The organism is Streptomyces sp. AK08-02, from assembly GCF_033795085.1.
GTDB classification, from domain to species: Bacteria; Actinomycetota; Actinomycetes; order Streptomycetales; family Streptomycetaceae; genus Streptomyces; species Streptomyces echiniscabiei.
This window is the reverse complement of record NZ_JARAZV010000003.1, coordinates 457553-552510: the sequence shown is the minus strand read 5'-3', so window position 1 is coordinate 552510 and position 94958 is coordinate 457553. Positions and strand designations below refer to the sequence as shown.

Annotated in this window: 73 protein-coding genes and 2 pseudogenes (1 of these 75 cut by a window edge); 32 read left to right on the top strand and 43 right to left on the bottom strand. The window is 70.8% G+C overall.

Annotated features, from left to right (window positions below):
* Positions 1 to 111: 111 nt before the first annotated feature.
* The gene (gene mmuM, locus PV734_RS08825) at positions 112 to 1050 is read right to left on the bottom strand and encodes a homocysteine S-methyltransferase (RefSeq protein ID WP_319289167.1); all 939 of its coding nucleotides are present in this window, start codon (positions 1048 to 1050) and stop codon (positions 112 to 114) included.
* A gap of 139 nt (positions 1051 to 1189) precedes the next feature.
* Here mmuM and PV734_RS08820 point away from each other — a divergent pair, with 139 nt between their 5' ends.
* Positions 1190 to 2602 carry an amino acid permease gene (locus PV734_RS08820; protein ID WP_319095763.1) on the top strand — a complete coding sequence of 471 codons (1413 nt, stop codon included), beginning with the start codon at positions 1190 to 1192 and terminating at the stop codon, positions 2600 to 2602.
* Between the two features lie 126 nt (positions 2603 to 2728).
* Complete coding sequence (locus PV734_RS08815) at positions 2729 to 4144, top strand: amidase (RefSeq protein ID WP_319289166.1); 1416 nt, start codon at positions 2729 to 2731, stop codon at positions 4142 to 4144.
* 18 nt (positions 4145 to 4162) lie between these two features.
* Here the strand turns inward: PV734_RS08815 and PV734_RS08810 are convergent, their stop codons facing one another.
* From PV734_RS08810 to PV734_RS08795, 4 genes are all read right to left on the bottom strand, one after another.
* Positions 4163 to 5284: a hypothetical protein gene (locus PV734_RS08810; protein WP_319289164.1), complete on the bottom strand. Its 1122-nt coding sequence runs from the start codon at positions 5282 to 5284 to the stop codon at positions 4163 to 4165.
* A 412-nt stretch (positions 5285 to 5696) separates the two neighbouring features.
* The gene (locus tag PV734_RS08805; RefSeq protein ID WP_319289163.1) at positions 5697 to 6971 is read right to left on the bottom strand and encodes a LacI family DNA-binding transcriptional regulator; all 1275 of its coding nucleotides are present in this window, start codon (positions 6969 to 6971) and stop codon (positions 5697 to 5699) included.
* Positions 6972 to 7179: 208 nt separating this feature from the next.
* Positions 7180 to 7494, bottom strand: coding sequence for a DUF6191 domain-containing protein (locus tag PV734_RS08800; protein WP_319095758.1), 315 nt, complete (start codon positions 7492 to 7494; stop codon positions 7180 to 7182).
* A 62-nt stretch (positions 7495 to 7556) separates the two neighbouring features.
* Positions 7557 to 9716, bottom strand: a complete 2160-nt coding sequence (locus tag PV734_RS08795) for an autotransporter (protein WP_319095757.1) — start codon at positions 9714 to 9716, stop codon at positions 7557 to 7559.
* Between the two features lie 214 nt (positions 9717 to 9930).
* Here PV734_RS08795 and PV734_RS08790 point away from each other — a divergent pair, with 214 nt between their 5' ends.
* Both PV734_RS08790 and PV734_RS08785 read left to right on the top strand, forming a co-directional pair.
* A complete protein-coding gene (locus tag PV734_RS08790) occupies positions 9931 to 11094 on the top strand; it encodes a glycoside hydrolase family 43 protein (RefSeq protein WP_319289162.1) in 1164 nt (387 codons plus the stop codon).
* Positions 11091 to 12503 carry an RICIN domain-containing protein gene (locus PV734_RS08785; RefSeq protein WP_319289160.1) on the top strand — a complete coding sequence of 471 codons (1413 nt, stop codon included), beginning with the start codon at positions 11091 to 11093 and terminating at the stop codon, positions 12501 to 12503. The genes PV734_RS08790 and PV734_RS08785 overlap by 4 nt, the downstream gene beginning before the upstream one ends.
* Before the next feature lie 15 nt (positions 12504 to 12518).
* Here PV734_RS08785 and PV734_RS08780 read toward each other — a convergent pair whose 3' ends face one another.
* On the bottom strand, positions 12519 to 14216 hold the full coding sequence (locus PV734_RS08780; protein ID WP_319095754.1) for a rhamnogalacturonan lyase B N-terminal domain-containing protein: 1698 nt from the start codon (positions 14214 to 14216) through the stop codon (positions 12519 to 12521).
* Positions 14217 to 14433: 217 nt separating this feature from the next.
* On the opposite strand from PV734_RS08780, the gene PV734_RS08775 reads away from it, so the two are divergent.
* Positions 14434 to 15492: a rhamnogalacturonan acetylesterase gene (locus tag PV734_RS08775; RefSeq protein WP_319289159.1), complete on the top strand. Its 1059-nt coding sequence runs from the start codon at positions 14434 to 14436 to the stop codon at positions 15490 to 15492.
* 83 nt (positions 15493 to 15575) lie between these two features.
* Here the strand turns inward: PV734_RS08775 and PV734_RS08770 are convergent, their stop codons facing one another.
* The 3 genes from PV734_RS08770 to PV734_RS08760 all read right to left on the bottom strand — a co-directional run bounded on the left by PV734_RS08770 (position 15576) and on the right by PV734_RS08760 (position 18104).
* On the bottom strand, positions 15576 to 16238 hold the full coding sequence (locus PV734_RS08770) for a LysE family translocator (protein ID WP_319289157.1): 663 nt from the start codon (positions 16236 to 16238) through the stop codon (positions 15576 to 15578).
* Positions 16239 to 16328: 90 nt separating this feature from the next.
* Positions 16329 to 17726 carry a hypothetical protein gene (locus PV734_RS08765; protein WP_319095751.1) on the bottom strand — a complete coding sequence of 466 codons (1398 nt, stop codon included), beginning with the start codon at positions 17724 to 17726 and terminating at the stop codon, positions 16329 to 16331.
* 186 nt (positions 17727 to 17912) lie between these two features.
* A complete protein-coding gene (locus tag PV734_RS08760) occupies positions 17913 to 18104 on the bottom strand; it encodes a hypothetical protein (protein ID WP_319095750.1) in 192 nt (63 codons plus the stop codon).
* A 547-nt stretch (positions 18105 to 18651) separates the two neighbouring features.
* On the opposite strand from PV734_RS08760, the gene PV734_RS08755 reads away from it, so the two are divergent.
* From PV734_RS08755 to PV734_RS08745, 3 genes are all read left to right on the top strand, one after another.
* The gene (locus tag PV734_RS08755; RefSeq protein ID WP_319289156.1) at positions 18652 to 19641 is read left to right on the top strand and encodes a hypothetical protein; all 990 of its coding nucleotides are present in this window, start codon (positions 18652 to 18654) and stop codon (positions 19639 to 19641) included.
* Positions 19626 to 20165, top strand: coding sequence for a GNAT family N-acetyltransferase (locus PV734_RS08750; RefSeq protein ID WP_319289155.1), 540 nt, complete (start codon positions 19626 to 19628; stop codon positions 20163 to 20165). The genes PV734_RS08755 and PV734_RS08750 overlap by 16 nt, the downstream gene beginning before the upstream one ends.
* Before the next feature lie 80 nt (positions 20166 to 20245).
* Entirely contained in the window at positions 20246 to 21106 is an 861-nt protein-coding gene (locus PV734_RS08745; protein WP_319289153.1) for an isocitrate lyase/phosphoenolpyruvate mutase family protein, read from the top strand.
* On the opposite strand, the gene PV734_RS08740 is transcribed toward PV734_RS08745, so the two are convergent.
* Together PV734_RS08740 and PV734_RS08735 are read right to left on the bottom strand one after the other, a co-directional pair.
* Positions 21048 to 21857 carry an alpha/beta fold hydrolase gene (locus tag PV734_RS08740; RefSeq protein ID WP_319095744.1) on the bottom strand — a complete coding sequence of 270 codons (810 nt, stop codon included), beginning with the start codon at positions 21855 to 21857 and terminating at the stop codon, positions 21048 to 21050. The two genes, PV734_RS08745 and PV734_RS08740, sit on opposite strands and share 59 nt — an antisense overlap.
* Positions 21858 to 21990: 133 nt before the next feature.
* A complete protein-coding gene (locus PV734_RS08735) occupies positions 21991 to 23316 on the bottom strand; it encodes a jacalin-like lectin (protein ID WP_319095743.1) in 1326 nt (441 codons plus the stop codon).
* Between the two features lie 217 nt (positions 23317 to 23533).
* Between PV734_RS08735 and PV734_RS08730 the strand changes: the two genes are divergently transcribed.
* The 3 genes from PV734_RS08730 to PV734_RS08720 all read left to right on the top strand — a co-directional run bounded on the left by PV734_RS08730 (position 23534) and on the right by PV734_RS08720 (position 26755).
* Positions 23534 to 25243, top strand: a complete 1710-nt coding sequence (locus PV734_RS08730) for a PHP domain-containing protein (RefSeq protein ID WP_319289152.1) — start codon at positions 23534 to 23536, stop codon at positions 25241 to 25243.
* Entirely contained in the window at positions 25240 to 25755 is a 516-nt protein-coding gene (locus tag PV734_RS08725) for a hypothetical protein (RefSeq protein WP_319289151.1), read from the top strand. Before PV734_RS08730 ends, PV734_RS08725 begins: the two co-directional genes overlap by 4 nt.
* Before the next feature lie 229 nt (positions 25756 to 25984).
* On the top strand, positions 25985 to 26755 hold the full coding sequence (locus tag PV734_RS08720) for a hypothetical protein (RefSeq protein WP_319289149.1): 771 nt from the start codon (positions 25985 to 25987) through the stop codon (positions 26753 to 26755).
* Between the two features lie 263 nt (positions 26756 to 27018).
* On the opposite strand, the gene PV734_RS08715 is transcribed toward PV734_RS08720, so the two are convergent.
* The 9 genes from PV734_RS08715 to PV734_RS08675 all read right to left on the bottom strand — a co-directional run bounded on the left by PV734_RS08715 (position 27019) and on the right by PV734_RS08675 (position 38649).
* A complete protein-coding gene (locus tag PV734_RS08715) occupies positions 27019 to 27819 on the bottom strand; it encodes an ABC transporter permease (protein ID WP_319097407.1) in 801 nt (266 codons plus the stop codon).
* Between the two features lie 3 nt (positions 27820 to 27822).
* Positions 27823 to 28626, bottom strand: a complete 804-nt coding sequence (locus PV734_RS08710) for an ABC transporter permease (RefSeq protein WP_319097405.1) — start codon at positions 28624 to 28626, stop codon at positions 27823 to 27825.
* A gap of 1 nt (position 28627) precedes the next feature.
* Entirely contained in the window at positions 28628 to 29641 is a 1014-nt protein-coding gene (locus PV734_RS08705) for an ATP-binding cassette domain-containing protein (RefSeq protein ID WP_319289147.1), read from the bottom strand.
* Between the two features lie 85 nt (positions 29642 to 29726).
* Positions 29727 to 32627: a glycoside hydrolase family 2 TIM barrel-domain containing protein gene (locus PV734_RS08700; RefSeq protein ID WP_319289146.1), complete on the bottom strand. Its 2901-nt coding sequence runs from the start codon at positions 32625 to 32627 to the stop codon at positions 29727 to 29729.
* A gap of 39 nt (positions 32628 to 32666) precedes the next feature.
* Positions 32667 to 33533, bottom strand: coding sequence for a carbohydrate ABC transporter permease (locus PV734_RS08695; RefSeq protein WP_319097402.1), 867 nt, complete (start codon positions 33531 to 33533; stop codon positions 32667 to 32669).
* Positions 33530 to 34498, bottom strand: a complete 969-nt coding sequence (locus tag PV734_RS08690; protein WP_319097401.1) for a sugar ABC transporter permease — start codon at positions 34496 to 34498, stop codon at positions 33530 to 33532. Before PV734_RS08690 ends, PV734_RS08695 begins: the two co-directional genes overlap by 4 nt.
* Before the next feature lie 20 nt (positions 34499 to 34518).
* Positions 34519 to 35784, bottom strand: a complete 1266-nt coding sequence (locus PV734_RS08685; protein WP_319097399.1) for a sugar ABC transporter substrate-binding protein — start codon at positions 35782 to 35784, stop codon at positions 34519 to 34521.
* A gap of 221 nt (positions 35785 to 36005) precedes the next feature.
* Positions 36006 to 37241, bottom strand: coding sequence for an ROK family transcriptional regulator (locus PV734_RS08680; protein ID WP_319097422.1), 1236 nt, complete (start codon positions 37239 to 37241; stop codon positions 36006 to 36008).
* Positions 37242 to 37404: 163 nt separating this feature from the next.
* The gene (locus tag PV734_RS08675) at positions 37405 to 38649 is read right to left on the bottom strand and encodes an FAD-binding protein (protein WP_319289144.1); all 1245 of its coding nucleotides are present in this window, start codon (positions 38647 to 38649) and stop codon (positions 37405 to 37407) included.
* Positions 38650 to 38798: 149 nt separating this feature from the next.
* On the opposite strand from PV734_RS08675, the gene PV734_RS08670 reads away from it, so the two are divergent.
* Both PV734_RS08670 and PV734_RS08665 read left to right on the top strand, forming a co-directional pair.
* On the top strand, positions 38799 to 40121 hold the full coding sequence (locus tag PV734_RS08670) for a radical SAM protein (protein WP_319097395.1): 1323 nt from the start codon (positions 38799 to 38801) through the stop codon (positions 40119 to 40121).
* Positions 40122 to 40443: 322 nt separating this feature from the next.
* Positions 40444 to 41940 (top strand): cellulose-binding domain-containing protein, encoded by a 1497-nt coding sequence (locus PV734_RS08665; protein ID WP_319097394.1) that lies wholly within the window; start codon positions 40444 to 40446, stop codon positions 41938 to 41940.
* 87 nt (positions 41941 to 42027) lie between these two features.
* Here the strand turns inward: PV734_RS08665 and gndA are convergent, their stop codons facing one another.
* Positions 42028 to 43470, bottom strand: a complete 1443-nt coding sequence (gndA, locus tag PV734_RS08660; RefSeq protein ID WP_319097393.1) for an NADP-dependent phosphogluconate dehydrogenase — start codon at positions 43468 to 43470, stop codon at positions 42028 to 42030.
* Between the two features lie 329 nt (positions 43471 to 43799).
* On the opposite strand from gndA, the gene rsgA reads away from it, so the two are divergent.
* Both rsgA and PV734_RS08650 read left to right on the top strand, forming a co-directional pair.
* A complete protein-coding gene (gene rsgA / locus PV734_RS08655) occupies positions 43800 to 44957 on the top strand; it encodes a ribosome small subunit-dependent GTPase A (RefSeq protein ID WP_319097391.1) in 1158 nt (385 codons plus the stop codon).
* Between the two features lie 209 nt (positions 44958 to 45166).
* On the top strand, positions 45167 to 45697 hold the full coding sequence (locus PV734_RS08650; protein ID WP_319097390.1) for a methylated-DNA--[protein]-cysteine S-methyltransferase: 531 nt from the start codon (positions 45167 to 45169) through the stop codon (positions 45695 to 45697).
* A gap of 17 nt (positions 45698 to 45714) precedes the next feature.
* Here the strand turns inward: PV734_RS08650 and PV734_RS08645 are convergent, their stop codons facing one another.
* Positions 45715 to 46086 carry a PPOX class F420-dependent oxidoreductase gene (locus tag PV734_RS08645; protein ID WP_319097387.1) on the bottom strand — a complete coding sequence of 124 codons (372 nt, stop codon included), beginning with the start codon at positions 46084 to 46086 and terminating at the stop codon, positions 45715 to 45717.
* Positions 46087 to 46215: 129 nt separating this feature from the next.
* Here PV734_RS08645 and PV734_RS08640 point away from each other — a divergent pair, with 129 nt between their 5' ends.
* Positions 46216 to 47499, top strand: coding sequence for an SGNH/GDSL hydrolase family protein (locus tag PV734_RS08640; RefSeq protein ID WP_319097386.1), 1284 nt, complete (start codon positions 46216 to 46218; stop codon positions 47497 to 47499).
* Positions 47500 to 47588: 89 nt separating this feature from the next.
* Here the strand turns inward: PV734_RS08640 and PV734_RS08635 are convergent, their stop codons facing one another.
* Positions 47589 to 48071: a DUF456 domain-containing protein gene (locus tag PV734_RS08635; protein WP_319097384.1), complete on the bottom strand. Its 483-nt coding sequence runs from the start codon at positions 48069 to 48071 to the stop codon at positions 47589 to 47591.
* 331 nt (positions 48072 to 48402) lie between these two features.
* On the opposite strand from PV734_RS08635, the gene PV734_RS08630 reads away from it, so the two are divergent.
* Positions 48403 to 50094 carry a protein phosphatase 2C domain-containing protein gene (locus PV734_RS08630; protein ID WP_319289143.1) on the top strand — a complete coding sequence of 564 codons (1692 nt, stop codon included), beginning with the start codon at positions 48403 to 48405 and terminating at the stop codon, positions 50092 to 50094.
* Positions 50095 to 50127: 33 nt separating this feature from the next.
* On the opposite strand, the gene PV734_RS08625 is transcribed toward PV734_RS08630, so the two are convergent.
* Complete coding sequence (locus PV734_RS08625) at positions 50128 to 51381, bottom strand: helix-turn-helix domain-containing protein (RefSeq protein WP_319289141.1); 1254 nt, start codon at positions 51379 to 51381, stop codon at positions 50128 to 50130.
* Positions 51382 to 51734: 353 nt separating this feature from the next.
* Here PV734_RS08625 and PV734_RS08620 point away from each other — a divergent pair, with 353 nt between their 5' ends.
* From PV734_RS08620 to PV734_RS08610, 3 genes are all read left to right on the top strand, one after another.
* The gene (locus PV734_RS08620; RefSeq protein WP_319289186.1) at positions 51735 to 52331 is read left to right on the top strand and encodes a hypothetical protein; all 597 of its coding nucleotides are present in this window, start codon (positions 51735 to 51737) and stop codon (positions 52329 to 52331) included.
* 109 nt (positions 52332 to 52440) lie between these two features.
* A complete protein-coding gene (locus tag PV734_RS08615; protein ID WP_319289140.1) occupies positions 52441 to 52956 on the top strand; it encodes a hypothetical protein in 516 nt (171 codons plus the stop codon).
* Positions 52957 to 53397: 441 nt separating this feature from the next.
* On the top strand, positions 53398 to 53772 hold the full coding sequence (locus tag PV734_RS08610) for an ATP-binding protein (protein ID WP_415924176.1): 375 nt from the start codon (positions 53398 to 53400) through the stop codon (positions 53770 to 53772).
* 64 nt (positions 53773 to 53836) lie between these two features.
* On the opposite strand, the gene PV734_RS08605 is transcribed toward PV734_RS08610, so the two are convergent.
* Entirely contained in the window at positions 53837 to 54883 is a 1047-nt protein-coding gene (locus PV734_RS08605) for a DUF2637 domain-containing protein (RefSeq protein ID WP_319097377.1), read from the bottom strand.
* 330 nt (positions 54884 to 55213) lie between these two features.
* The gene (locus tag PV734_RS08600; protein ID WP_319289138.1) at positions 55214 to 56056 is read right to left on the bottom strand and encodes a (2Fe-2S)-binding protein; all 843 of its coding nucleotides are present in this window, start codon (positions 56054 to 56056) and stop codon (positions 55214 to 55216) included.
* Between the two features lie 248 nt (positions 56057 to 56304).
* Here PV734_RS08600 and PV734_RS08595 point away from each other — a divergent pair, with 248 nt between their 5' ends.
* Positions 56305 to 57222: a GntR family transcriptional regulator gene (locus PV734_RS08595; protein WP_319097375.1), complete on the top strand. Its 918-nt coding sequence runs from the start codon at positions 56305 to 56307 to the stop codon at positions 57220 to 57222.
* A 158-nt stretch (positions 57223 to 57380) separates the two neighbouring features.
* Here the strand turns inward: PV734_RS08595 and PV734_RS08590 are convergent, their stop codons facing one another.
* The gene (locus PV734_RS08590; RefSeq protein ID WP_319097373.1) at positions 57381 to 58154 is read right to left on the bottom strand and encodes a hypothetical protein; all 774 of its coding nucleotides are present in this window, start codon (positions 58152 to 58154) and stop codon (positions 57381 to 57383) included.
* A 202-nt stretch (positions 58155 to 58356) separates the two neighbouring features.
* Positions 58357 to 60039 (bottom strand): PucR family transcriptional regulator, encoded by a 1683-nt coding sequence (locus PV734_RS08585; protein ID WP_319097372.1) that lies wholly within the window; start codon positions 60037 to 60039, stop codon positions 58357 to 58359.
* Positions 60040 to 60301: 262 nt separating this feature from the next.
* On the opposite strand from PV734_RS08585, the gene PV734_RS08580 reads away from it, so the two are divergent.
* The 5 genes from PV734_RS08580 to PV734_RS08560 all read left to right on the top strand — a co-directional run bounded on the left by PV734_RS08580 (position 60302) and on the right by PV734_RS08560 (position 67090).
* Positions 60302 to 61192: a xanthine dehydrogenase family protein subunit M gene (locus tag PV734_RS08580; RefSeq protein ID WP_319097371.1), complete on the top strand. Its 891-nt coding sequence runs from the start codon at positions 60302 to 60304 to the stop codon at positions 61190 to 61192.
* Positions 61192 to 61794: a (2Fe-2S)-binding protein gene (locus PV734_RS08575; protein ID WP_319097370.1), complete on the top strand. Its 603-nt coding sequence runs from the start codon at positions 61192 to 61194 to the stop codon at positions 61792 to 61794. Before PV734_RS08580 ends, PV734_RS08575 begins: the two co-directional genes overlap by 1 nt.
* A gap of 1 nt (position 61795) precedes the next feature.
* A complete protein-coding gene (locus PV734_RS08570; protein ID WP_319289136.1) occupies positions 61796 to 64195 on the top strand; it encodes a xanthine dehydrogenase family protein molybdopterin-binding subunit in 2400 nt (799 codons plus the stop codon).
* 245 nt (positions 64196 to 64440) lie between these two features.
* The gene (locus PV734_RS08565; protein WP_319097368.1) at positions 64441 to 65880 is read left to right on the top strand and encodes an NCS2 family permease; all 1440 of its coding nucleotides are present in this window, start codon (positions 64441 to 64443) and stop codon (positions 65878 to 65880) included.
* A 52-nt stretch (positions 65881 to 65932) separates the two neighbouring features.
* Complete coding sequence (locus PV734_RS08560) at positions 65933 to 67090, top strand: XdhC/CoxI family protein (RefSeq protein ID WP_319289135.1); 1158 nt, start codon at positions 65933 to 65935, stop codon at positions 67088 to 67090.
* Positions 67091 to 67092: 2 nt separating this feature from the next.
* Here the strand turns inward: PV734_RS08560 and eccCb are convergent, their stop codons facing one another.
* From eccCb to PV734_RS08545, 3 genes are read right to left on the bottom strand one after another with little or no spacing between them, the layout of a single operon-like run.
* Positions 67093 to 71412 carry a type VII secretion protein EccCb gene (gene eccCb / locus PV734_RS08555; RefSeq protein ID WP_319289134.1) on the bottom strand — a complete coding sequence of 1440 codons (4320 nt, stop codon included), beginning with the start codon at positions 71410 to 71412 and terminating at the stop codon, positions 67093 to 67095.
* Positions 71375 to 71878, bottom strand: a complete 504-nt coding sequence (locus PV734_RS08550; RefSeq protein ID WP_319289132.1) for an effector-associated constant component EACC1 — start codon at positions 71876 to 71878, stop codon at positions 71375 to 71377. The genes eccCb and PV734_RS08550 overlap by 38 nt, the downstream gene beginning before the upstream one ends.
* Positions 71879 to 71937: 59 nt before the next feature.
* Positions 71938 to 72378, bottom strand: coding sequence for an SRPBCC family protein (locus tag PV734_RS08545; protein ID WP_319097361.1), 441 nt, complete (start codon positions 72376 to 72378; stop codon positions 71938 to 71940).
* A gap of 225 nt (positions 72379 to 72603) precedes the next feature.
* On the opposite strand from PV734_RS08545, the gene PV734_RS08540 reads away from it, so the two are divergent.
* Together PV734_RS08540 and PV734_RS08535 are read left to right on the top strand one after the other, a co-directional pair.
* A complete protein-coding gene (locus tag PV734_RS08540) occupies positions 72604 to 73875 on the top strand; it encodes a cytochrome P450 (protein ID WP_319289185.1) in 1272 nt (423 codons plus the stop codon).
* Between the two features lie 347 nt (positions 73876 to 74222).
* Positions 74223 to 74942 (top strand): annotated as a pseudogene (locus PV734_RS08535) (L,D-transpeptidase family protein); the annotation flags it as partial.
* A gap of 67 nt (positions 74943 to 75009) precedes the next feature.
* Here PV734_RS08535 and PV734_RS08530 read toward each other — a convergent pair.
* The gene (locus PV734_RS08530) at positions 75010 to 76221 is read right to left on the bottom strand and encodes a Dyp-type peroxidase (RefSeq protein WP_319097360.1); all 1212 of its coding nucleotides are present in this window, start codon (positions 76219 to 76221) and stop codon (positions 75010 to 75012) included.
* A 66-nt stretch (positions 76222 to 76287) separates the two neighbouring features.
* Between PV734_RS08530 and PV734_RS08525 the strand changes: the two genes are divergently transcribed.
* The gene (locus PV734_RS08525) at positions 76288 to 77616 is read left to right on the top strand and encodes a nitrous oxide reductase family maturation protein NosD (RefSeq protein ID WP_319097359.1); all 1329 of its coding nucleotides are present in this window, start codon (positions 76288 to 76290) and stop codon (positions 77614 to 77616) included.
* Between the two features lie 56 nt (positions 77617 to 77672).
* On the opposite strand, the gene PV734_RS08520 is transcribed toward PV734_RS08525, so the two are convergent.
* The 10 genes from PV734_RS08520 to PV734_RS08475 all read right to left on the bottom strand — a co-directional run bounded on the left by PV734_RS08520 (position 77673) and on the right by PV734_RS08475 (position 90718).
* Complete coding sequence (locus tag PV734_RS08520; protein ID WP_319097358.1) at positions 77673 to 78464, bottom strand: hypothetical protein; 792 nt, start codon at positions 78462 to 78464, stop codon at positions 77673 to 77675.
* A 106-nt stretch (positions 78465 to 78570) separates the two neighbouring features.
* Positions 78571 to 81654 carry an SdrD B-like domain-containing protein gene (locus PV734_RS08515; RefSeq protein WP_319289131.1) on the bottom strand — a complete coding sequence of 1028 codons (3084 nt, stop codon included), beginning with the start codon at positions 81652 to 81654 and terminating at the stop codon, positions 78571 to 78573.
* A 149-nt stretch (positions 81655 to 81803) separates the two neighbouring features.
* On the bottom strand, positions 81804 to 82748 hold the full coding sequence (locus PV734_RS08510) for a sugar phosphate isomerase/epimerase (protein WP_319289130.1): 945 nt from the start codon (positions 82746 to 82748) through the stop codon (positions 81804 to 81806).
* Entirely contained in the window at positions 82745 to 83353 is a 609-nt protein-coding gene (locus PV734_RS08505; protein ID WP_319289129.1) for a nucleoside deaminase, read from the bottom strand. Before PV734_RS08505 ends, PV734_RS08510 begins: the two co-directional genes overlap by 4 nt.
* A 46-nt stretch (positions 83354 to 83399) precedes the next feature.
* The gene (locus tag PV734_RS08500) at positions 83400 to 84905 is read right to left on the bottom strand and encodes a GMC oxidoreductase (protein ID WP_319289128.1); all 1506 of its coding nucleotides are present in this window, start codon (positions 84903 to 84905) and stop codon (positions 83400 to 83402) included.
* A 79-nt stretch (positions 84906 to 84984) separates the two neighbouring features.
* On the bottom strand, positions 84985 to 86115 hold the full coding sequence (locus PV734_RS08495; protein ID WP_319097351.1) for an ROK family transcriptional regulator: 1131 nt from the start codon (positions 86113 to 86115) through the stop codon (positions 84985 to 84987).
* Positions 86116 to 86132: 17 nt separating this feature from the next.
* Positions 86133 to 87542, bottom strand: coding sequence for a carboxylesterase family protein (locus PV734_RS08490; protein WP_319097350.1), 1410 nt, complete (start codon positions 87540 to 87542; stop codon positions 86133 to 86135).
* Between the two features lie 5 nt (positions 87543 to 87547).
* The gene (locus tag PV734_RS08485) at positions 87548 to 88429 is read right to left on the bottom strand and encodes a carbohydrate ABC transporter permease (RefSeq protein ID WP_319097348.1); all 882 of its coding nucleotides are present in this window, start codon (positions 88427 to 88429) and stop codon (positions 87548 to 87550) included.
* Positions 88426 to 89409, bottom strand: a complete 984-nt coding sequence (locus PV734_RS08480; protein ID WP_319289127.1) for a sugar ABC transporter permease — start codon at positions 89407 to 89409, stop codon at positions 88426 to 88428. The genes PV734_RS08485 and PV734_RS08480 overlap by 4 nt, the downstream gene beginning before the upstream one ends.
* A gap of 7 nt (positions 89410 to 89416) precedes the next feature.
* Entirely contained in the window at positions 89417 to 90718 is a 1302-nt protein-coding gene (locus tag PV734_RS08475; protein WP_319097346.1) for an extracellular solute-binding protein, read from the bottom strand.
* Positions 90719 to 90996: 278 nt separating this feature from the next.
* On the opposite strand from PV734_RS08475, the pseudogene PV734_RS45790 reads away from it, so the two are divergent.
* Positions 90997 to 91588, top strand: a pseudogene (locus tag PV734_RS45790) (hypothetical protein); the annotation flags it as partial.
* A 40-nt stretch (positions 91589 to 91628) separates the two neighbouring features.
* Positions 91629 to 92948, top strand: a complete 1320-nt coding sequence (locus PV734_RS08465; protein ID WP_319097345.1) for a cytochrome P450 — start codon at positions 91629 to 91631, stop codon at positions 92946 to 92948.
* A gap of 221 nt (positions 92949 to 93169) precedes the next feature.
* On the opposite strand, the gene PV734_RS08460 is transcribed toward PV734_RS08465, so the two are convergent.
* The gene (locus tag PV734_RS08460; RefSeq protein WP_415924175.1) at positions 93170 to 93832 is read right to left on the bottom strand and encodes a GAF and ANTAR domain-containing protein; all 663 of its coding nucleotides are present in this window, start codon (positions 93830 to 93832) and stop codon (positions 93170 to 93172) included.
* Between the two features lie 418 nt (positions 93833 to 94250).
* Between PV734_RS08460 and PV734_RS08455 the strand changes: the two genes are divergently transcribed.
* Positions 94251 to 94958, top strand: the 5' portion of a protein-coding gene (locus PV734_RS08455) for a glycosyltransferase (RefSeq protein WP_319289126.1). 603 nt of this gene lie beyond the right edge of the window; 708 of the gene's 1311 nt are visible here — the first part of the coding sequence; it begins with the start codon at positions 94251 to 94253; its stop codon lies off the right edge, out of view.

Below are 94958 nucleotides of genomic sequence, written 5' to 3'. Positions count from 1 at the left end.
CCGACAACGCGTCAACGTGCTGTTCGCGATGCTCCGCGACGGCACGTTCTACGAACCCAGAACCCCACGCCTCGCTTGACCAAAGACATAGAGGCACCCCCCCGTACCTCGTCACCGCAATGTGTCGGCGATCGACGTGATCGCCTGCGGCCCCACCCGGCAGCACCCGCCGATCAGCCGCGCCCCCGCGTCGCGCCAGCCCGTCACCTGACCGGCCGCGAAGGTCGAACTGCCGGTCCAGGCGCGGGCGTCGGCGTCCCAGACCTCGCCGCTGTTCGGATAGACCACGACCGGCTTGCCCGTCACCCGGGCCGCCAGTTCCACGGCGCCCTCCACGTCCTCGGGCACACAGCAGTTCACGCCGACGGCGACGACCTCGTCCGCCGCACCGGCCAAGGCGAACGCCTCCGCCAACGGCTGCCCGGCCCGTGTCCGCTCCCCGGCCACGCTGTACGACAGCCAGACCGGCACCCCGAGCCCACGCACCGCGCGCAGCAGGGCCTCGGCCTCGTCGGCGTCCGGAACCGTCTCCAGGGCCAGCACATCGGGCCCTGCGGCGGCCAGCACCTCCACCCGCGGCCGGTGGAAACGCTCCAGCTCCGCCACGCTCAGCCCGTACCGCCCCCAGTACTCGGAGCCGTCCGCGAGCATCGCCCCGTACGGTCCCACGGACGCCGCCACCCACAAGGGCCGATCCGTCTTCGCGCGGCGCGCCGCCTCGCGGGCCAGCTCCACGCTCAGCCCGAGCAGCTCGGCGGCCCGCTCGCGGCCGATGCCGCGCTTGGTGAAGCCCTCGAAGGTGGCCTGGTAGCTGGAGGTGATCGCGACGTCCGCGCCCGCCTCGTAGTAGGCGAGGTGCGCGTCGACGATCGCCTCGGGCTGCTCGACGAGCAACCGCGCCGACCACAGCTCGTCGCTCAGATCGTGCCCGGCGGACCCCAACTGGTTGGACATGCCACCGTCGAGGACGAGGGGCGCGCCCGAGGACAGGGCGGCGGAGAAGGAGGCGTCGGCGGAGGAGCGGGCGGCTTCACTGGTCTCGCTGGTCATGCCCCGACGCTAGTCGACGGCTGCCACCGACGGCCGCATGTGTCCAGTACATGAACAGATGGACCACAATGTGGGATGGCGCGTTACGATCACGCCCTCCCCACACCCTCCCCGTCCCTCCCCGCCCACCGGAAGTGTCATGACTGCTCCAAGCACCACCGAGGCCGGCGAGCCGGAGCTGACTCCGACCGCGCCCACCGAGGCCACGCCCCGCCGGACCTTCGGCCTGGCCGCCGCCACCGCGCTCGTGATGGGCAACATCATCGGCGGCGGCATCTTCGTCCTGCCCGCCACGGTCGCCCCGTACGGCTCGATCAGCCTGCTCGCCTTCCTGGTCCTGTCGATCGGCGCGGTACTGCTCGCCCTGCTCTTCGGCAAGCTGGCCCGCCGCAGCCCGGTCACCGGCGGCCTGTACGTGTACCCGCGCGACGCCTTCGGCCCCTTCGCGGGCTTCCTGTCGGCGTGGTCGTACTGGACGATGACCTGGGTCAGCATCGCCGCCCTGGCGGTGGCGGTGGTGGGCTACGTCGACGTACTGATCCCTCTGAACGACAGTCACGCCCTGGGGGCGCTGGTCGCGATCCTGGCCCTCTGGCTGCCGGCCGCCGCGAACTTCGCGGGCACCCGGTGGGTCGGCGGCGTCCAGATCGTCTCGACGATCCTCAAGTTCGTGCCCCTGTTGGTGGTCGCCACGGTCGGCCTGTTCTTCATCGACACGGACAACTTCGGCGCGTTCAACGCGTCGGGCGACAGCGTGCCCGGCGCCCTGGCCGCCTCGGCCGCGCTGCTCCTGTACAGCTTCCTGGGCGTCGAGTCGGCGGCGGTCAGCGCGGGCGAGGTGAAGGATCCCGAGCGCAACGTCGGCCGCGCGAGCGTCCTGGGCACACTCGGCTCGGCCCTCGTCTACATCCTCGGTACGGTCGCCGTCTTCGGCCTGGTCCCGCACGACAAGCTGGTCGACTCCGGTGCTCCCTTCGCCGACGCGGTGAACGCGATCACCGGCGGCAGCTGGGGCGGCACGGCCATCGCGCTGGTGGCCGTCGCGTCGATCGTCGGCTGCCTCAACGGCTGGATCCTGCTCGCCGCGCAGATGCCGTACGCGGCGGCCCGCGACGGTCTCTTCCCGGCACCGTTCGCGAAGGTCGGCAAGGGTGGGGTGCCCGGCTTCGGCGTCTGGGCCTGCGCGATCCTCGGCACCGTCCTCATCGCCTTCAACTACACGGCGGGCCCGGACACCACGTTCCGTGTCCTGGTCCTGATCACGACGTTCACGGGCTGTGTCCCGTACCTTCTCTCGGCGGCGGCCCAGCTGTACTGGCTGGCCAGGGGCTCACGCGACCGCGTCCGCCCGGCGGGCCTGGTCCGCGACCTGATCGTCGCCGCTCTGTCGTTCGCGTTCTCGTTCTGGCTGATCGCGGGGGCGGGGTATGCGGCGGTGTACCAGGGGGTGCTGTTCCTGTTCGCGGGGATCCCGGTGTACGTGTGGATGCGGGGGCGCCGGTCGGCGGAGGAGAGCGACGTGACGGAGAACGCGGCGGAGGCTGTGGCCTAGCCGGGGCCGGAGGATGTCGTCCCGCACCCTCCGCGGAATCGAATAGGTTGACGAAACGCTCGCATGTTACTTGCCGGTAGGAGATGATGGCGGCCGACCATCCACACGGCAGATGCTGAGGCACCGGTGACGACTTTCGATGAACGGACCATCGTGCACGCTTTCCGGGACGACTCCCTGGGAGAGCACGACGCCGTCGGTCTCGCCGAGGCGATCCGGCGGGGTGAGGTGTCCCCCGCCGAGGCCGCCCGGGACGCCGTGGAGCGGGTGCGGGCTGTCGACGTGCGGCTGGGCGCGGTCCAGACGCACGTCGACAGCCCGGCGTACGCCGCCGGAACGGGAGGTGCCTTCGCCGGGGTGCCGACCTTCGTCAAGGACAACACCGACTACCAGGGGCTGCCCACGGGGCACGGAAGCACCGCCTTCCGGCCCAGGCCGGCGCGGCGCCACGCACCGTTCGCCCAGCAGCTCCTGAGCAGCGGTGTCACGGTGCTGGGCAAGACCCGGCTGCCCGAGTTCGGGTTCAACGCGACCACCGAGTACGACGGTGCGGAGCCGGTGCGCAACCCATGGAACACGGGCTACTCGGCGGGCGGTTCGTCGGGCGGCAGCGCGGCGCTGGTCGCCGCCGGAGCCGTGCCGATCGCACACGCCAACGACGGCGGTGGCTCGATCCGTATCCCGGCGGCCTGCTGCGGACTCGTCGGCCTCAAGCCGACCCGTGGCCGCGTCGTGGGCAGTGACCTGGGCCGCCGGCTGCCGATCGACATCGTCTCCGACGGAATCGTGAGCCGTTCCGTGCGGGACACCGCCGCGTTCCTCGCCGCCGCGGAGACGTACCGGGGGAGTTCCGCGCTGCCGCCCCTCGGTCTGGTCGAAGGACCCTCGGAGCGACGGTTGCGCATCGGGTTCCTGCTGGACTCACCGAACGGAGCCCACACCGACGCGGCGACCCGGACGGCGGTCACGGACACGGTGGCCACACTCGAACGGCTCGGACACACCGTGGAACCGGTGGAGTTCGACATGGACCCGAACTTCACCGGCGACTTCCTCACGTACTGGGGACTGCTGGCCTTCCTCCTCGGTGCCACGGGCCGGACCCTCGGCGCGGACTTCGACCGGCGCCGCATGGACGGCCTCAGCCGGGGGCTGCGCGAGGACTATCTGCGGAGCTGGCGGCGGACTCCCGGCGTGCTGCGACGGCTGAAGCGCACCAAGGAGGCGCACGCGGCGTCCTTCCGGCAACTCGATCTCGTGCTGTCGCCGGTACTGGCCCACACCACGCCACCGATCGGCCATCTCAGTCCGAACGTTCCCTACGCGAAGCTGATCGAACGGCTCCTCGCATACGTGGCGTTCACCCCGCTCGACAACATCGTCGGCACTCCGTCGATCTCCCTGCCCGCCGCGAGCGCGACGACGGACGGGCTGCCCATCGGCGTCATGTTCTCCGCGCGTCCCGGAGGCGAACGGAAACTGCTGGAGCTCGCCTTCGAACTGGAGGCGGACCGCCCCTTCCGGCGCATCCAGGACCGGTGATACCCGGTCCGGGGCCGGTCAGCGAGATCCGTCGACAGATCCCAGGGCCCAGACGTGGAGAGCGTTTTCGGTGGCGGAGTGGGTGCACCAAGTGCCGTCGCCGAGACCCGCAGGGGGGCCGGACACCGGTCGGGGGTAGACCAGCTCATCGACGATTCGCACAAGAGCGGTGTCGACGAGCCAGTGCCGTCCCGGGCCGAATTGCTCGTCACTCTCGACCGTGGCCACGACGACGCCGGTCTCGTCGATGAAACCGCCCTCATAGTCGAAGAAGACCCCGGCCTCGTCGTCCTCGGAGTCCGCTTCGGGATGCCGGGGAACCGTGTCGGCATCGAACTCGGCTTCCACGCGGCCATCGTCGACCCGATGGACGGCAAGGTGGTCCGGGTCGTGGGTCACGGTGAGCAGCCGGTCGCCGGACGGGCTCACCGACATCAGGACGCGGTCATCGTCGCCGAAGCGGTCGACGACCAGGCTCGCTCCGTCCCGGCGGCCCCACCTGAGCGGGCTTCCGTCCTGGCCCTCGCCGATGCTCAGGCCCATCCGGCCCGGGTCCGGTGACGCGACGTGAACTGATCCCGCAGCCGCGGTGTCCGTCCGGGTCCGTGCCCGCACCGACCCGTCCGTAGTGTCGATCACCAGCCATTCCTCGGCCGTCTCGTCGCCGCCGGGGCGGTCCTGTTCCAGCGGGCCGCAGATGTGCGCCCACACGAGTTTCCCGTCCGCGGAGAAACCGGCCGAGCCGCTGCTCGCATACCGGTGATCACCGTCGTCCGCGTACTCCTCGAACGCCGAGTGTCCCGCGCAGCCCGCCCAGCACCGGTGCCTCAGCTCCCAGCGCACACTCCCCGACCGGTCCACGGCCCGCAGCGCGTGCATCCCCGCGAAGACGGCCAGGTCCCCGGCGGGGGACACCGCGGCCCTGCCGAACCTGCGGGGCCAGGGGGCCGGGAAGGACACCTCCGGAGCCGTCGACCAGGTTCCGGGCGACTGCTCGATCTCCTGAACGACCAGTTCCGTGTCGCCCTGCTGGACCAACAGCCGTGCCGTGGCCGAGTACGCCAGGTAGGGGGCGTCGTCGACTCGGGAGAAGGCACGAGGGGCGGCGAGCGTGGCCACGAGGCGAACGGGCTGAGGCACAGGGTCTCCCGGAGGGCAGGAACTGAGCCTTTTCCATCATCGGTCGAATTCGATGTGCGGATCTCCTCGACTCGCTCGCTTTCGGCGGTGCTGGCCGTGTTGCCGGATGCCGAGTGGTGGGCGGAAGGGAGGAGAAGCGGCTCGTCGGAGCGTGGGGATGATCCATCCGCCTTCTTGCCTATCCGGCTGCGAGGCTGGGCTGAGGCACCGGAGACGGTGAAGCCATTCCTCCAGGCGGTTGGCGACAGCCCAGCGACGGTGCGATGGGACTTCAACGCCTGGCCCGAGGCTCCCGAGGTAGGTCTGGGAGTGGGCGGTACCCGCGGAGCATTCGTCACGCTGTGTGTCCATGCCCGAGACCTCGACCTCTACCTCGAGGAGCCTGCGGCCGACTGCACCGTTTTCGTCCACGTCAAGCAGGTCGAGGCCGAACGTGCACCGTGGCTAGCAGCCCAAGTCGGGTTGCGGGTGATCGGCGACTTGGTGATGGCGCCGTACTGAGAAGGCTGTGGCACCGGTGCGTCGCTGCCGGGATCGTCCCAGTGGGGGATGCACGGCGGTCGTCAGAAATGCTCAGGCTCTCCTGATGACAGATCGCCGGTCTCGGATGCAGGAGAGGCGCTGAGCAGCCGAAACGACAAGTTGGAAAAGGCTCATTGACGCGGCGGCGAACGGACGTCGAGGTCCGCAGAACGAGCTCCGTGGCGAGCTCGATGCGCCCGGACGCGGGCGGCCGGCCCTCGGCGAGGTCCATGAGCACCCGGGTCGCCTCGCGCCCCAGTTCCTCGAACGGCTGCCGCACCGCGCTCAGCGGCGGGCAGGCCATGGCCGCCACCAGGGTGTCGTCGAAGGACATGACCGACAGATCCCCGGGTACGGCCAGTCCCCGCTGCCGGGCGGCCTCCAGCACGCCGAGCGCCTGGGCGTCACTGGCCGCGAAGACCGCCGTGGGCGGATCGTCCGCCCGCAGGATCTGGAGGCTCGCGGTGAGCGCCTCGGTGTAGTCGAAGTCGGTGGAACGCACGATCGCCGGGTCGTAGTCGATACCGGCCTCGTCCAGCGCGGCCCGATAGCCGTGCAGGCGTGCCGCCCCGGCCAGGGAGTGCGAGCGGCCCGCGACCATGCCGATCCGGCTGTGCCCCAGCCCCAGCAGGTGCTGAACCGCCTCCCGGGCCCCGCTCCAGTTCGTCACCCCGATGCTGGGAATGTCCTGAGAGGGTGCGCTGAGCGGGTCGATCAGCACCACCGGCAGCCGTTGCTCGACGATCCGCCGCTGGTCCTCCTCGGCGAGCATCGAGATCACGATCACGATTCCCGCCGCGCCGAGCGCCACGCACTCCTCCAGCCACGCGGAGATCGACCGCCGGCTCGTCGTCCCCGTGACCACGTCGATGCCGAGCTCACCCGCGGCGTCCACGATGCCCCGGACGACCTCCAGCGTGTACGGGCCGGACAGGTCACGGAAGACGACGATGATCTGCCGGGGCGTCGCCGGATCCCGCTCCCACAGGCGGACGTACCCGTACCGGTCCAGCAGCTCCTCGACCCGGACCCGGGTCGCCGCGCCCACGTCCCGCCGCCGGTGCACCACCTTGGACACGGTGCTCAGCGAGACCCCCGCCTCGGCGGCGACGCTCGTGAGCAGACCGTGCCGCGCTTCCTGGCGGTCCTTGCCTCGCTCTGTCACCCGATGTCCGTTCCGTGCGCCGAACACCGATGCGTCGGACCGCACCGTGCAACCGGCCAGAAATCTCGCCGCAAGGTAACGGGGCCTCGTACACCTGGGCAAGAGCGAAGCGCGCGGCCGTGACCTGCAGGGCGCCCGTTTCCGGACCACCGCGACCGTGAGGGGACGGTCTGGACGGCGGTCCGGAGCGAACGACAGACGACCGCGATCAGGATCGCGGCATCCGGACGACCGCGACCCCGCCCTCCAGATCCACCGTCGTCCGGTTCGGCGGCGCCCCGTCCTCCTCGTCGTCCCGCATGAGCAGCGACGACTGGCGCTCCTTGAGTTCGTTCTGCTTCCCGGGGGAGAAGGTCGCGTGGAGTTGTTCGAACCCGGTTGCCGAAATCTGGCCTTGGCGGGCGCTGTTGCGCCAGGGGAGCCATCCGGCCCGCCCGACCCGCATCAGCAACTGGTCCGCGAAGGCGGTGGCGGTCAGCAGGATGACCAGCCCCGGCAAGGTCATGAAGACGGCGAATCCCATGTCTCCAGTATCCGGAGCGGGGGCCGGCGCCGACAGGCTTCGGCCGCCCCGAATGAGCCAGCTCAGCCCCGCGCCGAGTGCCGTCCACCCCGCCGTCGTCCGTTCCCGGGTCCCCGGACCTTCCGGGCGGCCGGAATCATCAGCCCCGCCAACAACCCGACCGCCATCGCGTACGGCCAGAAGCCGAGCCCCGTACCGGCCGCCGTGGAAACGGAGTCGGTGCTCGCGCCGGCCGCTGCCACCGAGCCCGAACCAGCCCCCGCCCCCGGGCGTGCCCCCGAACCCGCGGTCGGCGACGCACTCTTCGCGACCGCCGTCAGGGCCACGTCGTTGCCGTCGCCGCCCCGATAGGTGATCCGGTAGGCCGTACTGCCGAGCTTCAGCGTGGTGCCCTCCTTCAACCCGCTGAACGCACCGGCCGTCTTCGCACGCCCCGTGTGGTTCAGCAGCGTGATCGTACGGGCGGAGCCGGAGGCCGCACCCAGCGACGACAGGTCCAGCGCCCCGGCCAGCCGCACCGCGCCGCCGACCTTCAACGGCCGCCCCCGAAGGACCAGTTCGCCCTTCGCGGCCTGCGTATAGCTGCCCGAGATCGTCAGCCCGCCGGCTACCACGCCCTCGTTCGTCACCGAGCCCTTCACCGTCCCCGACCCGGTGAGCGTGGTCCCCACGCGCAGCCCCGCCGAGCCCACGTCCAGCCGCGCGCCCGCCGCTGTCAGCCGAACCGCCTTGCTGTGAGCGAGAGTTGCCCCGCCCCTGAGCGCCAGTGTGCCCTTCGTGACCGTCGTGCTGCCGCCGTACGTCACTCCGCTGCCCGTCAGCGTCGTCGTCGCCGCGCCCGACTGGGTGAACGAGCCACCGCCGCTGATCCGCGACAGCACCAGCGCCCTGCTCGTGTTCCGCACCACCAACGAGCCGTCGTTCACGACCCTGTAGAGGGAACCCTTCGTGTACAGGCCGCCGTCGCCGCCCGCCTTTCCGCTGCCCAGGCGCAGTACCGCACCCTTCTCGACCGTTGTCGACCCGTCGTAGTACTGGACCGCGGCGAACGTGACATCGTTGCCGCGCGTCCCCTTGATGACGATGTCCCCGGCACCGGGCGCGGACAGGGTGTCGTGGAACCGGCCGCCGCCGATGGGGGCACCCAGCGTCACCGGGCCGTTGTAGTCGAACGTCAGAAGTGAACGGGATCTCGCGGCAAGCAAGTTGATGTACACCGTCTCGGCCGTACCCGGCATGAAGATCTTGTTCGTCGTGCCGTCGCCCCACTGGACGTTCGCGCCCTTGATGTTGGTGCCGCGCTTGTTGACGTTCTTGCGGGCGGGCGTCCAGTTGAGGGCGGGGTCGCTGAGCGACGGGTCGGTGTCGCCGCCACGGTCCGACCAGCTGTACTGACCGGTCAGCACCACCTTCGAGCCCGGGCGGGACTGGACGTTGATGTCGCTGCCGTACTCGTGCTGGTAGAAGTCCATGCCCATGGTGACCGTCTGGCCGAGCGGCGTGTCGACCGTCCAGGTGCCCTGGTTGAGGACCTTGCGCACGCGGGGGAGCGACGTCGCGAACTCCGGTCGTCCCGCGTTGACCTGGGTGCCGTTGTCGATCACCCCGGAGAAGGCGTGGATGCCCGAGAGATCCCAGGTGCCCCAGAGGAAGCGGGGCTGCGTCACCAGTCCGGCGCCGCTGATCGTGCCCAGGTTGTACGCGCTCTTCAGGGACAGGCGCAGGGTGCCGTCCACCCGGATGTTGTCCTGGTTCAGCCGGAACGCCGGGGTGTTGTACGGGAAGTGGCCGATCAGGCCCGTCGTACCGCCGTTGCCGTACTGGAGGGTGGCTCCCCGCTCGACGGTCACCGCCGGTGGGTCGGGGTTCGTCACGGTGACGTACGGGTGGTTGCCGCCCGGGATGCGCACCTGCTGCCCCTGCCGGGACCTGGGCAGTGTGAAGTCGCTGTCCCTCGTCAGGATCAGGGTGCCCGTGCCGCGCACGGTGAGGGTGCCCTCGCCGCGGAAGACGCCGTTGTACGTCGTCCTCCCGGCGGGCACCCTCACCACCGTGTCGCCGGTGAGCGTGACGTCCCGGCCTGCGAGTACGTCGGCGGTGGCGTCCCGTGGGCCGGCCGCCGACGCGGGCGGCGCGCCGAGCAGAAGGGCGGCCGTCGCGAGGGCCGCGGCGGCCGTCACTGTCCGGTGGGCGGGGCTGGTGGTGGGGGAGTCGCTGTGCACGTCACGGGAGACGGAACGGACCTGCCGGTAATAACAGAAAGTCGCTCACCGGTTTTTGGTCCCCTCCGACCCGTTGACCTTCCCGTAACACACGCTTACCTTTTCGGCGTTCGGAATGACTGATCTTGTTCGTAATTACGAACGTTTCTCGTGTCACCCCCCACATCCGCACACACGCCAACATCTCGTGCCCCACCCCCGAGAGGCAGTCCGCATGAGCCGCGCAGATGACCTGTCCGAAGACTCCGCGCCTTCCGCCCGGAGAACGCTCCTGAAGGGCGCCCTGGCCGCAGGTGCCCTGGTGACGGTTCCCGGTGTCGCCCACGCCGCCACCGCCCCGGCCGGCGCCCACGCCGCCACCGCCCCGGCCGGCGCCCCCTGCGCCACCGCCGCGTACGTCAACCCTCTCGTGCGCAATCGGGCCGACCCCCACATCCACCGCCACACCGACGGCCGTTACTACTTCACGGCCACCGCCCCCGAGTACGACCGCATCATCCTGCGCCGCTCCCGCACCATCCGCGGGATCGCCACCGCCGACGAGTCCGTCATCTGGCGCAAGCACGAGACCGGGCCCATGGGCGCGCACATCTGGGCGCCGGAGATCCACCACATCGACGGCAAGTGGTACGTCTACTTCGCCTCCGCACCCGCCGAGGCGATCTGGGACATCCGTATCTGGGTCCTGGAGAACGCCCACCGCGATCCCTTCAAGGGCACCTGGGTCGAGCGGGGGCAGCTGAAGACCGCCTGGGAGACCTTCTCCCTCGACGCCACCACCTTCACCCACCGCGGTTCCCGCTATCTCGCCTGGGCGCAGCACGAACCCGGCATGGACAACAACACGGCTGTCTGGCTCTCGAAGATGGCCGACCCTGTCACTCTGACGGGACCTCAGATCCGGCTCACCACACCGGAGTTCGACTGGGAGCGCATCGGCTACCGGGTCAACGAGGGGCCGTCGTTCATCAAGCGCAACGGCCGGATCTTCATGTCGTACTCGGCGAGCGCCACCGACTACCACTACTGCATGGGCCTGTTGACCATCGACGCCCGCGCCGACCTCATGGACCCGGCCAACTGGACCAAGTCCCCGACGCCCGTCTTCACCAGCAACGACACGACCAGGCAGTACGGCCCCGGCCACAACTGCTTCACCGTCGCCGAGGACGGCCGTACCGACGTCCTCGTCTACCACGCACGGCAGTACAAGGAGATCGTCGGCGATCCGCTGAACGACCCCAACCGGCATACCCGGGTGCAGAAGCTCGGCTGGAACACCGACGGCACCCCGGACTTCGGCGTCCCCGTCGCCGACACAGAGACAGTCACACAGGCAGGCACGCAGGTCGGCTCACTTTTGGAGAGTGGCTCATGAGACGTGTGTACGCGGTTCTCCTCGCCCTTTGTCTGGCGCTGGCCGGCGCCCTCGCCACCGCCGGGCCCGCCCAGGCCGCGGCCGTGACGATCACCAACGGCACCCAGTTCACCGCCACCAACGGTGACCCCGTGCACGCGCACGGCGGCGGGGTCATCAAGGTCGGGTCCTACTACTACTGGTTCGGCGAGCACCGCAACGCCGACAACACCTTCCAGTACGTGGACGCCTACCGCTCCACCGACCTGAAGAACTGGGAGTTCCGCAACCACGTCCTGACCCAGTCCAGCGCCTCCGAACTCGCCACCGCCAACATCGAGCGGCCGAAGGTCATCTACAACGCTGCCACCGGCAAGTACGTGATGTGGATGCACAAGGAGAACGGCGCCGACTACAGCGAGGCCCGCGCCGCCGTCGCCGTCTCCGACACCGTCGACGGCAACTACACCTGGCAGGGCAGCTTCCGCCCGCTGGACACCCACATGTCCCGTGACATCACGGTGTTCGTGGACACCGACGGCACCGGCTACATGATCTCGGCGGCCCGCGAGAACTACGACCTCCAGATCTACCGCCTCACCGCCGACTACACCGGCATCGCCGCCCTGGTCGCCGACCCCTGGCACGGCGGCCACCGCGAGGCGCCGGCCCTGTTCAAGCGCAACGGGGTCTACTTCATGCTGACTTCGGGCGCCACCGGCTGGAACCCCAACCAGCAGCAGTACGCCACCGCGACCAGCATCACCGGCCCGTGGACCGCCATGGCGAACGTCGGCGACTCGACGACGTACGGCTCGCAGACCGCGTACGTCCTTCCCGTGCAGGGGAGTTCGGGCACCTCCTACCTCTACATGGGCGACCGCTGGGGCAACGCCTTCGGCGGGACCGTCAACGACTCCCGTTACGTCTGGCTGCCGTTGAGCTTCCCCTCCTCGACCACGATGTCCATGTCCTGGTCGCCGGAGGTGACCCTCGACACCGCCACCGGGACGGTCACGGGCAACAGCGCCACGTACAACACGCTGATCGCCCGGCACTCGTCCAAGTGCGCCGATGTCACCAGCCAGTCGCTGTGGGCGGGTGCCCAGATCAAGCAGTACACCTGCAACAGCGGCAACAACCAGAAGTACTGGTTCAAGTCCGTCGCGAGCGGTTACTACCAACTGATGGTCCGCAACAGTTCGTTGTGCGTCCAGGAGAACGCCAGCACGGTCACGCAGGAGAACTGCAGCTCCTCGGCCACCAACCAGCAGTGGTCGCTCACCACCACCGGCTCCTACGTCAAGGTCGTCTCCCGCGCGAGCGGCGAGTGCCTCGACGTGAACGGCGCGTCCACCGCCGACTCGGCCGCCATCATCACGTACACGTGCGGCAGCGGCACGAACCAGCAGTGGACGCGCGGGACATGACGAACAGTCAGGCCGCTAGGCCAGCAGGTCGAGCGCGTCGATCGCCGTCCCGGCGCTGAGGTAGGAGGTCGTCCCCGACCCGCTCACCACGTTGATCTTCAGCACGTTGTACTGACTGGTGTCCGTGAGCCAGGCGCTCGCCGGCACGCTGTAGGTGAACGTGTTGTTGTTCCCCCGGTAGGACCCGTTGGTCAGCGACCGGCTGGTCGGCTGGGTGGGCGGGGAGGGGATGGCCGACGTCCAGGTGTCGTTGACGACGACCTGCGGCCGGCCGTTGGCGAAGGCCGTCGTCACGCCGATGCGCAGGGTGTGCGCGGCGGCGGCCTGCGCCGCGGTCAGCTTGAAGTACACCAGCAGACCGCTGTTGACGTCCTTCCAGATGTAGCAGGGGAACCCCGACGTCTCGGTGCCGCTGCCGACCACCACGTTGCCGGTCCAGGCGGCGGCCCGGACGTCCGACGGATGCGCGTACGTCATCAGGTCGGCGTTCTTGAAGCCGCTCGGCGTGCCGTTCCAGTCGTTGATCCGCCAGATCGCGCTCGCGTTGCTCGGGTCGTTCGTGGACGGGATCGCGATCGAGTTGAGCGTGGTCGTGCCACCGGCGGTGACCGACACCGAGGTGGTGTAGACGGCGAGTTCGCCCTTGAACACTGTGAGCGTGTACGTCCCCGGAAGGGCGCCCGCGATGGAGAAGTAGCCGTCGGACGCGCGGGCCGAACCCCAGTACTGCGCGGCCGAGTTGGCGATCCCGACCGTGTACGCGTACGCCGTGTTGCGCCCGGTGATCCCGACGCCGGCGACCCGGCCCCGGCCGCTCGCGGCGACGTAGCCGGAGATGCCGAGCGAGTCCGCCCAGGGGGTGGTGAGCGTTCCCGCGTACAGCGACGAGGAGGGCGCGCCGCCGTCCGTGAGGGCGATGACGTACGGGCCCTGGAGGCCGAAGCGCTGGTCCTCGGTCTGGTTCTGGCCGTAGTACAGGATCTCGTACAGGCCGCCGCCGTCCGCGCTCTGGTGGCGCAGGAGGGAGCGGTAGAAGGGGCCGCCGGAGGCCTTCTCGTGGTTGCTGCGCACCACGTACAGGCCGACGCTGCCGGTGGTCCAGCCGACGTAGTTGTAGTCGATGACCCGCAGCTTCGAGTAGTGCTTCGAGCGGGTCTGGCCGTCGGACTTCGCGAAGACGTCCGAGGCCTCGATCGTGCTGTTGGTGTACGTGTACGAGTCGGGCTCGTCGTTGAGGAACAGGCCCGCCTTGACCCGCAGGATGAAGCGGGTCGCCGAGACCGACGTGTCGGCCTTGTTGGTCCACAAGTAGACGTTGTTCTCGCCGCTGCGAGCCGCGTAGTAGTGCTTCAGCGTGCCGTAGGTGACGCTGACCAGGATCGTCGAACCGGACTGCTGGATCGTCACGGTGGAGGCACCGAGGCCGGACTCGATGTGCGAGTTGTTGCCGCCGTAGCCCTGGTACTCGGTGCCGCGGTAGACCAGCGAGGACAGGTCGCCGTTGGACTTGCGGACCTTGAAGACGAGGTTGGCGCCGGTGTCGATGACGTAGTTCGTGCCGTCGTCGGTGTAGCCGAAGGTCGCCGCCTGCGCGGTGCCGGGAAGGGCGAGTCCGGCCGCGGTGGCCGTGGCGCCGAGGACGAGTGCACGGCGGCCGAGGTGGAGCCCGGAGCGCCCGGGTATACCGGGTGTTCTGTCGTTGGCTGCGGACATGTGGGGGTGCCTCCTTCGGAGGTGGGGTGCGGGGGGTGTGGGGGGTGTGCGGTGTTCGGAAGACTGACAGTTGAATCGATTTCGCGAAAGGGCTTTCGTTGTAAGGAAGTTGGCAGTTGTGTGAAATCGTGCAGCACTCTAGAAAGCGCTTGCCAGACGATGTACGGTCCTGCCGCTGGGCCTTGTCGAGCGTCGGAGGACTGCTGTGGGAACCGCGATGAGACGTTTCAACCGAGCCGTGCTGGCAGCCGTGACGCTGAGCACCGCAACCACCCTGGCCGCCGTACCCGCGGCGGCTCACGAACGGCCCTCGCACGCCCCGCGAGCCCTGGGCATCGACAACTGCACCGCCACCGCCTGCCACTTCGACGTCGCGCCGGGCACGTACGACGTACGGGTGCTGCTGGGCGGTGAGGCAGCCGCCAGTACGGCCGTCACCGGCGAGACCCGGCGCGCGCTCCTCCCGGAGACCGCCACGGCGGCCGGCGAGCACGTGGCCCGCAGCTTCACCGTCAACGTCCGTACGCCCGAGGGCGAACCGACCGGCGCCGAGGGCACCCCGGGCCTCGACCTGGTGCTCGGCGGCTTGGCGCCGGCCCTGGCGGACATCAGGGTGACCCCCGCCGCCCGCCACACCCGGCAGATCTTCCTGATCGGCGACTCGACCGTCTGCGACCAGCCGGGCGACCCGTACACCGGCTGGGGCCAGGAGCTCCCGCAGTATCTGCGCAAGGGCCTGTCCGTCGCGAACTACGCGGATTCCGGCGAGAGTACGGTCACCTACCTCGCCAACTCCGCGCTCTTCCCGACCGTCCAGCCGCTGATCCGCCCCGGCGACCTGGTCCTCGTCCAGCTGGCGCACAACGACAAGCAGACGGACGAGCCGACGTACCGCGCGAACCTGGAGACACTCGTCGCGGGTATTCGCGAGCGAGGTGGGAAACCGGTATTGGTGACCCCGATCGTGCGCCGCTGGTTCAACTCCGACGGCACCCTGAACAACGGCACCGCCCTGCTGGTCAACGGCCTCGGCGTCGACCACCCGGCGGTGATCCGCGCGGTCGCGGCCGCGCAGAACGTGCCGCTGATCGACCTGACGGCGAAGACCAAGGCGCTGGTCGAGTCCCTCGGCGTCGAAGGGTCCAAGGCGCTGTACCTCTACAACGAGAAGCGCGACAACACACACACGTCCGTCCGCGGGGCCACGGCTTACGCCGAGTTGGTGCGCGACGAGCTGGTGGCGCAGCGGCTGGTTCCGCGCCACGGGGTCCGATAGGGCCACGACAAGAACCCCTGGAGCGTCCCGACCGGAACCGGGGCGCTCCAGGTTCGACAGCGGCCCGCCCCGGCCGGGCCCGACTACTTCGGCGCCGCGACCAGCCGTACGGCGAGGCCCGTGAAGACCGTGCCGCTGAAGATGTCGAGGCCGCGGGCGACGCGGCGGCTGCCGCGCAGCGCCGACGAGAGGCGGCCGGAGAGCAGGCCGATGGTGGTGTCGACGGTAAGGCCCATCAGGACCAGCGTCAGCCCCAGCAGCAGTAGCTGCCAACTCACGTGCCCCAGCGCCGGGTTCACGAACTGCGGCAGGAACGCCACGTTGAACAGGATCATCTTGGGGTTGAGCAGATTGGTGACGGCGCCCTGCCAGAACGCCCGCCGCCGACCCGGACCGGACGGGCCCGATGCCGAGGCCGAGGCCGATGCCGCTGTCACGTCCTCCTCGGTCGCCAGGGGCGAACGGTCGCGGAACGCCTTGACCGCGAGGTACAGGAGATAGGCCGCGCCCAGCCAGCGCAGTACGTGGTACAGCACCGGCAGGGTAGTGAAGAGCGCCGACAGGCCGAGCGCCGCCGACACCGCGTGCACCAGGGCTCCGGCCGCCACCCCCAGCGCGGCCAGCACACCGGTGACCGGGCCGCCGCGTCCGCCCATGGCCACGATGAACATCATGTCGGGCCCGGGAGCGACGCACAGGGCGAAGGCGGCAGCCAGGAAGGCCGCGTACAGAGAGGGATCCACCATGGTGGTCATGCTCTGCGGTACGCGGCGAACCGTCGATCGAGTTTCGCGGGCCGAGACGCACGCGGTCCTGCCGGTGCGGCCGGTGCCGGTTCAGAGCGCCAGGCGGGCGATCCGCAGCGTCGACGCGGTCGGGGACGCGCCCGTCAGCGGGGTCGCGTACGACGGGGTCACCGGTGCGTACGCCCAGGTCAGGGAGCCGTCCTTCAGGGCCGCTATGTCGCCCGTGATGCGTGCCTGTACGACCTTGTCCGGTGTCTTGAAGGCACCGTTCCAGTCGATCAGCCGCAGGTGCGTGCCCGTGAACGTGCCGGTGCAAGTGCCGCTCGCGCACTTGGCGTTCTTCAGGGACTCCCAGGACACCAGCAGCCGGTCCTTGCCGTACGGGGCGACGCGGACGTTGACGTGCTCGGTGCCCGGCGCGTTCGTCAGGTAGATCGCCTTGCCCGCGGGCGAGTTGCGGTTCTTGAGGAACGACACCGCCACCTGGTGCGTGCTCCACCTCGGCTTCACCGTCCAGCCCCGGCCGCTGGAGTCGTCCGGGTTCTTCGCGGCGGAGGCCGAACCGCGCGAACCGTAGGCGGTCGCGTAGCGGCCCGTGGACGACTTCACCAGGTCGCCGGTGCGGCCCGGGTACGTGCCGCCGCAGTAGCCCGCCCAGCACTGTTCACGCTGCACGGCCGGCGCGTTGTCGGGGGCGCCGATGCCCGTCGACACGAACAGGCCCGAACGCCAGTCGTCGAAGCAGAGGGAGGTGAAGGCACCGGTGGCCTCGGCGTGCAGGGCGATGCCCTCGTTGTGGGAGCAGCCCCAGCCCCAACCGCCGCTCAGCTTGGCGCCCTTGGCGCTGAGGTACGACAGCTTGTCGCCGAAGTGACCGTCGGCGAAGCCGCCCGCGCCGTGCACCACGAAGTAGGCGCCGTACTTGGTGCCGTTCCAGGTGAGTTGACCATCGAGGGTCGGGGACGTGTCGTTGGACGCGGTGCCGGTGAGCTTGGTGCGCCAGGCCTCCTTGCCCTGCGAGAAGCGGACGAGGGCCGCAGCCGTCTCCTTCCACTTGTTGGTGTCGGCGACCCGGGTGAGCAGCGCGAAGCCGTCGTTGTGCGCGACCAGCCCACCGACCTCCTTGGCGCCCTTGACGATCGCGTCACCGCCCGCGCGCTTGCCGGCCGAGGTCAGTGGTGTCACATGCACTCCGTCCGACGCCGGCCAGGCGACCCGCAGTGTGCCGTTGGGCGCGACCGCTGTCGCCGTGCGCGTCCACTCCCGCGTGTTGTTGTAACCGGCGGACAGATAGGGGAACTTGGCCGGCAGCGTCACCGAGGTGTTCGTGACGGCGAGGGTGGGCGTGGCGGGCGTCGTCGCCGCTCCGGCCGTCGCGTACCAGGCACCGGCGAGCAGACCGGCCGCCGCGAGGCCACCGATCAGCGGCTTGCGTGCCGCGTGGGTGCGACGGTGGACGGGGGTGCGGGGGAGTGGTGCTGAAGTCATGCCCGTCTGTTGCCGTGGGGCCGGGAAAGGTTGCCGCGGGGGCTTCACCCTCGGCGCTTGTGATCTCGCAGAAACGGGTCACCTGGACCCGGCGACGAGAGAAGCGGAAGCAGGTGCCCATCTCGTACTAGTACGCCGCTACGAGGACGCCGAAGCGGTCGCTCGGAACGTACTCGGGCAACTCGGTCACTTGGACCGGCCGGTGTCCAAGGGCACGGTGACCGTCAGCCGCTCGGGGTCGTTCTGGGTCCACCCGGTGCCCCCGCCGGTGAGGGGACGCAGGAAGTACGTACCGCCGGAGACGTCCGTGACCATCCCGGTCCGGCCCGCATCCTCGTCGTGGACCTCGTCGCCCACCCACGCCTTGCCGCCTTTCACTTCTCGACCTCACAGTGCAACTCGCCCCAGACCCGCTTTCCCCACCGATGGAGGTCCGTTCCCCACCGGTCTGAGAGGGAGTCGATCAGGACGGGGCATGGCTGCGTTGAAACGGTCATCTGAACCTCAGGGGTGTCGGCGTACGACGGCCTCGCTTCAGTCAACGGCTGTGCACTGCTGCCGAGGAGGAAAAGTCAGCCCCGCGTGCATCCCGGCCAACCGGAAATTTCCTGCCACTCAGGTCTACTGACGAGGTCAAGTGGCTACCGTGGGTGTGTGGAGGGGAACACGAGAGCCTCATCAGCGCCATGGCTGAGCTGGGCCTCAAGCAGGGCGAGTCAGCCGAGGCCGTTAACGACTTCCTGCGTGCTCGCGGGTACGACGGAACAGTGAGCGACTGTACGGTCCGGAACTGGCTGACCGGAAAAACCGCTGGCCCCACCCCCGCCAGAGGGAAGCCTTGAGAGCAGTATTCGGATGTACGGCCGAAGGGCTGGGCTTCGGTCCGCCCGAGGCAAGATGCCCCACCACCGAACCGGAGTCATCTGTGAGGCGCAGGAACTTCCTCACCGCCACGACCGGCACGGCCGCCGCCGTGATCGTTCCCGACTCCCGCCCGGCCTCCGTCGGCAGCTCCGACGTGATCCGCCTCCGTTCCGGCCTGGACGCCCTGATGGAGCTGGATGACAGCAGAGGGGGCCACGAGGGGCTTGAGCAGGCTGCCCTCGCAGCAGCGGACGAAGCCCTCGACAGGCTGTCCAAGGCAGCCTCACAACGGATGAGGCTCCGCCTGTTCTCCATCGCCGCCGACTACACAGCCACCGCCGCTTGGTCCGCCCTCGACGCCCGCAAGTTTGTCAGGACGAACGAGCACCTGAACCGGGCCCTGTACCTCGCCGGCATGGCCAAGGACCCCGTCGTGCAACTGAGGGTCTGGAACTCCTACGCGATGCTCGCCCACCAGCGGGGGTCGCACACCCAAGCCGTGGACGCCGGGTACGCGGCACAGTCCACCACGATCACCCGCAGGGACCCGTTCTTCTCGTCCCTCGCTCATGCAAGGACCGCCATCGGGCACTCGAACCTCGGCGACCGACAGGCCGCCATCCGCTCCCTCGGCCATGCCCAGGAAGCCCTGGGCAAGGCGCCTCCGGAAGAGCCTCGCCCTTCCTGGATCGCCTTCTACGGGCCGGCCGAACTCACCGCGATGACCGCGATCGTCCGCGACCGGATCGGCGACTCCGCACAAGCCGAAGCGGCCTCCCACAAGGCGCTGAGCGGCATCCCCAGGCAGTTCCGCCGGAACCGGGCCCTTGCCACGACACGGCTTGCCCTCGCGCAACTGCACCAGCGGGACATTGACCAGGCGTGCGCTACCGCTTCCAAGGCGTTCGATCTGATGGCGGGCGACCCGCTCCCCGGACGGATGCGGTCTCTCCTCGGTGACTACTACCGCGACTTGATCACTCTTGCGCCGGATGCGGATGTCGCACGAGAGTGGGGAGACCGCTACCGAGCCGAATGGAGTCGATCTTGAGTTCCGCAGATCTGGTCGTCCGCCGCTTCACGCACGCTGACCTCCCGAAGATCCGCCAGACGCTGATCGACGTGCACGCCGACGCCTACGCGGACGCCACGGACGACGAGTTCAACCAACGCTTCCCCTGGTTCGTCGATCACTGGGGGAACAACTCCGCCTTCGACTGCGTGATCGCGTACGACGGCGACGAAGGGGTGGCCTTCGGGTACGGGGCTCCGGCGAACCCGTACCGCGAGTGGTGGCGCGAGCATCTGAAGCCCGCCCCGAAGGAAGACCGGACGTTCTCCTTCTCGGAACTGGCCGTCCGTACGAACTACCGGAAGACGGGCGTGTCCGAGCTGGTCACAGGTGCCCTTCTGGAGGAGCGGGACGAGGACCTCGTGGTCCTGCTTGTCGACACCGAACACCCCCGAGTTCAGGCGATGTACGAGTCCTGGGGCTTGCGGAAGGTGGGCGAGCGGCAACCCTTCCCGGACTCCCCGGTGTATGCCGTGATGCTCGCTGAACTGCCGCTACCGTAGGTCCTGAAACGACAAGAAATCCCCCCTCTCGGCCGGAGCCTTCGGCGGGCGCCGAACCGTCGCGCCCCTACCGTGGCTGGATGACCGCTTCCGTGTCCCCCTTCGCCGCCCTCCACCACCGCGACCAGCCCCTCCTCCTCCCCAACGCCTGGGACCACGCCTCGGCCGTGCTCCTCGCCGCGCAGGGGTTTGCGGCGATCGGCACCACGAGTCTCGGTGTCGCCGCCGCAGTCGGACTGCCCGACGGTACGGCGGCGACCCGCGACCACACCCTCCAACTCGCCCTGAACCTCGGCACGGAGGACTTCCTGCTGTCCGTCGACGCCGAGGGCGGATTCAGCGAAGACCCGGCCGAGGTGGGGGAGTTCGCACGGGAGCTGTCCGTGGTCGGCGCCGTCGGCATCAACCTGGAGGACGGTCTCGGGCCGGCCGGCCCGCACGCCGAGAAGATCGCCGCCGTCAAGGCCGCGGCCCCGGGCCTCTTCGTGAACGCCCGCACGGACACGTACTGGCTCGGTGACCCCGGGTCCCCCACCCTGGCCCGGGACACGATGGCTCGCCTCGACGCCTACCGACAGGCGGGCGCCGACGGGCTGTTCGTACCCGGCCTGACCGACCCGCGCCGGATCGCCGCGCTGGTGAGGAGCCTCGACGTCCCGCTCAACATCCTCTACTCGCCCACAGGCCTCACGGTCGCCCAACTCGGCGACCTCGGCGTACGCCGCGTCAGTCTCGGCTCGCTCCTCTACCGGCGGGCACTGGGCGCGGCCGTGGAGGCGCTCGGAGACATCCGGGCGGGGCGGGTGCCCCCGGGCGCGGCACCCACGTACGACGAGGTGGTGGGGCTCGGCCACCAGCGCCACGGTTCCCCGGTGAAGGGGATCAGCCGACCGGAGCCAGCGTCTCCCGGAGCCTCGCCGCGAACTCCGCCGGGTGTGTGAGCAGCCCGAGATGCCCTCCCGGGAACTGGCGGGCGGCGCTTCCCGTGCGGCGGGCGAGGAACGTGGCGGTGCGGTGCAGGAGTTGGCCGGCCGAGTCGATGCCCATGGCGACGGTGAGCCGGGGAGACGGGGCGGAAAGGGCGGCGAGGTCGGGGGTGTAGGAGGTGAACGGGACCAGGACGCGGGTGAGGGAGATGGCCATGGGGGTCGCGGACTCGTCGGTGGGGGAGGGAGGTTGGCCTTCCGGATCCGGCTCCTTGGCCAGTTCCTGCTGGGTGGGAGCCCGTTCCTCCAGGCCCGCCGTCATGCGGGCCGAGGCGGCCTCGACGCCGCGGGCGCGGTAGGTCTCGCGTACCTCGGTGAACATGGCCTGCTGCCGCTCGGCGTCCGGCAGGACCGCGACGACCGGCGGCTCGTGCGCGACCACGTGACGCAGTCGGGCAGGGTACCGGGAGGCCAGGTCGAGGGCGGCGATCGCGCCCGCGCTGGTGCCGAACACGTACGCGGACTCCCCCTCGGGAAGCACCGCGTCGAGCACCCGGGCCGCGCCCTCGCTCCACCACTCGACGCGCTGTTCCTCGACGGGCTTGCCGAGTTGACCGTGGGCGAGGCCGAGGGGGTCGTAGGTCACGACGGTGAAGCGTTCGGAGAGAAGGGCGACGGGGTTTTCCAGGCCCATGGGGTGTCCGGCACCGCCGGGGATGATGAGGAGGACGGGGCCGGAGCCGCGCACGTCGTAGTGATCACTCATTTTCCCGAAGCTACCGGTTGGGAGGTCCCGGAACGGAATGATTTTCCGGACGTGTTGGGGGATGCGCGTGCGGGCGGACCCGGAAACGGTGTCCGCCCACACAACAGCAAGGCCCGTCAGGGGAGTTGGCCGATCAGCCGATCGGCGCGTACACCACGCCCAGCTGGTCGATCTCGTCGGCCGAGCGGCCCGTGAAGCCCACGATCTGCCAGCCCGACGGTGCGGTGAACGTCGCCGCGTTCGACGTGGCCGTGCCGGCGGTCAGGGTGCGGGCCTTGTCCGTCGTGAACGCGGCCGAGAAGATCCTTGTCCGGCCGTCTTTCTGACCCTGCGTCAGCTTCACCGAGGTGAGGTGTTCGCCGGACGCCAGGGTGAGGGAGGAGGCGGTGCCGCCCGTGCCTCCGTGGGTCAGGGTCGTGCCGCCGTCCAGCGTCAGGGACACCGCGTCCAGGCGGGAGCTGCCGCGCAGGGTGAGTGTGCGGGGCGAGGGCGTCGTCGGCAGGTCGTCGGCATCGGAGAACGCCGTGCCGTGCGGGCCGCCGACGAGGTCGCTGGCGCGCAGCTTCGAGGGCAGCGTCCAGGAGAAGTCGACCGTGTGCGGGAAGTGGTCGGAGAGGTTGCCGCCCGCGGAGTCGAGGAAGTTCGCCCACTCGTTGCTGTAGCGGGTCGCGGAGAGGTTCACGAGCTTGCTGCCGCGGTAGAGGACCTTGTCGACGACCTCGCAGCCGTTCGTCGGGGCGGTCTTCGGGCACATCAGCGGCTCGCTGCCCTGGACCGGCGGCGTACCGCCCTTGACCAGCTGGACCCAGGCGTCCGTCAGACCGTTGTCCGACACGAGCGTGCGGATGTTGTCGGGCGTGCGCGTGTACCGGGTGTTCGTGTCACCGGCGACGATCACCGCGTTGCCCGCGGAGTTGGCCTGGATGAAGGCCGACAACTGCGAGATGTTGGCCCGGCGCGCGGCGTACGCCTCCTCGGAGTCGTCCGCGTTGGGGTGGGCGTTGTAGACGTCCACGTAGACGCCCTCGGCGAGTCGCACTCGGGCCAGCGTGAAGCCCTTGGGGGTCAGACAGTTGGTGCCGGTGCACTTGGCCCACTTGACCCGCTCGAAGTCCTGGAAGGCGTAGTCCGAGAGGGTGTTGAGACCGTCGCCGAAGGGCACTCCGCCACTCGTCGCCGTGCGGTTCGCGTGGTTGTCGTTCGCGTACAGCGCCGCGTGGTAGTTGAAGTCCTCCTGCACGTTGACGATGTCGTACGTGCCCAGACGCGGCGATATCAGCGGGGTGTTCACCTCGGGATTGCCCGAGCTCACGAGGCCCGGGAGGCCCGCGACGTTGTACGTGAGGATGTTGAAGGTGCCCGAGGCCGGAGCCGCGGCCTGCGCGGCGGGCGCGGTCGTCGCGGCGAGACCGGCGACGGCCAGCGCTCCGGCGACCAGGGGGCCGATGAGTCTTCTCATGGGGGGTGTCTCCAGGGGGAGTAGGTGAACACTGCTCAGGTTCACGAGCAACAGTGTGACGGGCAAGGGCAGTTGGGGGAACAGTGAGTGGAGTGATGACCTGCCGTGTCCGAGTCGCCCGGCGATCACTCCCCGGTTGAACAAGGTTCATGTTTGACACCGAGTCTCCTCAGGCGACGCACTGTCACGGGCGCCGCGCGACGGAGGGGACGCAGCCATGGGCCACGGGCACTCGCACGGACACGGGGATCACCACCACCATCACCACGCAGACGCTGATGAGGGCGGTACGGGAACGGAGTTGCCCGCGGCCTTCGACGCCTCGGCGCCCGACGAGGCCCTGAGCCCCGAACAGAGATCGCGCCGCTCGCTCCTGCGCAGAGCGGGTCTGCTCGGCGCCGGCCTCGCCGCCACGAGCGTCGTCGCCCCGGTCGCCGCCCCCGCGTACGCCGCCACCAGCAACCGCCGCACCAAGGGCTTCCTGTGGCTGGCGGGGGACCACCACATCCACACGCAGTACAGCAACGACGGCAAGTACCGTGTCGTCGACCAGGTCCGCCAGGGCGCCCGGCACGGCATGGACTGGCTGGTCATCACCGACCACGGCAATGTGACCCACTCGAAGATCGGTGTCGAGAAGGTCAACCCGGACATCAGGGCGGCCCGCGCCGCCTACGGGGACACGCTCGTCTTCCAGGGCCTGGAGTGGAACATCCCGGCCGCCGAGCACGGCACGGTCTTCGTGCATCCCGGCAAGAACGAGGTCTCCGTCCTCAAGCAGTTCGAGACCGACTACGACGGCGGTGTGAAGGGCGCTACCGACTCGACGCCCGCCAACGAGGCGCTGGCCATCGCCGGCCTCGGCTTCCTCGCGGAGCAGGTGAAGCGGCGCAAGGTCCAGGACGTGCTGATGCTCGCCAACCACCCGGCGCGCAAGGGCATCGACTCGCCGCACGAGATCCGCGCCTGGCGCGACGCCACCCCGGGGCGCCGGATCGCCGTCGGTATGGAGGGTGCCCCCGGGCACCAGGCCGCGGGCGTGAGCGCCGGTGTCGGCATGGGCCGGGCTCGTGGTCTGTACGACAACAGTCCGGGTGCGAACTCCTTCGCGGGCTACCCGCTGGAGAGCTACCGCACGTGGGGCGGCTTCGACTGGATGACGGCCACGGTCGGCGGCCTGTGGGACAGCCTGCTCGCCGAGGGCAGGCCCTGGTGGATCACGGCCAACTCCGACTCGCACAACGTCTACACGGACACCGCGGTCCGTGGCCCGAACAGTGACTACGAGGTCAACGGCAGGCAGGACGACCCGGTCTACGGCGGGAGGATCGACCTCACCGAGGGCGACTACTGGCCCGGCCAGTACAGCCGCACCCACGTCGGCGCCGACGGCTTCTCCTACGCCGCCGTCATGGACGGCATCCGGGCCGGCCGGATCTGGGTGGACCACGGCCAGCTGCTCAGCGGCCTCGACGTGCGCGTCTCGGGCGGCGGTCGGTGGAGCACGCTCGGCGGCGCGCTGCACGTGAAGAAGGGTACGAAGGTCACCCTCACGGTCGACGTGGCGGCGGCCGGTGGCTCCAACTGGGCCGGCTTCGTGCCGAAGTTGGCCCGCGTGGACGTCATCCAGGGCGATGTCACCGGCCCGGTCGCGGACCGGGACACCTTCTCGGCGCCCACGGCCAAGGTCGTCAGGTCGTACGACGTGAACCGGTCCACCGGCAGGGTCCGGCTCACCTACGACCTCGGGTGTGTCGACCGTCCGGTGTACGTCCGGCTGCGCGGCAGCGACGGCAACCGGTCCGCCGTCGGCGCGATGGGCGCGCCGGTCGACCCGGCGGGCCCGGCCATCGATGTGGTCGGTGACGCGGACCCCTGGCGCGACCTGTGGTTCTACTCGAACCCGGTGTGGGTGCTCCCTTCGTGACGCCGCCGTACGCCCTCTGGGCCGACACCCCGGTGTCGGCCCTCGGCGCGGCCGATCACCTGCTCCTGGCTCTCGCAGCCGAACTGGCCCTCCCCGAGGGCATGTTCAGCTGCACCCACCTCGTACGCGGCGACCGCCCCCGGGTGGCCCTGTCGTTCACCCTGCCGTCGGAGCCGCTCCTGCGCACCGCCGAGGAGCGGCTCACGGCGCAGGGGTACGAGGTGAGGCGCGGGGTGCCCGACGCGGTGGGTCGGGCGGTGCTCTACCCGGGCGCCGACTCGCTCACCGGCACGCTGACAGTGGGGGAGCTGCTGGCACGGAGCGCGATCGACCGGGTGACGGTACTGGGCACGCCGGGTCAACCACCGTCGGACCAGCGGCTGGTGACGCGTGATCATGTGCGCCCGCACTGGCATGGCGGCCAACTCGTCCTTGCCGCCATGCCCGCCGTCGGCGGCACCCTGGTGCCGTTCGAGGTGCCGGACCCGACACCGTGCTGCGCGGATCACTGAGCGGGGGGTGCCGGCCGCCGCGATCAGGGCACAAGGCAATCCGTCAGGACGAGCACGGGCCGGCCGCGGTGTGGCTGTGCGCTCCAGGAGGAAGGGCAATCCTGACGGGAAAGAAGGGCAGACCCATATCAACGCTTCGTAAAACATGATCAGTTGAAGAGAGCCATGCGATGGTGGCTTCTCCGCCTGTCGCTGCGGAGATGTCGACACGTCGCAAACGGAGTGTTCCATGCAGAAAGTCATCGACCACATCGAAGAACATCGGAAAACGTACGAGAACCATGCGTTCTTCACTCGCCTGCTCACCGACGAATCGCTCCCCGGAGAAAGGCGTCTGGCGTGGGGGCCCAGCGTGGTTCCCTTCATCATGGGCTACTCCGACCTGAACAAGTACGTCTTCCGTAAAGATGAAGGCAGTGCCCGGCCCGATCAGCTGCAGGCTCTTCTGAACGCGCACACCTACGAAGAGGACTTCCACTGGCAGTGGATGCTGACCGACCTGGAGAAGCTGGGGGCCGACAGCAGCATGCCTCTGTCGGACGCCGCGCGGGTTCTGTGGAGCGCGGACTTCAGTCACTCGCGACGTCTCTGCCTGGAACTGGCCGCGCTCGCCGCAGGCGCCCCCACGTACGCCGTTTTCGCGATGGTCGAGTCCATCGAGGCCGTCTCCATCACGATCTTCACCCACTGCCGGGGAATCGCCCTGCAGGACGGTCGCGAATGTGAGTTTTTCGGCACCAAGCACTATCTGGCGGAGGCGTCGCACAGCATTAAATCGCCCGAGGTGGAAGAGAAAAGCCTGCCGTCCCTCGACGACTCACAGCGCGAGGAAGCCAAGCGGGTGGTGGACCGCACGTTCTCGCTCTTCGACAACTGGTCCGACTCGCTCCTGCGGTTCGCTCTCGAAGGCGGGGACCACGAGCGCACGTACGAGAGGGTGATCCAGGAGAGCAAGGACCTGCTGCCGGAGGCCGAGGCAGCGGCCGCTGCCGCCTTCTAGCCTCGATCGCTGCAGGCCAACTGCAGGGCCCCCGGGGAGAGTCACGTTCGCCCGGTTGAGTAGATGACGCCGTGCCGGCCCTGGGCGCAAGGCAAGCACGGTCCCTTGGGATCATGGAGTTCTCTACGCTTCACGATCTGCAGGGTTGCCGTGCTCGCTGTTTCACGACGCTGCTCGCGGTGGGCACACCTCAGCCGGTTCCGCCGGCTGAAGCGCTGCCGAGGCAGCGCCCCCGCGTACGCCGGACGCGGGCGCCGTGCCTCCTATCCGTTCACCCCCGTGTAGTGCCCCAGGCTCCAACGCCACAGCAGCCGCGCCCCCAGGAACGCCACCAGCCCCAGCAGCGGCGAGGCCGCCGCCAGCCAGTACGGCACTCCCGTGTCGTGGCCGTGGCCGGTCAGTACCGCCGCCGGGAAGTACGCGACGAACGCGAGCGGCAGGCCGAAGGTGAGGAACCCGCTCACCGCCCTCGGCAGCACGTTGAGCGGATAGCTGCCGAACGTGCCGAGCAGTTCCTCCAGCCAGCGCCCCCAGTAGTCGGCGGCGGGGAAGCGCAGCGAGGCGCAGGCCACCGCCGTGAACAGGGCCGCCTCCAGGAGCACTCCCCCGAGGACACAGACCACGAGGTACGTGACACGGCCCGCCGTCCAGTCCAGGTCGCTGCGGGAGAGCGCGCCGGCCATCAGGCCCGCGGCCACCGTCAGGTCGCCGATGGCGTTGGTGGGGAAGACGGACAGCTGGACCTGGCGGAACACCGGCATCGGACGGACCAGATAAGTGTCGATCATCCCCTCCTGGATGATCCGGCCGATGCCGTGCATCCGCCCGAGGAACAGGACGAAGATGCCGTGCGCCAGCATCCGGGTCGCCGGGATCAGCAGCACCTCCGAGCTGTCCCAGCCGCCCATCCCGGCGAACCGGGTCAACAGCACCGTCGCGAACACGATCACCGACACCTGCCAGACGGCGCCGATGGCGATCATCATCAGGAACTCGGAGCGGTACTCCAGCTGGGCACGGAAGTTGAGGCGCGTGATGCGCCACGCGATACGTACGCCGTTCACGGATCAGCCTCCCTGGGAGACGACTCGGAGGGCGGCCCGCCGCCACAGGAACCGGGTGAACAGGGCCAGTACGAGGATCCAGCCGGCCTGGACGGAGAGCTGGAAGGCGGCGTCGGAGAGCGGGACGCGCCCCACGTACAGCGACAGCGGCACGCTCAGTGTGGCCTGGAAGGGCAGGAAGGAGCTGAGGGTGATGAACCAGTCGGGGAAGAACCACAGCGGTGCGTACACCCCGGACAGCAGGTTCTGCGCGAAGATCAAGATGAGCATCGCGGCGCCGTTGCGCAGCGTCCAGAAGCACAGCTGGTCGATGACGAGCATGACGTAGTACAGGACCAGTTGGCCGAGCAGCAGACTGAGCGCGAACACCCCGGCCACGGCGGCCGATTCGGGCGGCTGGACCACCCCGACGGCCAGACAGAGCGCGAACCCGGCCAGCGCCCACGCGAACCCGTACAACTGCTCGCCCAGCGCCCGCAGCGCGTAGTAGCGCTGGGGCGGCAGCGGGCGCAGGTACCAGTACACGATCGTGCCGAAGTGCATGTGCTGGAGCACGGTGTCCCGGCCCGCGTACTGGTCCAACTCCCGCAGCCGGGAGGCGAGTACGGCCATGACGGCGTACGTCACCGCCTGCTCGCGGGTGAGGCCGGCCGTCGTACCGCTCTGCTGGTACAGGCCGTTCCACAGGGACGCGACCAGGACCACCTGGACGGTCAGCCTGACCAGGGCGGCGGTCATCCGGGGCGGGGCGTGCAGCTCACCCAGAGGGGTGACCCTGGCGGACCGCCAGGCATGCAGGACGGCCATGTCAGACGCCCCCGTACGATTCGGGCACCTCGGCCTGGACGTAGGCGGCGCGCATCACGTCCTCCAGGTCGGCCTCGTCGAGGGCGATGTCCGTCACCTCGTACCGCTCGATGACCCGCTTGAGCGCCTGGTGGACCGTGGGTGCGGCCGGGCCGTCGGGGCCGAAGACCACCTGGGGGCCCTCGTGGCGCAGCAGCGCGATGCCGGGGAGTGCCTCGACCTCCGTGTGCGGGTCCGCCAGTGTGGCCCGGACCTGCCAGGTGGAGCCGAACCTCTTCTTGATCTCGTCCAGCGTGCCGTCCAGCACGAGCCGGCCGTGGTTGACGAGGACGACCCGCTCCGCGAGCCGCTCGACCTCCGTCATGTCGTGGGTGGTCAGCAGCACGGTCCGGCCGCGCTCCTCGACCTGGTGGCGCAGGAACTCCCGCACCTGTTCCTTGACCACCACGTCCATCCCGATGGTCGGCTCGTCGAGGAACACGACCCGCGGGTCGTGCAGCAGGGCCGCGGCCAGGTCGCAGCGTACCCGCTGGCCCAGCGACAGATGCCGTACGCGGGTGTCCCAGAACGTGGACAGTTCCAGCAGGTCGTCGAACTCCCGCAGCCGTACGGCGTGTTCGGCCTTGGGTATCTCGTAGATGTCCCGCAGGATCGAGAACGACTCGCGCACCGGCAGATCCCACCAGAGCTGGGTGCGCTGGCCGAACACCGCCCCGATGTTGCGGGCGTTGCGCTCGCGCTCCAGGTAGGGCACCACCCCGGCGACGCGTGCCTCGCCGGACGTGGGCGTGAGGATGCCGGTGAGCATCTTGATGGTCGTCGACTTGCCGGCCCCGTTCGGCCCGAGCAGGGCCAGGAGTTCGCCCGGCGCCACCTCGAAGGAGATGTCGGAGACGGCGTGTTTCGCGACCCGCTCCGGATTGACGAGAGACCTGAGCGCGCCCGTGAATCCGGGCCGGCGCACGGTGGTGTGGAAGGTGCGGGACAGACCGCTGACCTCGATGGAGCCACTCACGCGGAAAACCTCCGGGGGTGCCTGGAACACATGAGCACGGCCGTCCGGCGGTGCAGCCGGACGGCCGTGGTTACCGGTAACAGTGTCAGGCGTCCAGTGCCGAGAACACAAAGGAGAATTCAGCGGGCTGTACGCGCAGCAGGTACTGCGCGAGCGTGCCCGGCCCGCACGACTGCGAGCCGATTCCCTGCTGCCCGTGGTCGAGGTTTACCCACACGGTGTCGCCGGGTGTCAGGTCGGTGAGGTGGCCGGCCGCGTCGAGCTGTTCGCTGGTCCAGCGGCGGGCCGTGAACCAGAACTCCGGGTCGCCGTCGACCCGCAGCCCGCCGAGCTCCGCCCAGCGGACGTCGGCGCGGGCGCCGTTCTCCTGGGGGCGGACGTAGGGAGTCTGGAGGTCGTCGACCGTGGACTCCCAACGGCCCAGCATGGAGGCCGACCTGGTGTCGGGGTAGCCCTCGCCCGGGCCACCGCCGAACCAGGTCACCCGGTCCGCGCCCGACAGGCCCAGACGGATCCCGAGCCTCGGCAGGGGCAGCGTCCAGTCGCCCTCCGGGACGACGGACACGGTCAGCTTCAGCTTGTCGCCGTCGGACGTCCAGCGGTACACCGTGTTCAGGCCCACCTCGGCGGCGGCGGGTGCCACCCGGGTCCGTACGGTCAGCGAGTCCTCGGTCAACTCGACGGCGTCCAGGCGGTGTTGCATCCGGTGCAGGCCCAACTGCCGCCAGAGCATGCCGTAGCGCTCGTCCGGCTGCCAGGCGGCGCCGTCGTCGTTGTCGGTGGGCGCCCGCCATACGTCCAGCCGCAGCCCCTGGACCTCACGGCCGCCGATCGACCTCGGCGCACCCGTGCGGGCGTCGAAGGAGCCCGGGCCGAAGGTGATGACCCCGTCGGCCAGGACAGGCGCGGCCGAGGTGGCGACCGTCGGCAACGGGCGTGCGGCCACCGGGAGTTGACCCCAGGCCACCTGGTGTCCCTGCGCCCCCCAGGCCGAGTCCTCGGCCAGCAGCGCCCGTACCGTCCACTGCGACTCCGCACCGCCCAGCGCGTCGGCGGGCGGCTCGGGCAGCTTCAGGTCCGCCGACTCGCCGGGGGCCAGGGACGCGGGCACCGCCAGGGTGCCGGTCTCCACCGCCTTGCCGTCGACGTCGTACGACCACTGGAAGGTGAGCGCGGACAGGTCGGCGAAGTCGTACGCGTTGGTCACGCGCACGGTGCCGGCCGTGCCGTCGCCCCCGATCCGGACCGGCTCGATGACCTTCTTGAACTCGACCAGTCCGGGGGAGGGCGTCCGGTCCGGGAAGATCAGCCCGTCACAGACGAAGTTGCCGTCGTGCAGCTCCTCGCCGAAGTCGCCGCCGTACGCGTAGCCGAACCGCTCGTCCTTGACGCCGTGGTCGATCCACTCCCAGATGAAGCCGCCCTGGGTGCGGTCGTGGGCCTCGAAGATCCGCTGGTAGTCGGCGATGCCGCCGGGGCCGTTGCCCATGGCGTGGCCGTACTCGCACTGGATGAAGGGGAGTTGGCGGCGCTTCTGCGTGCCGCCGTCCAGGCCCAGGCCGATACGCTCGGTCTCCGCGTGGTCGGCGTACATGCGGGAGTACATGTCCGTGTCGCGGCAGTCCCAGTCGCCCTCGTAGTGCACGAGCCGGGAGCTGTCGCGGCCGTGGATCCACTCGGCCATGGCGGTCAGCCCGCGCCCGGTGCCTGCCTCGTTGCCCAGCGACCAGATGACGACCGACGGGTGGTTCTTGTCGCGCTCGACCATCCGGGAGGCGCGGTCCAGGAGGGCCGGGGTCCAGCGGTCGTCGTCGACGGGGTTGTCGCGCCAGTTCTGTTCGTGGAAGCCGTGGGTCTCCAGGTCGCACTCGTCGATGACCCACAGGCCGTACTCGTCGCACAGGTCGAGGAAGGCCGGGTGGGGCGGGTAGTGCGAGGTGCGGACGGCGTTCACGTTGTGCCGCTTCATCAGCAGCACGTCGGCCCGCATGGTCTCCAGGTCGAGTGAGCGGCCCTTCTCGGGGTGCCACTCGTGCCGGTTGACGCCCTTGAAGAGGACGGCCTTTCCGTTGACCTTGATGAGTCCGTCGGCCAGTTCGACGGTACGGAAGCCGATCCGCAACGGCACCCGCTCACCGGCCGTGACCAGCACACCGTCGTACAGGCGGGGTGTCTCGGCGGTCCACGGCTCGACCGGGACCGTCACCGGCTCGCCGGTCCTGACATCGATGTCCAACTCGGGGACGGTGACCCGCCCGTCGACGTCGGACTCGACGCGGAGCGTGCCCTCACCGGTGGTGTGGTCGTACGAGGAGTGTGTGAAGAAGTCGAGGACGCTGCCCGCCGGGCGGTGCAGCAGCGTCACGTCACGGAAGATGCCCGGCAGCCACCACTGGTCCTGGTCCTCCAGGTAGGAGCCCGCCGACCACTGGTGGACCCGGACGGCGAGGACGTTGCCGCCGGGCTTCAGCAGACGGCCGACGGCGAACTCGTGCGCCAGCCGCGAGCCCTTGAACTCACCGATGTCCGTGCCGTTCAGCCACACCCGGGCACACGACTCGACCCCGTCGAAACGGAGCACCGCCCCGCCGTCCGACAGGTCTGGCCAGTCGGACGGCAGGTCGAAGACGTGCAGGTGGTCGCCGGTCGGGTTCTCGGTCGGAACCCGCGGCGGGTCCACCGGGAAGGGGTAGCGGACGTTGGTGTAGATCGGCGAACCGAACTTTCCGTCGCCCTGGAGCACCCAGTGGCCGGGGACCGTCACCTCGGCCCAGTCCCCGGCGTCGTATCCCGGCTCGGCGAACGAGTCGTCCGCTCCGTCGGCGGTCGACGACAGCCGGAAACTCCAGCTGCCGTTCAGGGACAGCGATCCGGCGTCCGAGGACGCGTACCAGGCGCGGGGCGGAAGTGCCCCGCTGCCGGGTGAGACGTCCTCGACGTAGTCGGTCGCCGTCGATGGGGACTCTGCCGTGGTGCGGAGGGACATCGGTCTCCTGGAGTGAGGTGTAGGTGTCAGCCCTTGGTTTCAGCCCTTGATTCCGGTCTGCGCGATCCCCTGCACCAGCCAGCGCTGGAGGAAGAGGAACACGAACACCAAGGGAAGGATGGAGATGGCGGTTGCCATGAAGATCAGATGGAAGTTTACGGTCTGGTTGGTCATGAAGGAGGAGAGCGCGATCTGTACGGTCCATGAACTCGGGTCCTGGCCGATGACCAGCGGCCACAGGAAGGCGTTCCAGGCGCTGATGAACGTGATCGTGGCGATCGCCGCGAAGAAGTTCAGCGAGTTGGGTACGACGACCTTCCAGTACGCGCCCCAGTAGCCGAGCCCGTCCACGCGTGCCGCCTCCTCCAGCTCCTTCGGGAACCCGAGGAAGTACTGCCGGAAAAGGAAGCAGGTGAAACCACTGAAGAGACCGGGAATGATCAGACCGCGGTAGGTGTCCACCCAGCCGAGCGACGAGACCAGCACGAAGCTCGGGACGAATGTGACGGCTGTCGGGATCATCAGGGTCGCCAGCACGGCGTAGAAGACCTTGTTGGCGTGCTTGTACGGGATACGGGCGAGGCCGTATCCCGCGAGGGAGCACACCAGCAGAGTGCCGAGGGTGGTCAGGACGGCGACGACCAGTGAGTTCCACAGGGAGCGGCCGTACTCGACCGTCGGGTCGGAGAACAGCTCGGAGATGTTGCCCCACTGGAAGGACGGGAGCAGCTTCCAGTTCTCGCCCGTGATCTCCAGATCCGTGGAGAGGGAGTTGCGGAGGATCAGGTAGAAGGGGATCAGGAAGAGCAGGGCGGCGACGCCGACGGCGAAGTACAACCCCGCGTTGCCGAGGACGCCCCGGCCCTTCCCGCGCTGCTTGCGAACCTGAGGTGCGGTGGTGGTCACTTGGCCTCCTCCCCTCTTCCGAAGCCCATGAACTTGCCCTGTATTAGCGTGACGAGACAGATGAGCAGCGACAGGATGACCGCGCCCGCGCTGCCGGCGCCGTAGTCCTGACTGTTGCCGAGGGCCGCCTTGTAGAGCTCCATGAGCGGTGTCTGGGCCCAGGTCGCCTTGGTCCCGATGATGTTGAAGAACTCGTCGAACGCCTGGTAGGCGGCGATGAGCAGCAGGAGGACCACCGCTGTCGAGGTGGCACGCAGCTGAGGCAGCGTGATGTACCGGAAGGTCTGCCAACCCGGCTTGGCACCGTCGATGGCGGCGGCCTCGTACAGCTCTGCGGGGATGTTCTGCAGCGCCGCCAGGAACAGGATCATGTAGAACCCGGACTGGATCCACAGCCGCAGGCTCACGATGACCACCCAGTACCAGGGCGGGCTCGGGTTCGCCAGATAGGCGATGTTCTCCACGCCGAACCAGCTCAGGACCGTGTTCATCAGGCCGAAGCGGACGCCGCTGAAGATGGACATCTTCCAGATCAGCGCGGCGGCGACGTAGGAGACCGCGGTCGGCAGGAAGAACACCGACCGGAAGAACGCCCGCATGAACCGCAGCCGGTGCACCAGCAGCGCCAGTCCGAGCGACAGCGCCCAGGTGGTCGGCACGATGAACGCGGCGAACACGGAGAACGTCAGCAGCGAGTCGGGGAAGTCGCTGTTGGTGAGGATCTGCTTGTAGTTGTCGAGGCCGACGAAGTTGCTCGGCGTGACGGTGTACCGCGCGTCGAAGAAGCTGAGCCAGATGCTCCAGCCGATCGGCACGAAGACGAAGATCACCAGGCCGATGAGGAACGGTCCGGTGAAGAGCCAGAAGTTGAGGGTGGCGTTGCCCCGCAGGCCCCGCCGCGGCCGAGCCTGGGAGGCTTCGGCCGGGGCGGGCTGGGCGACCCCGCGTGTGGTGGTCGTCGACATGGCGTGGTCTTCCCGGCGGCCTATCCGAACAGCTTCTTGAGTTCGACTTCGACCTTCTTGTCGCAGGTGTCGAGCGCCTTCTCCGGGTCGCCGTCCTTGCGGATGGAGGACGCGATCACCTCGGCGAACGCGGTCTGCATGGTCTGGTCGTACGCGATGTTGTCGAAGTGGCCGAAGTCGGTGAAGAGCTTCACGGCCTCAGCGGGCAGGCCCGACTTGAGCTTCGTGGCCGAGTTGGCGATCGACGTGCGCGGCGGGATGTGGAAGCCGTACGACAGCGCCCAGTCCTCCTGGTACTCCTTCTGGTCGATCCACAGCCACTTGACGTACTCCTTGGCCGCGTCGAGGTTCTTGCTCTTGGCGTTGACGAACATCGACCAGCCGCCGTTGTAGACCGACTGCTTGCCGCTGCTGCCGATCTTCGGGAAGGGGAAGATGCCGAGGTCGTCGCCGAGCGCCGCCTGCATGGCCGGCATGGACCACATGCCGCCCCACTGGATGGCACACAGGCCCTGGTTGAGCGAGGACGGGTCCCAGAAGTTGGTGGGTGCGTCGAGGAGCAGGCTGCCGCTCGTGAAGAGCTTGCGGAGCTGCTTGAGGCCCTCGACGACGCCGTCCGTGTGGTAGGCGATCTTGTTGTTCGCGTCGATGGTGTCCGCGCCGGCCGAGAAGATGATGACGTTCTGGATCGCGGTGAGGTCGTTGCCGAGGAAAACGCCCTTGACCTTGCTGGTCGTGAGCTTGGCGGCGGCCTCGACCAACTCCTCGAGTGTGGTGGGAACGTCCACCTTGGCCTGCTCCAGCATCGACTTGCGGTAGTAGAAGAACTGCGGGTCGTCGATCATCCGGATCCCGTAGACCTTGCCGTCGACCGTGTGCGACTTGATGTCGTTCGGGTTGAAGTCGTCCTTGACCGGGTCGATGAGGTCGCTCAGGTCGGCCACCTGGCCGCTCTTGACCATCTGCAGCTGCGGGTGGAACTCGAAGACGTCGGGCGCCTGCTTGGTGAGCAGCGACGAGAAGAGCTTGGACTCGAAGTTGTCGCCGGTGATCCAGCGCGTGGTGACGTCGGCGCCCTTGTAGGCCTTGGCGTACTTCTTGATGGCCTGCTCGGTGCCCGCCTCGCCGTACGCGTGGAAGTACTGGACGAGCGAGTCGCCCGACCCGCCGCCGCTGCTGCGGCCGGTGTTGCCGCCGCACGCTGTCAGTCCGCCGGCGGCGGCCAGGCCCATGGCGGCCCGCAGAACGTTCCGGCGGTCCCAGTTGCTGTTGCTCAATGCCGACATGTGACGTCCTTGTCTCGAGTACGGCCGCGGCTCTGTCGCTTCAGCGCCAGATGGCTCAAATGAGGTTGCGGAGGCGGACGTTAACCTTCGGCTAAGGCTTCGGCAAGGGGTTGGACGAAGCCCGTTCGAAACGTTGCGGAGTGTTCGGCCGGTCGGACATGACGGAGTGGCGGACCGCCTCAACGGCGTTCCGCACAGGGATGGTTGGGGTTGGTCCGGACCTATTTCAGCGGCATCGAGCCACCCCGCCGGGCGGTCGACGACCGCTGGGTGACCGCGGACAGGGCGCCTTCCAGCGCGAAGGTCGCCGCGCCCAGGCACACCGGGTCCCCGGGGATGGGCGAGAGGACGATCTCGGTGGCCGCCAGGGGCCGTTTCAGCGCGTGTCGGGCCACCGCCTCGCGCACCTCGGTGACCAGCGGCTCGCCGAGCGTGGCCGCGACCCAGCTGCTCAGCACGACGATCTCGGGGTTGAGCAGGTTGACCAGGTCGGAGATGCTCGCGCCCAGATAGCGGGCCATGTCCCGGACCACCTTCACGGCCACCGGATCACCGGAGGCGACCCCGCGGGCCAGCGCGTCGACGGTCGCCGTCTGGTCGTCGGGACGCAGCAGCGAGCCGCCCGGGTCCAACTCCTCCAGGTTCAGCATGATTCCCGGCGCGCCCACATATGTCTCGACGCACCCGTGGTTGCCGCAGTGGCAGGGCCGCCCGTCCAGGACGAGCGTCGTGTGCCCCCACTCCCCGGCGCTGTTGCTGACCCCCCGGTGCACCGCGCCGCCGATCACCAGTCCGGCGCCGACACCCGTGCCGAGGTTCACCACGACAGCGTTGCCGTGCCCCCGTACGGCCCCGAACCACAGCTCGGCCACGGCGCAGGCGCGCAGCGGGTTGTCGAGGTACAGCGGATAGGCGATGTGCTCGGTGAGCAGGTCGAGGAGGGGGACGTCGTGCCAGTCCCAGTTCGGCGCGTACTCGGCGATGCCGGTGACCCGGTCCACCTGTCCCGGCACGCTCACCCCGACGCCGAGGACCCGGGCGCCCTCGATGCCGGCCTGCGCGACCACGGAGCCGACGGCCGTGGTGACGTGCCCGACCACCTGCTCGGGGCGGCTCTCGCCGGGGCGCATGTGCTCGGCGGCGCGGGCCAGGACGTTCAGCCCCAGGTCGAACAGCTCGACCCGGACGTACGTCTCCGCGATGTCGACGCCGATGAGGGCGCCGCCCGTCTCGTTGACCGCCACGAGCCCCCTGGGGCGTCCGCCCGCCGAGTCCTCGAAGCCGACCTCGGTCAGCATCCGCAGCTCGATCAGTTCCCCGACGAGCGTGGCCACCGTCGCCAGGCTCAGCCCGGTGGCGGCGGCCAGCTCCTGCCGGGAGGTGGGCGACTGGGCGATGATCTGGCGCAGCACCTCGTAGCGGTTCGCGGTGCGGATGTCACGCGATGTGCGCTTCACCACCGGGCATGCCCCCTCGCCGTGCAGACCTCAGTGCAGACAGCCCGGGGCACGACGGCACCGGCGCGGCGCAAGGCTATGGGCAGCGGGGGAGGTTCGACAAGGGGTTAGGAAAGGGGCTGAATAAAGTCCCGGCGCACTCGACCGCGCACCCGGCGCGAGGTCAGCCGCCGAGCGCCTCCCGTACGAACGCGTTCGTGAACTTCGCCGAGGGGTCGAGGAACGCCCCCAGCGCCCCGAAGTCCGCCAGCTTCGGATACCGTCCGCGCACCACCTCCGCCGCCAAGGTGAACACCTTCCCCCAGTGCGGACGCGGCCCGAACGGGTTCAGCGCGGCCTCGACCCGCCGCACCACGGGCAGCACCGCCTCGGTGTCCGCCACCCAGGTGAAGTGGAACGCCACGCTGTCCCGCCCGTACGTCGGGCTCAGCCACTGGGTGTCGGCGGCGATCGTCCGGACCTCGCACACCTGGAGCACCGGAGCGACGATCTCCCGGATCGCGTCGAGCGACCGCAGCGCGTCCAGGGCGTACGGGCGCGGCAGCAGGTACTCCGACTGGAGCTCCTCGCCGCTGCTCGGCGTGAACTCCGCCCGGAAGTGCGGGAGCCGCTCGTGCCAGGGCCCCGGCACACCGAACTGCTCCGTGCAGTTCACGGCCGGCATCCCCGGCACCGGGTGCATCGCCTCGGTGGCGGGAGCGGCCCACGGGAAGTCCGGCGGTGCCTGGTCGGTACGCCGCTTCAGCCACACCTGCCGGAAGCCCGGCGCCCGCCAGTCGGTGAACAGGCTCACGCTGTACGCGGCGCCCGCCACCGCCTCGAAGTCCAGCCCGTCCAGGGGCAGTTCGGTGAACACGTACTGCTCGACCTCGAAGTCCGCCTCCAGGTCGAGGGTGAGGGCCGTGACGACGCCCAGCGCGCCGAGCGCGGTGACCGCTCCCTCGAACCGGTCCTCGCCCCGTGCGATCGTCACCGTCGAGCCGTCCGCCGTGACCAGTTCGACCGCGCGCACCGCGGCGGCCAGCGAACCGTTGTCCACGCCCGAACCGTGCGTACCGGTCGCCACCGACCCCGCCACCGAGATGTGCGGCAGGGACGCCATGTTGTGCAGCGCGAGTCCGCGCCCGTGGACCGCCCTGGCCAGCTCCGCGTACCGGACCCCGCCCCCGACCCGGACCGTACGGGCCGCCGTGTCGACGTCGATCTCCTGGGGCAGCCCGGCCAGGGAGAGCAGGATGCCGTCGGCGCCCGGCTCGGCGATGTCGTTGAAGGAGTGTCCGCTGCCCAGTACCCGCACCCCGGCGCTCCGGGTCACGAGCGCCCGCAGGGCGTCCAGGGAGCGCGGTCGGTGCAGCTCCGTGGGCGTGTAGATGATGTTGCCCGCCCAGTTGGTCAGCGTCTCGGCCATCGGGTCCGTCCCTCCGCTCAGGTGCGACGACCTTCTCACGCAGGGGGATGTGACATGCCCGAGGGGCCCCGCGACCACGGACCCGCAGGCGGGGGCATACCGTGAGGAGTCGAACGCCGGAGTACCGCCGGAGCTGGAGGAGACACGGGATGGGCAGCCGCACCGCGCTGGTCGAGGATCTGATGGAGCGCTTTCCGCACGTACCGCGGGAAGCCGTCTTCAAAGAGGACCTGCTCAGGGGTGGTGTGGCCTTCGATCCGTCCGCGCTCAGCGACAACGAGAGCGGTGACGTCAAGCCGAAGTCGTACTTCATCTTCTCCTTCGACCACGGGACCCTTCCCGAGCTGGGCGAGGCCGCGCTGCGCCGCCCGCCGGAGGAGATCATCCTCACCGGCGGCCCCTACGACCTGCGCCGGACCGTCGTCTCGGTGCGCGTGAACCCCGCCTCGCCCTACCGGGTGGCGTCCGACGAGGACGGCGTCCTCGGCCTCTACCTCGACGGGAAGCGGATCTCCGACGTCGGCGTGCCGCCCATGCCGGAGTACTACCGCCACACCCTTTCCAACGGGAAGTCCGTCATGGAGGTCGCCCCGACCATCCAGTGGGGCTATCTGATCTACCTGACCGTCTTCCGGGTCTGCCAGTACTTCGGCGCCAAGGAGGAGTGCCAGTACTGCGACATCAACCACAACTGGCGCCAGCACAAGGCGGCCGGCCGGCCCTACACGGGCGTCAAGGACGTCGACGAGGTCCTGGAAGCCCTGGAGATCATCGACCGCTACGACACGGCGAAGGCATCCACCGCCTACACCCTCACCGGCGGCGCGATCACCTCGAAGCTCCAGGGCCGCGACGAGGCCGACTTCTACGGCATGTACGCGAAGGCCATCGAGGAGCACTTCCCGGGCCGCTGGATCGGCAAGGTCGTCGCACAGGCCCTGCCGAAGGACGACGTACAGCGCTTCAAGGACTACGGCGTGCAGATCTACCACCCCAACTACGAGGTGTGGGACCGCAAGCTCTTCGAGCTGTACTGCCCCGGCAAGGAGCGCTACGTGGGCCGCGACGAGTGGCACCGGCGCATCCTCGACTCGGCGGACGTCTTCGGCGCGCGCAACGTCATCCCGAACTTCGTGGCCGGTGTGGAGATGGCCGCCCCGTCCGGGTTCACGACGGTCGACGAGGCCATCGCCTCCACCACCGAGGGCCTGCGCTTCTTCATGTCGCACGGCATCACGCCCCGCTTCACCACCTGGTGCCCCGAGCCCACCACCCCGCTCGGCAAGGCCAACCCCCAGGGCGCGCCGCTGGAGTACCACATCCGCCTGCTGGAGGCCTACCGCGCCACGATGGACGAGTTCGGCCTCGCCTCGCCCCCCGGCTACGGCGAGCCCGGTCCCGGCCGCGCCGTGTTCTCCGTCAGCTCCTTCATGGACAGCCTGCCGGCCCGGGAGCCCGCGTCGAAGACGTGAGCCGAGGGACCGGGAAGAGCCGTGAAGGACCGAGAACAGCCGAGAAGGGCTGAGAACAACTGAACGGAACGGCGTCGCGGCCCGTATGGGGGCTTGAGAATCCGCACGTCGTTCCGCTCACCTCACGACCCCCGTACGGCGAGCCGCGTTGACATGTGCCGACATGTGAATACGTCGCTTGTCAGTTGTGCGGGAGACGTGAAAAGCTCGGGGCTCCGTTCTGGAAAACGTTCCCCAACTGCCCCGTTTCTGGGGGTAGTTGACGTTTCATCTTGACCTTGACGTTGGCGTGTGCAAGCCGTTGATGCTGGAGTCCCCCCATATGCCAGATCTGCCGACCCCTCAGGACGCCGCCGAAGCAGCGCTGTTCTCCGAGTGCTGGGACGCGGTCCTCTCGTACGCCGACCTGTGCACGTCCGGCGCGTCCGCCGGCACCGAACTGGCCGCCGAGGCGTTCAGGCACGGTATCCACGCGGCCCGGGCCGCCGACTTCGGCGCCCGCAACACCGGTCGCCGCATACCCCGCCTGCCCTGGATACCCCTGCTGCTCGCGGCGGTTCGCAGCACCGCCACGTCCTGGGAGGAGACCGGGCAGGGCAACCATCTCGACCCCGACCTGCGGCTGTGGCTCAACTCCGACAAGGCCGCCCGGTATGTGGGCCCCCCGTTGCGCCGTCCGCTGGCCCTGCGCGCCCTGCGCGACATGCAGGAACCGGACGCCGCCCTGCTCTGGCTGGCCGAGGTGGAGGCGCTGCCGCTGGCCCAGGTGGCCCGCCGGCTCGGCCTCGACCCGGACAGCGCCGCCGAGGAACTCGCCCAGGTACGCGTCCTGTTCAGGGACCGTTGCCAGCGCAACCTCCTCGACACCCCGATGAGCCCCGACTGCCGCCGCTTCGCCCGGCTGCTCGACGCGGTCACCCGCTCGCAGGGCGCCGAGGTCCCCGAGGACCTCTCCCGGCACCTCGCGACCTGCGTGGAGTGCGCCGAGGCCGCCGCCTGCCTTCGGTTGTACGGCGGGATCGGCGGGCTGCCGGCCGCGCTCGCCGGCGGCGTCATCGGCTGGGGCGGCCTCGCCTACCTGGAACGGCGCCGCCGCGCGGCCGAGGCGGGCCTGCTCGGCGGGCGCGGCGAGGCGGGCTTCAACACCGGTCTGACCATGGGGGAGTCGCGCCCGCGTATCGGCCGTACGGCGATCCTGGTCGCGGCCGTCATCGTCTCCGGGCTCGCGCTCACGGTCTCCATGATGCCGTTCGACGGCTCCGGCGACGACGCCGCGCGGCGCGGTGTGACCGACGGCAAGCCCGTGATGGACCCGGCGTCCGTCCTGCCGTCCGGCCTCACCGTCCCGGCGGGTGCCACCCCGTCCGCGATTCCCCGGAAGTCCGACCCGGCCGCGTCCCCGACGCGGTCCGACGACCCCGACAACTCCGACACCGAACCCCAGGGCACGGCCACGGCCACCGCGGGGAGCGAGACCCCGAAGCCGAGTCCCGACGAGAGCGAAGCGGCCTCCTGCGAGGTCGAGTACGACCTGGTCAACGAGTGGCCCGACGGCTTCCAGGCCACCATCAGGGTCACCACCGCGAAGGCCGTCGACGGCTGGCGCATCGCCTGGAGCTTCCGCGACGGCCAGCAGGTCGGCCAGATGTGGGACGCGAGCTTCACCCAGGACGGCGCCCGCGTCACGGCCACGGCCGCCGACTACAACAGGTCCGTCGCGGCCGACGGCACGGTCTCCTTCGGCTTCCTCGCCAGCTGGCAGGGCAGCAACAAGGACCCGTTCGACTTCACCCTGAACGGCAGCCGCTGCACGACCTGACCCGCTCGCACCCGGCCCCGGGCCGGCCACACCCGGCGGTGACGCCGCGGGCGTGGCCGGCCCGTTCGCGATGCGGGCCGGGCCAGGTCAGATCACCTCGGTCTCGCTCCGGTCCGCCCGCTCCCAGAGCGTGTGGAAGCGGCCCTCACGGTCGGTACGACGGTAGGTGTGGGCGCCGAAGTAGTCACGCTGGCCCTGGGTGAGGGCAGCCGGGAGGCGCTCGGTGCGCAGGGTGTCGTAGTACGACAGGGCGGCGGAGAAGGCCGGGACCGGAACCCCGTGCCGGGCGGCCGAGGCGACGACCTCGCGCCAGGGCACCTGGGCGTCGGCGATCTCGCCCGCGAAGCCCTCCTCGGTGAGCAGGGTGACCCGGCAGGGATCGGTGGCGTAGGCGGCCCGGACCCGGTCGAGGAAGGCGGCCCGGACGATGCAGCCGCCGCGCCAGATCCTCGCTATCGCGCCGAGGTCGATGTCCCAGCCGTACTCCGCGGACGCGTCCAGGATCATCTTCCAGCCCTGGTCGTAGGCGATGAGCTTCGACGCGTACAGGGCGTGCTCGACCAGGCAGGCGAAGCGCTCCGCCTCGTACGCGGTGAGGTCCGGGCCGCTGCCCCCGGGCAGCTCGCGATACGCGGCGCGCAGGGCCCGCTGGCCCGAGGCGGCACGGGCGAAGGTGGCCTGGGCGATGGCGGTGACCGGGGAACCGAGCTCCAGGGCGGTCCGTACGGTCCAGCGGCCGGTGCCCTTCTGCCCGGCGGAGTCGGCCACCACGTCCACGAAGGGTCTGCCCGTGGAGGCGTCGGTGTGGGCGAGCACCTCGGCGGTGATCTCCATCAGGTAGGAGTCGAGGCGCCCCTTGTTCCACTGGCGGAAGATCTCGGCGATCCGCGCCGGCTCGTAGCCGCCGACCTGCCGCAGCAGGTGGTACGCCTCGCCGATCAGCTGCATGTCCGCGTACTCGATGCCGTTGTGCACCATCTTCACGAAGTGCCCGGCGCCGTCCGTGCCGACATGGGTGACACAGGGCTCGCCGTCCACCTTGGCACTGATCGTCTCGAACATCGGCCCGAGCGCGCTGTACGCCGCCACGGAGCCGCCGGGCATGATGCTCGGCCCGTTCAGCGCGCCCTCCTCGCCGCCCGAGACACCCACCCCCACGAAGTGGATACCGAGCCCGCGCAGGGCCAGTTCCCGGCGGCGGGTGTCGGCGAAGTGGGCGTTGCCCCCGTCGATGATCATGTCGCCGGGCTCCAGGAGCGCGGCGAACTCGTCGATCACCGCGTCGGTGGCCGCCCCGGCCTGCACCATGATCATGAGCCGTCGGGGGCGCTCCAGCGCCGCCACGAACTGCTCGGCCGTCTCGGCGGGCACGAAGTCGCCCTCGTGCCCGAAGTCCTCGACCAGCGCCTTGGTCCTGGCGGGGGTCCGGTTGTGGAGGGCCACGGTGTAACCGTGCCGGGCGAAGTTCCGGGCCAGATTGCGGCCCATCACCGCCAGGCCGGTGACGCCGATCTGCGCGGTCGCCTTCATGGTGTGCTCCTTCGCTCGGTGCGGTCTCCCAACCGCCACACTGATCAGTTACGGCTGGTGGGGCCCCAGTTGTTCAGCCGGATATCGGGTGGCGCGCAGACCGGGTGCGCGCCTAGAGTGAAAGAGCTTTCCGTGACGGCCTTCACAAGCCGTTCACGGCCTTTGCCGATCGAGCGAATACGAGGAGGTGTGACCCGATGACTGTCTTTGCGATGGGCGTTGCCCGCATCCAGGAGTTCATCAAGTCCACCTCCGTGGTCACCGGCTGACCTTCCACTTCCTTCGCGCCCAAGTGCGCGTGCCGGGGCCACCCTTGTGAAGGGTCTCCCTTGACTTCGCTTTCGGCTTCATCTGCTTCATCCACATCATCTGCTTCACTTCGTTCCACCTCGTCAGCCGCCTCGTCGGCTTCGTTCCCCGCGCTCGCCGCCTACGGCTGGGACGACGCCTGGGCCGCCGAGTTCGCCCCCTACGCCGCCGAAGGGCTGCTCGTGGGGCGGGTGGTCCGCGTCGACCGCGGCCAGTGCGACGTCGCCACCGCGGACGGTGTGCTGCGCGCCGACACCGCGTTCGTCACCCCGCACGATCCGCTGAAGGTCGTCTGCACGGGCGACTGGGCGGTCGTCGAACCGGTCGGCGATCCCCGATACGTCCGTACGTATCTGCCCCGCCGGAGCGCGTTCGTACGCTCCACCTCGTCCAAGCGTTCCGAGGGCCAGATCCTCGCGGCCAACGTCGACCACGCCGTCATCGCCGTGTCACTGGCCGTGGAACTGGACCTCGGCCGCGTCGAACGGTTCCTGGCGCTGGCCTGGGAATCGGGTGCGCAGCCCCTCGTGGTGCTCACCAAGGCGGACCTCGTACCGGACGCGACGGGCCTCTCGTATCTCGTGGAGGACGTGGAGGCCACCGCCCCCGGGGTGCCGGTCCTCACCGTCAGCTCCACCAGCGGCGACGGCATCGACGTCCTCGCGGCCGTCGTCTCCGGCGGTACGGCCGTGCTGCTCGGGCAGTCCGGCGCGGGCAAGTCGACGCTCGCGAACGCGCTGCTCGGTGTGGACGTCATGGAGGTCCAGGCCACCCGTGACGCCGACGGCAAGGGCCGGCACACCACGACCACCCGCAACCTGCTCGCCCTGCCCGGCGGGGGAGTCCTCATCGACACACCGGGGCTTCGTGGCGTCGGCCTGTGGGACGCCGGCACCGGCGTCGGGCAGGTCTTCGCCGAGATCGAGGAACTGGCCGCCGGCTGCCGCTTCCTGGACTGCGCCCACACGGCAGAGCCCGGGTGCGCGGTACTGGAGGCGGTCGACTCGGGCGCGCTGGCCGTACGGCGCCTCGACAGCTACCGCAAGCTGCTGCGGGAGAACCAGTACATCGTCGCCAAGACCGACGCACGGCTGCGGGCGGAGATCCGCAAGGACTGGAAGAAGAAGGGAGCGGAGGGCAGGGCGGCGATGGAGGCGAAGCGAGGGCGTCAGCGATAGGGGTACGGCGGGGTGGCGGGGGCCTGGGGCGAGCTGCCCCGGACCCCGGCCACGCCGCGGGCGCTGGGCCGGACCGGCTGGAGACGCCGACCGGAGCCGGGGGAGAACGTCGCGTCGGAAAGCCGCCGGCGACACCTCCCCGCATACCCCAGACTGGACGGCGTGACCGACCAGAACACCAGGTACGCCGCCGACGGGGAGCCCGCACCATGACGACACCCATGGCCGCTCCCGCGACCACCTACTGGACCTTCCTCGACGGTCCCCTCGGTCAACTCCTCCTGACCGCCGACGAGTCGGGCGTGCTGACCTCGCTCTCCGTGCCCGGGCAGAAGGGCGGACGCGAGGTCCGGAGTGCCGAGGAGGGCTGGCAGCACGACCCCGGGCCCTTCCGGACGGCGCGGGAACAACTCGCCGCCTACTTCGCCGGTGAACTCACCGAGTTCCGGCTGGAGTCGCGGAGCACCGGAACCGACTTCCGGCAGCGGGTCTGGAACGCCGTCGACGCGGTGCCGTACGGCAGCACCACGACGTACGGCGAGATCGCGGCGCGGATCGGGGCCCCCAGGGCCGCCGTACGGGCCGTCGGCGGTGCGATCGGCGCCAATCCGCTGCTCGTCGTCCGGCCCTGCCACCGGGTGATCGGCGCGGACGGCTCCCTCACGGGGTACGCGGGCGGCCTCGACCGCAAGCGCCGGCTGCTCGGCCTGGAGGGCGTCCCGCTCACCCCGGAACGGTGACGGGCCCCAGTCCTCCGCTAGTCCTCCTCAAGGCCCCAGCTGTGGATCCGCCTCGGGTGGACCCGGATCACCTCGTCGCTGAAGTGCGGGCCCAACTCGTGCGGCCCGGTGAGGAGTTCCGCCTCACCCCGGATGTCCACGCCGCGCACCTTCCAGGGGCGCACGCTCACCACGTCGTCGACGACCAGGGCGACCTTCGGGTTGCTCTCCAGGTTGCGCCACTTCTTGGTGCTGCCCATCGAGTAGCCGCCGATCAGGATCGTCCCGTCGTCCTGCGGGAAGAAGCCGACGGGGTTCGCCTGCGGCTGGCCCCGGGGGTCGACGGTGGCCAGCCGTCCCAGGCGCTGGGTCCGTAGGTAGGCACGCTCGGCCGCGCTGAATTCGGTCATACGGGAAGCCAAACACGACGGTCCCGGCAGGCGCAGCGGAAACCCGGGTGTATGTGCGAACGTACGTGCGTGCCGCCATGGGTGTGACATCGCGGTGGCCCGACCGACCGGCCGGGGAACCATGCGCACATGACCCGCGCGATCATGGTTCGGCACATCCTCGCGGTCCTCGTGACCGCCCTGGCGCTCGCCCCGCCCGCGGCGAGAGCCGACCCGGGGAGCACCCCCGCCCCGCCCCCGGTTCCCCCCTCCTCGCTCTCTCCTTCTCCCCTCCTGGAAACGCCTGTTCCGCGGGTCTGGACCGGGACCTGGGAGGCCGCCGCCTCCGGCACCGTCGCGGCCAGGCCCGACGCCTCCTACCGCAACGTCCTGCATCTCAGCGTCGGCGGCAGCGCGCTGCGCGTCCGACTCACCAACCGGCTCGGCACCCAGCCCCTTCGGCTCGGCGCCGTCACCGTCGCCCTCCAGGAACCCGGCGAACCGAAGAGCCCGGACGCCGTACCCGGCTCGATGCGTACGGCCACCTTCGCGGGTGCCCCCACGGTGACGATCCCGGCGGGTGAGGACCGGGTCACCGACGCCGTGACACTCGCGGTACCGGCCGGTGCCAATCTGCTCGTCACCGTCCACACCCCGGGCGACTCCGGCCCGGCGACCTACCACCGTACGGCCAAGCAGACCAACTTCCTTGCCTCAAAGGGCAATTGGGCCGCCATGACGGACGGCGACGCCTACACCAAGACCCTCAGCTCCTGGTACTACGTCACCGGTGTGGACGTCCTCGACGCACCCGCCGCAGGGAGTGTGGTCGCGCTCGGTGACTCTCTCACCGACGGCGGCGGCACGACCACCGACGCCAACCACCGCTGGCCCGACCGCCTGGCCGACCGGCTCGCCGCTCTGCCTCCGACCCGCCGTCTCGGCGTCCTCAACGCGGGAATCTCCGGCAACCGCGTCCTGCTGGACGGCGTGGGCCCGCGCGCCCTGACCCGGTTCGGCGCCGACGTGCTCTCGCGGACCGGGGTGCGCGCGCTGATCGTGTTCGAGGGCGTCAACGACATCAACGGCACCCCCGAACAGACCGTCCCGAGCGCCTTCAAGGAGGCCTACAAGTCGCTCGTGACCCGCGCCCACGCCCAGGGCATCCGCGTCATCGGTGCCACCATCACGCCGTTCGGCGGCCACGCCCGGTGGAGCGAGGCCCGCGAAACCGTACGCCGGGACGTGAACGCCTTCATCCGCACCGGCGGCATCTTCGACGAGGTCGTCGACTTCGACGCCGTCGTCCGCGACCCGGCGTCCCCGCACCGAATGCGCGCCGCCTACGACTCCGGCGACCACCTCCACTTCAACGACGCGGGTATGCGGGCCATGGCCGACACGATCGATCTGGCCGACCTCAGGAGCCTGTGAGGCGCCCGAGGGCGCCCGAGGCGGGCAGGGCGTCACGGGCCGGTCGGTGTCCGCTGCGGCCGTCGACAACGTGACAGAGGTCCGACGAATCAGCCCCAGAGGGTGGCGCCGATCCACGCCCCCGTGATCAGCAGGCACGTGAAGAGTTCGACGAAGACGCTGGTGCCGCCCGCCCGCATCACCCTCCGTACCGCCGCCACCGCCTCGGCACGCCGGCCGAGGCGCAGCCGCTCGTGGAGATAGGCGCCGCCCACATAGCCGGGGAACGCGCCCAGTACGGGCAGCAGGAAGAAGCCGAGAAGGGCGCCGGCCCCGGCGTACACCGCCATCCGGCGGGTGGCGCCGCCCGCACGCAGCCGACGTGGAGGCAGCTGCCAGCGGATCACCTGGGACAGGAACAGGACGACGGTCGCGCTCACCAGCACCCACCAGGACACCGCCTGCGGATCCTTCATCGCCCACCACAGAACCGCGGCCCACACGAGCCACGACCCCGGCACCCCGGGCACCAGAACTCCGCACAGACCGAACAGCATCACCAGGCCGATCAGCAGGAGATCCCACGCTCCCATCTGACCAGGGTGCCGGAGAACGGGGGAAGCCGCAGGTCAGGGGAGAGGGGGAGCGGGCCCGCCGTCCCGCGGCGCAGGCGGCGCCACGGCCGGTCACAGCGGAACCCAAGGTGGACAGGTCACACTCGGGTCGCGGTGGACCGGCACCGATCACCCCGGCGTCGCCGGGCGGCTCTCCCGTGGGGGGTGGGGCCGCCCGGCGACTTGTTTCGTACGTGCGTTCGACATGTCATCCGACACGCCGTCGAACACGCCGTTCACGACGGAACACCCCGCCGGATTTTCCGGATGCCCGGTTTTCAAGCGGCCCATCCGGTGGACAATTGGGGGCATGAGCCAGCAGGGGGAGAGGTCCACCGGTCACGAGGACGACTGGTGGGGGCAGTTGTACGACGACTCCACCGAGGACACCGGGCCCACGGCCGCGGGCGACTCCCTGGACGACAGGTTCGCCTCGGCGTCGGGAACCGTCGACGCGGTTCCGGAGCGGGACGGCGGGGACGCGGTGTTCGGGCGCGAGACCGTGTCGGGGGATGCCTCTCGTGCCTCCGGGATCCACGAGGCCTCCGGGGCCTACGAGGAGTGGGACGAGCTGGGGGCGGGGGCTCCGCCACGGGTTCCGCCAACGCCGGCGCGGCCCGTGGCCCCTCCGGTCCCGCTGCCGCCGCCGCGCGCCGAGGTCCCCCACGGGCTCCGGGACACGCCTCGGAGCAGTGGTTCCGGGCGGCCCCGCGCTCCCTGGGAACCCCCGCCCGCCATGCCGCCGGGTCCCGCGAGTTTCCCGCCGGGCCCCAAGCCCGCGGGTTTCCGCGACAAGGGGCAGCCGTCGGCGTTCGGCGCCGCGTTCGTGGACGGGGGCGCCGGGACGACGACCGGCGAGAGCGCCCGGGCGTCGGACGCCGAACTGAAGGACGTCGACGTCGTCGACGCCGCCCGGACCACCCCGGCGACCGTTCCCCCGCGCGACGCGATCCCCGACGGTTCCGTCCAGGACGGCTTCCCGGTCGACTCCGCCCCCAGGGACATCTCCGGCCTCACTCTCGACGGGCCTCCGCGCGGCGTCGACCACGTCGGCTCCGGTCCCCCCACCTACGCGCCCGAACCCACCGCCCTTCCGCCCGCCGACCCCGACGACCTGGGGGACCTCGTCGCCGACACCGTGCTCGACGGGGCGCGGTACGGAGCCTGCACGCTCCGGGCGGTCTCCCTGCGCGGGGACTCGGCACGCTTCAGGGGCGAGCCCCGCCGCGACTCGCTCCTCACCGCCCGCTTCGGAGCGGGCGACCACGCGCTCGTCCTCATCGCCATGGCGACCGGCGCCCGTGCCACGCCGGGCGCGCACCGGGCCGCCGCCGAGGCCTGCCAGTGGATCGGGCGCGCGGTGGGGCGCAGCCATGTACGGCTCGCCGAGGATCTCCGTGCCGCCCGGCGCGGTGATCTCAAGTCGGGGCTGCACCGGCTCACCGACCGCAGCCTCGGCAAGCTCCGCGCGAGCGCCGCCGAGCAGGGCATCGAGCCCGAGGAGTACACCGCGGGCCTGCGCTGTCTGCTGCTCCCCGCCGATCCCGAGTGCCGTACGCGCGTCTTCTTCGGCGTCGGCGCGGGCGGACTGTTCCGGCTCCGGGACGGCGAGTGGCAGGACATCGAACCGCGGATCACCGAGATCCCGGCCGGTGAGCCCGTCGTCGGCTTCGGTTCGCCGCCCCACGAGACCCCGGACGGGGACCGGCTCACCATGGACCTCGGGATCACGACACCCCCGAGCCCCTATGAGCCGGCTCCCGAACCGCCCCGCGAACCCTTCCGTTTCCGTGCCTCCGTGGCCCGACCCGGGGACACGCTCCTGCTGTGCACCGGCGGCCTCGCCGATCCGCTGCGGGGCGAGCCCGAGCTGTGCGAGTACCTCACGGGACGGTGGTCGGGCGGCACCCCGCCCGGCCTCGCCGCGTTCCTCGCGGACACCCAGGTGCGGGTCAAGGGATACGCGGACGACCGTACGGCCGCCGCCGTCTGGGAGACGTGACCGGGTGCGACGGGACGTCGGGGAAGGGGCCGCTCAGTCGGTGCGGGGGATCCACTCGCGCATCGAGTACCAGAAGCGGGGCAGCCCCTTGATGCCGCTGGTCCGGAAGGGGCGTCCGGCGTCGTCGATCCGGACGGTGCCGGTGCGGCCCTGGGAGGACCAGTCGAGCTCCAGGTACCAGCGGCAGTCGCAGGTCACCGTCCGGGCGTTGACCAGGAGCACCTCCGGGTCCTGGGCGGAGACGCGGTAGGGGAAGCGGACTGCCGGGATCGGCGTCCCGACGTCACTCCCGGCCACCGAGCGGGCGATGGGCCGGTCCTTGTCGAGGTCGACGGAGAAGGTCCGGGGAGTGATGGAGCCGCCGCAGCCCTGGTCCATGGAGTAGGCGGTGCCCTCGGCGGGATCGTCGCGTCCGACCACCCGGACCCGGAGCGCCTCCAGGACCACGGCCGTCGAGGTCCGCCCCTGCACCGAGATCTCGACGGTGGTGTCGCCTCCGTGCACCGCGTGCTGGCTCGCTGCCCAGGGCGCCGCGTCCTGCGCGGCCGGCGGCGGGGGCACCTGCTCCGGCGACTTGGCGATGACGTAGTCGTGGCCGCAACCGAGCGTCCAGGCCTGGGAGTTCGCGGTCCAGGTGATCGGCGCGGGAGTGGTCTCGGCGGGGGAGCGGGACGGGGGCGCCGTGGACGGGGAGCGGTCGGCGGACAGGGCCGACAGAGCGCCCAGCGTGCCCAGGGTGGCGACGAGTGTGCCGGCCACGGCTGTGGTGACCGCGATCCGGCGCCGGCGGTACCAGGGACGGCGACGGGCAGGGGGACCTCCGGCGGCGGAGGACACGTCCGGGACGGCCGACACCTCGGAGACGCGCCCCGCAGCGGACGCGCCCGCCGCGGGAGACGTGACCGTCGAGGAGGACGCGCCCGGCTCCCCGGCCGTACCCGGCGCTACGGACGGACGAGGTTCCACCGACCCACGCGGCTCCTCGGACGTACGAGGTTCCGCCGGAGCGGCCGGTTCCCCGGGCGTACGTGTCCGTTGCCGTGCCGCCACGGCCAGGATCCACCGGCGGTGCAGTTCCACGCGTTCCTCCGGCGACGCCCCGCACAGCGCGGCGAACCGTTCCACCGGGGCGAAGTCCAGGGGGACCGTGTCGCCGGAGCAGTAGCGGTGCAGGGTGGAGGGGTTCATGGCCAGCCGCCGGGCCAGTGAGCCGTAACTGCGGTCCGTACGCCCCTTCAGCCGCGTCAGCAGCGCCGCGAACTCCGCCACGTCGTCGTACGTCGACACACCCGACCCCGTCCTCTTCCGAACCTCGCGTCCCGGAACGCCGTCCCAGGCACTCCATATACCTGCACGTCAGAGGGGATGGGATGGTTCCACCGTCGCGCATCGCGTGTCGCCGGTTGCGGTTGCCCCGAGTGGCGGCCGATGCTGTGGACGTCGCACCGACCGCCGCCGGACCGACCATCCGGCGCGGCGACATCCGACATCACCCGGCCATACCAACCCATGCACACTCGTGCATCCACTCACGGGGGACACCCATGCCCAATCCCGCTTTCGACGTACACGCCACCTCGGCCACCGGCTCCGGGCCGGCCCACTCCACCCGGGCCGCCAGGTTCGGCGTACTCACCGCGATGTCCGCACTCACCGCCCTCGTCGCGGCCGGAGTCGCCCTCGCGGCCCCGGCCGGTGCCACGGCCAAGGCGAGCGCGCCGACCCCGCCCAGGTTCCTCTCGGCCGCCGAACTGCCGCCGCACCCCAATTCCACCTGGACGGCGGACCGGGTCAAGGACGGGGTGCCGGAGGAGCTGAGGTTCTGCCTCGGCGCGGCGCTGCCGGGCTACGACTCCCGCTACCGCGCGTTCCACACCGACCTCGACGCCGGCGCCCGACAGCTCACGATCGTCGTCGGCAGCGACGCCAAGGCCAAGGCTCTGGCGACGCGGCTCAACAAGGAGATCCGCTCCTGCCCGAAGCGGATCGAGCAGGCCGACCCCGAGGTCGATGCCCAGCTCAAGGACTACGGCACGCTCCAGGTCGAGGAGGGCGCGCACGTCTACGGCCTGCACACCGAGACCTCCTACGGCGCCAACGACATCAGCCTCCTCTCGGTCGGCCGGGACGGCCGCACCGTCACCGTCGTGGGCTGGAGCCGGCTGGGCGGCTTCGCGGGCGCCCCGGTGGCGGCCTTCAAGAAGACGACGACCACGGCCGTCAAGAAGCTCTACTGACCGGTCGTCACGACCGGTCGTATCAAGCCAGTTCCACATCATCGACCAGTTCCACCGGCCCACCGGCTCCACTGATCACCGACCGACCGTCCATGGGGAGAACACCGACATGAACCGCCGCACCATCGCTCGCAAGCCCGCCCGCCGTGCCGTCGCCCTCGCCCTCGGTGTCGCGGCCGTCACCGCGCTCCCGCTGGGGCTGACCGCCTCGGCGGACGCGACCCCGGCCAGGGCGGCCGTCTCGGCGCCCCGGACGGTCGTCGGCAGCCCGTCCGACTCCGTGACACGTATCGCCGACTTCTACGGCGCCTACATCGACGCCCAGAGCGGACCCGGTGAGGGCGGAAAGCTCGCGGCGGAACTGCGCAAGTACTACATCCACCCCGACTACCTGAAGAAGCTGGTCGCCTGGGAGGAGAAGAACCACGCGGACGGTGTCCTGCGCGCCCAGAACGTCCCCGTCCGCTGGACGGTCACCGACAACGGCACCGCCGACCACACCGAGGCCGGCATCACGCTGACCTGGGGCTCGGGGAGCACCGCCAGTACCACCAAGCTGGTCGTCGACATGACCCGGGACCACCGGATCATCCACATCGGCACGAAGGGCATCGGCGGTAGCTGACCTACGGCCGGATCGGCAGGACGCACTGGACGGTCCGGCCGGTCCACCGCCCGCACGCGCCCGTCCCTTCCTGGACGGGCGTGTGAACTGCCGCAGCGTCCGCTCCAAGCGCCCCTCCAGCAGCGTCCGGGGGGGGCGCCGTCGACGTCAGGATCCGGCCAGGAACAGTCCAACCAGCCCCGTACATCCGGTCGTTGAGGATTCGACATGACTGCCGTGTTCAGGTCGGGGGCATGGATCCCGTGAACGCGTTCGATCAGGAGGGGACAGTACACCGGCGTCCGGGCGGGGGTCATGAAGAGGCAGGCGCGAGGGGGCGGTCCCGTAACCATCGGGGCCTTCTCGGCGAAAACGGCGGAGGAAACCACCGAGAACGGCAACGACGACAACGGCAACGCCATCGGCGATGACGATGGCACGCACCGGGGGGAGGCGTCGTACATGAGGCGCAGGCTGGGCTGTTCGGATCTGCGGGAGGTACCGGAGGCCCGTAGGGCACTGCGCGAGCTGTTGCGGCACTGGGGGCGGCCTGGCAGCTCGGAGATAGCGGAACTGCTCACCAGCGAGCTGGTCACCAACGCGCTGGTCCACACCGACCGCGACGCGGTGCTGACGGCGACCGTCTCGCCGCACGGACTGCGCGTGGAGGTACGGGACTTCGTGGGACGCAGGCCGAGGCTGCGCGCACCGGTCCCCGACGACGGTACGCATGGCAGAGGGCTGGTTCTGGTGGAGTCCCTCGCCGACGCGTGGGGAGTCCGGGCGCACGGCGTGGGCAAGGCGGTGTGGTTCGAACTGAACGGGGGCGCGGCCTGAACAGGCCACGCCCCCATGTCGGTTCGCGCTCAACCAGCGCTCAACTCGTGCTCAGCGGTGCGGCTCAGCCGTACTGCTGCTCAAGGTCCCGGAGCTTGCGCTCCAGGGAGTCCAGGCGGGGCAGTGCCATCGTGTCGTCCTCCGCCGTCAGGTCGACAGTGATCGAGTCACTGTTGCCGCGGACGGGCTGAAGGGAGTGACGGGCGCGCAGAGGCAGCTGCTCCGCGGTGGATATGGCAGGTTCCGAGGTGACCTGGGCGGGCGCCCGCTCCACCTCGACCTGCTGTCGGCCACCGCCGCCACCGCCGCCGCCGAACGGGCCGCGGTGGCCCCGGCTGATCGCCTTGAGGTGCGCGCGCTCGGCCCGCTCCTGCTCACGACGGCGCATCTTGGCCTGGTCCTTCTGGCGCCGGTCCTCGCGCACCTCGTCGACCGCCTCGTCCAGGCTGCGCACACCCTCAAGGAGCATCAGCGACCAGGCCTTGTACGTCTCACGGGGCGCCCGCGCCCAGCGGACCATACGGATCTGCGGCAGCGGACGCGGCACGAGGCCCTGCTCGCGGAGGGCGGCCCGGCGGGTCTGCTTCAGCGCGCGGTCGAAGAGGACCGCGGCGGACAGGGACATGCCGGCGAAGAACTGGGGGGCACCCGCGTTGTCGAGTCCACGGGGCGCGTGCACCCAGTTGAACCAGGCGGCGGCCGCGGCGAACATCCACACCAGTATCCGGGAACCGAGGGCCGCGTCACCGTGGCTGGCCTCGCGCACCGCGAGCACGGAGCAGAACATCGCCGCTCCGTCCAGACCGAACGGGACGAGGTACTGCCAGCCGTCGGTGAGGTTCAGGTTCTGCTCGCCGAAGCCGACGAGTCCGTGGAAGGAAAGAGCCGCGGCGACGGCCGCACAGCAGAAGAGGAGGACGTAGGACGCCGTGGCGAAAACGGCTTCCTTGCGCCTGCGGCGCTCCTCGGTGCGCTCCCACGAGTCGTCCTCGCCGGCTTTCCCCCCGGAGGAGCGCTTGCCGCGCGCGAGCACCGCCACCGCCGCCAGCACGCCCAGGAGCAGTACGGCGCCCGGAAGCAGCCAGTTAAGCGATATGTCGGTCAGTCTCATCTGGGGTCCCTTGCATTGGGATAGGGCGTAACGCCCGCCATAGTGGCCCAATCCCCTCAGCCCTCAGGGGGTTTCGGGGCAAGAGGCCGCCTAAGGAGGTGCAAGGGGATGCTCAGGGCGACATTCTGCTCGAACTGCCGCTTGAGGGGCGGGAGTTGAGTTCGAATAAGACTACCCGTACGGGTGGTTCCACGGAAAGTTCCTGCGGAAAGTGAGGAACTTGTGAAGTGCCCGTAACCATGGGGAGCCTCAGACGAACGTGATCTTACGGCGGGATCCTACGGCACGCCCCGCGGGCCCCGGGGGGAGGGGTCCTTCGCTGAGGGTGCCTCAACTCGTCGCGGTGGCCCTCAGCTTGGCGATGCGGTCGTTCTCGCAGGTGCGGGGGCAGTTGTCGCACATGTCGTCCGGGCGGATCGTGTAGAAGAAGCAGCAGCTGGCCCGGTCGCGGACGGACAGCGCGGCGCCGTCCGGCCCGGTCACCTCCCGGAAGCCCGCCGAGCCGACGAACGGCCGGGTCGAGCCCGGCAGCAGCAGCTCCAGTTCGCGCCGCGCGCGGTCCGGCTCCCCGACGACCTGTCCTATGTAGTGCAGGCCCTCCACGACGTCGTCGGTCACCACGCTCCACAGGGCCCGCCCGCGCCGCCGCATCCGCGGCCCGAAACCGCCGAGCAGGGGCTCCAGATGCTCGGCGAGCGCCGCCCGTACCTCCCCGCGCAGCGCCTCCTCGTCGCCGGCCGGCCGGGCGCCGGGCAGGACCGCCGCCGGGTCGTCGGGCAGACAGGCGAAGGTGCCGGTGCGGACGCTGAAGCGTCCTTCGGTGCGGTGGTAGGAGACGTCCTCGACGGGCAGCCGGGGCACCCGGCGGTGCAGGAACCACGGCACGGTGATCAGCAGGCACGCGGTCCACGCGTACCGGTGCAGCCCGAAACCGGCCACGACGTCGGGGCGGCCCCGCGCCCCGTAGTCCCGCAGCACCTGCTCGTCGTCCCAGTCGAGGAAGGAGTCGAGGTCGCCGTCGCCGGCCGCGAGCCTGGCGGCCCGCACCCATCCGGCGCCGCGCGGATGCGCCTGTCCGGGATCCAGCTCGGTGACGGTCGCGTCCGGGTAGGCCTCGGCGAGCCGGTCGTACGCGTCCGCGAGTGCGGACCGGGTCTGTACGGGAGCGGACATGCCGGGACCACCGCATCTCGATAGATGACTCGAAGATCAAAGGTAAGCCTTACCTTACCCATCATGCCCGCGATGTGATCCGGATTTAACACGGGATCCGGCCTCGATCCCGGCCGGATCCGAACCTGGACCCGTATCGGGATTTGAACTGACGGAATGTGCGCCTATGGTGCTTGACGGGCGAGTAACAACCCGCCGCAATGACCCCATGTGCCGTCAAGGTGCCATCTAGCCCGGAGGAGGCCCCCGTGCAGCACGCCGGCCCACAGGGCGCGCACGGCTCGCCCGAGACCAGGGCCCAGGTCTCCCCGCCGGGCGCCGCACGCGTTCCACCGCAGCTCACTGCGGCGGACGTGGACCGCGGGTGGGGCCCCGGGGCGAGCGGCTCGGCGGCGCGTGACACCGCGGCCGCGAGCGCGCCGGTCGACGGTGCGCGGGGTGAGCACACGCACAGTGAGCAGCCGATCCCGTTGCCTCGCACGGAACAGCTCCGCCCCGACCGCTCCCGCCCGGAGCGGACACCGCCGGCCCGGACCCGGTCCGTCGTCCAGCGGTCCTCCGTGCGCGGCCAGATCCTCGACGCCCTGCGCACCGCGCTCGTAGGGGGCGAGCTGGCGCCCGGTGAGGTGTACTCGGCCCCCGCGCTGGGCGACCGGTTCGGGGTGTCCGCGACACCGGTCCGCGAGGCGATGCAGCAGCTCGCGCAGGAGGGCGCCGTCGAGGTCGTCCCCAACCGGGGCTTCCGGGTCGTGGAACGCGGCGCCCGCGATCTGGCCGAGCTGGCCGAGATCCGCGCCCTGATCGAACTCCCGGTGCTGCTCCGGCTGGCCGCGACCGTCCCCGCCGAACGCTGGACGGAACTGCGCCCCCTCGCCGAGGCGACGGCCCGTGCGGCGTCCACCGGCTGCCGCGCCACCTACGCGGAGACCGACCGCGCCTTCCACCGGGCGGTCCTGTCCCTCGCCGGCAACACCCAACTCGTCCGGCTCGCCGACGACCTCCACCGCCGCGCCCAATGGCCCCTGGCCGACACGAAGACCGACACGAGCCGAGCGGCCCTCATGGCGGACGCGGACGATCACATGGCCCTGCTCGACGCCTTGGCGGCAAGAGACGCGGCGGTGGTCCAGTCACTGGTACGAGAACATGTGACAGGCGCCCACTGACGTGTCGTTGTCGTCCAGCGGGGTGCGGGCCCATGCGGCCAACGCGGACTCGCCCCACCCAGGGGCGCGGGGAACTGCGCGACAAGCCACAACGCACCCGCACTCGCGACCACACCCGCACTACCCACCCGGCCGGCGCAACGCAACCCGCGGCGCGACTACGCGGACGCGGCCGGCGGAGCCAACTGCCGTGCCAGCCAGGTGGGAACACCCCCGAGCAGCCGGAACAACCGCCCCGCCTCCGCCCGCAACCGCGAAGCCTCCGGCTCGGACTCCGCATCGGCGAGCGACGCCAACGCGGGCGCCGTCCCCACCAGATACCCCAACTCCTCCCGGATCCGCAGCGATTCACTGAACCCGTGCCGCGCCTCCGCCAACTCCCCCTCACGCAGGGCGAGTCCGGCCAGATGACGCCATGTGAACGACAACAGCAGTGGATCGGCGTGCGCGGTGGCCCCCGCGTGCGCGCGCCGGTACGCGGCCCGCGCCGCCTGCGGAGAACGCGCGAGGTTCTCGGCCAGCAGCCCCCGCCGGAAGTCCAGCACCGCCCGCCCCGACGCCCCCGGCGGGATCAACGCCGCCGCCCGGCCCAGCGCGGCCCGCGCCTCGTCGGCGCGGTCCCGTACGCCGAGGAGGGTCGACGCGTACGCCAACTGCCCGCGCTCGCACGCCGCCGCGCCCCGCTCGTCGTCGCTCCGGGCCACCGCCTCCGCCGTACGGAGCGCGTCCTCGGCCTCCCCCCAGCCCTGCTCGGTGTAGAGGCACCGCTCCACCAGCAGCGCGGCCCGCTGGAGCGAGGCGTCGGCCGTGGCGGGGTCGAGCAGCGCCGCCGCGTCCGCCCAGCAGGCGCGTGAGCGCAGCCGCCATACCGCGGTCTGGAGTGGATCGTCACCAGAAGTCGTTCCGGAACCAGACATGGCGGTATGCGCCACGTTGCCCTCCCCGAGCACGCCATCGAGCCTGTTGAGTGTGGCGGCATCTCAGCACGAATCCCGGTGCCGGGCCAGGGGGTAGGTGAAAGAATTCACAAAGTCGGGGAAGATTGCGTGCCCCGGTTGCCGCGCGGCCGGTGCCACCCGGCGCGCACCAGGACCGCACGCCCCGCACCCCGGGGCGTCGGACGTCCGCGTCGCCTCAACTCATCCGCAGGGCCAGGAAGAAGTCCAGCTTGTCCTCCAGCCGCGAGAGCTCCCGGCCCGTCAACTGCTCGATCCGCCCCACCCGGTACCGCAGCGTGTTCACATGCAGATGCAGCCGGGCCGCGCACCGTGTCCACGAGCCGTCGCACTCCAGGAACGCCTCCAGCGTCGGGATCAGCTCCGCCCGGTGCCGCCGGTCGTAGTCCCGCAGGGGGTCCAGGAGCCGGGCCGTGAAGGCGCGGCGTACGTCGTCCGGGACGAACGGGAGCAGCAGCACATGGGAGGCCAGCTCCTGGTGGCCCGCCGCGCACACCCGGCCGGGGCGCGCCCCGGCCACCCGGCGGGCGTGCCGTGCCTCCTCCAGCGCCCCGCGCAGCCCCTCCGCCGAGTGCACGGTCGCGCTGACCCCGATCGTCAGCCGCCCGTCGTCGTCCAGGCCGGCCGACAGCGGCTCCCGTACCGCGGCGAGCAGCTCCTCGGCCAGGATTCCCGCCTCCGAACCGTCGTGCTCCGACGACACCGCCGGCAGGGGTACGAGGGCGACCGCCTCGTCCCCCGTATGGGCCACGGCGATCCGGTCGGAGTGCTCCGGGCCCGTCAGCAGCGGGTCGACAAGGATTTCCTCCAGCAAAGCCTGGGCCACCGGGCCGCCCTCTGTCCCGTCGCCGGACCATTCCACCCGGGCCACGACGACCTGCCAGTGCGGGGCCGATCCGAGGCCGGGCAGCAGCACCGGCGCGGCGACCCGCAGCCGGGCCCCGATCTCGGCGGGCGCCGCGCCCGTCTGCACCAGCTCCAGGACCTCCTGCGCGAGCCGCCGCCGGACCGTGTGCGCCGCGTCGCGCCGGTCGCGCTCGACCGCGATCAGCTGGGTGACGCCCTGGAGCAGATCGAGCCGCTCCGCCGGCCAGTCCCCGGCGTCCGCCTCGACGGCGAGCAGCCAGTCGGACAGCAGGGTCTCGCGCGGGTCCCGTGTGCCGCCCCGGTCGGCGCCGGTGCGGCTGTCGCCGCGGACGGGGAAGAGGGAGTACGCCGTGCCGCCCACCGCCACCCGGTGGGGTCCGCGTCTGCCGGTGCGGGCCGCCGCCAGGTGCTCGGCCGCCAGCGTCGCGCGGACGTCGGGAGCCGGGGCGGGGCCGGACACCTTGGAGCCCGCGATGAGACGGCCGGCCGGGGACAGTACCCAGGCGCGCAGGTCGAGGTCGGAGCCGAGCAGGTCCAGGACGACGTCGGGGCCGCCGCCCGCCGGACCCGAGGTCATCATCCGCCGGTGCCGGTCCACGACCGCCGCCAGATCGCCGGCGCGCTCACCGGACACCTGCCGCACGACATGCTCGGTGATCGACGCGAACGCAACCGACTCGTGCACCGCGAACAGCGGCAGCCGGTGCCGGGCGCAGGCCGTGATCAGGTCGTCCGGGATGTTCCCCAGCTCGGCCTCACCGGCGGCCAGGGCCGCGACCCCGGCCCCTGTCAGGAGTCGTACGAACGCCTCGGAGTCCGCCGGGTCCCGGCGCCACGCCAGACCCGTGAGCACCAGCTCGCCGCCCGAGAGGTAGCGGCTGGGGTCCCTGAGGTCGGTGGTCATCACCCCTCGTACGGTGCGGTCCAGCTCGTCCTCGCCGCCGAGCAGCGTGAGGCCCAGCGCGTCCGTGTCCAGCAGTGCGCGCAGCCGCATCTCGTCGCCGCCGTTCTGTCCGAGAGCCGCGCTTTCACGCCTGCGCGGCGATCACTGTTTCCGGGGAAAATCGGAGAGGTTACCGATGGACCCCTGTTCATACGAATCTACAAGACGATTGCCCTGGCCAGCCAACTCCTTCATGGTTTCCGTGACTGACCCAGGTGGAGCACAGCCCTGTGTACTGGTTTCACCGCACGTGAACAGCGCATGAACGAGCCATTGGCACCCGCGTACGCGACGTAGAGGAAAAGAGCCGGTCATGGACTTCCTTCGCCCCGCCAGCTGGGAGGAGGCGCTCGCCGCGAAGGCCGAGCACCCCACCGCTGTGCCTCTCGCGGGCGGCACCGACGTGATGGTCGAGATCAACTTCGACCACCGCCGGCCCGAGTACCTCCTCGACCTGACCCGTATCGGAGATCTCCACGAGTGGGAGACCGGCGAGCGGAGCGTGCGGCTCGGCGCCTCCGTCTCCTACACCCGGATCATGGAGAACCTGCGCGCCGAGCTGCCGGGCCTGGCCCTCGCCTCCCACACGGTCGCCTCCCCGCAGATCCGCAACCGGGGCGGGGTCGGCGGCAACCTCGGCACCGCCTCCCCGGCCGGTGACGCCCACCCGGCGCTGCTCGCCGCCGGAGCGGAGGTCGAGGCCGAGTCCGTCCGGGGCACGCGGCTGATCCCGATCGACGACTTCTACACAGGCGTGAAGCGCAACGCGCTCGCCCCCGACGAGCTGATCCGCGCCGTCCACATCAGGAAGGCGGACGGGCCCCAGCAGTACTCCAAGGTGGGCACCCGCAACGCCATGGTCATCGCGGTCTGCGCCTTCGGGCTCGCGCTGCACCCGGAGTCCCGGACCGTCCGTACGGGGATCGGTTCGGCGGCGCCCACACCCGTCCGGGCCAAGGCCGCCGAGGAGTTCCTGAACGCGGCGCTCGAAGAGGGCGGCTTCTGGGACAACGGGAAGATCGTCACACCGTCGGTCGCCAAGCAGTTCGCCGCACTGTGCGCGGGCGCCTGCAACCCCATCGACGACGTCCGGGGCACCGCGAGCTACCGCCGTCACGCGGTGGGCGTGATGGCCCGGCGCACGCTCATGTGGACCTGGGAGTCGTACCGCGGCACCGCCGCCCACACGGAGGGAGTCGCGTAATGCGCGTCAGTTTCACGGTCAACGGACGGCCCCAGGAGGCCGACGACGTGTGGGAGGGCGAGTCCCTGCTGTACGTCCTGCGGGAGCGGCTCGGCCTGCCGGGCTCCAAGAACGCCTGCGAACAGGGCGAGTGCGGCTCGTGCACCGTCCGCCTCGACGGCGTACCGGTGTGCTCGTGCCTCGTCGCGGCGGGGCAGGCGGAAGGCCGCGAGGTCGTCACGGTCGAAGGGCTCGCCGACTACGCCAAACAGCGTACGGAGCACGGCGGTTGCGCAACGGGCGCCTGCGGTACGTCACTTGACGCGGCCAAGCGGTGGCAGCCCAAGGGCGCGGCCGACTCCCGGGCCACCGACTCGCAGACCGGAGAAGGCGCCGAACTGGCCCCCATCCAGCAGGCGTTCATCGACGCCGGGGCCGTCCAGTGCGGCTTCTGCACCCCCGGTCTGCTGGTGGCCGCCGACGAGATGCTGGAACGGAACCCCAACCCGACCGACGCGGACATCCGCGAGGCGCTGTCGGGCAACCTGTGCCGCTGCACGGGCTACGAGAAGATCATGGACGCGGTCCGGCTGGCGGCGGCCCGACAGGGAGAGGCGGTCTGACATGCCTGGCAGGAACGCACCCCTCGGGACCCCCACCAAGGTCACCCAGGGCTCGAAGACCAAGGGCGGCATCGGCGAGTCCACGCTCCGCCCCGACGGCACCCTCAAGGTCACCGGCGAGTTCGCGTACTCGTCCGACATGTGGCACGAGGACATGCTCTGGGGACAGATCCTGCGCTCCACGGTCGCCCACGCCGAGATCGTCTCCATCGACACGGCCGAAGCCCTCGCGCTCCCCGGCGTGTACGCCGTCATGACGTACGACGATCTGCCGACCGACGTGCGGAACTACGGCCTGGAGGTCCAGGACACCCCGGTCCTCGCCCACGGGAAGGTCCGGCACCACGGCGAACCCGTCGCGATCGTCGCCGCCGACCACCCGGAGACCGCGCGCCGCGCCGCCGCCAAGATCAAGGTCGACTACCGCGAACTGCCGATCGTCACCGACGAGGCCGCCGCGACCGCGCCGGACGCCGTCCTCATCCACGAACACCGCACCGACAGGCACTTCGCCCATGTCGACCACCCCAACATCGTCCACCGCCAGCCGATCGTCCGCGGCGACGTCGAGGCCGCCCGCGCCCGCGCCGACTTCGTCGTCACCGGCGAGTACACCTTCGGCATGCAGGACCAGGCGTTCCTGGGCCCGGAGTCGGGCCTCGCGGTCCCCGGGGAGGACGGCGGCGTCGACCTGTACATCGCCACCCAGTGGCTGCACTCCGACCTGCGCCAGATCGCGCCCGTGCTCGGCCTGCCCGAGGACAAGGTCCGTATGACCCTGTCCGGTGTCGGCGGTGCCTTCGGCGGACGCGAGGACCTGTCGATGCAGATCCACGCCTGTCTGCTCGCCCTGCGCACCGGCAAACCGGTGAAGATCGTCTACAACCGCTTCGAGTCCTTCTTCGGCCACGTCCACCGGCACCCCGCGAAGCTCAGCTACGAGCACGGGGCCACCAAGGACGGCAAGCTGACCCACCTGAAGGCACGGATCGTCCTCGACGGCGGCGCGTACGCCTCCACCTCCCCGGCGGTCGTCGGCAACGCGGCCTCGCTCGGGGCCGGCCCGTACGTCGTCGACGACGTCGAGATCGACTGCCTGGCCCTCTACACCAACAACCCGCCCTGCGGCGCGATGCGCGGCTTCGGTGCGGTCCAGGCCTGCTTCGCCTACGAGGCCCAGATGGACAAGCTCGCCGACGCGGTGGGTATGGACCGGGTCGAGTTCCGTCGCCTCAACGCCATGGAGCAGGGCACCCTGCTGCCCACCGGTCAGGCCGTCGACTCCCCGGCCCCGGTCGCCGAACTCCTGCGCCGCGTCAAGGCGATGCCCCTCCCGCCGGAGCAGCAGTGGCTGACGGCGGGCGAGGCGGCGGACGTACGCCAGCTGCCGGGCGGCCTCTCCAACACGACCCACGGCGAGGGCGTGGTGCGGGGCATCGGCTACGCGGTCGGCATCAAGAACGTCGGCTTCTCCGAGGGCTTCGACGACTACTCGACCGCCCGGGTACGTATGGAGGTGGTCGGCGGCGAGCCGGTGGCCACGGTCCACACGGCCATGGCGGAGGTCGGCCAGGGCGGCGTCACCGTCCACGCCCAGATCGCCCGCACCGAGCTGGGCGTCACCCAGGTGACGATCCAGCCCGCCGACACCCGGGTCGGCTCGGCCGGTTCGACCTCCGCCTCCCGGCAGACGTACGTCACCGGTGGCGCCGTCAAGAACTCGTGCGAGCTGGTCCGCGAGAAGGTCCTGGAGGTCGGTCGCCGCAAGTTCGGCTCCTACCACCCGGCCTGGGCGACGGCGGAACTGCTCCTGGAGGGCGGCAAGGTCGTCACCGACGCCGGCGAGGTCCTCGCGGACCTGGTGGACGTCCTGGGCGAGGAGTCCGTCGAGGTCGAGGCGGAGTGGCGGCACCGGCCGACCGAACCCTTCGACCTGCGCACCGGGCAGGGCTTCGGACACGTCCAGTACTCGTTCGCCGCGCACCGGGCGGTCGTCGAGGTCGACACCGAACTGGGCCTGGTCAAGGTCATCGAACTGGCCTGCGCACAGGACGTCGGCAAGGCGCTCAACCCGCTGTCGGTCGTCGGCCAGATCCAGGGCGGCACCACCCAGGGGCTGGGCATCGCGGTGATGGAGGAGATCGTCGTCGACCCCAGGACGGCCAAGGTGCGCAATCCGTCCTTCACGGACTACCTGATCCCCACCATCCTCGACACCCCGACCATCCCGGTCGACGTCCTCGAACTCGCCGACGACCACGCCCCGTACGGCCTCCGGGGCATCGGCGAGGCACCGACCCTGTCCTCGACCCCGGCCGTCCTGGCGGCGATCCGCGCCGCGACGGGCCTGGAACTGACGAAGACGCCGGTCCGCCCGGAGCACTTGACCGGTACGGCGTAGCCGGTTCGTCGCCGGGTGCGGGTGGGTGGGGGCTGGTCGCGCAGTTCCCCGCGCCCCTGAAAAACAGGGGCTGCGCCCCGTGCTTTTCGGCCCGAAGGGGCCGTGTCTTTCAGGGGCGCGGGGAACTGCGCGAGAAGCCGCACCGGCCCGCACCCGACCACGCACCCACAAACACCCCGTTCGCCTCGGGCCGTCCCCCGGGTCGTGCACCTTCCCAACCCCCTATGAACCTTGGGAGTCGGCACATGACCCAACAGACCCTGGAAGACAGGGCGCCCGGAACCCCCGTCCAGCCGGGCCGGTCCCGGCTGGACCGGTACTTCCACATCACCGCCCGCCACTCCACCCTCGCCCGCGAGCTACGCGGCGGCACCACCACCTTCATGGCGATGGCGTACATCCTGCTCCTCAACCCGCTGATCCTCTCCGGCAAGGACGCCGCCGGAAACACCCTCGGCCAGCAGGCGCTGATCACCGCCACCGCCTTCGCGGCAGCCCTCACCACGCTCCTCATGGGCTTCCTCGGCAAGGTCCCGCTCGCCCTCGCGGCCGGCCTGTCCGTGTCCGGCGTCCTGTCCTCGCAGGTGGCGCCCGCCATGACCTGGCCGCAGGCGATGGGCATGTGCGTGCTGTACGGCGTCGTCATCATGCTGCTGGTCGTGACCGGCCTGCGTGAGATGATCATGAACGCGATCCCGCTGGCGCTGAAGCACGCGATCACCATGGGCATCGGTCTGTTCGTCGCACTGATCGGCCTGGTGAAGGCCGGTTTCGTCCACCAGGGCGCGGCGACCCCGCTCTCCCTCGGCCCGGACGGCGAACTCGCCGGCTGGCCCGTGCTGTTGTTCGCCGCGACGCTCCTGCTCATCTTCATGCTCCAGGCCCGAGGTGTGCCCGGCGCCATCCTCATCGGCATCGTCAGCGGTACCGTGCTGGCCGTCGTGCTCAACGCGGCGGAGGTCATCGACCCGAGGCAATGGGCGAGCGGCGCACCGGAGTTGCACGGCAGCGCGGTGTCGATGCCGGACTTCTCGCTCTTCGGGGACGTCGAGTTCGGCGGCTGGGGGCAGGTCGGCGCGATGACGGTCGGCATGATCGTGTTCACCCTCGTCCTCGCCGGTTTCTTCGACGCGATGGCGACGATCATCGGGGTCGGCACGGAGGCCGGACTCGCCGACGACAGGGGCCGGATGCCGGGCCTGTCCAAGGCACTGTTCATCGACGGCGCGGGCGGGGCGATCGGTGGCGTCGCCGGGGCCTCGGGCCAGACGGTCTTCGTGGAGTCGGCGACGGGCGTGGGGGAGGGCGCCCGCACCGGCCTGTCCTCCGTCGTCACCGGCCTGTTCTTCGCCGCCTGTCTGTTCTTCACCCCGCTGACGGCGATCGTGCCCGGTGAGGTCGCGGCGGCGGCCCTGGTGGTGATCGGCGCGATGATGATGTCGAACGCCCGGCACGTCGACTGGGCCGACCGTGCCACCGCCGTCCCGGTCTTCCTGACCGTCGTGATCATGCCGTTCACGTACTCGATCACGGCGGGTGTCGCGGCCGGCGTGATCTCGTACGTCGCCATCAAGGTCGCTGAGGGCAGGGCACGGGAGATCGGTGCGTTCATGTGGGCCCTGACAGGCATCTTCCTCGTCTATTTCGCCCTCAGTCCTATTGAGAGCTGGCTGGGCGTCCACTAGCCGAGCCGAACCCCGCAGGCCTTTCCGCCCGACTGTCGTCAAGGAGACCGAAATGCTGGACATCGCCGAAGAACTGCACCGGTGGGTCGAGCAGGGACGTGACTTCGCCGTGGCCACCGTGGTGGCCGTGAGCGGCAGCGCGCCCCGCCGGCCCGGTGCCGCCCTCGCGGTGGACGCCGACGGCACGGCGATCGGCTCGGTCTCCGGCGGCTGTGTGGAGGGCGCGGTGTACGAACTGTGCCAACAGGCCCTGGCGGACGGCGAGTCGGTCCTCGAACGCTTCGGCTACAGCGATGACGACGCCTTCGCCGTGGGCCTCACCTGCGGCGGCGTCATCGACATCCTGGTGACGCCGGTACGGACGTCGGCGCCCGCCCGCCGCGTGTTCGCGTCGGCACTGGCCGCCGCCGCGAACGGGGAGGCGGCGGCCGTGGCGCGGATCGTCTCCGGCCCGGGAGAGCTGCTGGGCCGGGCCCTGTTCGTCGGTCCGGACGGCTCGTACGAAGGCGGCTTCGGCGGGCATCCCGAGCTGGACCGTACGGTGGCCGCCGAGGCGCGCGCCCAGCTCGACGCGGGCCGCACCGGCACCCTGGAGATCGGAGAGCGGGGCTCCCGTTGCGGAGCACCGCTCACTGTTCTGGTCGAGTCGTCGGTGCCGCCGCCCCGGATGATCGTGTTCGGCGCGATCGACTTCGCGTCCGCGCTGGCCCGTATGGGCAAGTTCCTCGGCTATCACGTGACGGTGTGCGACGCCCGCCCGGTGTTCGCGACGCGCGCCCGTTTCCCCGAGGCGGACGAGATCGTCGTCGAGTGGCCGCACCGCTATCTGGAACGGACGGCCGTGGACGCCCGTACGGTCCTGTGCGTCCTCACCCACGACGCCAAGTTCGACGTACCCCTGCTGCGGCTCGCCCTGCGGCTGCCGGTGGCGTACGTCGGCGCGATGGGCTCCCGCCGGACCCACCTGGACCGGAACGAGAGACTGCGCGAAGTCGGCGTCACCGAGCTGGAGTTGACGCGTCTCAGGTCACCGATCGGGTTGGACCTGGGCGCCCGTACGCCCGAGGAGACCGCGCTGTCCATCATGTCGGAGATCGTCGCCAACAGGCGTGGCGGCAGCGGGGTTTCGCTGACCGGGGCGCACACGCCGATCCACCATGACGTCGGCTCGGTGTCCGGGCCGGTGGGGCGGATCGGGTCGGTGGCCTGACGTCACTCGAACGCCGGTGGAGGATAGGCGAGTTGGACCCCGTGAGTGGCCCTGCGCGTGACCAGGGTGCCGCGTCCGGGCGGCTGACGGGTCGGTTTGACGCTGCCCAGCAGGAAGCCTTCGGTGGGATCGCCGGAGAGCATGAGCCCCTGCGCGCCGAGTTCCTTCAACCGTGCCACGAAGGGTTCGTACAGAGCCCTCGACGCCCCGCCCGAACTGCGCGCCAGCACGACGCGCAGGCCCAGATCGCGGGCGAACGGCAGATACTCGAGGAGCGGCGCGAGGGGGTTGCCACTGCTGGTGGCGACCAGGTCGTAGTCGTCGACCAGCAGGTACACCTCCTTGCCCCGGTACCAGCTGCGGTCGCGCAGCTGCTCGGCCGTCACATCGGGGCCCGGCATCCGGGCCTGCAGGACTTCGACCAGCTGAGTCATGACCTCGGCGACCGGAGGACCCGAAGGGCAGTAGCTCAGCAGGTACTCCTGGGGTACCTCGCCGAGCAGTGACCGCCGGTAGTCGACCACGAGCAGCTCGGCCTCCTCCGGCGACACCCGGGAGCAGATGCGGCGCACAAGCAGCCGCAGAAACGAACTCCTGCCGGACTCGGACTCACCGAAGACGAGGAAGAAGGGGTCGTTCGAGAAGTCGAGGAACACCGGGGCGAGACTCGCGTCGTCGATTCCGATGGCCATGGCACGGCCGGGGGAGTCGTCGGGGCCGGGAAGTTCGTCGGGGGAGACCAGGGGCGGAAGGGTGCGGACGGGTGGGGCCGTCGGGCCCGGCCAGTTGGCGCGAACGGCCGCGACCAGACTGTCCGTCGTCCCGCCGGTGAGCTCCCCGGCGGCCTCGGCCCCCATCCTCGGCAGGGCGGTCACGAAGTGCAGCTTGTTGCGGGCCAGGCCGTGACCCGGATCGCCCAGGGGGACGTACTGCGCCTGGCGCCGGTCGATCTCGGACTCCGTCGGATCACCGAGACGCAGCTCGAACCTGCTGACCAGGAAATCGCGCTGGTGCAGCCGCAGATCCGCGTAGCGGGAGGCGCCGACCAGCAGATGCACACCGTGGGCCAGGCCATGGGCGGCGATTTCCGTGACGACGGGTTCGAGCGCCTCGAAGTCCCTCCGGAGGGTCGCCCAGCCGTCGACGACGAGGAAGATGTCGGTGGCCAGGGGCTGGTCCGGCCATTCGCCGGCGGCACGGCGCCGGCGGTACGTGTGGATCGAGTCGATGCCGTGGTCGCGGAAGAACAGCTCCCGCTCACCGAGGACCCGGGAGAAGTCGGCGACCGTGCGCCGCACCTGGTCCGGGTCCAGCCGGGAGAAGACGCCGCCGACATGGGGCAGTCCGGCCAGGGCGGCCAGCCCTCCGCCACCGAAGTCGAGACAGTAGAACTGCACTTCCGCCGGGGTGTGGGTGAGGGCGAACGAGGTGATGAGCGAGGCCAGCAGGGTCGACTTCCCCGACTGCGGTCCACCCACGACCAGGGCGTTCCCCTCGGCCCCGGACGCGTCCATGGAGATGACGGTGCGCCGCTGGTGGTACGGCTCGTCGGCCAGCGCGAAGGGGGCGAGGAGAAGCCCGGATCCCGGGGACCGCAAGCCATGCCGGGAGGTGAGAGCGACCTTCGCGGGAAGCACCTGATCGAGGGTTGGCGACTCGTCCAGCGGCGGCAGCCAGATTCGGCGGGCGGCCGGGTCGGTGTCCCGCAGCTGTTCGACGGCCACATCCACCAGCGAGACGAAGTCGTCGGCCGGGCCCGCCTTCGGCACCGGGCCGGACACGTACGAGGCCTTGAAACGGACCAGTGTGTCCGTCGCGTAGGCCTTGAGGAACCCGGCACCCGGGTCCGGCGGCAGATGGTAGGCGTCGGGAAAGCCGAGCACCGCACGGGACTCGGCCGCCGAGAAGGTGCGCAGCCCGATGCGGTACGACAGATGGGGCTCCAGCCCGTGCAGCCCGCCCTCCTCCAGGCGTTGCGCGACCAGCAGCATGTGCACGCCCAGGGCCCGGCCGATCCGGCCGACCTGCACGAGCACTTCGATGAAGTCCGGGTGTGCTGCCAGGAGTTCGGAGAACTCGTCGACCACCAGCACCAGCGTCGGCAGCCGTTCGAGGTCGTGGCGCAAGGCGCGGGCCTGCTGGTACTCATGGACGCTCGGCAGACCGGCGGCCCGCAACAGCTGCTGGCGCCGGGCCAGTTCGCCCCTGATCGTCTCCCCCAGCCGTCCCACGAGCAGTGGACCGTCCGCCAGCCCGCTGACGATCCCCGAGATGTGGGGCAGGTCCGCGAACGGCGCGAACGTCGCGCTGCCCTTGAAGTCGGCCAGTACGAAGGCCACTTCCTCCGTCGAGTGGCGCACGGCCAGTCCCAGGACGATCGAGCGCAGTAGCTCGGACTTGCCGGAGCCGGTCGCGCCCACGCACATACCGTGCGGGCCCATTCCCCCGTGCGCGCTCTCCTTGAGGTCGAGGAACACCGTCTGGCCGTCCTCGCCGAGCCCGATCGGCACCCTCAGCCGGTCATCGGGGGTCGGCCGGGCGCGCAGGGCCGCCAGATTCGGGGCAGAGGGAGTGTTCCCGACCCCCAACAGGCCGGTCGGGTCGGTTTCCTGGCGGCCGACGGAAACTCTGGCGGGCCCACCGGTGCTCTCCCGGCTCAGGAGCGCCGCCCAACCGGCCCGTACCGATTCCGCCGTCTCCGCCAGCGACTCCCGCGCCGCCACCGGACCCGCCCCGTCGTCGAAGCGCGGCACCGCCACCCGGAACCGCCGACGCCGGGACAGCGCCCAGCCGACCGAGATCCCGGACGCCAGCGAAGGGTCGAAGAAGGACTCCTCCGGGTCGTCCAGGGCGAGTTCGAGACGGGTGCCCAGCAGCCCACGCAGGTCGGTGGTGAAGTCGCTCCAGCGGCGGGCCGTGGCCACCAGATGGACGCCGTAGTTCAGTCCGGTGTTGGCGAGCCTGTGGACCGTTTCCGCGAACTCCGGATGTTCCCAGGTGAAGTCGAGCCAGCCGTCCACCACGAGGAAGACGTCACTCGCCGCACCCTGTTCGATCCGACCCGTGGTGCGCAGTGCGCGGAACGCCTCGATGGAGTCGATGTCGAGGTCGCGGAACAGGGTGCGCCGGGTGGAGATCACCGCCTTGACCGCCGTGAGCGCCTCCTCGACCGCGCTGTGCTCGTGCGGCGCCGCGAACGTCCGTACGTGCGGCAGCGAGCGCAGCACCCCGAGCCGGTTGACCGCGCCCTCCAGCAGATGGAACTCCGCCTCGTGCGGGGTGTGGGTCAGCGCCAGCGACATGATCATGGAGCGCAGCAGGGTGGTCTTGCCGCTGCCCAGTTTGCCGACGACCGCCGCGTTGCCGTCCCGGCCGGCGAAGTCCACGCACACGGGATCCGACCCGGTGCTGTTCTCGAGCCGGCCGACGGGTACGAGCAGCCGGGACGCGCCCTCCCACGCGTCGCAGACGAAACCCCGGTCGACGGTCTCCACCGGAGGCGGCAGCAGCGCGCCGAGCGTGAGCTCGTCGGCCATGGCGGCGCGGGCGGCGGGGCCGGCGGACGCGTCGATCCAGGGCGCGTAGGCGAGAGCGACATTCCCCTCGCACTGGCCCGACTTGGTCGGCGTCTGCTCGGGCCCCGCCTGGTTGACCACCGTGTCGTGGACGAACGTGTACAGCTCCTCCGGGGTGATCACCCCGTCCCGGTTCTGGTCGGCGAGTCCGCTGCGCAGCCCTTCGATCACGGCGGCCGTGAACCTCGGGGCCGACAGGCTGTTGTCGACGCTGAGCTGTTCGCCCTCGTAGGCGTACTCCAGGGCCGTCGACGCCGTGATGACGAACGTGCCGCGCCCGCCGAGCGCCGTCTCCACGTTCACGGGGGCGGGCGACATGGGGGAACCCCGGTGGAAGAGCCCGCTGTAGCAGCAGTCCAGCAGCACGATCTTGGTGCGGGCCTCGCACTCGTCGAGGAGCTGGTGCAGCAGCGCGGCCGGGATGGCGGTGGTGTGCGGACGCTGCAGTCTCGTGCTGAGCGTGGCGAAGAACAGCCGGTCGGCGTCGTTGCGGATGCCGTGGCACGCGAAGTAGAGCAGTACGAGATCGTCGGGGTCGCGGTTGCTGAGAACCTCCTCGATCGCGGACTCGATCTCGTCCTTGGGCCTGTTCAGCAGTTCGAGCACCGGCTCGAAACGGCCGATCGACCGGTCCTCCAGCAGAACCTTCAGCTCGGTGGCACCCCGGGCCGGCCGTCTGAGCCTGCTGAGCCCGGGATCCTGGTAGCCGTCAGTCGCGACGAGCAGTGCGATCCGGCGTCCCGCCATCGCCAACCCCCGGATCGCTGTTGGTGTTCGGGCCGGTCGCGGCGCCGGTGCCCGAATCGGCCGGGGCGCTCGCCACCGCGGCCGTCCCCGCCTCGATCCGTGCGGTCACCGCCTCGACCAGCGCCTGCTGGTCCTTGGCGGACAGGGCGTCGAACGACCCCTTGTGCCCGTCGATCTCCCACTCCACCGACCGCGCCTTCGAACGCTGCACGAAGGCGACGACGACGTTGCTCACGGCCTTCAGCGCGGCGGCGGAGAAGGCCCCGCTGAGGACCAGCACCGCCAGGTCGTGCCCCGCACCGGCCATCGACTCCGCGGGCGCGGCAACGGTCCCGCGTTCCACCCGGAGGAGGCCCAGGGTGCGCAGATCGCCGTACAGACTTCGGACCTGACGGTCCGTCTGCTCCGCGGTGGCGCCCGGACCCGAGTCGATCCGAAGCTCCAGCCGCACGTTCTCCTCGTGCACGCCCCCCCCTTCCCCCGACCGGCCGAACCGCCGGCACACGGAGTCGATCGTAACGTCCGTCACCCCGTCCTCAGCAGCCGGTTCACCGCCCGCCCGAACACATACCGCGACGCCCCCTCCAGCGGACGGTCGAACAGCGACGGCAGCAGGCGTACGCGCAACTCCTCGCGCCAGATCACCCGCGAGCGGCCACCCGGGCCCGGGCGCACCTCGATCTCCGCCCAGCCCAGCACGACCCGGCCGCGCTTCTCCAGGCGGCACAGCCCCGGGGAGTCCTCGGTCGGTGGGCGCCAGACGGTGACCTCCATCCGGTCGTCGAAGGCGAGGGGGCCGATCCCCGAGCGGGCGACGAACACCGTGCCCTCGTGGGTCGGCGGGGCGGTGAGCACCGTGACGCGGGTCAGGGGGACCACGGAGGCGTGGCGGGGCCACCGGGTGAGCCGGCCCCAGGCCTCGTCGAGGGGGAGCGGCACCGTGCGTTCGAGGAGGAAGTTGACCACGGCACGATCGTAGGGAACCCGAGGGCGCCTTACGGCATGTTCCGGGGCCGTGCGAGCCGTGTTCGGCCAGGTCTCACACCGGGTTGACGGGTGGCCGGCCGTGGCGGGACCGATGGGCCCGGGGCGAGGTTGCGCGCCGACGACCGCTTCCGCCTCCGCGCGGTGTACGACACCATGGGCGCGACCCCGTGACCCGTGATCCGCACCCCGGCCGGAGGGCACCGCGTGGACCGTCAACTGCACGACAAACTCGATGAGTTGCAGATCAACCCCTATCCGCACTACAGCCGTGCCCGCGACGCCGAAGGGCTGACCTTCGTCGCCGAACTCGACGCCTGGCTGGTCGCCCGGGACGCCGACGTACGCGAAGTCCTCCGTCGCGACCAGGACTTCTCCTCGGCCGGTGCGCTTCGCCCCGACGTCATGCCGGCGCCCGCCGCGCTCGCGGTGCTGGGCGGCGGTTTCGGCGGTCGGCCCGTCGTCGTCGGCGCGGACGGTGTCCGCCACCAGGAGCTGCGGGCTCCCATCGTCAAGGGTCTGTCGCCCGCCCGGGTCGCCGCCGTGTTGCCGTATGCCGCCGAGCGTGCCGCCGCCCTGGTCGACGCGTTCGTGAGCGGTGACCGGGGCGAGGCAGGTGAACACCGGGGCGGGCACGTGGAGTTGATGTCCGAGTACGCCCGCCGGCTGCCCGGAGAAGTCATCGGCAGGATCGTCGGCCTCGACCCCGCTGACGTCGAGGCCGTCGTGCACGGCGGGTACCGCGCCGAGGAACTCCTCTTCCGGCCCCTCTCGGAGGGCGAGCAGATCGCCGCCGCCCAGGACGTCGTCGCGACGCAGCACATCCTCGACCGGTACGCCCGCGCCCGGCACACCGAACCCCGCGAGGACCTCTGCACGGAGATCGTCGCCTCCGTGACCACCCCCGGCGACAGCGAAGCCGGCGACGACAGTGCCGAACTCACCCTCGATCAGCGCCACGAGGTCGTCTCCCACCTCCAGAACCTGCTGATCGCCGGACACCTCACCACCGCCGCGCTCATCGGCACCACGGTCCTTCATCTGCTCCGGCACCCCGCCCAGTGGGAGCTGCTGTGCGCGGAACCCGACCGCATCCCGGCCGCCGTGGAGGAGGCCGCCCGGTACGACACGGCGCTCCAGGGATTCCGCCGTGTCACCACCCGCCCGGTCACCCTCGCGGGCACCGAACTCCCGGCCGGCGCACCGCTGTTCGTCGCCTTCGGTGCCACGGGCCGGGACGGCGGGCGGCACCCCCGACCGGACGAGTTCGACATCACCCGCAGCCCGGTACGCCACCTCGCCTTCGGTCTCGGCGCCCATGCCTGCCCCGGCTCCCAGCTGGCCCGCGAGCAACTCCAGCTCACCCTGCAGGAGTTGACGAGCCGCCTGCCGGGTCTGCGACTGGCCGGGGACCAGCCGGTCACGATGCGTCCGACGATGATCCACCGCTCCCCGCGGAGCCTCCGTCTGACGTGGTGACCGGCGCGGGAGGAAGCCCCAGCGGTCACGGAAGACGGCTGCGGCTGTCGCCGCGGGTCTCACCTTCGCCCTCGGTGCCGCGCTCACCGCCTGTTCCGGCCCGGACGGTTAGACGAGCGGGGGCGGCGCAGAACGCGGCCTACCCGCTCGGGCTAAGCGCTCCGCCGGAATCGACGCGCCGCGCCGTCGTCCGTCCGAGGCGCCGAAGTGGCTGGTCGCGCGGTTCCCCACGCCCCCTCGGGGCGCCGCCTGACCGTGCCGGAACGCGTTCGCCCGGCCCGGTGCGACCGTCCACACCCCGCCCGTGTGACGTATCTCTGTAGACGTATCCGTGTCGCTGGGGACGCATGCCGGTCCGTCGAGGAGGCGCTGTGGCGAGAACCCGAGTCCGTTTCCGTCGTACGAGGGCGGCCGTGGCCCTGGGGGTCCTCCTGGGTGCGCTGGGGCCGACGGGAATCGCCGTCGCCGCCGCGCCCACACCCGTCGACTGCACCGCCGGCACCGGCCCCTACCAGCGCGAGCTGGAGGAACATCTGAAGCTGCCCGTGGACGGACGGCAGACACCCGCCGACTGCGAGGCGGTCCGCGCCTTCCAGAGCCGCAACGGTGTCCGGCCCGCCGACGGTTACGCGGGCCTCACGACCTACCGCACGATGCTCGTCGTCGAGGCCCGCGCCAACCCTAACGCCGCCGGGAAGTGCCCCGTCCGCACGTACCGCGTCGCCTGTGTCGATCTGACCCGGCAACTGATGTGGGTGCAGACGGGGAGCCGGGTCGTGTTCGCGCCCGTGCCCGTTCGCTCGGGGCGCGACGGCTACGAGACCCGCACCGGCTGGTTCACCGTCTACTGGCGGGACCTCGACCACCACTCCGACCTCTACGACAACGCGCCCATGCCGTACTCCCAGTTCTTCAGCGAGGGTCAGGCCTTCCACGGCACCCCCGGTGACCTGTTCACCGGCGGCTCCCACGGCTGCGTCAACCTGCGCCTCGACGACGCCGAGCGGCTGTGGAACACCCTCGCCGAGAACGACGCGGTGTACGTGTGGGGCGAAAAGCCGGGTACGGAACGGAAGTTGAGGCCCCGCCCCGCAGAGTCCGAGTCCGAGTCCGAGCACCCGGACGGGGTCACGGTCACGCCAGCAGACGTGCCCCCAGGTCCTCACCCGGAAGGGCGCCCGGAAGGACGTACGCCACCGCCGAACCCCGGTGCTCGATGAAGCGGCTCAGGTCGTCCGTCGCCGTCATCCGGTGCTGGACGCGGGCGAACAGCGCGGGGTCGCGCATGAAGGCGAGGAACAGCAGGCCACGATCGTCCGGCCCGGCGTCGTAGTCGTACCCCCGGCGCAGCATCCGCGCACCGGCGTCCAGCCGGGGACTGGCCGCCCGTACGTGCGACCGCGACGGGATCACGTACCGCCCCTGCGGGGTCTTCGCGAAGATGTCCACGTCGTCGTGTTCGTGCCGCTGCCCGAGTGGCGCCCCGCTCGCCCGGTGCCGCCCGATGATCTCCTCCTGTCGCCGCGTACCGAGCCGCGCGAACCCGGCCACGTCGATGTGGATACGCCGTACGACCAGGTAGGTGGCGTCGTCGGACCAAACCCAGCGCTCGCACTCCTTCGAGGTCGGGTTCTCCGTGCCGTCCTTGAATCCGAGGAGGTTGCGCGGTGTCTGCCCGGCCGGGGTCGGCGCCAGGGACCCGGCCTGCCGCCAGCGCGGGCGCAGCGTGTCGCCCGCCAGCCGGGTGAGCGCGCTCGCGGCGGCCGTCGTGACACGCGGGTCGTCGGCGCAGAGCTGGAGCAGCAGATCGCCGCCGCCGAAAGCGGGGTCGAGCCGGTCGTCGGGAAACGGCGGCAGCTCGCGCAGCGCGCCCGGCGCGGCGACACACAGGAGCCGGGGGAGCCGGGGACCGATCGCCACGGTCGCGGTGAGCCGCGCCTTCCCGGCGTCCCCGATCCGCACACCCTCCGCGGCCTCCTCAGTTCCCTCAGCCCGTACGGGACTTGGGGACGGAAGTTCGCCGTCCAGGATCTCCGCCAGCGCCCGTGTCCACCGCCCGAACACCTCCCGCAGGGCGCGCACGCCGGCCGCTCCCTGGACCGCCGGGGCGAGGTCGTAGGCCGTGACGAGTGCGGAGGTCTGCTGGGGGGTCGTCACACCGGCCTGGCGCGGACCCCGGAAGTGGAAGGCCGGTGGGCCCGCGGCGGCGGGACGGGAACGTGCGTCGTCGGTGCACGCGGAGACGGTCGCGGCGAGGACGCCGAGGACCGCGGCGCGGGTCAGGACATCCCGGCGTGCGGGGTCCGACGCGCCGTCGGGCGTGGGGAAAGAGGCATGTGCTGTCATAGGAGTGAAAGGGACGATACATCTGCGATCGTGCTAAACATTCTTTTTCCGCGAATCGGACGAACCGTGTCACGAGGCCTGTTCGTCGCCGCCTTCCTCCTCGTGGGCGTCACCGCCTGTGCGGGCTCCTCGCCCCCGGGCGCGGGCGGTGCCGAAGCGGCGTCGGTCGTCCGGGTGCCGCAGGACACCAACTCCCTGCAGGACGCGGTCGACCGGGTCCGCGAGGGCGGGCTCGTACTGGTCTCACCCGGCGTCTACCGGGAGAGCGTGACCGTCTCCAGGGCGCACGTCGTGCTGCGCGGCCTCGACCGCTCCCGGGTGGTCGTCGACGGGGAGTTCGAGCGCGCCAACGGCATCACCGTGACCGGAGCGGGCTCCGTCGTGGAGAACCTCACCGTCCGCGACCACCTCGCCAACGGCCTTCTGTTCACCGGCGTGACCGACCCGTCCGCGCTACGGGCGGGCCGCGCCGGGGGCTCGGCCTACGACCCGCTGGACACCGTCAAGTTCCCCCCGCTGAAGGGGTTCCGCGCCTCCTACGTCACCGCGTACGACAACGCGCTGTACGGCATCTACGCCTTCGACGCCCGCAGCGGGATCATCGAGCACTCCTACGCCTCCGGACACGCCGACTCCGGGATCTACGTCGGCCAGTGCCGCCCCTGCGACACGGTCGTGCGGCACAACACCGTCGAGCACAACGCGGTCGGCCTGGAGGTCACCAACGCCTCCGAACGGCTCTACCTGTTGGGCAACCGGGCGAGCCGAAACCGGGTCGGTCTGACCCTCAACTCCAACGACCTGGAGGCGCTCGGGCCGCAGCACGGCGCGATCGTCGCGGGCAACACGCTCACCGACAACAACGACGACGCCGGTCCCGAACAGGCCGACGGCGGCTTCGGGATCGGCGTCGGGGCGGGCGGCGGGCGGGCCAACGTCATCGAGCGCAACCTGATCAGCGGCAACAGGGCGGCCGGAGTGCTGCTGAGCGACGTACAGGGCTATCCGGCGCGTGCCAACACCGTGCGCGCCAACCGGGTCACCGGCAACGGCACCGACCTGGTCCTCGCCACCGGCACCCCGGCCGGCAACTGCTTCACCGGCAACGGCGAATCGCTGACGAGCCCGGCCGACCTGCCCCGCGAGACGCGCTGCGGAAGGGACACGCGAGGCGCCGCACGGGCGGAGCCGGACACAGGACTGGTCCGCGACCCCCTGGGCCACCCGAACCCGGTCCAGGCACCCCCGGGCATCTCCTTCCAGGACGTCCCGGCACCACCGGACCAGCGGTCCATGCCCGGAGCCGCGACAGCTCCGCCGAGGGCAGCGGTAGGCCTACCCGGCAAGGTGACGCCGGGAAAGTTCCTGCTGCCGGGTGAGGAGGACGCCCCCTAAGGGGCGCGGGGAACTGCGCGACAAGCCACAACGCACCCGCAGCCGCTCCACCATGCTCACCGCTCCCCCCAAGGCGCCCCCGGCAACGAACTGACCCCTCGCATCCGAACCCCACCCAGATCCATCGTGATAGTCCTCCCCTCACCAAGATCGGCCCGCACTCGTCGCAGACCCCCCTCGTCGTCGACCCAGTACGACAGGGGGGAACGGGCAGAGCTGGACGCGGACGCGTTCGGGCGGGGCCGAGGCCCCGAGAAGACGTCGTACCGCCGACCGTCCACGCGCTCGTCGCGCAACCTCAACGGCCCCGACTGCGCCAGCAGTTGCGCGTTGTCGGGGCGGTCGGCGCCCAGTGACAGGGCCAGCCGCAGGGCGGTGTCCAGGGGCGCGGCGCCGAACGCGCGGCGCGTCCACGCGGTCGGCTTCAGCCGCCCCGCCGCGCGCAGCGCGCCCTCGGTGGGCGGTGTGGGGGACCCGTCGGCCACCGCCAGCCCGCTCTGGTCCCAGGCGAGCAGGCCGCCGCCCGGACGCCCCGCGCCCGTCACCTCGTACCATCCGACGGCCCGGTGTCTGCGGTGGTCGACGACGGCGCGCACCACGGCCGATCCGTCGCCCGACGCCGCGCGCAGGGTGATCTCCGAGGGACTGACCCGGTATGTACGGAAGCGGGCCAGCGCCATCCGCTCGGCCTCGTCGACGGAGAGGGGCCGGGGGCCGGGATCGCCGCCACCGGCGAGGAGGAGACCGGCGCAGGCCGCCGCCGCGAGGGCGCCCACCGCCCACCAGGTCCGCCGTACCCTTCGCGCCCCAGGCGCCTTCCCGGTCGTACCGCTCCTGATGCGTCGCATGGGACGTCTCTACATGCGGGCGGGCCGCGTACCGGTCGACACCGGTACGCGGCCCGCCCCACGTCACCCTCCCGGGTGCGCGGCCGTCACCCCACTGGGCAGGGCGTCAGCACTTCTTGCCCTTGCAGGGCTCGCCCCGCTCGTTGGCGATCCGCACGATCAGCCCCTCGGCGCCCGTGCCGTTCTCCAGGGTCAGCCGGTAGGGGCCGAAGACCGGGTCGGCCGGCAGGACGTAGCCCTCGGGGACGTCCTTCTCCACGAGGTAGTACGTGCCGATCTGGTTGTCGTCGAAGGAGCACCTGCCCGTCCGGCCGGTGACACAGTCGCCGACCATCCGGTCCCTGCCCGCGCCCTGGGGCTGGAGGCCGGGCCTGCCGTTGCTGTCGAGCCACAGCTGGAAGACCGCGCCGTGCAGCGGTTTGCCGGTCTTGCGGTCGGTCTTGACGACCGTGAGCGCCAACTCCCCGACCAGGCCCGCGTCGAGGGTGAGGTCCTGGCGGTTGCCCGGGCCGAGGACGACGGGCTGGGAGCAGCCGCTGGTCCGGTCGACGACCGAGTCGTCACCCGTCGCACCCGCGTTCTGCCTGGTCCAGAGATAGCCGCGCGGGCTGCGGAAGCAGACCTTGTAACGTCCGTCGGGCAGCGCGGGGAACAGGTAGTGCCCGTTCGCGTCCGTCCTGGTGATCCTGAGCATGTCACCCGTGGCGGGGTCGCTCAGCTCGACCGGGACGTCCTTCGCACCGGGCTCGCCCCGGTCCTGGATGCCGTTGCCGTCGGTGTCGTACCAGACGAGGTCGCCGAGCCTGTTGACGGGACCGACCAGACCCGCGTCGATCGTGTGGTTGACGCTGCCCGGGTCGCCGACGACCACGTCGGTCCGGCCGACCGGGTCGACGTTCGAGTCGAGCGCACGGTCGCGGCCGGCGCCCTCCTGGGTCCACTTCAGTTCCGCCAGGGTCGGGGAGCCGGGCAGCGTCGACGGGTTGACGCCGCGGTAGTCGAAGGTGGCCCGGTATGTCGTGTTCGGCGTCAGGCCGTCCTTCGTGCCCAGGTAGTACTCACCGTTCGCGTCGGTCGTGGCGGTCAGCGCGTCACCGGTCGGCGGGGTCAGCGTGACGACGACCTGCGCGACGGGCGGCTCCGACGGGTCCTGGACGCCGTCGCCGTTCGAGTCGTACCAGACGCGGTTGCCGATCTGGACGGGCGCCTGGTCGCAGACGAGTTCCAGGTCGGCGAGGCCGTTGGCCTTGCCGAAGAGGTTCTGCTGGAGGGCGGTCGTCGGGGGCAGGGTCTCCTGGATGAGGAGGTTGCCCTCGACGGTGCCGCCGGTGATGACTGTGAGGTCGTTCGGGTCGGGGTCCTTGTCGGCGGTCCAGCGTCGTACGCCCTGCTGGAAGGGGCCGAACGGGTCGTAGACCGTGCCGAACAGCTTGTTGCGGTACGGCTGGAGTGCCGTGGCACCCTCGCCGACCTGGTCGTGGACCGCGTCGTCGAGTTTCGTGGAGTCGTCGTAGAACTCGCCGCCGCCAGGGCCCTCGCCGTTGCCGGGCTGGTTGCCGGGCAGCGAGCCGCAGGAGCCGTTGCTCTCCAGCGTGTACGTCGTCCCGGACTTGCAGGCGCGCAGTACGTCACCTGCTGCGATGCCGGTCAGCAGCGGACGGGCCGTGCTGTTGTACGCGAACGTCGCGGTGCCCGTCATGTCGCCGAAGCGGTCGCGGTAGCCGAGCACCAGGTCGCCGTTGTCGGCGATCTCGATGTTGGAGAGCATCGGCTGCGGGGCGGAGACGAAGTTGTGCGTCTCGTGGCCCGGTACCCGCTCGTTCCAGGCCTCCCACTGGCCGCTCATCACCTGGCCGACAGTGGACGGCTTGGTACAGCGGTAAGCGGTGTCGGCGGGGTTCTTCGGGATGAACCGGTAGGCGCACCCGCGCTGATGGTCCAGCGCGTGCGTGAAGATCTCGCTGAACGCGCCGTCGCCGAACTCGTAGACATGCGCGCTGAGTTCAGCCGGGTTGCCCCACGGGAGGGTGTCCTTGTCGACGGTCGTCTCCGCGCCGCACACCCCGCCGACCAGCACGCGCCTGCCGCGCACGCCGATGCCGTACGGATGCCACTCGCCGGTGCAGGCCCTGGGCCTCGGGATGTCGTACGAGGTCAGCGCGCCCGGTGTGACGGCGTCGCCCGAGCCGACGATGGGCACGCTGTACAGCTTGGTCTCGCTGATGTTGACCGCGTACAGCGTCCTGCCGTCGCCGGAGACGTCGACGTCTCCGATGCCCTCGCGGCCGACCCTGGAGTAGACGGCGTCGTCGTGCAGCAGGCTGTTGTCGGGGACGTGCGCGGTGAGTGTGCCCGGCAGCGTCACGAAGCGGCTGACGGTGGTGCCGGTGCCGAACTGGCGATAGATCGTGTTGGTGTTGCCCGAGGAGCCGTAGGCCGTGTGCCGCTTGACCAGCGTGCCCATGTACTTGTTGCCGGTGCGGTCCACGCCGATGCCGAACACGGCCTGCTGGGCGGTGTTGTCCGTCAGTGTGGTGACGCTCCCGCCGGGGGTGGTGTCGGTGAAGTTCCCGGCGAAGGACACCAGGCCCTTGTACGTGCCCGGGGCGTCGCCCTTGGCGAGGTTGCAGGTGACCAGGTCCGGGTTCTCCTGGCAGTAGACGCCGGGCTCCCAGAAGCCGGTCGTGTACGTGACGTCCGTACCGCCGGAGACGTCGACGAAGCCGACGTTGGCGCGGATGACGTCGGGGCCGGTGCCCGGGCCGGCGACGGCGGGGGAGAGGTCGCGGGGGTCCGGGTTGGTGACCTGGACGCGGTACCTGCCCCCGGTGAGCTCAGGCGTGGCCGCGAAGGTGACGGTGCCGGTGGCCCCGGTCGTCAGGTGGCGGACGTGCCCGGCGTCGTCCGTCAGAGTGACCCTGACACCGGCGAGGCCCGGCTCCAGGACGCTGTCGTACGCGCCGTCCGCGTCCACCTCGGTGACGACCCGTACGGTCACCGTGCCGTCGCCGACGGCGGCCCGGGTGGTCACGGCGAGCGGGCCGAGCCCGGTCGCCGCGACGGCCGGCGAACCGGTCGCGACGAGCGCGAGGCTCAGGCCGGTCAGACAGGCGAGCCGTCTCCTGCGTCCGGGCGGAGAGTCGGGCACGCGCCGGCGCGAGGCGGCGGTGCCTGGTTCTGCTCTCAACACTGTGTCCTCGTCTCGTGGAGCGAACACCCCCATCGAGCTATGTATGGGAACAGTGAAGAAGATCGAATCGGACCGTTCGGAGGAATCAGAGGATTAGCTGACCGGCTGGAGGGGGCTGTCAGGGGTGTGGCGGACACCCGTATGGCCGGTCACGCCCGAGCCCGCCGTGCGACGGCCACCCCCGCCCGGAGCGCGGCCACCGGGTCGGGCGCCTCGTCCAGTTCGACGAGCACCGTCCCGGCGCCCGGTGTCCGGGACATCGCGTCGGCCCAGCCCGGCCAGTCGACGATGCCCGTGCCCAGTTCGGTCATATAGGGCTGCTGCTGGGCGAAGACCGTGTCGTCGATGGTCAGTTCGACGTCGATCGGCCGTACCGCGTCCTTCCAGTGCGCCAGCGCGATCCGCTGCGCGTGCCGGCGCGCGACGGCCACGGGGTCGCCGCCGCCGAGCGCGATGTGGCACGAGTCCGGGCACAGCCACACATGGCGCGGGTCGGTCAGCATCATGAACAGGTCGATGTCCCGCTCGTACCAGAGCGTGCTGTTGGACTCCGTGTGGAAGGCGAGCCGCACACCCAGCCGGGCGACCGCGTCACCGACCGTATGGGCGATGTCGGCCATCCGGGACATGTACGCGGCGTCCACGAAGAAGGGCGGACGCGTCCCGAACGTGGTCCGCATCGGCAGCCCGGTGACGAGGAGGTCCGCGCCGACGTCGACCAGGAAGGCCGCGCGCCGCTCGGCGTCGGCGACGATCGCGGCGAGGTTGTCGCCGTGGCGCCAGTCGGGGGAGTCGCTCCCGGCGACGAAGGCGCTCACGACGCTCAGACCCCGTGCCTCCAGCGCGCGCCGGAACGAGGGCGCGCTGCCGAAGGCACGCAGGGCCGACTCGATGTCGCCGGGCGCGAAGGTCAGCTCGATACCGGTGACACCGGCCTCGGCCAGCGCGTCCAGGATCCGCCCCCAGAAGCCCCCAGGGTCGGCGAGGGCCAACTCCCTTACGGCGTCCGGTGTTTCGAGGCCCCAGAACGCCGGGTGGTAGAAGGTGACGATGTCGGTGGCGAAGCGGGGTTCGGCGGTGGCCGGCGGAGTCACTCGGTACCCCCGCGCGCGTTGTAGACGACGACGTCATCGGCGTCGACCGCGGCCCGGTAGCTCCGGAACACGGCCAGCGCCTCTTCCCGCAGCACGTCCTGGACGACCTTGATGCCGCGCGACTCGAACTGCTCGGCCCAGTCCGCGCCGAGCGGGCCCTCGTCGAACGTGGTGATCTCCTCCAGCTGGGGTCCCTCGCCCGCGACCACGAGACCGCGCACCCCTGACCACATGGTCGCGCCGTAACACTGCACACAGGGGCGCCAGTTGACGACCAGCTCGTGCGCAGGGAGCCCCTCGCCGCCCAGGTCCCAGCCGCCCACGGCCGTCTGGGCCAGCCCGAGCGCCACGACCTCGGCGTGCGCGCTGGAGACGCCGGAGGCGAGGACGACGTTCACCCCGACCGAGACGATCCGTCCGGTGTCCTGCTCGGCGACCAGAGCCGCGAACGGACCGCCGTTGCCCTCACGCCAGTTGCGATCCGCCAGGCGGTGCACGAGGCGCATCCGGTCCTCGCGGTCGGGGACGACGGGGGACACGTCGGCCAACTCGTCGTCGATCCAGGCCGGCAGCGCCACCCGGTATTCCTTCGCGATGTCGATCACAGTCCAACTCCCTTGCGATGTGCGCGGATCGCGCGTTTTCCAGTGGTCAGTTCCGGGCGACGGCCCGGGCCGCCCGTACGGCCGTCACCGCGCCCGTCAGCGTGACGTTGGCCGCCATCGAGGTGGGGACCACCCCGTTGCCTGCGAGGTACAGGTTGTCGAAACCCCACACCCTGCCGTCCGGCCCGCAGACACTGGCACCGTCGTCGGCCGAACCGCAGCGGACGGTGCCCGTCAGGTGCAGCGACGAGCCGGGCGGCAGCAGCGCCGACTCGGTCGCCGGATCGAACGGGCCGAACTCCTCCGCCAGTGACCGGACTTCGGACAGCGCGCGGGTGATCAGAGCCCGGTCGGCAGCGGAGTAGTCGAACCCGACGCCGATCCGGGGCAGCCCGGCGAGGTCGGTGTCCGACTCCGAGAACACGAGCCGGTTCTCGGGGCGCGACTCCACGGGGACGTACAGCGTGAGGCCCACGGAGTGCGCGAGCGGTCGGGCGTCGTCGTCCACGTACGTCCTGTTCATGATCTGCCCGTGGAACGGCTGGAGTTCCCCGTTCCGGGGCAGCCAGAGCGAGTCCGTGCAGAACTCGCCGACCCGCGGAAGCGGCAGGGTGTCGAGGCCGATGCCGAACCGGTCGAGGTCGAGCAGCACCCGGGCGGTGACGAAGGCGTGCTCGTTGAGGTACCGGCCCAGCGCGTCCGGGCGGATGCCGGAGGCGAACAGCAACTGCGGGGTGCGCAGCGCGTCGGCGCACACCACCACGGTTCCGGCGCGGAGTTCGGACTCGGCGCCGCCCACGACGCGCCGCAGCCGGGCGCCGGTCACCCGGCCCTCCGTCACCAGGAGCGAGGTCACGAGCGTGCCGGTCACCAGGGTGAACGCGGGGTCCCCGGCCGTCGCGATCGGCGGGAAGATCGTCCCTGGGGCGGTGCGCGGCAGTGGGCCCGAGCCCGTCGCGGTGACCGCCATGGGCATGGGCTGCGGTCGCCGCTCGGGCGGTCCGGCGGCCTCGTAGCGCCGGCGCAGCACGTCGAGGACCAGGTCGCCGACCTCGGTCGGGCCGATCGGGGCGGGGGTGACGGCGAGCACCCGGTGTGCGGTGTCCAGGTCGGCCGTCCAGCCGGCCGGGTCGCCGAAGTCGAACACCTCGTCCCCTGCGGGCCACGGTGTGGCGGCCGTCCAGTGCACGCCCATGCCACCCGCGTTCCACGCGAGCGCCGTCGCGGGCATCGCCTCGGCGTCCTCGCCGAAGGCCAGGGCGTGGAACATGCCGGGCGGCAGCGAGTCGAGGCCGTCCGGTACCTCCCGCACCACCTCGGCGCCCGTGTACATGCCCTGGATGCCGGTGGTGACCCGGTCGTTGTAGCGCTCCCACAGGGCGGGGTCGTCGATGTCGTGCAGATGCACACCGGGGGCGGAACCTATCGCTTCGCCGCCGTCCACCATCGTGATGCGCAGCGCCGGATCGGTCTCCCGCAGCAGTCGGGCCACGACCGCGCCCATGATGCCGCTGCCGACGACGAGGACATCGGTGTGGGGGGTGTCGGTCACAGTGAAGCTCCATGTCTTGTACCGCTGTTGATGTCCTGTAGCCACTGTTGATCCAGCGGTCCGGTGATCTCGGAGGGGGTCACGCGCTGTGCACGAGCGGGCCGAACAGCTCGGTGTCCATACGGTCGAGAGCCAGCTTGACGGCGCCGACCAGGGGCGCGTCGCGGCCCAGGGCCGTGGCCCGGAGCTCCACGGCTGGGGTGCGGGCACGGCGCAGCGCCGCGCGTACCCGGGGCAGCAGCACGTCCGCCGCGTCCTCCAGCCCGCCGCCGAGCACGATGAGGGACGGTGCGATGGTCCACGACAGGGTCGTGAGGATCGACGTCATGTGTTCCACGAGCTCGTCGACCTCGCCGAGTGCGGTGGCGTCCCCCTCACGGGCCGCCTCGAACCGGGCGAGCGCCACCGCGCGCCGGGCCGGGTCCGGCGAGGTGAGCCATGCAACGGGGCGGTTCTCGACCGAGTGGGCCGGTATCGAGGCCGCCTCGACGATCTCACCCGCGGCGCCGTCGAGACCCCGATGCACATCACCCCGGATGAGAATGCCCAGACCGGTCCGGTTCCCCAGCAACGCCCACACGACGTTGTCGTGGTCGCCCGCCGCACCCCGCCAACGCTCGGCGAGCGCACCGAGGTTGGAGTCGTTGTCCGCGAACCAGGGCACCCGGACGCGCCGCGCGAGTTCGTCGGGCAGGCGGACGCCCTCCCACCGGGTCGTGTGCACCAGGCGCCGCACGACCCCCTCGTCGTCGATGGCACCACCGCTCGCGACCGCCCCGGCCCGCAGCCGGTCCACCGACCCGCCCGCGTCGTCGAGCGCCTCCCGCACCAGCGCGGCCATGTCGTCGAGCGTGGCCTGCGGATCCAGGTAGGCGCGCAGCGGCCGGCGGGCCCGGCCGAGGATGCGGCCCCGGACGTCGGCCACCGCCGCGGACGCGTCCGAGGTGGTGAAGTGCACGGCCGCCAACAGAGCGTGGTCGGCCCGCAGTTCGTACCGTCGGGCGGGACGCCCCGCACAGCCGCTGGTAGGCACCCGGGCCAGTTCCGTCACCCAGCCCGCCTCGACGAGCGAGTCCAGGACGAGCTCGATGGTGCGGCGTGAGAGACCGGCCCGCTCGGCGAGCGCCGTCAACGTCATCGGCTGGGCCGACACCGCCAACGTCCGCAGGATCACCGAGGTGTTGACGCGTCGGACGGCGCTCTGGTTCATGCCGTTCATCCCGGGCCTCAGCACGTCTCCTCCGCCCCGTACTCCGTCCCTGCGACGGGATCGAAGACACCGGCGGTGTCGGCCACCAGGGCCGCGCCCGGGCGGCCGTACTCACGCGCCGGATCACCGTGCCCACCTCGTGCCCGCGCCCAGCCCGGCTCCCCGCCGTGGACGAAGCCGACCAGGTCGGCGTGGATCGCGGTGGCCAACTCGACGGGTGGGTACGGTCCGAGCGCCTCGGCGATGCCCGGTGCGTCGAGCAGGTCGAAGAAGAAGGGGATGTCGACGCAGTGCGCGGCGCCGCCGAGCACGGGGGAGGGCCACTCGAAGGAGTACAGCCAGGTACCGGCGCCGGCCGCACGGCGCGCGGCGGCCACGCGGGGGCAGGCGGCCCGGAACAGGGTGTCCGTCACCCGGCTGCCGGCGGCGCGGGCGGCGGCGAGTTCGGCGACGCCGTACGGGCTCGGGTGCTCGTTTCCCGGCGCGGCCTCGCAGTCGAACTCGTCGCCTGTCGCACCGAGCAGCAGAGGTACGTCGTGTCCGTGCCCGGCGAGTCCGTCGGAGACGGACACCGGCAGGACGTCGTCACCGGTGACCGGGCCCAACGAGAGGGATACGTCGCCGAGTTCGTCCCGCAGATCGAGAACGGCCCGCTGGAGCCGCTCCACGGCAAGACGGCCGAACCCGGCCCCGGTCGCCGGCACCCCGAGGCGCTTTCCGAGCCGCTCGACGAACCGGCGGGCCGGCTCACGGTCCCCTTCGACGAGGACGCCGGACACCGAGACCGCCCGCTGGAAGAGGCCGTTCGCGGCGGGCGACGAGAGCAGCGCGAGCACCGCCGCGCCCCCGGCCGACTGACCGGCGAGGGTGACCCGGCCCGGATCCCCGCCGAACGCGCCGATGTTCTCCCGGACCCAGGCGAGCGCGAGCAGCAGGTCGCGCAGTCCGAGGTTCGTGGGTACGTCGTCCAGCGGGGCGAATCCGTCGACACCCAGCCGGTAGCCGACGGTGACGTGGACGACGCCGTCCCGGGCGAAGGAACGGCCGTCGTACCACGGGCTCGCCGGGCTCCCCGCGAGGAAGGCGCCGCCGTGGATCCACACCAGGACCGGGCAGGGGGAGGCATGGCCGGCCGAGGAGGCGGGAGCGACGACGGAGAGGTTCAGAATGTCGTCGCCGGGCACCGAGGGTTCCGGAACCGTCGTCGTGGGAAACAGTGGCACGCGTTGCGAGGTGGGCCCGTGCCGGGACGCGTCGAACGGCTCCGGGAACCGGTCCCGAGCCACCGGCGCCGCGAACCGCCTCGCACCGGTGGGTGGTTGGGCGTACGGGATGCCGAGAAAGCGCTGTACGGGGCCGGTGCGACGGCCGACGACCGGACCGGCGGGGGCCTGGACGGTGACAGCGATGCCTTCAAGGTGGTCCATGGAGGTCACCGCATTCCCGATCCGGAGATGCCCTGCACGAAGTAGCGCTGGAGGAACAGGAAGAGCACCAGTACCGGCAGCATCACGACGATCGCGCCGGCCAGCAGCAGCCCGTAGTCGGTGACGTGCGCGGCGGCCTGGCTGGTCGCGGCGAGGCCCACCGGCAGCGTGTAGGTGTCCATGCTCTGGGCGACGATGAGCGGCCAGATGAAGTTGTTCCACGACGACAGGAACGACATGATCGTGATCGTCGCGACCGCCGGACCGGCCAGCGGCAGGAATACGCGGAAGAAGATCCGGAACTCGCCGGCGCCGTCGATGCGGGCCGCCTCCAGCAGCTCGTCGGGGACGGACATCGCGTACTGCCGCATGATGAACACCGACAACGGCAACGCCACGCCCGGCAGCGCGATACCGGTGAGGGTGTCCGCGAGCCCCATGTCCACGGTGAGCACGAACTGCGTGACGAACACCGTGCTGAACGGCACCATCATCGCCGCCATGACCGCGCCGAACGCGATCCGCCGGCCCGCGAAGTCGAGCTTGGCCAGCGCGTACCCGGCGGCCGACGCGGCCACGATGTTGCCGGCCACCACGATCCCCGCGACCAGGACGCTGTTGGCCAGGAACCGTCCGAAACCGGCCGTCCGGAACAGCCGGGTGAAGTTGTCGAGGGTGACGTGGTGCGGGAACCAGGCACCCGGGTCGGAGCGGATCTCGTCGAGGTCGCGCAGCGAGCCGCTCACCACCCAGACGAACGGGAGCAGCGTGAGCAGCGCGCACAGCACCAGCGCGCCGTACAGCAGCGGGCGGGACGGGGACCGGCGGGGCAGGGCCGCCCGGTCGGCGGTCGGTCGGGCGGTCGCGGGCGCGGTGAGGGCGGTCATGAGCGGGACCTCAGCAGTCGGAACTGGACGGCGCTCACCAGGGCCACGAGCAGCAGCATCACGAAGGACGCGGCCGAGGAGACCCCGAACTCGCCCGAGCCGAACTGGTGGTAGGTGTACAGCGCCATCGACTCGGTGGAGCCCAACGGGCCGCCGTTCGTGAGGAGATAGGGCTCGTCGAACACCTGGAGGTAGAAGACGGTCAGCAGGACCGAGACCATGAGGGTGGTGGGCAGCAGCAGGGGCAGGGTGATGTGCCGCAGCTGCTTCCAGCGGCCGGCCCCGTCCAGGGCGGCGGCCTCGTACACGTCCTGCGGTATGGCCTGCAGCCCGGCGAGGAACAGCACCATCGCGGTGCCGAAGTTGCGCCAGACGCCGAGCAGGATCACCACGGGCATCGCCAGGTTCGGGTCGTCCAGCCAGTTCGGTCCGCCGAGACCGACGGCGCCGAGCACCTTGTTGACGGTGCCGTCGGTGTTGAAGGCGTACTGCCAGATCAGGGCGACCGCCACGACGTTGGTGACCACCGGCGCGAAGAAGACCGTACGGAACACCCCGCGCAGCCGCCGGATTCCGGAGTTCAGCGCGACGGCCAGGGCGAATCCGACCCCCATGGTCAGTGGCACCCCGACGGCCACGAAGAGGGCGGTGTTCAGGATGTCCCGCAGGAAGATCTGGTCCCGGAACAGCCGGAGATAGTTCTCCAGGCCCGTGAAGTCGACGGCGAACGGGTGCCGCAGGTCCGCGCCCCGGAGATCGGTGAAACTGAATCCGAGCGCGGCGACGGTGGGGATCGCCGTGTAGAGCAGGAACATGACGGCGAACGGGGCGAGGAACAGCCAGGCGACGGCTGTTCGGCGACCGCTCCGGGAACTCCGGGATATGCGGGAGCCGCGGGGTGTCCGGGAACCGGGGGAGCTCCGGGAACCGCTGGAGCGGCGCACCGGGCGTGGCGTCCCTGGGCCGATGGTCGTGGTCATCCGCCGCTCACTTCGCGCCTGTGCCGAGGCTGACGGCGTACGCCTGGACGTTCGCCGCCGCCTTCGCGGCGCTCTCCTTGCCCTTGGCCACGGCCTCCATCTCCTTGCCCAGCCGCGTCGCGACCTGCTGCCAGGTGCTCACCTGGGGAAACGCCCGGGTGTTCTTCAGCTGGGTGAGGAAGGCGTCGAGGAGCGGCTGGTCCGCGATGGCGGGGTCGTCCCACGCGGAGATGACGGCCGGCAGCGAGCTGTACGCCTTGTACTGCGCCACCTGTGTGCTCGGCTTCGCGAGATACCGGACCAGCTTCCACGACGCGTCCGCGTCGCCGTCGCCCGCGAGCACGCCCCAACTGCCCCCGGCGGAGAAGGAGGTGCTGCCCGAGGCCCCGGCGGGCAGCGGGGCGGTGGCGACGTGGGCGGCGGTCCAGCCCTCCTTCTTCGCGGCGGTGTCGAGCTGTCCGACCACCCACGGGCCGGTGATCATCATGGCTGTCCTGCCCGACACGAAGTACGGCTGCGCGTCGAGGAACGTCGGCCCGCTGGTGTCGGCCGTGCCGGAGGTGAAGAACGACGCGTTGTACCGCAGCGCGTCGACCATGGCCGGGCTGTCGAGGGCCCACTTTCCGCCGGACGAGAGCAGCGAACCGCCGGCCTGCCAGGCGTACATCGCGACGTCCTGGCCGTTGAAGATGTCCCAGCCGATGTCGGCCCCCAGGCCGTGCCCGGCGCCGGCGCCCTGGAGCGCCTTGAGGAACGGCACCGTCTCGTCCCAGGTGGCCGGCGCCTTCACGCCCGCTTTCCTGGCGAGGTCGGCGCGGTAGACGAGCGCGTAGGTGTAGGCGTACCAGGGCACCGTGTAGGCGACGTTTCCGGCCACGCCGGCTGCCCAGAGACTCTCGAAGAAGTCCGCCTTGTCGACGAGGCCGTCCGGGACGGGCCGAAGGATCGCCGGGTCGAGGAACTGCGACTGCGACTCGGGGAAGAACTGGGCGACGTCCGGCCCCTTGCCGGCCGCGATCGCCGACTGGAGCTTCGTGTAGTACTCGGCGTTCGGGATCAGGGTCACCTTCACGGTGACATCGGGGTTCGCGGCCTCGAAGGGCTTGATGACCTTGGCGAGGACATCGGCATCGCCCTGGGCGGCCCAGACGGTGACGGTGCCGGTGGCGGGCGAGGTGCCGACGGGTGCGGCGGTGGTTGTCGCGGCGGCGGTGTCGTCGCCGCGTCCACAGCCCGTGAGGGCGAAAGCGCCGGTGAGAGCGAGGCCTGCGGTCAGCTTGAGGGCGCCGCGTCGGGAGGGGTTGGACACTCGTGGCTCCTGTGCAGGGATTTCAGGGAAAAGAAGCAAATTTGGTCCGATGGACCCCATGGGTGCGATGTCGCCTGTGAGGCTGATGACAAGAAAGGTACGAGCGGGGTATTTCGACCGAGTGGCGGACCCGTCACGAATAATTTCGGAACTTGTAGCGAAATCTGTTCGTGGTGATTTGCGCAATTTATTGGGTTTCGGGTCGCGGCTGTACTCGCGCCGAAAACAGGTGGCGGCCTTCACGGATCGGGGGTCCCGTCCGCGCAAGGTGAGTGCTGATGCTCACTGAGAACGCGTGCGGGGACACCCACCTCTCCCATTGGCCGCGTGTACGAGAGTTCGCCGTGCCGCCGGCCGTGATCGCGACCGCGACGGCCCGCCGCCTGGCCGGGGACTGGGCGGGCGCGGGTGCCGCCGCAGGCATCGATGTCGATCTGAACCTACGGTCCGTGGCACGCCCCACGGCCGCGGACTCGCGGCCCAACTCCGCGCCGATCTAAGCCACTTGGTGCCCGACCTGCTGCGCTGGCCCTGCCGAGGCCAAGGCCGGAGCGGGATCCGGTCCCGGTCCCGATCCCGGACCCGGCATTGGGCCCCGCCCCGGAACCAGCGTGGGTACCGTCATCGTGCGGTTGGGGGGACGGCAGCGGGCCGTCCGTGCCGCGGATCACTGAGGCAGCCACGGGCGGCGGCACCTCCGCGCTGCCGGTCCTGCCCGACGCGGCGACCTGGGTGTTGCCCGACCCGGAACTCCTGCGTACCGGCGCGATCGAGCTGGATCAGCTGCCCCCGCTGGTCGCCTCGGCACTCGTACCGGACCGTCCGCCGACCGGTCCACCCCGGAGCCCGGCCCGGCCCGGTGCGCATCGGGTCGGCAGTCGCGAGCCAACAGCACTGAAAGAATGGGCGGATGCGCACCCCATCATCGCTTCTGTCGGCCTTTCGGCCCCAGGTCCAAGAGCGGCTCTACGACTTCTACGAAGAACTCCGGAGCGCCGACGACCTCTTCTGGGACCGTCGCACGGGCGCCTGGATCGCCACCGGGCACACCGTGGTCAGCAGCGCGGCGAATCACCCGGGACTGTCCTCGGTGCGCTACCCCGACATCCAGGCCGTCCCGGAGGAACTGCGGCCGCTGGCCCGGGTCCTGAGCCGGCAGATGCTCTACAACGACGCCCCCGACCACCCCCGGCTCCGCGCCCTGATCAGCAAGGCGTTCGCTCCACGAGCGGTGACGACACTTCGCGCCCGGATCACCGAAGCCGTAGACCGGATCATCACCGCGGCGGCGCCGACCGGCCGGATGGACATCGTCGCGGACCTCGCCCGGCCCCTCCCGCTCACCATCATCTGCGACCTCCTCGACGTACCGGAGGCGGACCGCGCCGCCGTCGCCTCCTGGTCCGAGCCGGTCGCCGAGGCCATCGGCAACTCCCGGCTCGACGCGGACCGCAACCGCGAGGCCTCGCAGAGCATGGCGGACATGCTCGCGTACCTCCGCGACCTCCTCACCCGCCAGGACACCCCGCCGGCCCCCGGCACCCTGCGCGCGACGGTAACCGCACAGGCCGGGAACAACGACCAGGATCTCGACGAACTCCTCGCCAACTGCGCCCTGTTGCTGATCGCCGGCCACGAGACGACCACCCACTTCATCGGCAACGCCACCCTCGCCCTGCTCCGTCACCCGGACGCGGCCGACCAACTGCGCCGCAGACCCGAGCTGATGCCCGCCGCCGTCGAGGAACTCCTGCGCTACGACGCCCCGGTACAGCTCATGCTGCGCCGGGCGCGGCAGGATCTGGACCTGGCGGGCCGCGAGATCGCCGAGGGACAGACAGTGCTGCTGGTGGGCGGCGCCGCCAACCGGGATCCGGCCGTCTTTCCCGATCCCCATGTGCTGGACTTCGAGCGCGCCGGCTCCGGCGGACGGCACATGGCGTTCGGACACGGCCCGCACTTCTGCCTCGGCGCGGCGCTGGCCCGGCTGGAGGGCGCGATCGTCCTGGAGGCGCTCCTCACCCGCCTCCCCGACCTACGGCTCGACGACACCGAGCCACCGCGATGGCAGCGCAGCCTCAACTTCCGTGGCCTCACCCGCCTGGACGTCGCCTTCACCCCGACCTCCGCCTCCCACACCGGCGCCACGCGGGCCACACCTGCCGACGTGCCGCGCACGGAGACGGGCGAGCCCGGAGCCTCGGTCGGCATGATCGCCCCACGCCACTGACCCGATGTCGCTGACCGCATATCGCTGACCGGCGGGAACGCCCGTCGCGTACCAGGGGCCGGGGCCCCCGATCCACTGTCCGAGCAGGAACCCGGGTGTGTGGAAGGGGCGGAACGGGGGACTTGGTCCACAGGCGAGGTTCGGCGTCCCATGGGGCTGAGCCTGCTCAGGTTCCTCTGGTTCGGACATGGTGCCGGGGGAGCCGTCCGCCCCCCCCGGGGTCACGGAAGGCCGCCCTGCTCGCAGACCCGCCGGGCGACCTCACGGAGCTTGGTGTTGTTCTGCTGCGAGTAACGGCGCAGCACGTCGAAGGCCTGCTCCTCGGTGATGTGGTGGCGGCCCATGAGGATGCCCATCGCCTCACCGATGACGTGGCGGGTGGCGACGGCCCGTTCCATCTGGGCATGGGTGCGGGCGCTGGAGAAGGCGACCGCCGCGTGGGAGGCCAGCAGCCACCCGGCCAGCTCGCTGGCCTCGGTGAAGGCACCGGGTCTGCGGGAGTAGAGATTCAGCGCGCCAAGGTCCTCGTCGTCGGTGAACAGCAGGAAGCCCATCATGCTGCCCACTCCGAGCGCCCGGGCCCGCGGGGCGTAGGCGGGCCAGCGCGACTGCTCGGTGGTGACGTCGGCCATGCGGAAGACCCGTTCTCCCTGGGGATTGTGTGCCGCGTCGAAGCACGGCCCCTCACTCAACCGCTCCTGCAGCTGATCGCTGTCGACGACCAGTTGGTCGGTCGGGGCGAGAGTCTCCACCTTGTCGCCCTGCAGCACCAGGATGCCGGCCGCGTCGCAGCCCTCCACCAGCTCGGTGGCCGACTTGGTGATCCGCTGGAGTGTGGCATTGACCGACTCCTGCGCCAGGAGATCCCGCGCCATCGACGCCATCTGCTGTGCGAACCGTCCCCAGTCCACTTCGTCCTCCGCCTTTTCGCACGGTCCGGACAAGCCTCATACCCAGTTTTTCACGCGTTCCGCAGAACGGCCTCGGTAGCGCCGCGATGGGCCTTCGCTCTCCGTTCCGGTCGACGCTGTCGCCGGCGACGGTTACGGAAGGCGATCAAGGGGCGCATCCGCCACGCAGGTGGCCGCAGCGTGACCAACGGCGTCGGCGGACTCCGCGACGCCGTGCGGCGGCCTGGCCCGCAGTGAACGGTGGGAGCGCTTTCGGCCATAGATCTGACTCCCCGTCAGTTCTCGGTGTTCTCCCCCCGCCCCCACAGGCGGCACGGCAACAGTGAGGCCCGCGGCCCTGGACCAGGGCCATTGAGCCGCAGTCTGCCGTCCCCTCATGCCTGAGGAAGCCATGACTCCCACCCCCCACCTGACCGACATCGCCGCCCGCACCGAGCGGCCGGCCCCGTTCCAGCCCGTCGACCGAACTCTTCTCCCGGACGCGGGCACCGCCACGGTGGACATCGTCGTGCCGGTCCACAACGAGGAACGCGCCCTCCCCGGGTGCCTGCGCACCCTTCACACACGTCTGTCCGCGGGGTTCCCCTTCCCCTGGCGGATCACGGTCGCCGACAACGCCAGCACCGACGACACCCTCGCCACCGCCCGCCGCCTCGCCGACGAACTGCCCGGCGTGGGCGTCGTCCACCTGGACCGGAAGGGGCGCGGGCTGGCCCTGCGCACCGTCTGGGGCGCCAGCGACGCGGACATCGTGGCGTACATGGACGTCGACCTGTCCACCGGCCTCGACGGGCTGCTCCCGCTGGTCGCCCCGCTGGCCAGCGGCCACTCCGACCTCGCGATCGGCTCCCGGCTGGCACCGGGCGCGCGCACGGTGCGCGGGCCGCGCCGCGAGTTCGTCTCCCGCTGCTACAACGGCATCATCCGGCTCACCCACGGTGTCCGCTTCAGCGACGCCCAGTGCGGATTCAAGGCGGCCCGTACGGAGGTGCTCCGGCCGCTGCTGGAGGTGACCCGGGACGACGCGTGGTTCTTCGACACCGAGCTGCTCCTGCTCGCCGAGCACAACGGACTGCGCGTCCACGAGGTGCCGGTCGAC

What these genes read in the sequence shown, in the direction of transcription:
- mmuM (WP_319289167.1), bottom strand. Translation starts at nt 1,050, where the DNA reads ATGACCAGCGAGACCAGTGAAGCCGCCCGCTCCTCCGCCGACGCCTCC.
- PV734_RS08665 (WP_319097394.1), top strand. Translation starts at nt 40,444, where the DNA reads ATGCCAGATCTGCCGACCCCTCAGGACGCCGCCGAAGCAGCGCTGTTC.
- PV734_RS08485 (WP_319097348.1), bottom strand. Translation starts at nt 88,429, where the DNA reads ATGACCGCCCTCACCGCGCCCGCGACCGCCCGACCGACCGCCGACCGG.
- PV734_RS08560 (WP_319289135.1), top strand. Translation starts at nt 65,933, where the DNA reads ATGCTGGACATCGCCGAAGAACTGCACCGGTGGGTCGAGCAGGGACGT.
- PV734_RS08800 (WP_319095758.1), bottom strand. Translation starts at nt 7,494, where the DNA reads ATGGGATTCGCCGTCTTCATGACCTTGCCGGGGCTGGTCATCCTGCTG.
- PV734_RS08670 (WP_319097395.1), top strand. Translation starts at nt 38,799, where the DNA reads ATGGGCAGCCGCACCGCGCTGGTCGAGGATCTGATGGAGCGCTTTCCG.
- PV734_RS08630 (WP_319289143.1), top strand. Translation starts at nt 48,403, where the DNA reads ATGAGCCAGCAGGGGGAGAGGTCCACCGGTCACGAGGACGACTGGTGG.
- PV734_RS08700 (WP_319289146.1), bottom strand. Translation starts at nt 32,627, where the DNA reads ATGTCCCTCCGCACCACGGCAGAGTCCCCATCGACGGCGACCGACTAC.
- PV734_RS08610 (WP_415924176.1), top strand. Translation starts at nt 53,398, where the DNA reads ATGAGGCGCAGGCTGGGCTGTTCGGATCTGCGGGAGGTACCGGAGGCC.
- PV734_RS08640 (WP_319097386.1), top strand. Translation starts at nt 46,216, where the DNA reads ATGACCCGCGCGATCATGGTTCGGCACATCCTCGCGGTCCTCGTGACC.
- PV734_RS08480 (WP_319289127.1), bottom strand. Translation starts at nt 89,409, where the DNA reads ATGACCACGACCATCGGCCCAGGGACGCCACGCCCGGTGCGCCGCTCC.
- PV734_RS08460 (WP_415924175.1), bottom strand. Translation starts at nt 93,832, where the DNA reads ATGGCGTCGATGGCGCGGGATCTCCTGGCGCAGGAGTCGGTCAATGCC.
- PV734_RS08740 (WP_319095744.1), bottom strand. Translation starts at nt 21,857, where the DNA reads ATGAGTGATCACTACGACGTGCGCGGCTCCGGCCCCGTCCTCCTCATC.
- PV734_RS08750 (WP_319289155.1), top strand. Translation starts at nt 19,626, where the DNA reads ATGGAGTCGATCTTGAGTTCCGCAGATCTGGTCGTCCGCCGCTTCACG.
- PV734_RS08720 (WP_319289149.1), top strand. Translation starts at nt 25,985, where the DNA reads ATGCAGAAAGTCATCGACCACATCGAAGAACATCGGAAAACGTACGAG.
- PV734_RS08605 (WP_319097377.1), bottom strand. Translation starts at nt 54,883, where the DNA reads ATGAGACTGACCGACATATCGCTTAACTGGCTGCTTCCGGGCGCCGTA.
- PV734_RS08685 (WP_319097399.1), bottom strand. Translation starts at nt 35,784, where the DNA reads ATGTCGGCATTGAGCAACAGCAACTGGGACCGCCGGAACGTTCTGCGG.
- PV734_RS08465 (WP_319097345.1), top strand. Translation starts at nt 91,629, where the DNA reads ATGCGCACCCCATCATCGCTTCTGTCGGCCTTTCGGCCCCAGGTCCAA.
- PV734_RS08600 (WP_319289138.1), bottom strand. Translation starts at nt 56,056, where the DNA reads ATGTCCGCTCCCGTACAGACCCGGTCCGCACTCGCGGACGCGTACGAC.
- PV734_RS08650 (WP_319097390.1), top strand. Translation starts at nt 45,167, where the DNA reads ATGACGACACCCATGGCCGCTCCCGCGACCACCTACTGGACCTTCCTC.
- PV734_RS08765 (WP_319095751.1), bottom strand. Translation starts at nt 17,726, where the DNA reads ATGACTTCAGCACCACTCCCCCGCACCCCCGTCCACCGTCGCACCCAC.
- PV734_RS08635 (WP_319097384.1), bottom strand. Translation starts at nt 48,071, where the DNA reads ATGGGAGCGTGGGATCTCCTGCTGATCGGCCTGGTGATGCTGTTCGGT.
- PV734_RS08790 (WP_319289162.1), top strand. Translation starts at nt 9,931, where the DNA reads ATGAGCCGCGCAGATGACCTGTCCGAAGACTCCGCGCCTTCCGCCCGG.
- PV734_RS08820 (WP_319095763.1), top strand. Translation starts at nt 1,190, where the DNA reads ATGACTGCTCCAAGCACCACCGAGGCCGGCGAGCCGGAGCTGACTCCG.
- PV734_RS08575 (WP_319097370.1), top strand. Translation starts at nt 61,192, where the DNA reads ATGCGCGTCAGTTTCACGGTCAACGGACGGCCCCAGGAGGCCGACGAC.
- eccCb (WP_319289134.1), bottom strand. Translation starts at nt 71,412, where the DNA reads ATGGCGGGACGCCGGATCGCACTGCTCGTCGCGACTGACGGCTACCAG.
- PV734_RS08530 (WP_319097360.1), bottom strand. Translation starts at nt 76,221, where the DNA reads ATGACAGCACATGCCTCTTTCCCCACGCCCGACGGCGCGTCGGACCCC.
- gndA (WP_319097393.1), bottom strand. Translation starts at nt 43,470, where the DNA reads ATGAAGGCGACCGCGCAGATCGGCGTCACCGGCCTGGCGGTGATGGGC.
- PV734_RS08645 (WP_319097387.1), bottom strand. Translation starts at nt 46,086, where the DNA reads ATGACCGAATTCAGCGCGGCCGAGCGTGCCTACCTACGGACCCAGCGC.
- PV734_RS08730 (WP_319289152.1), top strand. Translation starts at nt 23,534, where the DNA reads ATGGGCCACGGGCACTCGCACGGACACGGGGATCACCACCACCATCAC.
- PV734_RS08690 (WP_319097401.1), bottom strand. Translation starts at nt 34,498, where the DNA reads ATGTCGACGACCACCACACGCGGGGTCGCCCAGCCCGCCCCGGCCGAA.
- PV734_RS08780 (WP_319095754.1), bottom strand. Translation starts at nt 14,216, where the DNA reads ATGTCCGCAGCCAACGACAGAACACCCGGTATACCCGGGCGCTCCGGG.
- PV734_RS08520 (WP_319097358.1), bottom strand. Translation starts at nt 78,464, where the DNA reads ATGCGACGCATCAGGAGCGGTACGACCGGGAAGGCGCCTGGGGCGCGA.
- PV734_RS08770 (WP_319289157.1), bottom strand. Translation starts at nt 16,238, where the DNA reads ATGGTGGATCCCTCTCTGTACGCGGCCTTCCTGGCTGCCGCCTTCGCC.
- PV734_RS08745 (WP_319289153.1), top strand. Translation starts at nt 20,246, where the DNA reads ATGACCGCTTCCGTGTCCCCCTTCGCCGCCCTCCACCACCGCGACCAG.
- PV734_RS08570 (WP_319289136.1), top strand. Translation starts at nt 61,796, where the DNA reads ATGCCTGGCAGGAACGCACCCCTCGGGACCCCCACCAAGGTCACCCAG.
- PV734_RS08785 (WP_319289160.1), top strand. Translation starts at nt 11,091, where the DNA reads ATGAGACGTGTGTACGCGGTTCTCCTCGCCCTTTGTCTGGCGCTGGCC.
- PV734_RS08615 (WP_319289140.1), top strand. Translation starts at nt 52,441, where the DNA reads ATGAACCGCCGCACCATCGCTCGCAAGCCCGCCCGCCGTGCCGTCGCC.
- PV734_RS08735 (WP_319095743.1), bottom strand. Translation starts at nt 23,316, where the DNA reads ATGAGAAGACTCATCGGCCCCCTGGTCGCCGGAGCGCTGGCCGTCGCC.
- PV734_RS08565 (WP_319097368.1), top strand. Translation starts at nt 64,441, where the DNA reads ATGACCCAACAGACCCTGGAAGACAGGGCGCCCGGAACCCCCGTCCAG.
- PV734_RS08620 (WP_319289186.1), top strand. Translation starts at nt 51,735, where the DNA reads ATGTCCGCACTCACCGCCCTCGTCGCGGCCGGAGTCGCCCTCGCGGCC.
- PV734_RS08710 (WP_319097405.1), bottom strand. Translation starts at nt 28,626, where the DNA reads ATGGCCGTCCTGCATGCCTGGCGGTCCGCCAGGGTCACCCCTCTGGGT.
- PV734_RS08490 (WP_319097350.1), bottom strand. Translation starts at nt 87,542, where the DNA reads ATGGACCACCTTGAAGGCATCGCTGTCACCGTCCAGGCCCCCGCCGGT.
- PV734_RS08495 (WP_319097351.1), bottom strand. Translation starts at nt 86,115, where the DNA reads ATGAACCAGAGCGCCGTCCGACGCGTCAACACCTCGGTGATCCTGCGG.
- PV734_RS08775 (WP_319289159.1), top strand. Translation starts at nt 14,434, where the DNA reads ATGAGACGTTTCAACCGAGCCGTGCTGGCAGCCGTGACGCTGAGCACC.
- PV734_RS08675 (WP_319289144.1), bottom strand. Translation starts at nt 38,649, where the DNA reads ATGGCCGAGACGCTGACCAACTGGGCGGGCAACATCATCTACACGCCC.
- PV734_RS08585 (WP_319097372.1), bottom strand. Translation starts at nt 60,039, where the DNA reads ATGCGGCTGCGCGCACTGCTGGACACGGACGCGCTGGGCCTCACGCTG.
- PV734_RS08580 (WP_319097371.1), top strand. Translation starts at nt 60,302, where the DNA reads ATGGACTTCCTTCGCCCCGCCAGCTGGGAGGAGGCGCTCGCCGCGAAG.